The sequence below is a fragment of the Metabacillus sp. KJ11-3 genome, from assembly GCF_055808295.1.
In genome coordinates this window covers 4,527,501-4,642,843 of sequence record NZ_CM147865.1, presented here as the reverse complement: position 1 = coordinate 4,642,843, position 115,343 = coordinate 4,527,501, and the positions used below count along the sequence as shown (strand labels likewise).

The 115,343-nt window shown below is 36.0% G+C and carries 87 protein-coding genes, 4 tRNA genes, 12 pseudogenes and 1 riboswitch (2 of these 104 cut by a window edge); of the genes and pseudogenes, 34 read left to right on the top strand and 69 right to left on the bottom strand.

Translation table 11 applies throughout. The features are described from left to right. The 3 genes and pseudogenes from AC0L8O_RS23145 to AC0L8O_RS23135 all read right to left on the bottom strand — a co-directional run. Positions 1 to 332, bottom strand: partial view of a hypothetical protein gene (locus tag AC0L8O_RS23145; RefSeq protein ID WP_473445577.1) — the 5' portion only. The gene continues 328 nt to the left of window position 1, outside the view; only the first 332 of its 660 coding nucleotides appear in the window; the start codon lies at positions 330 to 332; its stop codon lies off the left edge, out of view. A gap of 228 nt (positions 333 to 560) precedes the next feature. After that, positions 561 to 1,294, bottom strand: a pseudogene (locus AC0L8O_RS23140) (alpha/beta fold hydrolase). A gap of 521 nt (positions 1,295 to 1,815) precedes the next feature. Further along, complete coding sequence (locus tag AC0L8O_RS23135; RefSeq protein ID WP_473445575.1) at positions 1,816 to 2,865, bottom strand: NAD(P)/FAD-dependent oxidoreductase; 1,050 nt, start codon at positions 2,863 to 2,865, stop codon at positions 1,816 to 1,818. Between the two features lie 257 nt (positions 2,866 to 3,122). Between AC0L8O_RS23135 and AC0L8O_RS23130 the strand changes: the two genes are divergently transcribed. The 4 genes from AC0L8O_RS23130 to AC0L8O_RS23115 all read left to right on the top strand — a co-directional run bounded on the left by AC0L8O_RS23130 (position 3,123) and on the right by AC0L8O_RS23115 (position 7,010). Next, positions 3,123 to 3,968, top strand: a complete 846-nt coding sequence (locus tag AC0L8O_RS23130) for an ABC transporter ATP-binding protein (protein WP_473445573.1) — start codon at positions 3,123 to 3,125, stop codon at positions 3,966 to 3,968. Further along, the gene (locus tag AC0L8O_RS23125; protein ID WP_473445571.1) at positions 3,919 to 4,857 is read left to right on the top strand and encodes an iron-hydroxamate ABC transporter substrate-binding protein; all 939 of its coding nucleotides are present in this window, start codon (positions 3,919 to 3,921) and stop codon (positions 4,855 to 4,857) included. The genes AC0L8O_RS23130 and AC0L8O_RS23125 overlap by 50 nt, the downstream gene beginning before the upstream one ends. A gap of 138 nt (positions 4,858 to 4,995) precedes the next feature. Continuing rightward, entirely contained in the window at positions 4,996 to 6,006 is a 1,011-nt protein-coding gene (locus AC0L8O_RS23120; protein ID WP_473445570.1) for a FecCD family ABC transporter permease, read from the top strand. Next, positions 6,003 to 7,010, top strand: a complete 1,008-nt coding sequence (locus AC0L8O_RS23115; RefSeq protein WP_473445568.1) for a FecCD family ABC transporter permease — start codon at positions 6,003 to 6,005, stop codon at positions 7,008 to 7,010. The genes AC0L8O_RS23120 and AC0L8O_RS23115 overlap by 4 nt, the downstream gene beginning before the upstream one ends. Before the next feature lie 60 nt (positions 7,011 to 7,070). On the opposite strand, the pseudogene AC0L8O_RS23110 reads toward AC0L8O_RS23115, so the two are convergent. Continuing rightward, positions 7,071 to 8,403: pseudogene (locus AC0L8O_RS23110) on the bottom strand (S8 family peptidase). Positions 8,404 to 8,578: 175 nt separating this feature from the next. Between AC0L8O_RS23110 and AC0L8O_RS23105 the strand changes: the two are divergent. From AC0L8O_RS23105 to AC0L8O_RS23080, 6 genes are all read left to right on the top strand, one after another. Continuing rightward, positions 8,579 to 8,872 carry a Dabb family protein gene (locus AC0L8O_RS23105; protein ID WP_026562973.1) on the top strand — a complete coding sequence of 98 codons (294 nt, stop codon included), beginning with the start codon at positions 8,579 to 8,581 and terminating at the stop codon, positions 8,870 to 8,872. 214 nt (positions 8,873 to 9,086) lie between these two features. Further along, positions 9,087 to 9,779 (top strand): response regulator, encoded by a 693-nt coding sequence (locus tag AC0L8O_RS23100; RefSeq protein ID WP_473445566.1) that lies wholly within the window; start codon positions 9,087 to 9,089, stop codon positions 9,777 to 9,779. Continuing rightward, positions 9,772 to 10,776: a sensor histidine kinase gene (locus AC0L8O_RS23095; protein ID WP_473445564.1), complete on the top strand. Its 1,005-nt coding sequence runs from the start codon at positions 9,772 to 9,774 to the stop codon at positions 10,774 to 10,776. Before AC0L8O_RS23100 ends, AC0L8O_RS23095 begins: the two co-directional genes overlap by 8 nt. 104 nt (positions 10,777 to 10,880) lie before the next feature. Beyond that, positions 10,881 to 11,642, top strand: coding sequence for an ABC transporter ATP-binding protein (locus AC0L8O_RS23090; protein ID WP_473445562.1), 762 nt, complete (start codon positions 10,881 to 10,883; stop codon positions 11,640 to 11,642). Further along, the gene (locus AC0L8O_RS23085; protein WP_473445560.1) at positions 11,632 to 13,578 is read left to right on the top strand and encodes an ABC transporter permease; all 1,947 of its coding nucleotides are present in this window, start codon (positions 11,632 to 11,634) and stop codon (positions 13,576 to 13,578) included. Before AC0L8O_RS23090 ends, AC0L8O_RS23085 begins: the two co-directional genes overlap by 11 nt. A gap of 133 nt (positions 13,579 to 13,711) precedes the next feature. Next, entirely contained in the window at positions 13,712 to 14,695 is a 984-nt protein-coding gene (locus AC0L8O_RS23080) for a glycoside hydrolase family 43 protein (RefSeq protein WP_473445558.1), read from the top strand. Positions 14,696 to 14,747: 52 nt separating this feature from the next. On the opposite strand, the gene AC0L8O_RS23075 is transcribed toward AC0L8O_RS23080, so the two are convergent. After that, the gene (locus AC0L8O_RS23075; protein ID WP_473445557.1) at positions 14,748 to 16,853 is read right to left on the bottom strand and encodes a carbohydrate-binding domain-containing protein; all 2,106 of its coding nucleotides are present in this window, start codon (positions 16,851 to 16,853) and stop codon (positions 14,748 to 14,750) included. Between the two features lie 412 nt (positions 16,854 to 17,265). On the opposite strand from AC0L8O_RS23075, the gene AC0L8O_RS23070 reads away from it, so the two are divergent. The 5 genes from AC0L8O_RS23070 (at position 17,266) to AC0L8O_RS23050 (ending at position 24,616) form a co-directional block, all read left to right on the top strand. Further along, entirely contained in the window at positions 17,266 to 17,952 is a 687-nt protein-coding gene (locus AC0L8O_RS23070) for a response regulator transcription factor (protein ID WP_473445555.1), read from the top strand. Next, positions 17,945 to 19,261 (top strand): sensor histidine kinase, encoded by a 1,317-nt coding sequence (locus tag AC0L8O_RS23065; protein ID WP_473445553.1) that lies wholly within the window; start codon positions 17,945 to 17,947, stop codon positions 19,259 to 19,261. The genes AC0L8O_RS23070 and AC0L8O_RS23065 overlap by 8 nt, the downstream gene beginning before the upstream one ends. 101 nt (positions 19,262 to 19,362) lie before the next feature. Beyond that, a complete protein-coding gene (locus AC0L8O_RS23060) occupies positions 19,363 to 20,061 on the top strand; it encodes a polyphosphate polymerase domain-containing protein (RefSeq protein WP_473445551.1) in 699 nt (232 codons plus the stop codon). A 54-nt stretch (positions 20,062 to 20,115) separates the two neighbouring features. Continuing rightward, positions 20,116 to 20,799, top strand: coding sequence for a DUF4956 domain-containing protein (locus AC0L8O_RS23055; RefSeq protein ID WP_216775008.1), 684 nt, complete (start codon positions 20,116 to 20,118; stop codon positions 20,797 to 20,799). A gap of 388 nt (positions 20,800 to 21,187) precedes the next feature. Next, the gene (locus AC0L8O_RS23050; protein ID WP_473449106.1) at positions 21,188 to 24,616 is read left to right on the top strand and encodes a bifunctional 2',3'-cyclic-nucleotide 2'-phosphodiesterase/3'-nucleotidase; all 3,429 of its coding nucleotides are present in this window, start codon (positions 21,188 to 21,190) and stop codon (positions 24,614 to 24,616) included. Positions 24,617 to 24,655: 39 nt separating this feature from the next. On the opposite strand, the gene AC0L8O_RS23045 is transcribed toward AC0L8O_RS23050, so the two are convergent. Continuing rightward, positions 24,656 to 25,588 (bottom strand): L-lactate dehydrogenase, encoded by a 933-nt coding sequence (locus AC0L8O_RS23045; protein WP_473445549.1) that lies wholly within the window; start codon positions 25,586 to 25,588, stop codon positions 24,656 to 24,658. 144 nt (positions 25,589 to 25,732) lie between these two features. Between AC0L8O_RS23045 and AC0L8O_RS23040 the strand changes: the two genes are divergently transcribed. Then, entirely contained in the window at positions 25,733 to 26,263 is a 531-nt protein-coding gene (locus AC0L8O_RS23040; protein ID WP_473445547.1) for a PH domain-containing protein, read from the top strand. After that, positions 26,247 to 27,677, top strand: a complete 1,431-nt coding sequence (locus AC0L8O_RS23035; protein ID WP_473445545.1) for a PH domain-containing protein — start codon at positions 26,247 to 26,249, stop codon at positions 27,675 to 27,677. Before AC0L8O_RS23040 ends, AC0L8O_RS23035 begins: the two co-directional genes overlap by 17 nt. A 53-nt stretch (positions 27,678 to 27,730) precedes the next feature. Here the strand turns inward: AC0L8O_RS23035 and AC0L8O_RS23030 are convergent, their stop codons facing one another. The 3 genes from AC0L8O_RS23030 to AC0L8O_RS23020 form a co-directional block, all read right to left on the bottom strand. Beyond that, on the bottom strand, positions 27,731 to 28,867 hold the full coding sequence (locus AC0L8O_RS23030) for a glycerate kinase (protein WP_473445543.1): 1,137 nt from the start codon (positions 28,865 to 28,867) through the stop codon (positions 27,731 to 27,733). A 28-nt stretch (positions 28,868 to 28,895) separates the two neighbouring features. After that, complete coding sequence (locus AC0L8O_RS23025; protein ID WP_473449103.1) at positions 28,896 to 30,164, bottom strand: GntP family permease; 1,269 nt, start codon at positions 30,162 to 30,164, stop codon at positions 28,896 to 28,898. A gap of 272 nt (positions 30,165 to 30,436) precedes the next feature. Continuing rightward, a complete protein-coding gene (locus tag AC0L8O_RS23020; protein ID WP_473445541.1) occupies positions 30,437 to 31,891 on the bottom strand; it encodes a phospholipase D family protein in 1,455 nt (484 codons plus the stop codon). A 451-nt stretch (positions 31,892 to 32,342) separates the two neighbouring features. On the opposite strand from AC0L8O_RS23020, the pseudogene AC0L8O_RS23015 reads away from it, so the two are divergent. Next, a pseudogene (locus AC0L8O_RS23015) lies at positions 32,343 to 32,795 on the top strand (nuclease-related domain-containing protein); the annotation flags it as partial. A gap of 581 nt (positions 32,796 to 33,376) precedes the next feature. Here AC0L8O_RS23015 and AC0L8O_RS23010 read toward each other — a convergent pair. Further along, positions 33,377 to 34,189: a hypothetical protein gene (locus tag AC0L8O_RS23010; protein ID WP_473445539.1), complete on the bottom strand. Its 813-nt coding sequence runs from the start codon at positions 34,187 to 34,189 to the stop codon at positions 33,377 to 33,379. A 557-nt stretch (positions 34,190 to 34,746) separates the two neighbouring features. On the opposite strand from AC0L8O_RS23010, the gene ahpC reads away from it, so the two are divergent. Together ahpC and ahpF are read left to right on the top strand one after the other, a co-directional pair. Next, positions 34,747 to 35,310, top strand: coding sequence for an alkyl hydroperoxide reductase subunit C (gene ahpC / locus AC0L8O_RS23005; RefSeq protein WP_473445537.1), 564 nt, complete (start codon positions 34,747 to 34,749; stop codon positions 35,308 to 35,310). Positions 35,311 to 35,322: 12 nt separating this feature from the next. Beyond that, a complete protein-coding gene (gene ahpF, locus AC0L8O_RS23000; protein ID WP_473445535.1) occupies positions 35,323 to 36,852 on the top strand; it encodes an alkyl hydroperoxide reductase subunit F in 1,530 nt (509 codons plus the stop codon). A gap of 50 nt (positions 36,853 to 36,902) precedes the next feature. On the opposite strand, the gene AC0L8O_RS22995 is transcribed toward ahpF, so the two are convergent. The 4 genes and pseudogenes from AC0L8O_RS22995 to AC0L8O_RS22980 all read right to left on the bottom strand — a co-directional run bounded on the left by AC0L8O_RS22995 (position 36,903) and on the right by AC0L8O_RS22980 (position 41,317). Next, positions 36,903 to 37,559 (bottom strand): TetR/AcrR family transcriptional regulator, encoded by a 657-nt coding sequence (locus AC0L8O_RS22995; protein ID WP_473445533.1) that lies wholly within the window; start codon positions 37,557 to 37,559, stop codon positions 36,903 to 36,905. Between the two features lie 28 nt (positions 37,560 to 37,587). Continuing rightward, a complete protein-coding gene (locus AC0L8O_RS22990; protein ID WP_473445531.1) occupies positions 37,588 to 38,652 on the bottom strand; it encodes an ABC transporter permease in 1,065 nt (354 codons plus the stop codon). Beyond that, positions 38,652 to 39,374, bottom strand: coding sequence for an ABC transporter ATP-binding protein (locus AC0L8O_RS22985; RefSeq protein WP_473445529.1), 723 nt, complete (start codon positions 39,372 to 39,374; stop codon positions 38,652 to 38,654). The genes AC0L8O_RS22990 and AC0L8O_RS22985 overlap by 1 nt, the downstream gene beginning before the upstream one ends. Before the next feature lie 397 nt (positions 39,375 to 39,771). Next, positions 39,772 to 41,317 (bottom strand): annotated as a pseudogene (locus AC0L8O_RS22980) (malate:quinone oxidoreductase). A gap of 385 nt (positions 41,318 to 41,702) precedes the next feature. On the opposite strand from AC0L8O_RS22980, the gene AC0L8O_RS22975 reads away from it, so the two are divergent. Together AC0L8O_RS22975 and AC0L8O_RS22970 are read left to right on the top strand one after the other, a co-directional pair. After that, on the top strand, positions 41,703 to 42,260 hold the full coding sequence (locus AC0L8O_RS22975) for a PadR family transcriptional regulator (protein ID WP_473445527.1): 558 nt from the start codon (positions 41,703 to 41,705) through the stop codon (positions 42,258 to 42,260). Between the two features lie 3 nt (positions 42,261 to 42,263). Next, on the top strand, positions 42,264 to 42,740 hold the full coding sequence (locus AC0L8O_RS22970) for a DUF4188 domain-containing protein (protein ID WP_473445525.1): 477 nt from the start codon (positions 42,264 to 42,266) through the stop codon (positions 42,738 to 42,740). Between the two features lie 158 nt (positions 42,741 to 42,898). Here AC0L8O_RS22970 and AC0L8O_RS22965 read toward each other — a convergent pair. The 7 genes and pseudogenes from AC0L8O_RS22965 to AC0L8O_RS22935 all read right to left on the bottom strand — a co-directional run bounded on the left by AC0L8O_RS22965 (position 42,899) and on the right by AC0L8O_RS22935 (position 52,363). Continuing rightward, a pseudogene (locus tag AC0L8O_RS22965) lies at positions 42,899 to 43,890 on the bottom strand (Gfo/Idh/MocA family protein). Between the two features lie 172 nt (positions 43,891 to 44,062). Then, positions 44,063 to 45,440 (bottom strand): annotated as a pseudogene (locus tag AC0L8O_RS22960) (L-cystine transporter). A gap of 245 nt (positions 45,441 to 45,685) precedes the next feature. Then, a pseudogene (locus AC0L8O_RS22955) lies at positions 45,686 to 45,844 on the bottom strand (L-lactate permease); the annotation flags it as partial. A gap of 36 nt (positions 45,845 to 45,880) precedes the next feature. Continuing rightward, positions 45,881 to 46,810 (bottom strand): L-lactate dehydrogenase, encoded by a 930-nt coding sequence (locus tag AC0L8O_RS22950; RefSeq protein ID WP_473445523.1) that lies wholly within the window; start codon positions 46,808 to 46,810, stop codon positions 45,881 to 45,883. Between the two features lie 282 nt (positions 46,811 to 47,092). After that, positions 47,093 to 48,439, bottom strand: coding sequence for an amino acid permease (locus tag AC0L8O_RS22945; RefSeq protein ID WP_473445521.1), 1,347 nt, complete (start codon positions 48,437 to 48,439; stop codon positions 47,093 to 47,095). A gap of 167 nt (positions 48,440 to 48,606) precedes the next feature. Next, positions 48,607 to 48,686: riboswitch (glycine riboswitch) on the bottom strand. Between the two features lie 325 nt (positions 48,687 to 49,011). After that, the gene (gene bglA / locus AC0L8O_RS22940; protein ID WP_473445520.1) at positions 49,012 to 50,451 is read right to left on the bottom strand and encodes a 6-phospho-beta-glucosidase BglA; all 1,440 of its coding nucleotides are present in this window, start codon (positions 50,449 to 50,451) and stop codon (positions 49,012 to 49,014) included. 13 nt (positions 50,452 to 50,464) lie between these two features. Further along, complete coding sequence (locus AC0L8O_RS22935; protein ID WP_473445518.1) at positions 50,465 to 52,363, bottom strand: beta-glucoside-specific PTS transporter subunit IIABC; 1,899 nt, start codon at positions 52,361 to 52,363, stop codon at positions 50,465 to 50,467. A gap of 156 nt (positions 52,364 to 52,519) precedes the next feature. On the opposite strand from AC0L8O_RS22935, the gene AC0L8O_RS22930 reads away from it, so the two are divergent. Then, positions 52,520 to 53,230, top strand: coding sequence for a GntR family transcriptional regulator (locus tag AC0L8O_RS22930; RefSeq protein WP_473445516.1), 711 nt, complete (start codon positions 52,520 to 52,522; stop codon positions 53,228 to 53,230). 165 nt (positions 53,231 to 53,395) lie between these two features. Further along, a complete protein-coding gene (locus AC0L8O_RS22925) occupies positions 53,396 to 54,220 on the top strand; it encodes an MIP/aquaporin family protein (protein ID WP_473445514.1) in 825 nt (274 codons plus the stop codon). A gap of 67 nt (positions 54,221 to 54,287) precedes the next feature. Here AC0L8O_RS22925 and csaA read toward each other — a convergent pair whose 3' ends face one another. From csaA to AC0L8O_RS22875, 10 genes are all read right to left on the bottom strand, one after another. Further along, positions 54,288 to 54,620, bottom strand: coding sequence for a chaperone CsaA (gene csaA, locus AC0L8O_RS22920; protein ID WP_473445512.1), 333 nt, complete (start codon positions 54,618 to 54,620; stop codon positions 54,288 to 54,290). Between the two features lie 219 nt (positions 54,621 to 54,839). Then, positions 54,840 to 55,541: an AraC family transcriptional regulator gene (locus AC0L8O_RS22915; RefSeq protein ID WP_473445510.1), complete on the bottom strand. Its 702-nt coding sequence runs from the start codon at positions 55,539 to 55,541 to the stop codon at positions 54,840 to 54,842. A gap of 102 nt (positions 55,542 to 55,643) precedes the next feature. Then, positions 55,644 to 56,492 carry a sulfurtransferase gene (locus tag AC0L8O_RS22910; RefSeq protein ID WP_473445508.1) on the bottom strand — a complete coding sequence of 283 codons (849 nt, stop codon included), beginning with the start codon at positions 56,490 to 56,492 and terminating at the stop codon, positions 55,644 to 55,646. A 163-nt stretch (positions 56,493 to 56,655) separates the two neighbouring features. Next, the gene (locus tag AC0L8O_RS22905) at positions 56,656 to 57,729 is read right to left on the bottom strand and encodes an ABC transporter substrate-binding protein (RefSeq protein ID WP_473445506.1); all 1,074 of its coding nucleotides are present in this window, start codon (positions 57,727 to 57,729) and stop codon (positions 56,656 to 56,658) included. Beyond that, the gene (locus AC0L8O_RS22900; RefSeq protein WP_473445504.1) at positions 57,726 to 58,529 is read right to left on the bottom strand and encodes an ABC transporter permease; all 804 of its coding nucleotides are present in this window, start codon (positions 58,527 to 58,529) and stop codon (positions 57,726 to 57,728) included. Before AC0L8O_RS22900 ends, AC0L8O_RS22905 begins: the two co-directional genes overlap by 4 nt. Position 58,530: 1 nt before the next feature. Then, the gene (locus tag AC0L8O_RS22895; protein WP_473445502.1) at positions 58,531 to 59,334 is read right to left on the bottom strand and encodes an ABC transporter permease; all 804 of its coding nucleotides are present in this window, start codon (positions 59,332 to 59,334) and stop codon (positions 58,531 to 58,533) included. After that, entirely contained in the window at positions 59,327 to 60,427 is a 1,101-nt protein-coding gene (locus tag AC0L8O_RS22890) for an ABC transporter ATP-binding protein (protein ID WP_473445500.1), read from the bottom strand. The genes AC0L8O_RS22895 and AC0L8O_RS22890 overlap by 8 nt, the downstream gene beginning before the upstream one ends. Positions 60,428 to 60,614: 187 nt before the next feature. Then, the gene (locus tag AC0L8O_RS22885; RefSeq protein ID WP_473445498.1) at positions 60,615 to 61,271 is read right to left on the bottom strand and encodes a hypothetical protein; all 657 of its coding nucleotides are present in this window, start codon (positions 61,269 to 61,271) and stop codon (positions 60,615 to 60,617) included. 84 nt (positions 61,272 to 61,355) lie between these two features. After that, the gene (locus AC0L8O_RS22880) at positions 61,356 to 62,564 is read right to left on the bottom strand and encodes an ATP-binding protein (RefSeq protein ID WP_473445496.1); all 1,209 of its coding nucleotides are present in this window, start codon (positions 62,562 to 62,564) and stop codon (positions 61,356 to 61,358) included. A gap of 135 nt (positions 62,565 to 62,699) precedes the next feature. Further along, the gene (locus AC0L8O_RS22875) at positions 62,700 to 63,662 is read right to left on the bottom strand and encodes a helix-turn-helix transcriptional regulator (RefSeq protein WP_473445495.1); all 963 of its coding nucleotides are present in this window, start codon (positions 63,660 to 63,662) and stop codon (positions 62,700 to 62,702) included. A 110-nt stretch (positions 63,663 to 63,772) separates the two neighbouring features. On the opposite strand from AC0L8O_RS22875, the gene AC0L8O_RS22870 reads away from it, so the two are divergent. Further along, on the top strand, positions 63,773 to 64,204 hold the full coding sequence (locus AC0L8O_RS22870) for a GyrI-like domain-containing protein (RefSeq protein ID WP_473445493.1): 432 nt from the start codon (positions 63,773 to 63,775) through the stop codon (positions 64,202 to 64,204). An 814-nt stretch (positions 64,205 to 65,018) separates the two neighbouring features. Here the strand turns inward: AC0L8O_RS22870 and AC0L8O_RS22865 are convergent. Then, positions 65,019 to 66,098: a LacI family DNA-binding transcriptional regulator gene (locus tag AC0L8O_RS22865; protein ID WP_473445492.1), complete on the bottom strand. Its 1,080-nt coding sequence runs from the start codon at positions 66,096 to 66,098 to the stop codon at positions 65,019 to 65,021. A 566-nt stretch (positions 66,099 to 66,664) separates the two neighbouring features. Between AC0L8O_RS22865 and AC0L8O_RS22860 the strand changes: the two genes are divergently transcribed. After that, on the top strand, positions 66,665 to 69,613 hold the full coding sequence (locus tag AC0L8O_RS22860) for a carbohydrate binding domain-containing protein (RefSeq protein ID WP_473445490.1): 2,949 nt from the start codon (positions 66,665 to 66,667) through the stop codon (positions 69,611 to 69,613). A 292-nt stretch (positions 69,614 to 69,905) separates the two neighbouring features. Here AC0L8O_RS22860 and rlmH read toward each other — a convergent pair whose 3' ends face one another. From rlmH to AC0L8O_RS22730, 26 genes and pseudogenes are all read right to left on the bottom strand, one after another. Beyond that, on the bottom strand, positions 69,906 to 70,385 hold the full coding sequence (gene rlmH / locus AC0L8O_RS22855) for a 23S rRNA (pseudouridine(1915)-N(3))-methyltransferase RlmH (RefSeq protein WP_473445488.1): 480 nt from the start codon (positions 70,383 to 70,385) through the stop codon (positions 69,906 to 69,908). A gap of 68 nt (positions 70,386 to 70,453) precedes the next feature. Continuing rightward, a complete protein-coding gene (locus tag AC0L8O_RS22850) occupies positions 70,454 to 70,621 on the bottom strand; it encodes a CxxH/CxxC protein (protein WP_473445486.1) in 168 nt (55 codons plus the stop codon). Positions 70,622 to 70,808: 187 nt separating this feature from the next. Further along, the gene (locus AC0L8O_RS22845) at positions 70,809 to 72,029 is read right to left on the bottom strand and encodes a S1C family serine protease (RefSeq protein WP_473445484.1); all 1,221 of its coding nucleotides are present in this window, start codon (positions 72,027 to 72,029) and stop codon (positions 70,809 to 70,811) included. Between the two features lie 105 nt (positions 72,030 to 72,134). Then, a pseudogene (locus tag AC0L8O_RS22840) lies at positions 72,135 to 72,928 on the bottom strand (MBL fold metallo-hydrolase). A 20-nt stretch (positions 72,929 to 72,948) separates the two neighbouring features. Continuing rightward, positions 72,949 to 73,770: a two-component system regulatory protein YycI gene (locus AC0L8O_RS22835; protein WP_473445482.1), complete on the bottom strand. Its 822-nt coding sequence runs from the start codon at positions 73,768 to 73,770 to the stop codon at positions 72,949 to 72,951. After that, the gene (locus tag AC0L8O_RS22830; protein WP_473445480.1) at positions 73,757 to 75,100 is read right to left on the bottom strand and encodes a YycH family regulatory protein; all 1,344 of its coding nucleotides are present in this window, start codon (positions 75,098 to 75,100) and stop codon (positions 73,757 to 73,759) included. The genes AC0L8O_RS22835 and AC0L8O_RS22830 overlap by 14 nt, the downstream gene beginning before the upstream one ends. Next, positions 75,097 to 76,920 carry a cell wall metabolism sensor histidine kinase WalK gene (gene walK, locus AC0L8O_RS22825; protein ID WP_473445478.1) on the bottom strand — a complete coding sequence of 608 codons (1,824 nt, stop codon included), beginning with the start codon at positions 76,918 to 76,920 and terminating at the stop codon, positions 75,097 to 75,099. The genes AC0L8O_RS22830 and walK overlap by 4 nt, the downstream gene beginning before the upstream one ends. 4 nt (positions 76,921 to 76,924) lie before the next feature. Continuing rightward, the gene (gene yycF / locus AC0L8O_RS22820; protein ID WP_473445476.1) at positions 76,925 to 77,632 is read right to left on the bottom strand and encodes a response regulator YycF; all 708 of its coding nucleotides are present in this window, start codon (positions 77,630 to 77,632) and stop codon (positions 76,925 to 76,927) included. A 248-nt stretch (positions 77,633 to 77,880) separates the two neighbouring features. After that, positions 77,881 to 79,329, bottom strand: a complete 1,449-nt coding sequence (locus AC0L8O_RS22815) for a peptidoglycan DD-metalloendopeptidase family protein (RefSeq protein ID WP_473445474.1) — start codon at positions 79,327 to 79,329, stop codon at positions 77,881 to 77,883. A gap of 256 nt (positions 79,330 to 79,585) precedes the next feature. Then, a tRNA-Phe gene (locus AC0L8O_RS22810) sits at positions 79,586 to 79,658 on the bottom strand. 185 nt (positions 79,659 to 79,843) lie between these two features. Continuing rightward, positions 79,844 to 79,920 (bottom strand) — tRNA-Asp (locus AC0L8O_RS22805). Positions 79,921 to 79,946: 26 nt separating this feature from the next. Continuing rightward, positions 79,947 to 80,021, bottom strand: a tRNA-Glu gene (locus AC0L8O_RS22800). 20 nt (positions 80,022 to 80,041) lie between these two features. Continuing rightward, a tRNA-Lys gene (locus AC0L8O_RS22795) sits at positions 80,042 to 80,117 on the bottom strand. Between the two features lie 284 nt (positions 80,118 to 80,401). Beyond that, complete coding sequence (locus AC0L8O_RS22790; RefSeq protein ID WP_473445472.1) at positions 80,402 to 81,688, bottom strand: adenylosuccinate synthase; 1,287 nt, start codon at positions 81,686 to 81,688, stop codon at positions 80,402 to 80,404. A gap of 369 nt (positions 81,689 to 82,057) precedes the next feature. Further along, on the bottom strand, positions 82,058 to 83,413 hold the full coding sequence (gene dnaB, locus AC0L8O_RS22785) for a replicative DNA helicase (RefSeq protein WP_026561612.1): 1,356 nt from the start codon (positions 83,411 to 83,413) through the stop codon (positions 82,058 to 82,060). A 115-nt stretch (positions 83,414 to 83,528) separates the two neighbouring features. After that, entirely contained in the window at positions 83,529 to 83,975 is a 447-nt protein-coding gene (gene rplI, locus AC0L8O_RS22780; protein ID WP_473445470.1) for a 50S ribosomal protein L9, read from the bottom strand. Next, entirely contained in the window at positions 83,972 to 85,945 is a 1,974-nt protein-coding gene (locus tag AC0L8O_RS22775; RefSeq protein WP_473445468.1) for a DHH family phosphoesterase, read from the bottom strand. The genes rplI and AC0L8O_RS22775 overlap by 4 nt, the downstream gene beginning before the upstream one ends. 38 nt (positions 85,946 to 85,983) lie before the next feature. Continuing rightward, on the bottom strand, positions 85,984 to 86,919 hold the full coding sequence (locus tag AC0L8O_RS22770) for a YybS family protein (RefSeq protein ID WP_473445466.1): 936 nt from the start codon (positions 86,917 to 86,919) through the stop codon (positions 85,984 to 85,986). A gap of 181 nt (positions 86,920 to 87,100) precedes the next feature. Then, positions 87,101 to 87,340: a 30S ribosomal protein S18 gene (gene rpsR / locus AC0L8O_RS22765; protein WP_026561616.1), complete on the bottom strand. Its 240-nt coding sequence runs from the start codon at positions 87,338 to 87,340 to the stop codon at positions 87,101 to 87,103. A gap of 37 nt (positions 87,341 to 87,377) precedes the next feature. Beyond that, positions 87,378 to 87,896, bottom strand: a complete 519-nt coding sequence (ssb, locus tag AC0L8O_RS22760; RefSeq protein ID WP_473445464.1) for a single-stranded DNA-binding protein — start codon at positions 87,894 to 87,896, stop codon at positions 87,378 to 87,380. Positions 87,897 to 87,933: 37 nt separating this feature from the next. Then, positions 87,934 to 88,221, bottom strand: a complete 288-nt coding sequence (rpsF, locus tag AC0L8O_RS22755; protein WP_078433485.1) for a 30S ribosomal protein S6 — start codon at positions 88,219 to 88,221, stop codon at positions 87,934 to 87,936. 118 nt (positions 88,222 to 88,339) lie between these two features. Then, complete coding sequence (gene ychF / locus AC0L8O_RS22750) at positions 88,340 to 89,440, bottom strand: redox-regulated ATPase YchF (protein WP_078432193.1); 1,101 nt, start codon at positions 89,438 to 89,440, stop codon at positions 88,340 to 88,342. 496 nt (positions 89,441 to 89,936) lie between these two features. Next, on the bottom strand, positions 89,937 to 91,943 hold the full coding sequence (locus tag AC0L8O_RS22745; RefSeq protein WP_473445462.1) for a molybdopterin-dependent oxidoreductase: 2,007 nt from the start codon (positions 91,941 to 91,943) through the stop codon (positions 89,937 to 89,939). Between the two features lie 16 nt (positions 91,944 to 91,959). Beyond that, on the bottom strand, positions 91,960 to 92,130 hold the full coding sequence (locus tag AC0L8O_RS22740; protein WP_253958031.1) for a DUF951 domain-containing protein: 171 nt from the start codon (positions 92,128 to 92,130) through the stop codon (positions 91,960 to 91,962). Between the two features lie 51 nt (positions 92,131 to 92,181). After that, positions 92,182 to 93,051 carry a mechanosensitive ion channel family protein gene (locus AC0L8O_RS22735; protein ID WP_473445460.1) on the bottom strand — a complete coding sequence of 290 codons (870 nt, stop codon included), beginning with the start codon at positions 93,049 to 93,051 and terminating at the stop codon, positions 92,182 to 92,184. 221 nt (positions 93,052 to 93,272) lie between these two features. Then, positions 93,273 to 94,292: a YkvI family membrane protein gene (locus AC0L8O_RS22730; RefSeq protein WP_473445458.1), complete on the bottom strand. Its 1,020-nt coding sequence runs from the start codon at positions 94,290 to 94,292 to the stop codon at positions 93,273 to 93,275. 97 nt (positions 94,293 to 94,389) lie between these two features. Between AC0L8O_RS22730 and yyaC the strand changes: the two genes are divergently transcribed. After that, the gene (gene yyaC, locus AC0L8O_RS22725; RefSeq protein ID WP_473445456.1) at positions 94,390 to 95,013 is read left to right on the top strand and encodes a spore protease YyaC; all 624 of its coding nucleotides are present in this window, start codon (positions 94,390 to 94,392) and stop codon (positions 95,011 to 95,013) included. Between the two features lie 77 nt (positions 95,014 to 95,090). On the opposite strand, the pseudogene AC0L8O_RS22720 reads toward yyaC, so the two are convergent. The 11 genes and pseudogenes from AC0L8O_RS22720 to rpmH form a co-directional block, all read right to left on the bottom strand. Beyond that, positions 95,091 to 95,794 (bottom strand): annotated as a pseudogene (locus AC0L8O_RS22720) (DUF554 domain-containing protein). 138 nt (positions 95,795 to 95,932) lie between these two features. After that, positions 95,933 to 96,778, bottom strand: a complete 846-nt coding sequence (locus AC0L8O_RS22715; protein WP_473445454.1) for a ParB/RepB/Spo0J family partition protein — start codon at positions 96,776 to 96,778, stop codon at positions 95,933 to 95,935. After that, positions 96,771 to 97,532, bottom strand: coding sequence for a ParA family protein (locus AC0L8O_RS22710; RefSeq protein WP_473445453.1), 762 nt, complete (start codon positions 97,530 to 97,532; stop codon positions 96,771 to 96,773). Before AC0L8O_RS22710 ends, AC0L8O_RS22715 begins: the two co-directional genes overlap by 8 nt. A gap of 394 nt (positions 97,533 to 97,926) precedes the next feature. Beyond that, positions 97,927 to 98,805 carry a nucleoid occlusion protein gene (gene noc / locus AC0L8O_RS22705; protein WP_473445451.1) on the bottom strand — a complete coding sequence of 293 codons (879 nt, stop codon included), beginning with the start codon at positions 98,803 to 98,805 and terminating at the stop codon, positions 97,927 to 97,929. A gap of 104 nt (positions 98,806 to 98,909) precedes the next feature. Then, a pseudogene (gene rsmG, locus AC0L8O_RS22700) lies at positions 98,910 to 99,625 on the bottom strand (16S rRNA (guanine(527)-N(7))-methyltransferase RsmG). A gap of 16 nt (positions 99,626 to 99,641) precedes the next feature. Beyond that, positions 99,642 to 101,531, bottom strand: coding sequence for a tRNA uridine-5-carboxymethylaminomethyl(34) synthesis enzyme MnmG (mnmG, locus tag AC0L8O_RS22695; protein ID WP_026561630.1), 1,890 nt, complete (start codon positions 101,529 to 101,531; stop codon positions 99,642 to 99,644). A gap of 27 nt (positions 101,532 to 101,558) precedes the next feature. Next, positions 101,559 to 102,944 (bottom strand): tRNA uridine-5-carboxymethylaminomethyl(34) synthesis GTPase MnmE, encoded by a 1,386-nt coding sequence (mnmE, locus tag AC0L8O_RS22690; protein WP_473445449.1) that lies wholly within the window; start codon positions 102,942 to 102,944, stop codon positions 101,559 to 101,561. A gap of 356 nt (positions 102,945 to 103,300) precedes the next feature. Continuing rightward, positions 103,301 to 103,924 (bottom strand): RNA-binding cell elongation regulator Jag/EloR, encoded by a 624-nt coding sequence (jag, locus tag AC0L8O_RS22685; RefSeq protein WP_473449100.1) that lies wholly within the window; start codon positions 103,922 to 103,924, stop codon positions 103,301 to 103,303. Continuing rightward, positions 103,924 to 104,691 (bottom strand): YidC family membrane integrase SpoIIIJ, encoded by a 768-nt coding sequence (spoIIIJ, locus tag AC0L8O_RS22680; protein ID WP_026561633.1) that lies wholly within the window; start codon positions 104,689 to 104,691, stop codon positions 103,924 to 103,926. The genes jag and spoIIIJ overlap by 1 nt, the downstream gene beginning before the upstream one ends. 150 nt (positions 104,692 to 104,841) lie before the next feature. Continuing rightward, complete coding sequence (gene rnpA, locus AC0L8O_RS22675) at positions 104,842 to 105,186, bottom strand: ribonuclease P protein component (protein ID WP_026561634.1); 345 nt, start codon at positions 105,184 to 105,186, stop codon at positions 104,842 to 104,844. Positions 105,187 to 105,440: 254 nt separating this feature from the next. Further along, positions 105,441 to 105,575 carry a 50S ribosomal protein L34 gene (gene rpmH, locus AC0L8O_RS22670; protein ID WP_026561635.1) on the bottom strand — a complete coding sequence of 45 codons (135 nt, stop codon included), beginning with the start codon at positions 105,573 to 105,575 and terminating at the stop codon, positions 105,441 to 105,443. Positions 105,576 to 106,174: 599 nt separating this feature from the next. Here rpmH and dnaA point away from each other — a divergent pair. The 7 genes and pseudogenes from dnaA to gyrA form a co-directional block, all read left to right on the top strand. Next, a pseudogene (gene dnaA / locus AC0L8O_RS22665) lies at positions 106,175 to 107,526 on the top strand (chromosomal replication initiator protein DnaA). A 233-nt stretch (positions 107,527 to 107,759) separates the two neighbouring features. After that, a complete protein-coding gene (dnaN, locus tag AC0L8O_RS22660; RefSeq protein WP_251683679.1) occupies positions 107,760 to 108,896 on the top strand; it encodes a DNA polymerase III subunit beta in 1,137 nt (378 codons plus the stop codon). A 217-nt stretch (positions 108,897 to 109,113) separates the two neighbouring features. After that, on the top strand, positions 109,114 to 109,329 hold the full coding sequence (yaaA, locus tag AC0L8O_RS22655) for a S4 domain-containing protein YaaA (protein ID WP_026561638.1): 216 nt from the start codon (positions 109,114 to 109,116) through the stop codon (positions 109,327 to 109,329). Between the two features lie 16 nt (positions 109,330 to 109,345). Beyond that, positions 109,346 to 110,463: pseudogene (gene recF, locus AC0L8O_RS22650) on the top strand (DNA replication/repair protein RecF). A gap of 10 nt (positions 110,464 to 110,473) precedes the next feature. After that, on the top strand, positions 110,474 to 110,719 hold the full coding sequence (gene remB, locus AC0L8O_RS22645; RefSeq protein ID WP_473445445.1) for an extracellular matrix regulator RemB: 246 nt from the start codon (positions 110,474 to 110,476) through the stop codon (positions 110,717 to 110,719). A gap of 143 nt (positions 110,720 to 110,862) precedes the next feature. Next, positions 110,863 to 112,791, top strand: a complete 1,929-nt coding sequence (gyrB, locus tag AC0L8O_RS22640; protein WP_473445443.1) for a DNA topoisomerase (ATP-hydrolyzing) subunit B — start codon at positions 110,863 to 110,865, stop codon at positions 112,789 to 112,791. A 311-nt stretch (positions 112,792 to 113,102) separates the two neighbouring features. Continuing rightward, positions 113,103 to 115,343, top strand: the 5' portion of a protein-coding gene (gene gyrA / locus AC0L8O_RS22635; RefSeq protein WP_473445441.1) for a DNA gyrase subunit A. It continues 240 nt past the right edge of the window; 2,241 of the gene's 2,481 nt are visible here — the first part of the coding sequence; it begins with the start codon at positions 113,103 to 113,105; its stop codon lies beyond the right edge, outside the window.

The following is a 115,343-nucleotide window of genomic DNA, read 5'->3' as shown; positions in this document are numbered from 1 at the left end:
AGTGTACCCATTAGAAAGGTAATTTTGAATATAAATTTGTTAGCCCATTGAAGTTTAGACTGCTTTGCTACTCCGTAAGCAAAAAGTAAAAGAGTAGGCGTAAATAAAGCATGGTACCAAAAGCGAAACACACTTAAAAAAAGGAGTACATTACCTTCGCCGATAAATGATCCCACAGAAATGATGATATTATCGTAAATCAGACCAACTATAACAAGAGGTAGAAATACCATATAAAAGGATACGGTTCTCTTTTGTATAAGTTTTATACTTAAAAGAAGCAACGTTAAATAGCAAATACTAAGCAGAAAATAGAGTATTGTATCAATCATTTTTTTCTCCTTGATTATTTAAATAAACACTAAGATCTAAGTCTCATAATGTATTTTAGTGTCATTTTGTTTATTTAGCGATTCGCAACTTTTCCAATCAACACGTGTACTATTTTTTACTTTTACCTTTTGACTGGAATGTTTTTTTGCTCATAAGGCTTTAATTAAAAGATCCATTGACTTATAAACATCACCCTTCAACAGAATTCTCTTATAACAAATTGTTAATTAATTAATATTTTCTTTTATCCATGTCGAAGTAACACTAACCATTTCGTCCTGTTGTTTCTTAACAGTTATAGATGATTTAAAGTCCCCTTTTTGTGCTCCATAAATGCCAAATTGACCATGGTTACCACCTTTTATTTCATGCATGGTTGTTTTTTTGACAACAAATGCTTTGTATCTTCAATTTCCTCTACCGTTGATAAACCATCTTTTTCACCATAGATTGAAAGCATAGGAAGATTCCTTTTTGAGAAATCAGTTCCTTCATCAGGGTAAGAACCTAACAAGAACACACCATCAATTTCTTTAGGGTGATTATACGCAAATTTAGATGCAGTAACACCGCCTAAAGAATGACCACCTACAATCCATTTTTGGACAGAGGAGTAAGTATCTATTATCTCTTGTGCTTTGTTCGAGTCAAACAATGCGAAGTTAAGATTTACATTAGGTATAACGACTAGATAACTTTGCTTTGCTAATTGTTTACCGTAGTAACTATATGCTTCCGGTTCTACTTTTGCCCCAGGATACAATACAATTCCCACTTGATTATTATCTTTTGAGTTGAAGATAATCCAATCTTTGTCATACTTAATGTCCTTTTTATTTACCAGTGTATAAAGCTTTTGCGATGGCTCATACGTTTGTTGTGACCATGTAATGAAACCAAGAAAACCTATCATGATTATTGCAACGAGACTAATGAAAAGATAAGTCACTTTTCTTTTCATAGATGTATCCCCCCTTTTTTACTTACCAGAATTTTTACAACGAATGACCTTTGCTATTTTTGTCATTCTTTCCTAAGATTTTGTTAGGTATAGATTTAAAATTTTAAAAGATTAATTAGCACTCTTTTATTAATTATATATACCGGAAGGTTAATTAATCAACTAGTTTAATCATGGAAATCTCTTGAAATAGAATAAAGGAAGAAACAAAGGAGCAAGAAATCGATTTTGATAAAGTGGAGAGAGGGTTTCTAGCCTTCTCTCTTATTAATTCAACCTTGTTATTACTCTCTTTAAAACAATGGGGCATACGTTCTACAATGTTGCTGCCACTTACCCTCGTGACTTTAAATCCTTGTTTCCTTAATTAAGCATCTATCTTCCAATCATTTGCTTTTTGCTGGTGAGGAATGATAGGCTTTTTCACTTACTCTTCCTAAGGCTGATTTTACATGATACAAATAAAATGAAATGTTTATTTATACTAAAAAATGCCCCATAAACATAATGGGACATTAACATTATTTGATCATCTGCTTCACAAGATCTCTATTCCGTTCTTTAAATAACTCATTATGTGAAGACACCATTCCAACTTTATAAGCGTCCGGTTGAATATATTGCTTTGCTTTATTTACAGCATTTGCTGCATCTTGAAAGGCTCCTGCAATCAGGTTCAGTTTTCCTTCATGCTTCAAAATATCACCCGCTGCATACATTCCTTTGATTGAAGATTCACTACTGGATGTGCCTTCAACAAAATATTGATCAATTAAGGATACATCCAACTGACTATTTTTAAGTAATGATGCATCTCGTTCATAACCATGATTAATAATGACCTCATCTATAGGTAAATAGGTGACTTCTCCTGTTTCTTGATTTGTTAATTCTACTTTTTCAATATCTTCATGATTTTCACGAGCAATTAGCTTTGTAATCGATGTTTGATAAATGCAAGTAGCCGTGCTATTCATCAATTGTGTGATTTGGGCTTCATGTCCGGTTAAGTTTGGCTTTCTATGTACTAAATATACCTTTTTTGCAATTGGTTCCAGTTCATTGGCCCAGTCTATTGCTGAGTTCCCACCACCTGAAATGACAACCGTACGATCTTTAAATCGTTTTAACGATTTTACTGTATAATGTAGATTTGAAACTTCAAACTTTTCTGCTCCTTCAATTTCAAGCTTTTGCGGATTTAATATTCCACCTCCAACAGCAATAATGACTGTTTTTGATAAATGCTTATATCCAGATGAAGCTAACAATGTAAACATTCCATTTTCATCACGTGAAATCGATTCGATTTTTTCACCTAAAACGACTGTTGGATCAAATGTTAATGCTTGTTGAACTAATTGTTCAATTAATTTTTCTCCAAGTATAGGTGTTTGCCCACCAATATCCCATATCATTTTTTCAGGATATACATGTATTTTTCCACCGAGCTGTGGTTGAAATTCAATTAATTTTGTTTTCATTTCTCTAAGTCCACTATAAAAAGCTGAGTAAAGTCCTGCTGGCCCTCCCCCAATGATCGTAACATCATATATTTCTTGTGAGTCCATTCCTTTCACTCCTTAGCTTGAACATCAATGATTATCATTCTCATTTACTATACAACGCTTTCCTAACTTTTACAACATGAAATTATACATTGACAATAGTAAAATGGAATTATAGAATTTAGTTATTCAGTAATGATAATCATTTTCATTACAATCATTTCTTTTAATGTGTATAAACTGCGGTTAGACATAAAAACTAAGTAAACTCTATACATTCTGATAGTCAAAAAAACCTATATAAACGGAGGTTACATTATATGGTTCGCCTTTACACTAATAATTTAAAAATTGGATATGGTGAACGGTTGATTGTAAAAGATCTTAGTGTAGAGATTCCAGATAAAAAAATTACAACCATCATTGGATCTAATGGTTGTGGAAAATCTACTTTATTAAAAGCTATTACAAGGATCATTCCACATCAATCGGGAAATGTCGTTTTGGACGGAGGAGATATTTCTAAGGTAAATACGAAAATTCTCGCGAAGAAAATGGCAATCCTTCCCCAAACACCTGAAAGTGCCAGTGGGTTAACCGTAGGCGAACTAGTATCTTATGGACGCTTCCCCTATCAAAAAGGCTTTGGTCGTTTAACAAAAAAAGATTATGAAGTAATTGATTGGGCACTTGAAGTAACGGGAACAAAAGACTTTAAATTCAGACCCGTTGATGCCTTATCAGGGGGTCAACGTCAAAGAGTTTGGATTGCAATGGCCCTTGCTCAGGAAACAGACATCATCTTTTTAGATGAGCCTACAACCTACTTAGATATGGCTCACCAACTGGAAGTACTTGAACTTCTCCAAAAACTTAACCAAGAACAAGAACGTACTATTGTTATGGTTTTACATGATTTAAACCAAGCTGCGCGATTTGCTGACTATATTATTGCGTTAAAAGATGGTCAGGTCATAAAAGCCGGTGATTGTAAAGAAGTTATCACACATGATGTATTAAAAAAAGTTTTCCATATCGATGCTGAAGTAGGCACAGATCCACGCACAAACAAGCCGATGTGCATCACATATAATTTACTTAAGGGAGAAGAAAAAAATGAAGAAACTGTTAATTCCATTCACGCTGCTGCTGTTGCTAGTTATTAGTGCATGTGGCAACAATAATTCAACATCTGAAAACGAAGGAAACGGAAGCACCCCTCCTGAAGATAAACAACCGGAAACGATTACATATGAGTCTGAAAATGGACCTATTGAAGTTCCGGCTGACCCGCAACGTGTTGTGTTACTTTCCGGATTTGCTGGTAATGTTCTTGATCTAGGAGTAAACGTAGTAGGTGCTGAATCATGGGCGATCAACAGCCCAATTCTTGCAGATGAATTAAAAGATGCAGTAGAAGTAACGGATGAAAGCTTAGAAGAAATTATCGAACTAGAGCCAGATTTAATTATTGGGCTTTCAACAATTAAAAACGTCGATAAGCTAAGTGAAATTGCTCCGACTGTCACATATACATGGGGTAAAGTTGATTACTTAACACAACATCTAGAAATCGGTAAGCTTTTAAACAAAGAAGAAGAAGCTAAAGCATGGGTGGAAGATTTCAAATCCCGTGTAGAAGAAACCGGTAAAGAAATTAAAGCAAAAATTGGTGAAGATGCAACAGTATCTGTCATTGAAAGCTATGGAAAAGATTTATATGTATACGGCGATAACTGGGCAAGAGGAACAGAAATTCTTTATCAAGGAATGGGCTTGAAAATGCCTGAAAAAGTAAAAGAAGTTGCATTAGAATCAGGTTACTATACACTTTCAGCTGAGGTTCTTCCTGAATATGCCGGTGATTACGTCATTTTAAGTAAGTATTCAGATGCAGATACTTCATTCCAGGAAACTGAAACATATAAAAACATCCCTGCCGTGAAAAACAATCAAGTATATGAAATGGAAGGAAACGGTGCATCCTTCAGTGATCCAATCACATTAGAACACCAATTAGCCTTCTTTAAAGAATCATTCTTAGGTGAAAAATAAGAGGCAAGACTTGGTTTTTGGGTACAGAGGAATTCTTTTAAAGAATTCCTCTCTATTTTTTGTTAAAGTATGGATAGGACTTTAGAACATTATGTAAACGTTACACTAGCGAAAATTTCCAAAGAAAAGATGAGATACATGAAAAAGAACACCCAACTATTCATTCCATATATATTTAAATATGTTGCTGCCATCCTAGTATTTATCTGTTTATTTATCATTTCTTTAGTATTTGGAGCCGCCGATATTTCTGTTAAAGATGTGTGGCTTTCGGTTATGTCGAATATAACAAATGAGAAGATCACCATCATTCGGGAGATTCGATTACCTCGTGAGGTTGCTGCAATTTTTGTTGGTGCAGCACTTGCTACTTCCGGTGCTATTATGCAGGGAATGACAAGGAATCCACTTGCAGATCCCGGGTTACTTGGATTAACGGCAGGTGCTAATGCTGCGCTCGCAATCATGGTTTCATTTTTACCATCAGCTAACTACTTTTGGGTGATGGTTTCCTGCTTTATTGGTGCTGGCGTTGGGGCTTTATTAGTATTTGGAATAGGCTCAATGAAGAAAGGCGGCTTTTCCCCAATTCGTATTGTATTAGCCGGCTCTGCTATTTCAGCATTTCTCTATGCAATTGCAGAAGGAATTGGTCTTTATTCGAAAACTTCCAAAGATGTATCTATGTGGACAGCAGGAGGTTTGGTTGGTACAACCTGGTCTCAGTTACAAATCATCGTACCTGTAATTATCATTGGAATGATTATTACATTGTTTTTCTCAAAACAGTTAACGATTCTTAGTTTAAGTGAAGAAGTGGCAGTTGGACTTGGTCAAAAGACCTTTCAAATTAAAGTCGTTCTTTTCATTATGATTATCTTACTTGCAGGTGCTTCAGTCGCACTTGTTGGAAATATGGCTTTTATCGGTCTTATGATTCCACACATAGCAAGGGCTATTGTTGGAACCGATTATCGTTTTATTATTCCGATGTCAGCAATTGTTGGTGCAGCCTTCATGCTTTTAGCTGATACCCTTGGCCGGACGATGAACGCTCCATTTGAAACACCGGTGGTTGCAATTGTTGCCGTCATGGGCATCCCCTTCTTCTTACTTATTGTCAAGAAAGGAGGCAGGGCATTCTCATGATTCAAACATCATTAGTCAAAAAACAGCGGCTTTTTATTGCTATTTTTATCATACTTATTATTCTAACAGTTATTATTGGGCTGGGACTTGGAACTTCTTCTGTCTCATATAACCGAATTATTCCGACTCTCCTTGGCCAGGGAACATTTAAGGATGAATTCGTTTTATTTTCTATCCGCATGCCCCGAATTATAATTACCCTGCTGGCAGGAATGGCACTTGCATTATCAGGAGCAATCCTGCAAGGTATTACGAGAAATGAGTTAGCTGAGCCTGGTATTATTGGAATAAACTCCGGTGCAGGGGCAGCAATTGCGTTGTTTTATTTATTTTTCCCAATTGATTCAGGCTCATTTATCTATATGCTGCCGATCGTTGCTTTTCTTGGCGCTCTCGTGACAGCCATCTTAATTTATGTTTTTTCTTATGACCGAAAGGTGGGATTACAACCAATTAGACTGGTCTTGATCGGGGTAGGTTTTTCACTTGCTCTATCAGGCCTAATGATTGTTCTCATTTCATCTGCGGATCGCGTAAAAGTTGACTTTATTGCCAAGTGGTTGGCAGGAAATATATGGGGTACAGACTGGCCATTTATTCTCGCCCTTCTTCCTTGGCTAATTATCCTTATCCCTTTTACACTTTACAAAGCCAACCGTCTGAACATTCTTAGCCTTAGTGAACCGGTTGCAGTCGGTGTTGGTCTTTCTATTGAAAAAGAACGGATTGTTTTATTGTTAACAGCTGTCGCGCTTGCAGCCTCTGCTGTATCTGTAACAGGCGGAATTTCCTTTATTGGGCTAATGGCACCTCATATCGCAAGAGCCCTGGTAGGTCCAAGAAATCAATTGTTTATTCCTATTGCAGTATTAGTTGGCGGTTTTCTCTTATTGTTTGCTGATACAGTAGGACGTAATTTAATTGAACCCGATGGGCTACCTGCGGGGATTATGGTGGCACTGATAGGTGCACCCTACTTTGTGTATTTATTACTTAAGAAATAAAAGAGAGGGCAGTCTGCCATCAAACGGTTGACTGCCTATTTTCATTTCTTAGGAAATAACTTATCTTTTAGGAATGGATTTTTCCGCATTAATATATCCTACTCCATATATATTTGGATCTCTTCCCTTCCAAAAATCTGCGCCTTTTTTTAATAACTGTTTAATCTTTTGAGGTTGTAAGGACGGATTTTGCTGTTTCATTAAGGCAACGACACCTGCACAAATTGGAGTAGCCATTGATGTCCCTGATAACGTAAAGTATGATTGCCCAACCCGGTTTGCTCTTTGAAACTTATCTAAATAAGAATTAGGTGATCTTAAGGAGACAATATTAACACCTGGAGCAACAATATCCGGCTTAACGACTCCGTAAATAGTTGGACCTCGACTTGAAAAGCCGGCAATCACATCATCCTTTTTAGTGCTAGCAGTGTTTCGATCATCTAATGCTCCAACCGTAATGACTTGATCACTTATTCCAGGACTAGCAATTGTTTGACTTTCAGGTCCTTCATTCCCTGCTGCAGCACAAACAACAATACCTGCCTGCCATGCAGCTTCAACCATTTGAACCATAGGATCTTTATTTTCATTACTGTACGCTTGAGCGGTCGCACCTAGAGATAAGTTCATGATATCAATTTTGTCTGTAGGATGTTGCTCATTATATTGAATACACCATTCCACTCCTTGCATAATCGATTCAAGAGAACCTGATCCTATGCTATTTAATACTTTTATACCAACTAAATCAGCTTCAGGAGCTGGCCCTCTATATTTTTGCGATGAAGCCGCGCCATTTCCTGCAGCTGCACCTGCACAGTGTGTTCCATGGCCATTATCATCATACGGATCTGTCCGGCCATTAACGAAATCAACGAAGTCAGTAATTCTTCCTTTCAGATCTTCATGTGGATAAATGCCTTGTGTCAATAATGGCAATTTTGACTCCTTTTCCGGTTAATACAGTGTTATTTCTTACTACATTTTTGGCATTTGCCGATGGCACTGCTACATCTAATAAAGCACGAACTTCACTGTTTAAGTGAATTCTTTTAATACCATGACAAGTTGTGAGTAATTCCCCTAACGTATTTGGTGTAAGGTCAACACTACTACATGATACCCTTGGGAAATTCTGTCTGATATGACTATTAGGGCATTTTTGGATCGTTCCATTTAATTCTTCACAGCCCTTATCATATTGATCCTGTTCAAATTCAATAATAACCGGTACCTTCTTTTTGCTTTTAATCATTTCTTCTATGGTCTTGTGAAAAAATATTGGTGTGTATTTTAGTGGCTCATAAAGGTTTAAAATCTGTTCTCTTAATGGCTGGTCCATCTTGTCTGCATGAGTATGAACCATTTGAATCATTGAGTAGCCAAACATTAAAGCACCTCCATATCGTTTAGTAGCAATATATGAAGGGATATTTTAATAGGAACGGTAGAAATCCTAGTTCTATTTAAAATAATACCGATTTACTAGATTTCTTATAATTGCTATATCATTTGGTAATCTGTAAAATGAACAACGATACTTTTACTAGAATGGAGAGAATAGCATGATTCAACGTACAGTTCTATTAAAATTCAGGGAAGAAACAACACAAGAACAGCTTCAGGAAGTCATCAAACGTTTTAAAGCATTAGATGAGGTATTAACCGGGATTGTAGAAATTCAAGCAGGATTAAACCTGGCTGAAAAAAGCAAGGAATATCAAGTGATTCTTATGGTTCGTTTTGAGGATCAAGCTGCATTGGACGCATATTCTGCAAACGAAGATCATCAAGCAGTTGCAGCATTTATCCGTGAGTCTGGCAGACTTGATAGTATTGGGGTAGATATTGAGATTTAAGCTGTTTGAGGAGGGTGCTATTTTGTGCCCTTCTTATTTTTTATCTTTATTCTATTAGAAGGACTTTCATCACCTCTATGAAAGACATTTCCACGCTAAAAATCACTCTATTTTGTCATTACCCCTCTCACAAAAAGCAATAATAATAGAAAAAAGGAATTTTTTGCTATAGACTTTACTTATCAGCTAAATTTATGTCAGTGTGGTGAAAGCAGTGTTTAAAATATTGTTAATTGAGGATGATCGATCTTTATTTCATGAGGTCAAAGAGCGGTTGGCCGGATGGTCTTATGATGTGGAAGGAATTCATGATTTTAATAAGGTTATGCAGGAGTTCACAGATCATAAGCCTGACCTTGTCATCATTGATATTCAATTGCCCAAGTTTGATGGATTTCATTGGTGTCGATTGATTCGTAGTGTTTCAAAGGTTCCTATTATCTTTTTATCGTCACGGGATCATCCGACCGATATGGTTATGTCCATGCAGCTGGGGGCAGATGATTTTGTTCAAAAGCCCTTTCACTTTGATGTTCTCATTGCAAAAATTCAGGCTATTTTACGTCGGGTGTATGACTATAGTACAGAACAAACAAATGTGAAAACATGGTGTAATGCTACTGTTGATTTTGAAAAAAACGCAGTATTCAATGATGCCGGAACAATTGAATTAACCAAAAATGAGATGTTTATTTTAAAGCTTCTTATTCAACATAAGAACAATATCGTCAGCAGGGAAAACATCATCAATAGCTTATGGGATGATAAACGATTTGTAAGTGATAATACATTAACCGTAAATGTCAATCGACTTCGAAAACGGTTGGATGAAATAGGATTAGGACATCATATAGAAACAAAGGTAGGACAAGGGTATCGTGCGATTGAAGAGGACATCTATGATTAAGGAGTTTTTAATTGAGAGAATTAGTTGGATCTTGTTCATTTTTTCCATGCAGCTGCTCATCCTGTTTGTAGCTTATCTGGATCCAGTATTAACACTTAAACCTATTCTTTATATTGTCTTTATTATCACATTACTTTTTATCATTTTCCTCATCTTCCGATACAACAAGGAAACGAAATTTTATAAATTGTTACGAGAACGGGAAAATAACTTTGATTCAACAGATTTACCCAATCCTGAAACGCCTTTTGAGAAAATCATTACTACAAGTAGCACGGAACAAACAGAAAGATTAAAACAATTAGCTTCTCAAAACAAAATAATTCTTGAGCAGGAAAAAGATGAGCTTCTTTCATGGATTCATGAAGTCAAAACACCGTTAACAGCTATGCACTTGATTTTTGATAGGATTGAAGATCAAAAACTCAAGTCAGATGTAACGTATGAGTGGCTAAGAATTCATTTATTACTGGATCAGCAGCTTCACCAAAAAAGAATACGTTTTATCGAGAATGATTTACATATAGAAAAAACAGATTTAGAGCAGTTGCTTTTTGATGAAATCAAGACATTACAAACCTGGTGTATACAAAAAAGGATAGGTTTTGATCTTAAATTAAATACAACTGAAGTGTTAACAGATGCAAAGTGGCTTGCCTTTATAATAAGACAGCTTTTAACAAATGCTGTTAAGTATAGTGAAGACTCAGATATTACCGTAAAAAGCCTAACCAAAAATAATCAGGTCATCCTACAAATATCTGACTCCGGTCGGGGAATTGACCCAAAAGATATTTCACGGATATTTGACAAAGGCTTTACTTCTACTACCAATCATTCTGATCAATCCTCTACTGGAATGGGTTTATATTTAGCTAAAAAGGTGGCCCAAACCTTGCATATTCATATAGAGGTAGAGTCGACATTATATGTTGGGACAACCTTTACATTGATCTTTTCAAAGAGAAATGAATTTATAGATGTGATGGGCATGTGACAACATTGTCACATGCTTTTTTATTTTGTTAGCTTAATCGAAGGAAATGGTTTTTCTCTCTTTATATAATGAAAGTATCATTTTTAAGATAAGGAGTTTTTACAATGAAAGTATTGGAAGCTACGAAAATTCATAAAAGCTTTGGAAATAAGTTCAATAAACAGGAAGTGTTAAAGGGGATAGATATTAGTATTGAGGAAGGTGAATTTGTCAGCATCATGGGTGCTTCAGGATCTGGAAAAACAACCTTACTTAATGTTCTTTCATCAATTGATCGTGTGAGTGATGGCACAATTTTCATACAAGGAAAAGAAATGACAAGAATGAAAGAGAAGCAACTGGCTGAATTTCGGAAGCATCATCTTGGATTTATCTTTCAGGAATATAATCTACTAGATACTTTAACAGTGAAGGAAAATATATTATTGCCTTTATCAATTACAAAAACTCCACGAAAAGAAGCAAATGAAAAGTTTGAAGCTTTAGCTACACAACTGGGAATTCATGAACTGCAAAACAAGTATCCAAATGAAATCTCCGGCGGACAAAAACAACGTACATCTGCTGCAAGGGCATTTGTTCACGAACCTAGTATTATTTTTGCTGATGAACCGACCGGTGCCCTTGATTCCAAATCAGCTTCAGATCTTTTGCAAAAGCTGAGTGAATTAAATCAAAAGCGAAAAGCAACGATCATTATGGTTACACATGATCCAACTGCAGCAAGTTTTTGTCACAGAGTTATTTTTATTAAAGATGGACAAATTTACACGCAATTGCATAAAGGTGTCCAGGAAAGACAGGAGTTCTTTAAAGACATAATTAAAACCCAAGGTGTTCTAGGCGGTGTACAATATGAGCACTAATCAACTAATTGTTCGAAACTTTAAAAAAAATATTAAAAATTACTCTCTCTATGCATTTGCCTTAATCTTCACGGTTGCTCTATACTTTGCATTTGTTACTTTACAGTATGATCCTGCAATGGATGCTGCAAAAGGATCTATTAAGGGTGGAGCGGCTATTAAATCGGCATCGATTCTACTTGTTGCCATTGTTGGTGTTTTTCTCTTGTATGCAAACACCATCTTTATCAAAAGGCGGAGTAAAGAAATTGGTTTATTTCAATTAATTGGAATGACCAAACAAGAGATTTTTCGTATTTTGAGTTTGGAAAATATCATTCTATATTTTAGTTCATTATTTCTTGGAATCTTTGTTGGATTTTCCTTTTCAAAACTGATTACGCTAATTCTATTTAAGGTTACTGCTGTAGAAAGCGTCGCAACTCTTCGCTTTTCCACACAGGCCTTTATCCAAACAGTCATCGTCTTTAGTGCGATTTATCTTGTCATTATGGCAATGAATTTTCTTTTTATAAGAAAACAGAGCATTTTATCACTGTTTAGAGTGAAGTCATCATCAGAGGAGAAAGTAAAAAAGATCTCTGTAGTGGAAATTCTAATTGGAGTTCTTGGATTAACACTTATTATTTCGGGGTATTATGTCTCATCGAAATTATTTGATGGAGATTTTACGTCAATGAATGCATTGTTTTTAGCTATGGTGTTTATCCTTGGTTCAGTTATTATTGGAACATATTTGTTTTACAAAGGCTCCGTTCGTTTTATTGCCAATGTGATACGTAAAAAGAAGCAAGGATATCTAAATATTCATGAAGTGTTATCTCTTTCTTCTATTATGTTTCGTATGAAATCAAATGCCATGCTATTAACAATTATTACGACAGTTTCTGCCCTTGCCATCGGATTATTATCACTAAGTTATATCTCTTATTATTCAGCTGAGCAGATGGCTAATAATAGTGTTCCTGACGATTTCTCTTTTACAATTGAAAAGGATGCAGAGCAATTCAGACAAAAATTAACAGAGCAGAATATAGGTTATCGAGAAAAAGTCATTCCTGTTCTTCAAGCTAATGTGAACGCAAAAAACATCATGAATACGAAGCTAGAGGGATTAAATACTGATCCAGACTCAATGCAAATGCCTGTTGTAAGTGATGAAGATATTGATGGTATTGATGTTTCACCCGATGAAACAATCTTCACAGGATATAATGACTTACTACAAAGCTTTATGGGGTTGAAAGACTCAGGTGAAATTGCATTTGTTGGTAACAAAGAGGTTATCGATCAACAATACTTGGGTCTTGAGAAGAACTACCCTATTTCTTGGTACTTCACTAGTGGCGGATTACCAACTGCTATTGTTGATGAATCTACATTTCAACTTTTAGAAAAAGACCTTGTTCAAGATATCCAAAAAGAATCGAACCTATATATCGGAATCAGTTTAATAAATAAAGATGATGTTCAAGCAGCAAACGATCTATTTAATGACCTTGGCTTTGATACAAGTGAGAATCATGACTCACAGCTTAATTTAAGCAACAGTCAGAAAAATCAAATGGGTCTTGTTATGTTCATCGTAGGCTTCTTAGGGTTAACCTTCCTCATCACATCCGGCTGTATCCTTTACTTCAAGCAGATGGATGAAAGTGAAGATGAAAAACCGAATTATACAATCCTTCGAAAGCTAGGCTTTACTCAAACCGACCTACTAAAAGGGATTCAGGTAAAACAGGTTTATAACTTTGGAATACCACTAGTCATAGGCCTTCTGCATAGCTACTTTGCTGTACAATCAGGCTGGTTCTTATTCGGAACAGAGGTTTGGACACCAATGTTAATTGTCATGGGGCTATACACAGTCTTGTATTCTATCTTTGCAGTTCTATCCGTTATGTATGATAAAAATGTCATTAAGAGTGCTTTATAAACATTATTAAGGGGACAATGTCCTCTTTTTTGATTTTTAAAAAATAATAGATTTATTACTCACTTACTAGAAAGACACTGCTATAATAGATGTGTTAAGCGCTTACTAATCTTTCTGAATAAGGGGTAATCAAATGGAAACGAAAACAAAGCCAAACAAACCAATTGTGGAACATATTTTCACAGCAGATCCATCAGCACATGTATTTGAGGGAAAACTGTATATTTATCCGTCCCATGACCTTGATCATGACGAACCATCGAATGATAATGGCGATCAGTATAAAATGGAGGATTATCATGTTCTCTCAATGGACAATTTTGATTCTCCATGTGTGGATCATGGTGAAGTTCTTCACCTAAAGGATATTCCATGGGCAAAGAAACAGCTTTGGGCACCTGATGCTGCTTATAAAAACAACACTTATTATTTATTTTTCCCGGCAAGAGACCATGATGAAATCTTCAGACTTGGTGTAGCGACAAGCGATAACCCTGCAGGTCCTTTCACACCACAAGAAAACTACATACCTGGCAGCTTTAGTATAGATCCTGCTGTTTTGGTAGATGACGACAACAAATCATATGTTTATTTTGGTGGTCTTTGGGGTGGCCAGCTTGAAAAGTGGAAAACAGGTACATTTGATCCAAATGGCAAAGAACCGGCTTCAGATGAACCTGCACTGGGGCCAATTGTAGCTGAGTTATCAGATGATATGCTTTCCTTTAAAGGAAAACCCCAAGAGATCTCAATTGTTGATGAAAATGGAGATCCAATTTTAGCTGGTGATGAAGATAGACGATTTTTTGAAGGAGCTTGGGTCCATAAATATAATGGTTATTACTACCTCTCTTACTCAACAGGTACCACTCATTATATTGTGTATGCCATGAGTAAAAACCCACAAGGTCCTTTCGTCTATAAAGGAAAAATTCTTACTCCTGTTATCGGCTGGACAACACACCATTCCATTGTTCAATTTGAGGATAAGTGGTATTTGTTCTATCATGACTCTTCATTATCAGATGGAGTGAACCATAAGCGAAGTGTGAAATACTCAGAACTTCACTACAACGACGATGGCACCATTCAGACGATTGATCCTTATAAAGAGTAAATGATATGCAAAAAGAGTAGAGGATTAACACTCTACTCTTTGCTTTTTTTGTTTATTGTTCTGTTGGCGGAGCACCTCTTTCAGGCATCTCTATACCAAGCTCTTTCAGCTGTTCTTGCGCTTCTTCCGGCGTTATTGTACCATTTCTTTGTTGCTCCATGATCTCCTGCATCTTTTGTCTTGTCTCCTCATCTAAATCAGAAAACATATCATCACGATTTCCCATATCAGGTCGAGCTTGATCACCACTTCCAGGTGCTCCACCGCCTGGTGCTCCACCGCCTCCTGGGCCATTAGCAGCTGCTTCTGTTACACCGGACTCATTTAACCATGTGACCGTTTCAGAGATGGTAAAGGCTATTACCTTTGTTCCACCTTCAGCATTTCCATCCGTGTATAGGCCGTCTGCTTCCTCCCCGGTTGATGTGCCTCCAGAGTAAAGCGTATAGGAAGCATCTTTTGTTAATTCAGGTGAGCTAATAAAGACCGTTTGATAGTCTTTAGCTGGTGTGAAGCTTACTATATTTTTTCCATCACGATCTTCAAGTTGGATCATTGTACCAGCTGACTGTATTTCAGGATACGTCATTAAGACACCTGTCTGTGAAGAATCTTCAGAATGTGATTGGCTCATACCTGAGCTTCCTGCGGCTACAATAAAACCACCTGTTATGTTAAAGCTACTATCGTAATCCAGCGGACCGTTCATATTTTGTGTCGGACCATTGACGATCACGACTCCATCTGTCATGGAAATAGAACCATTGGAATCCAGTCCATCACCATCTGCATTTACAGATATATAGCCGCCGTTTATTTGCAATGTTCCACTACTACCTTCAGCAGCTGCTGCAGGCATATCCATACCTGAAGCATCATTCCCTCCAGCAACATTAAATCCATCATCACTTGATGTAAGCTGAATTTCACCGTCTTCTATTGTAATGTTTTTTCCTTCAATTCCTTCATAACTTTTTGTGATGTCGATCTTGCCGCCTGTTGTGGCAACAGATGAATCAGCGTGAACTCCATCATCACCTGTGGAGATCGTAAATTCACCACCTGCTAATGTAACATGTTGATTACTGTGAACTGCATCATCCTCAGAATCAATCGTAAAGCTCCCACCACCTATTGCAATATCAACAGAGGCTTTTAATCCTTTATAGCTTTCAGATTCTGTTGTTGTAGCAGCTGTACTTGTTTCTTGTCCAGGCATTCTTTCTTCATGATTACTAATCGTTTCAGGACTTCCTTCTCCAGATTTAATTGTATACGTACCATCCGTTATCCATAAGGATGCAATAGATTGAATAGCATCGTTTCCAGATGTAATATCATATGTTCCACCTTCAAGTGCAATGGTTCCTTTTGACGTATCTTCATCATTTGTTGATTTGATTCCATCTCCACCTGCTTTAATCTGTATTGTTCCTTCTTTTACAGCTACAAGATCTCGTCCCATGATCCCATCATCAACTGCATGAATGTCAATTGTTCCACCAGTAATTTTTAACTTATCTTTACTTGCAATTCCATTATTATAATTTCCGTGAACCAATAACGTTCCTGTTCCATTGATTGTAAGATCGTCTTTACTGAAAATGGTTGCATTCGGCTCATCTTCAGAAGAATCTTCATAAACATACTGATCTGCATCGCTGACAGTATTTTCTGTACCTTCCACAAGTGAAAGGATTGTTTTTTCTGCATTCATCACATAAATAGCTGAACTTGTTGAGGATTGAATGTCCACTCCATTTAAAATTAGCTTTACGGTATTTTTGTCTTCCGCATCTACAACAATTTGTCCATTATCCAATTGCCCGCTCAACACATAAGTACCACCTGTTTTTATCGTTAGCATATTATTATCAAAAAGAACCGCAGCAGTTGAATCAAAGTCCGCCTCTGTTCCATTTAATTCAATGTACGTTGGGTCCTCTTTTTCCCAATCTGTATAACTATCATCCTCTTTATAAGAAACAGCCTCACTGACTAGTTTACTTACATCTGTATTCACTACTGTACTAGTACCTGCTGTTTCTGCTTCTGTCTCACTTGTGACTGTTGTCGTGTCATTATTTGTACATGCAAATAACAAGGTTGTACTTAATAAGGTTGCAGCTAATTTATAATAAGTTGATCTTTTTTTCATACCTTCATCTCCTATTCTCTCTATACTGTTGTTCCCTTGTGAGTAACATTATTAAGTACGAACCTTAATAAAACCTTAAAAATATCTTTTCAAAATAATTTTGCATTTCAACTAAATTTGGATCTATAATCAAATCTATTCTTAGTTTTTATAAAATGATTTTCTTTAAGGTTCATATTCCTATGCATAAAAAACTATTTTGGTTGATTGGAGCGAAAGGTGCGAGACTCCTGTGGGAGCAGCGCTGCAGGTGAGACCCCGCAGACGCAAAGCGTCGAGGAGGCTCACCGCACGCCCCACGGAAAGGGAGCATCCTGTAGCGGAAATCAACCACTCCCTATACTTCTTATAAAGCAATAAATTTTACTAAGGCTATTTTAAAAAGTAATTAATATAATAGAGGTGATCAAAAATGAAATTATTAATTATAGAAGATGACAAATATCTCTCGGAAACAATTAAAGAAACAACAAAAGAAATGTTTGAGGCAGAACAGGCTTTTGATGGAGAAGAAGGACTTTATTTAGCCGAGCAAAATATCTTTGACTGCATCATATTAGACATCATGCTTCCTAGTATGAATGGCTATGAAGTCCTTCAAGAGCTAAGAAAGAACCAGATTAAAACACCAGTTATTATGTTAACTGCAAAAGACGGAATTGATGATAAAATTCAAGGCTTTAAGGTAGGCGCTGATGATTATCTTGTGAAACCATTTCATCGGGAAGAATTACTTTTACGTTTAGAGGCCATTGTCAGAAGAGCTGGCGGGGATTTAAAGGAGCATGTCATTTCCTTCAAAGAGTTAAAAATGAACCTAAAAAACAAAACAGCTTATATTGGAGATGAAACTGTAAAACTAAATGGAAAACAGTTTGATCTTCTGGAGTACTTAATTAACAACAAAAATACGATCCTCACAAAGGAGCAAATCTTTGACCGAATATGGGGATTTGAATCTGATACATCTACTACTGTTGTTGAGGTCTATTGCAGTAATGTCCGGAAGTCCTTAAAAAAGTTCGGCTATGATCAATACATCAAAACATTTCGTGGTCTAGGCTACATGTTAACCGAGAATGGTGAAGGCAATGTTTAAGCAGAAAATTTTCCGAAAAGAACAGCTTAAATTTATGGTATTGAACCTTATCGCCTTTACCATTATTTTTACGATCTTTGGCTTTATTATTTATGGGCAGGTTCAAACAACCCTCTTTACCAAAACAGACGAGGAATTAACCGAATTTAAATCGATGATACTGGAAAATCAAACATTAGGAATGAATTCTCTTAAGCATGAAAACAAGCTTGATCGGGAACTTCCACCTGCCGAAAGAAAAAGAAATTTTCCAAACCCTCGAATTATGATGGTGAATTGGAATGAAAATGGAGAAATTATCAACCAAGATCAAATCGGAACATCTTTATATGAGAATTATTTACAAGACTATGAATTGGATACTGAAAATTTAAATGTGATTACAAATATAACACTTAATGAGTTATATGATTTCCGATACCTTGTTTTCAAAGATCCAAATAAGAATGATGATGTCGAATATGTTCAACTTTTCATCAATACAGATGCAGAGCAAACAATCATCCATAACTTTGGAAATCTCATCATTCTCTGTTCCTCTGTCTTTGTTATTCTATCAATTTCTGCAAGTTTTGTTTTATCAAAGAGAATGATGAAGCCTATTATTCAATCTTGGAACAAGCAAACAGAGTTTGTTGAAAATGCCTCACACGAATTGAGAACACCTTTGACGATAATTCAAAATAAATTGGAGTTATTACTCACAGAACCTCAGGAAAAAATTATGAACAAGTTTGAGAATATTGCTCTGAGTCTGTCAGAAACAAGAAGATTATCCAAACTGACTTCTGACTTATTAACACTTGCAAGAGCTGATTCAGCTGAAACACTGCTTGTTAAGCAAGTGATCGACGTAGATTCCTTTGTTAACAATGTTTGTACACCTTATATAGACATTGCGGAATCACAGGACAAGCATCTTTGGTTAAAACTGAATAGCAAAATAAACATAGAAGCAGACGAACAAAGACTTCACCAACTTTTAGTTATTTTGCTTGATAATGCATTAAAATACACCTCAGAACAAGATAGCATAGGTGTAAAAACCTATATTGAAGATAATAAAATCGTTCTTGAAGTGACAGATACCGGCATTGGAATTAAAAAACAAAACATGAAATACATCTTTGACCGCTTCTATCGTGAAGATCATGCCCGCTCCCGTGACACAGGCGGTACCGGTTTAGGGCTGTCCATTGCACACTGGATTGTGACGAAACATAATGGCACGATTACCGTTAATCAAAATCAACATAAAGGAACTACGTTTAAAGTTAAGCTACCTAAAAAGGAGATTACAAAACCGTAATCTTCTTTTTTTGAATTCTTTTTCATCTTTTAAGGTTTGTTTAAGGTTCATCCCTAATAATGTGAACACAGAAGTTGAGACAAAAAAGGAGAGAAAAAAGGATGAAGGCAATGACCCTTAATGGCTCAAAGGGTAGACGAGAATTAAAGCATGAAATGACACAGAGAGAAGTGTTTCTTCTTAGAAATAAGCTAAAACACTATATGGAAGTAGACCCTCATGCAAAGAGTGACGGGAAGTATTTTATTCGAAGTGTTTACTTCGATAACTTTGAAAATAAAGTATTAAATCAGAAAAAAGAAGGCTATTATGAGCGTGATAAATTTCGGGTAAGATTATACGATTTTAACACCTCCTATCTGAATTTAGAAAAAAAGAGCAAACGAAATAACTTAACATACAAACAAAAATGTCGTATCACTTCTGACGAATATGACCAAATAAGGTTTGGAGATATAGCCTGGATGGAACATGATTCACGACCTCTTATCCAGGAATTATATTATCAAATGAACCTTTCCCAACTAAAACCACTTACAGTCGTTGATTATGAGAGAGAAGTATTTATTTATAAATATGGAAATGTTCGAGTTACCTTTGACGGCTCAATTCGTACAAGCTTTCGAAATAATGATGTGTTGAATCCGAACTTAGCAATGATTGACACCGATCCTGATATTGTTGTGCTCGAAGTAAAGTATGATGAATTTTTACCATTAGTTATTAAGCAACTATTGCAAGTCAACAACTTAAGAGCAGGTGCTTATTCTAAATACCAAATTAGTCGAATGTATGGATAAGCACAGGCAATGAGTAATTGAATAAATGGAAAAGAATTTTAGGAGGAAAAAAGAATGGAAAATGTATCTTTTAATGATATTTTCAAATCAAGTATTTTAGAAAAAACAAGCAGTTTTTCAATTGTAGACTCCCTTATCGGGTTATTAGTAGCTTTTTTTGTAGGATTGTTTATCTACTTTGTATATAAGAAAACTTTTTCAGGTGTTATCTACTCACACACCTTTAATATTTCTCTTATCATCATGTCGATGGCAACAGCTTTAATCATTATGGGGATTTCTTCAAATGTCCTGCTATCACTTGGTATGGTCGGTGCATTATCAATTGTTCGTTTCCGTACACCGATTAAAGATCCGATGGATATCGTCTATATTTTCTGGGCTATCGTTTCAGGTATCTTGTGCGGAGCAGGATTTATCCCTCTAGTTGTGATTGGTTCTATCCTAATTGGAGCTGTACTGATCATTTTTATTAACAAAATTAAAATTGAAAATCCTTATTTATTAATTGTGAAATATAGTGACCTAAATGTTGAAAATTCAATCGAACATGTTGTATCTGAGAGCTCTAGAAAATATTCGGTAAAATCTAAATCTGTCATGCCTGGCCACGACTATGAAGTCACATACGAAATTCGTGTTAAAGACGAAGATTTAGGATTTATCAATAATATATCTGATATGGATGCAGTAAAATCAGCTGTTATGTTAAGCTATGACGGTAATTTTACAGCTTAAGTGATCGTCCCTTAGTTGGTTTATCTAATAAAAAAATATGTAAATGCTGACTTAATGTTATGTGATCCTCATTAAATCAGCTTTTTTTGTATTGTCCATAGACTAATGTCCTGCATTCGAAGCATGATTTTCATCCTATTATTTCATTCGATACCAGCTAACATAACTAGGTTTACGATAGATCGAAAGAAAGAATATAGGCATTTCTATTCATTATACTACCAGCATCATTTATTCTAAAATTATTCTGCTATATTTAGGAGGAGAGACGTTGGGAAACTCATATTAAATTAAAGGATGGATGGATCGAATGAAATGGCAAAGCAAACAAAATAGTCTGAAGATTTTGTCTAGCACACTTGCAATTAGCCTGTTATCAGCACCTTTTATGGCGAATGTTGTTCATGCAGCAAAGCCAGCTACCTCAAAAGTTCAATCACAAGTTGAACTCCGGATTATGGAAACAACAGACATTCATACTAATCTACTAAGCTTTGATTATTACAAAAATGACCAAGCTCCTAAAGTCGGATTAGCCAAAACGGCTACCTTAGTGAAGCAAGCCCGATCAGAAGTAGATAACTCTGTATTAGTAGATAATGGTGATCTCATTCAAGGTACTCCATTAGGCACCTACAAAGCAAAGATTGACCCGCTTGAAGATGGAGAGGTACATCCAGCCATTGAAGCAATGAACATCATGAACTATGACATGGCAACACTCGGAAATCATGAGTTTAACTATGGCTTAGACTATTTGGATGAAGTCTATGATGATGCAAGCTTTCCTGTTATTAACTCAAATGTATATGTAGATGATCATGATGATAATCCTACAAATGATAAAAATAAGTATACCCCATATAAAGTCGTAAACAAAAAAGTGACAGATTCATCTGGAAAAACAAAAGTCATTAAAATTGGTTATATCGGCTTTGTTCCACCTCAAATTAACGAATGGGATAAAGCACATCTAGATGGTAAAGTCATCACAAAAAACATTGTTGAAAGTGCTGAAAAATATGTTCCTCAAATGCAAGAAGAAGGAGCAGATGTAATTATTGCATTAGCACATTCAGGCTTCAGCAGTAATGAAGCAAACACTGAGGATACAGTATATGCCTTAAGTAAGGTACCTGGTATTGATGCAATCACTTTTTCACACACTCACAAAACATTCCCTGCTAAGGATCTTGCGAGTTTAGACGCACTGTTTAAAGATGCTAATGGACAACCTCTGCCGGGAGTTGATAATGAAAGAGGAACAATTAATGGAGTTGCAGCAGTTCAGGCTGGATATGGCGGTGGTTCTCTTGGAATTATCGACCTTACCCTTCAAAAGGTAAAAGGTAAATGGGACGTTTCCATCTCTCAATCTTCTACAAGATCAGCTGAAAAAACTGAAGCCGATCAGGACATTGTAAACGCGGTAAATGATGTTCATGAGAAAACAATTGAGTATGTAAATACACCAATCGGAACTACGACAGATGATATTTATAGCTACTTTGCGTTAGTTCAGGATGATCCATCTATCCAAGTTGTGACAAATGCCCAAAAATGGTATGTAGAAAATTATATTGAACTAAACAAGCCGGAATTAAAAGATCTTCCAATTCTATCAGTTGGGGCACCTTTTAAGGCAGGCCGCAATGGTGTGGAAGAGTATACAGAAATTAAAAAAGGTGATTTAACAATCCGTAGTGCTGGTGACCTATACCTTTACGACAATACGTTAAAAGCAGTAAAAATAAAAGGCTCTATTGTAAAAGAATGGATTGAAATGTCAGCAGGTAAATTTAATATAATTGACCCTAATAAAACAACTGAACAGGAGTTATTAGATCCTTCTTTCCCGGTTTATAATTTTGATGTCATTGATGGTGTTGAATACCAAATTGATGTCACAAAACCTGCTCGCTATGATAAAAATGGAGCACTTATTCATCCTGATTCTAGTCGTGTTGTGAACTTAGAATATAATGGTGAACCAATCGAACCAGAGCAAGAATTTATTGTTGTAACGAATAACTATCGTGCTGGTGGTGGTGGAAACTTCCCAGGCCTAAAAAATAGTGAATTAGTGGTTGATTCCGCTGATGAAAATCGTCAAATTCTAATGGATTATATTTCCGAACTAAAAGAAGTAACACCAACTGCTGATAATAACTGGTCTATTGCCCCAATATCAGGCGATGTGAACGTTACTTTCAAAACCTCGCCAAAGGCAGAGCAATATATAACAGACGGTAGTCCATTCTCTTATACTGAAAAAACAGATGCTGACGGCTTTGGAATCTTTACCTTTAACCTTAATCGCGGAGTGAACATTCAGCTTTTAGGCCTAAATGATTTACATGGACAGTTAGATACTGTTACAAATGTAGGTGATTCCAAAGCAGGACAAATTGAATACACAGCTGCGGCTTTAAAACAAGAAGAAGCAACAAACCCAAACACTCTTATTGTTCATGCAGGTGATATGATTGGCGGTAGCCCTCTCGTTTCAGCTCTTTTTCAAGATGAGCCAACAGTTGAAGTATTAGAGGAGATTGGATTTGATGCCGGAACTTTAGGAAACCATGAGTTTGATGAAGGTATTGATGAACTAAAAAGAATGATGAATGGCGGAGATCATCCAAACGGTACTCCAGGCTATGACGGAATGAATTTTCCTCTTGTTGCAGCAAATGCTTACGACACAAGTGATGGAAATTTAATTACTGATCCTTATACAGTATTGGAAACAGGTGGTCAAAAAATTGGGGTTATTGGTGTTGTTACACAAGAAACTCCATCTATGATCGTAAGAAAAGGTAACGAAACACTGCACATTACAGAAGAGGTTGACGCAATTAATAAATATACACTAGAGCTAAAAGAACAAGGTGTTGAAGCGATTGTGGTTTTAGCCCATAATCCTGCTACACAAACGGGATACACAGATTCTTTTGATGCAAGTAGAATTGCTGAACAAATCAATGATGAAGTAGATGTGATTTTTGCCGCTCATAATCATGTAAAGGTTAATAGATTAGTAGATAATAAATTAATTGTACAAGCTTATTCTTATGGATCTGCCTTTTCTGATGTTGACTTAGAAATTGATCCATTTACAGGTGATATTTTTAGTAAGGCCGCTGAGATTAAAACTGTTTACCAAGAAAAATACAATCCAGATCCAGCAGTAGCTGAAATTATGAAGAAGTATTCTGAAAAGATTGAGCCAATTAAAGCTGAAGTTGTGGGAAAATTAACAACAACTCTCGAAAAAAGCTATCCAACAACAAAGGAAATAAGTGACCTTCCTTTAGGTAATCTAATTGCAGATGGAATGAAAGCTGCTATGAATTCAGATTTTGCCTTAATGAATGGTGGCGGTGTAAGATCTCCCCTTGAAGCTGGTGATGTTACATTCGGTGATTTATTTGCCGTTCAGCCATTTGGAAATGTCCTGAATAAAGTAAACTTAAGTGGTGCAGATTTAGAAGTTATCCTTAATGAACAGATTACATCAAGAGGTCTTGATTATCATATTTCCGGCTTTTCATACACGTACACATACGATGATACAACAAAATCCGGAAAAGTCGTGGATATCTTCCTACCAGATGGAAGCAAGATTGATCCAACGAAGGAATATTCAGTTGTAGTAAATAACTATATGTATGGAAACATAAGCACAAGTATTGGAAAGCTTTCTACAGACATGGAAGTAGGTCCGGTTGATCTTGATGCTACTGTTGAATACGTTAAAACCTTACCTTCACCATTTGATTATCATTCTGAAGGACGAATTAAAAGATTTAATCTATAATGTTTAGGCCTGTTTCAGTAGAGACAGGCCTTCGCTGTTTCACGCCCAGAATTGCGCTTGAATATTTTTTAGTGTTTTTACAGAGTATGCAAACTTTTCTTTTTCCTCATCTGTTAATTCCAATTCAACGACCTTTTTAATTCCCTTTCGATTTATTACAGATGGGATACCAATGAAAACATCACTATGGCCATTTTCACCTTCCAGGAGAACACCAACAGGTAAAACAACATTCTCATTTCTTAATATCGCTCTTGTGATTCTTGCTAATCCCATTGCAATACCATAATACGTTGCACCTTTGGATTCGATGATTTTATAAGCCGCATCCCTTACCTGTACAGCAATTTCTCCTTTTCGCTCCTCTGGTAACTTTGATGCTACAGGTGTTCCGGAAATGTTTGCTGAACTCCATACTGGCAATTGGGAATCTCCGTGTTCGCCAATAATATATCCATGTACACTAGTTGGAGCTGTATCAAATTCTTCTCCCAATAAATAGCGGAATCTCGCTGAGTCCAGAATCGTCCCTGAGCCGATTACTCTCTCTTTTGGCAATCCTGAAAACTTCCATGTAGCATATGCAAGGATATCTACCGGATTTGTTGCAACAAGGAATATGCCGTTAAATCCGGATAACATAATTTGCTTCACGATTGATTCAAAGATGTTAACATTTTTACTTACTAAATCTAATCGTGTTTCACCAGGTTTTTGTGCTGCTCCTGCACAAATGACCACAAGTGCAGCATCTTTACACTCCTCGTAAGATCCAAATTTTATATTCATTGCATTAGGTGCATAGACAATCCCATGATCCAGGTCCATCACATCACCTTTTGCCTTATTTTCATTTAAATCGACAAGGACAATTTCATCACTAACCCCTTGGTTCATCAGCGCGTAAGCATAGCTTGATCCAACTGCCCCGGTTCCTACTAAAACAACCTTATTGCCAAGTGTCATACTCATTACAGATGCCTCCTCGTGTCAATCACCTTTATATCTAAGTGATTATCCTTACACCATATAGAATAACCTGTTTTACACATATATCCCAATAATTATGAAACTATTTTCCTGTATATCTCGTATATGTTATGGAGGTGAAGATCATTGTATATCAATATTAATGAGCCGAAAAGAGAGGTCTCTTCTGATGCTGTGAAGGTGTGGAGAATGTCTAATACGATCGGTCATATCATTGCACTCGTTATCATCGCCATTCTAATTTTTTGCTCTGAACGATTTGACTGGTATGGCTGGGTAAGTATTGTTCTATATTGTTTAGGCGGGCTTGCTTTTTTATCAGGTATTTATTCCATTTTGATTGAACCGGTCTATCTACAACGAACCTGGCGATATGAAATTGATCAAGAGTTTATTCAGCTAAAACACGGAAGATGGAACCAGCAACATATATTGATTCCCATGGAAAAAGTAGAATATGTGCGCACAGAACAAGGTCCGATTATGCGTCGACATATGCTTTACAATATTGAGGTTGGTACAACAACTTCAAATCATGTTATCCCTGCCATTCCAGCAGAAGAGGCACATCTATTAAAAGCACAAATTGCTGTGTTTGCAAAAATAAAAGACCAAGAGAATGGTGAAGGAGAAAAAGAACATGCATCCAACAACTAAACGTTACCATCCTGCGATGATAGCGGTAGACCTTATTTCATTTATAAAAGGTTCAGTAGGAATTGTTCTTATCTTATTTATATTTAAAGCAACATCTACAGCTACGTGGGTTGTATGGGGCAGGTACATATTTATCATGGTTTGTATTTTTACTCTTATTTGGACCATTTTACAGTGGATGTTCTGTCAATATGAGGTTACTCAGAATTCAGTCATTGAACGTAAAGGGGTATTTATTAAATCACAAAGAACCGTTCCTTTTAGCAGTATCCATAATCATAAATCAAATACAACATTTATCCATCGTTGGTTCGGACTTACGTCTCTCACACTTGAAACAGGTACAAGCGGAGAGCATGCAAACTTTACTTTTCCCGTTATTACAGCTAAAGAGAAACGTCATATTCTCATTCTTTTAGAACAACCACAGGATCAACAAAATGGTGAAGAATCACAACCAATTATTGAACGAACCATTCATTTTCAATCGAATAAAAAAGACTTAATAAAGGCTTCATTTACATCGCTTAGCTTTTTGGCCTTTTTCCCTTTATTAAGTGCCCTGTATTTTAATTTGGCAGAGCTTTTTCACATTGAAGATTCAGCCAAGAATACGTTCGATTATTTACTCATTCATTGGTGGATGCTTATTATGATACTGATAATAGCTATAATTCTATCTGTCTTATTTGGGTTGTTCAAAACCTTTACAAAATACGGTAACTTTGTGATTAGTGATGATAAGGATAGAATCTATATTGAAAAAGGCATGGGGAATGTTGTTAGTTATTCAATTCTTAAACATCGGGTTCAAGCTGTTGTTGTAGAACAATCCCTCTTAAAACGTTTACTTAGGCTTGTTGAAGTGAAGCTTATCAGTGCAGGAGGATCTGAGGATGGAAATGACCAGGATACAAGTTCTTTATATCCTTTTATGCCTAAAAAACAAGCTTATCAAGTCCTGCAATCCATGCTGCCCCAATATGTCATTGAAGAGCGTATGGAAAGATTTCCAATTAAAGTTCTGTGGCTCAAGCTTCTTCATCCTTATTATGTAACAATTTTATCTATCATTGGATTGGCCATTTTCAAAAGAGAATGGCTATGGGTAGCATCCATTGTATTTGTCCTTTCCGTTACTTCAAGAATACTTGATTATTGGTTCACAAGCTATATTCGTCATGGAAAAACTGTTCAAATAAGAAAAGGCGGATTTGTGAATGAAACATTTGTTACACATCACGAACGAATTCAGCAAATCACGATTAAACACTCTTGGTTACAGCGGAAATTTAATGTTGCTACACTTGTTTTTCTTAATAGAGCTAAACCAATGCATGAAAGTAGACTATATGGCCTTTCCAAAGAAGAGGCTGGCACATTTTACACGTGGTATCATGGCCATTCGAAATAAAGCTATTAACTCTTCACAGATTAAGCCCGAAGGATTCCTTCGGGTCCTTCCATTCATTTATTCGCAGCCTTCAAAGTTGCAGCAATGTTTCTTGCTGTCATTTCCATGTAATCAGCAGCATGTTCAAAGGCATCTGGAAGTGTTGTTACACCAGGAACAATGCTAAAAAGAGCATCAATACCATGTTCGTATACAACATCACAATCTTTCGACAGAGAGCCTGCTACACCAATTACAGGCACACCATACTTTTTAGCTGCCTTTGCAACACCAATAGGAGTTTTTCCATAAATAGTTTGTGAATCAATTCTCCCCTCACCTGTTATAACAAGATTCGCGTCTTTTACTACTTTATCAAAATTCACTGCATCAAGGACAATTTGAATCCCTCTTTTTAGTTCAGCATTCAAAAAAGCTACTAGACTCGCTCCAAGACCTCCAGCAGCACCTGCCCCTTCTATATTTCGAAAGGACCTTCCAAGTGATGCCTCTACGACATCGGCAAAGTGAGTCAGGTTCTGATCAAGCAATTGGACCATCTCAGGTGTTGCTCCTTTTTGGGGACCAAATATTGCTGATGCACCTCTTGGCCCTGTTAATGGATTATCAACATCACAGGCTACTTCAATTTTGATTTCCGTTAATCTTTGATCAAGTCCTGTCAAGTCGATAGAGGCGATTTTCGAAAGCACACTACCTCCTGCCTGAATATCATTTCCATTTGAATCTAGTAATCTCCCACCTAACGCCTGAACCATCCCTGCTCCTCCATCATTTGTGGCACTTCCACCAACCCCAATAATCATATGCTCTACACCTAAATCAAGGGCGGATAAGATTAACTCTCCTGTACCTCTTGTCGTCGTTACTAATGGGTTTCGTCGTTCAACAGGAACCAAATGCAAACCGGATGCAGCAGCCATTTCAATAACGGCCGTTTTTCCATCACCCATCAAACCAAAGAAAGCTTTAACCGGATCTCCAAGTGGACCTGACACAATCCTTTCTTTAATTGAACCGTTTGTTGCATCAACTAAAGATTGAACAGTACCTTCTCCACCATCCGCCATCGGCACTTTTTGATAATCGGCATATGGAAAAATTCTTTTAAAGCCTCGCTCTATTGCAAGAGCTGCCTCCATTGCAGATAAGCTTTCCTTAAAAGAATCTGGGGCAATGACTATTTTCATTTTTTGAATCCCCTTTCTAAAAATATCGTTAACCAAAAAGTTTAAACACTCCGAATATGAGTGTGGAAATGACCGTAAGCGTTAAACCAACCAAAAATTCATACGGCATTAGTTTTAAGCGCTCTTTAATTTCCATGCTGACACTTCCTGCTGTTGCATGAAAGAAACTTCCGTGCGGCAAGTGATCAAGCACTGTTGCACCAGCATGAATCATGGCAGCCCCAGCTAATGCTGGAATTCCCAAACCTAGAATAGTACTACTGAAAACACCGCTTGCTACAGCTGTACCTGCTGTTGTTGAAGCTGTTGCAGCAGACATGAAAATTCCGGATACAGGTGCTAATAAATATGCTGGCATGCCAGATGAGCTTAATCCATTGATCATAACATCCTTCAACTCAGAATTAGCAATAATCCCAGCCAATGTCCCAGTTCCTAATAACATAATCGCAACACCGGACATTTTACTTAATCCTGAAACTGCATAAACATTTAGTTCCCTACTCTTATTCATCGCAATTGCGCCAATAATTCCCCCTACAGGCAGTGCAACCATTGGATCAATATTAATATCAAATAATGGCCTTAACGCCAGTAAAATAATTGTAACGAGTGGTCCAACCATAGCTGGTATAAATAAAGGTCTTTTTGTCATATCTGAGACTTCAACATCTAGGTCCATGACAATAGAACCTTTTTTTGCTACCTTCTTTGCTAAATAATACGTTACTGCAATACCCAAAATGGCCGGAATGATTCCTGCCGACATAATCGATGTCAGCGGTACATTAAAGGCATCAGATGCTGCAATTGCATTTGGGTTTGGCGACATGATATTTCCTGCTTTTCCTCCACCAATCATCGCTAGTAAAATAGCCGCTTTAGAAAGATGTACCCGCTTAGCAATAGCTAACGCAATCGGTGCAACAGTAATAACAGCTACATCTACAAAAACCCCGACAGTTGTCAACATCATTGTCGCTAAAGCCAATGCTAAGAGTGCTCGTGATTCTCCAAAACTTTTGACAATCTTTTCTGCTATCGATGAAGCTGCACCAGATTCGATTAAAACACCTGCCAAGATCCCCGCAGCCATTATTCTCAATACTGCCGGAATAATATCTTTTGCACCCTCTATCATTAAGTTCAGTGTATTTGTAATATCAACGCCACCTATCAACCCTCCGATCAAGGCTCCGGCAACCATTCCATAAGCTGGTGGCAATTTTTTTAGTATCAACACAATGGCAATGACCAAAGCACATATTGCTCCTAAAGCGCTTACTGAAACCTCGATGCTGATTCCTCCTCAATGCTGTTTTTGTATATGTTTATGATGACATTGTGAAAGAGAACAAGACCTCCTACGGAAAATCAATCTGCAAATGCACAATAAAGTATATTATGTATTAATTTTGCTAGATATAACTCTATTAAACCGTATATAGGCAGGTCTGTTCAACAATTTCCATTACCATGTTCATGAATTACTAATTGCCTATTACATTCCTGCCCAATAAGTAGTTCCTGTTACAAGATGGGTGCAGGATCTCTGTTACCACTAGTAACTTAATAAGTAGTCATCTGGAATACTTTTTGAATCATATACATGATGTATTTAAACACTGGTAACTGATCCTGATATTTCTCATAATCGACTGTATAAGTACCCTCTTCATTACTCCAAATTCTATTGAAATAGTGATCAACTGACTCTATAAGCTTACTTTCTGTCGGGGCTATGATTTTCATACCTTCTTCTACATTATAGTCGTCGAGATTTCGCGATGTGAAATTGCTCGAACCACCAATGACAACGGACTCCTGTTGACCTTTTATATAAATCAGTTTTGAATGATATTGCTCTTTGTTTGTAGCATACCAGCGAATTGTAATATTTTCATAGTCAAGATTTTGAAGTTCTGATGCTATAGGCAGATTCGGCAAACCGATCTTTTCTTGTCCAAAAGCATTTTGGTTTGGATCTAATACAATGTTGATTGTAACTCCTCGTTTTGCAGCCTCCTCAATACCTTTAATAATATCTCTATCCGCTAAATAAAACATGCCGATCCAAACCTTATCCTTCTTTTCTGCCTTATTCAACGCATCGACAACATGGGTTTGAACCTTTCTTTCCGTAAGAATTTGAGCATGCAATGATAATCCTTCTTCTAATGAAGAAGGTTTAATTAGCTCATCTAACTCAACCTTTGAGGGAAATGCGTTTAAGTCCCCGCCTGAAAATGCAGCTATTGCTTTTTCAGCTTTCACCATATCTTTGAGGATTGATCCTTTTACTTTAAAACCTATATTGGAATGAAACCCGCTGGCATCATGTGGATTCGCAGATAAAATCAACCCGGCATCTTCGGTGATGACCACTTTTCTATGGTTTGCTTTAATATTCAATAATTTTAAATAAGAACGTGCTGTCACTTCTGGCGCTGACTTTTCCATTGGATTTGGGAGCCAACCGTTACCCTCCTGTCCAAACCACTTAATTGTCGCCCTCCAAAATCCAGAGTATAAAAGATTAGGATCCCGTAATCGGTCCAAGTTCGTATAAACTACTTCCACACCAAGATCCTCCAATGGATCAATTTGCTTGGCCTCATGAGATCCATATGTAGTATTAATTTGATCGGTAATAAAAACTACTTTTAAATCAGGGTATTTCTCTTTTTGCTTTTCAATTGATTTCGTTAATCTTTCACTAAGCTTTGGGTATGAACGTTTGCCATCTGTATACCCATTAACTAAGAAAAGATCGAGTATTAGAAAATGCTCCGCCTCCTGAATTGTTTTAAATACCTCGTTAAAAATAGAGTGATCATACACATCTTCCCCATCTTTTTGATACGTGAGGTCATATAAAAAATCAATATCTTGATCTGATATTGCATGGACCTTGCTTTGATAGGAAAGTCCGGATGGCAGGGGTTTAACTCTGTGATATAGCATGGTTGCTGATAAAATTATGATTATAATGGCGCTAATTATCCATTTTTTCTTCTTTTTCATTTGATTCCCTCATTTAGTTTTTCTCTTTATATACCCTTTTGTAATGTCGGGAAATCATGTGCTATTTAAAATGTTTCACGTGGAACGAAACCAATGATAATGAACATATGAAATTATGGAAACTATGAAATCTCAATGTGAAATTTTTCACATTGATTTATCCTACTAATGTGTTAACCATCAAAGTAATCATATTATAGAATTGTTTTCATTTATAACTAGAAAAATTCACATAATCCTTACTATAATAGATTTGAAACAAAATAACGGGGAAGGAAGTGAAGTATGATCTACAAACATCGAAGAAAATCACTTGAATTACTGGCTCTTGAATATTAGACAAGCGAATGAGTGTAACAGACAAAAGTAAACTCCATTATTTAAATTCCTAAAAGGATATGAGGGGGAAAAACTATTTGATGAGTATTTAGAAAAGCTAAAATCCGAATGTTATATTTTAAATGATTTACTTCTTAATTTTAACAACACCTTGTTCCAAATTGATTCCCTACTAATTTTTCCGGAAACCATTTACATTTATGAGGTAAAGAACTATCAAGGAAATTTTTATTACGACTCTGATAGACTTTATACACAACCCAAATCAGAAATTAATAATCCACTAACTCAACTAAATAGAACTGAATCATTGTTACGACAGTTACTTCAGAGTCTGGGATTTCATCTGTCTGTAGTGGCCTCAGTTGTCTTCATTCATCCCGAATTCACCTTATATCAAGCACCTCTTAACAAACCGTTTATTTATCCATCTCAACTTAATCATTACTTTAAGAAACTCAATAAACTTACCTCTTTAAAATTAGACCAAAAGCATTTGAAGCTAGCTGATAAGTTGCTCTCACTTCATATTAATGACTCTCCTTTTACTCTCTTACCTGCTTAAGAATATAACCAACTAAGAAAAGGAATAACATGTATATCTTGTAACTCATTTTCTCTTTCTATTAGCGGAAGAACTTATAAGTGCAAAGAATGTGGGCAGGAAGAAACTGTTGCAATTGCCATTATACGATGTGTGGATGAATTCAGGGTTCTTTTTCCTGATAAGAAAATTACAACAAATGCTATACACGTTTGGTGCAAAATAATAGATTCCAAAAAGAGAATTTATAGGGTTCTAAAAGGAAACTTACAAATAAGAGGAAATCAACAATGGTCATTTTATGAGTGACTTACTCTAGAAGTTCAAAAATTTTGCCCTTCATTATCATTGAAGGACTTTTCTTTTGAATTGTACTGATTCTTTTTTCTTTACTGTTACTTTCATAGACTCTTTCCTGTGATTTCTCCCTCTTTTGTCCTTCATCACCACTATGAAAGACTTTTCCCTTATTTCTCTCCCCCCTTTTGTCTTTCATCACCACCAGGAAAATATTTTTCCTATACAAAACAAAACAGCAATCTTATCCATACAAGATTGCTGTTCCTTAAAATTTTATTCCAAAATTATTGAATTCCACAGCCCTACAAACTCTCAATTAACTCCATTCTTTCATGACGAATGATTGCTACCTCTTCTTTTCTCGCCTCAAACTGTTCCCTTAAATTCGATAAAATTTCACTAACCTTTGAGAGTTGGCTTTTTGTTTGTTCTAAAGAGTCGTTAATCTTTCCTTGAACCATCATATCTACGAAGAAGCCATCGAAAAAGAAATCGGCAAATTTTAGCATGCTTGAGATATCAATTTCGAGATGTGCTTCTTCTTGTATGTCTAATAGTTCCTTTTGAAAATATCGCATACTTGTTTGAGCTTTATGGATGCTGGCTTCGGCTTCATCCAAGTGTTGGTGTTTTACAAAACTGGAGATTGAACCGCCGCCGAACATATCAAAAGTTCCCCAGTTACTTGCTTTTTCTAGAGATGTTTGAGCTTCCAAAAGATCATGTTTTACGCGTGTTCCAGCAACTATAGCTTCTTCTAACTCTTGTATATAGGCTTTAAGAATCCCCTCTTGTTCACTCAGTTCAAATATTTTATCTGCATGAGGGGAATGACTTGCTTTAATCATTTTCTCTTTCTCAGAAAGAAGTTGCTTGTATCTAGATTCTACGTTGTCTAACGTATGTAATTTATTTTTCAGATCAAGAATGGCCTCATTTATTTCAGATTTTGTTTTGTTTGCTTCTTCCAATTTGTGCTTAGCAGCAATAAGTTCCTGTTTTTCCTTTGAAAGTTTTTCATCCTTTGTTCCAGATAATAAAGCAAATAGATTTTTTAGAGTCATTTTTTCTAGCTGAGTAACATCTTTTTCTTCTGATTTGTAGATCATTTCCAACTGGGCTATTCTCTCCTCAACCACTTTATATTCTTTTTGAAAATCCTCTATTTGAGCTTAAAACTTTTGTTTTTTACGTAAATCTCCTTTTATCTCAATTAACTTAGTATTTATCTCTGAGAACATCATATTCCTCCTATTTTTCCCCTTTTATCTATTTTACGAAATACTTTGGGAAAAGTTTCAACTTCGAGTATTGTTTAAGTTATTTGATTTTGGGAATTCTAGTGATGTTGTAATTCCTTATCGATCATTTAAATTTCGTTGATAACACGATTCCAAGGATTACAAACTGTTTTCTCATTTAGAGTCAGAAATACAAGTCAATTCCTAACAATTAAAAAAAATTAACTAAGGATATATTCTTCTACTATTTCTAAATTAGTTATGATACCTTTGACAATATAACAAAGAAAACACTTACATTACTTTTTATTAAAAAGATATAATCGTTTCACTTGACTAAAAGCAAATTCTATTTGATAATTTATATAAAATTAGAACAATTATTGAAAGTATTTAATAGTTGTTCAAACACATTTAGGAGGAATTTTAACATGTCATTAATTGGTACTGAAGTAAAACCTTTCGCAGCAAAAGCATTCAAAGATGGTGAGTTCATCGATGTAACAAACGAAGATCTAAAAGGTCAATGGAGCGTATTCTGCTTCTACCCAGCAGATTTCACTTTCGTATGCCCAACTGAACTTGAAGATTTACAAAATGAATATGACAACTTAAAAGCTCTTGGAGTTGAAGTTTACTCTGTTTCTACTGATACTCACTTCACTCACAAAGGTTGGCACGATAGCTCAGAAAAAATTGGTAAAATCAAATATGCTATGATTGGTGACCCTTCTCAAGTTGTCTCTCGTAACTTTGAAGTATTAAACGAAGAAGAAGGTCTTGCTGATCGTGGAACATTCATCATTGATCCAGACGGAGTTATCCAAACTGTTGAAATTAACGCTGGAGGCATCGGTCGTGATGCAAGCACACTAATTAACAAAGTGAAAGCTGCACAATATGTTCGCAACAATCCAGGTGAAGTTTGCCCAGCTAAATGGGAAGAAGGTTCTGAAACACTTAAGCCAAGCCTTGATCTTGTTGGAAAGCTGTAAGGAGAATCATAAATGGTACTTGATGCAGAAATTAAAGCACAGTTAGAACAATATCTTCAGCTATTAGAAGGCGATATTGTTCTAAAAGTTAGTGCTGGTAGTGATAAAATCTCAACTGACATGTTGGAGCTAGTGAATGAGCTAGCTTCCATGTCCTCAAAAATTACCGTTGAGAAAGCAGAATTAACCAGAACACCAAGCTTTAGTGTAAATCGTGTTGGTGAAGAGACTGGAGTTACATTCGCCGGTATTCCTCTTGGTCACGAATTTACTTCATTAGTTTTAGCTCTCTTACAAGTTAGTGGAAGACCACCAAAAATTGATCAAAGTGTAATAGATCAAATTAAAGGTATTAGTGGTGAACATCATTTTGAAACATATGTAAGTTTAAGCTGTCACAACTGTCCTGATGTTGTACAGGCTCTTAATATTATGAGTGTGTTAAACCCTAATATCACACATACGATGATTGATGGAGCTGCCTTTAAAGAGGAAGTTGAATACAAAAATGTTATGTCTGTACCTGCTGTCTACTTAAATGCAGAATTTTTAGGCGGCGGCCGTATGACACTCGAAGAAATCCTTGCTAAAATCGGTACTGCACCTGATGCATCAGAGTTCGAGAACAAAGAACCTTACGATGTTTTAGTTGTCGGTGGTGGTCCTGCTGGTTCAAGTGCAGCTATTTACGCAGCACGTAAAGGAATCCGTACAGGTATCATTGCTGAACGCTTTGGCGGTCAAGTTCTAGACACAATGAGCATTGAGAACTTCATTAGTGTAAAAAGCACTGAAGGTCCTAAGCTTGTTGCAAGTCTTGAGGAGCATGTTAAGGAATACGGCATCGATGTCATGAATTTACAACGTGCTAAAGGGATTGAAAAGAAAGATCTTTTTGAACTTGAGCTTGAAAACGGCGCTGTGCTAAAAAGTAAAAGTGTGATTGTTTCTACAGGTGCTCGTTGGCGTAATGTTGGTGTACCTGGTGAACAGGAATTCAAAAACAAAGGTGTTGCTTACTGCCCTCACTGTGATGGTCCTTTATTCGAAGGTAGAGATGTTGCTGTTATTGGTGGCGGAAACTCAGGTATTGAGGCAGCAATTGACCTTGCAGGAATTGTAAAACATGTTACTGTTCTTGAATTCATGCCAGAACTAAAAGCTGATGATGTCCTACAAAAACGTTTATACAGTCTTCCAAATGTAACTGTTCTAAAGAATGTGCAAACAAAAGAAATTACAGGAACAGACAGTGTGAACGGTATTAGTTACATAGACCGTGAAACAGGTGAAGAAGGTCATGTTGAACTACAAGGTGTCTTTGTTCAAATCGGCCTTGTTCCAAACACTGATTGGTTAGATGGTATTGTGGAACGTAACCGTATGGGTGAAATCATTGTCGATAAACATGGTGCAACAACTGTACCTGGTTTATTCGCTGCAGGTGATTGTACGGACAGTGCATATAACCAAATTATCATTTCAATGGGATCTGGAGCTACCGCAGCATTGGGTGCTTTTGATTACCTTATTAGAAACTAATCTCGTTAAAATGAAAGCCGCTCTTACATCATGAATGTAAAGCGGCTTTATTATTGTTCTTTATTTCTAATACCATCCATCACAAAACGAACTGCATCTTCAATTTCTTCTTCAGTAATAGAATAATCATTTAATAATACTAAACGGGAAGTTAAAAACCCCGCAATAAATGTTAACACCATTTTTACGATACGTTCTGTTGATATATCTACAAATTCACCACGTTCTTTAAATATATCCAACACTTTATTTACACGTATAATAAAGTTCTCTGATAAAAGGGGCAATAAATTACTTTTTAGTTCTTCATTATATAAAATTTCCTTTATAACAACCTTAGCAATCTCTTTGTTTTCGAAAAAGAAATTGATTCTATTTTTTAGAAAGGCTTTAAGAAATTCCTCAAATGTATGAACATTCGAAGACATAATTTCGTTAAACACTTCCTCTGCCATGATCGGAAAGGATTCTTTAAAAAAAGGAAGAATAACAGAAAGTAATAAATTATCTTTTGTTCCATAATGTCTAAAAATTGTTCCTTCTGCGACTCCAGCAGCTTTGGCGATTTCACTAGTAGATGTATTGGCATAACCTTTTTCAGCAAAAATCGTTATGGCTGCTTCGACAATTTTCTGTTGTTTTTCCGTTTGCTTCTTCGTTAATTTTGCTTGAGCAATTAATGCATCCAACAACTTACTTTCAGACACTTACCACACGCCCCTTCATTACCCACTATTATAGCTTACGGTACTTTTTCAGAGCAAATAAATTCAATATGATAAAGATTATGGCAAAAGCAGCCAAGGCGTAGAGGTCTCCACGTATACCTGCAAATCCTAAACCCTTATACATAACACCCTTCAAGGCATCTGCTGCATAATACAATGGCATGATCTTTGCGATGGCTTGTAGCCAATTGGACATCCCTTCCAATGGTAAAATTCCTGAAAAGAAAATCTGTGGTACTACTGCTACAGGGATAAACTGTACCATTTGGAATTCTGAGGATGCAAACGATGATAGAAGAATCCCTAAGGATAATGCAACTAAAGCAAGGAGTAAATTAATTAAAATGACATTCCAAATTGAACCGACAAGAACCATGTCTAATACATTAATAGAATAAAAAACAATCACAACCGTTTGAACAATAGCAAACACCCCAAACCCGATTAAGTAAGCTGTTATGATTTCTCCTCTTCTAATAGGTGTTGCCATTAATCTTTCTAAAGTACCTGTTGTTCGTTCTTTTAATAAACCGATACCTGAGATTAAAAATACAAAGAAGAAGACAAAAAAGCCAATTAGAATTGGACTAAGAACATCAAAAAATTCTGTGTCACTATCTCCATACACATATTCAATTTCTAACGGATCTTCTGAAGGCATCTCTAGCTTCAAATTACTTTTCATCATCAATTGTGATAATAACTGTTTATTCGTTATCTGTTTTAATTTCATTTGCAAGCCTTGTGCTAAATTAGGATCACTATTTAATAACGTTAATTTCCATTCATCATCTTCTACTTTTAGATACCCATCTAAATCTTGTTTTGCGATTACTTCTTCTATATTAGAAGTTTTTTCGAATTCCTCGATTAAAATATTTGCCTCTTCAAACTGCTCAATTAATGGATCGCTAGCATTCTCTACACCTAATGTCGGGTCTAGATTTTCTCCATTAAATACTAGATACATGAGAGTTAAGATTAGTAAAGGGGCTATAAATAAAAGCGCTAAGGTTCGTTTATCTCTAAGCATTTGTTGAAATATTCGTCTAACTAATGCAGTTATTCTCATTATTTTTTCCTCCCTGCGTTTAAGAATACTTCATCAAAATTGCTTGCCCTGTATTGCTCTTTTAGTTTTTGTGGTGTCCCACTAGTGATGATCGCCCCATCCCTAACCATTGCAATGTAATCACATTTTTCCGCTTCATCCATAAAATGCGTAGTGACAATAATCGTTTTCCCTTCTTGCTCCTTTAATCGGATTAGCTCCTTCCAAATACTAAATCTCAGCTCAGGATCAATCCCAACTGTTGGTTCATCTAAGATAAGTATTTGAGGATTTTGAATTAATGCGATGGCAAGAGATAATCGCCGTTTCATTCCACCTGAATATGCCAAAACTTTTTTGCAAAGATGTTCTGTGAGGTTAACTAAGTTAGCAGTGTAAGTAATTCGCTCCTTTATTTCAGCTTTATTTAACTTATAAAGGGAAGCAAAAAATGTGAGATTTTCTTTACCTGTCAATTCCGCATAGAGTGCATCTGATTGAGTCATATATCCAATTTCTTGAAGAAGCCTCAAATTAGGTACTTTCTGATTAAGAACATGAATATCCCCACGATCTGGTTTATCCATCCCTACAATCATTTTTACTAAAGTCGTTTTTCCTGCACCTGAAGGACCAATAAAACCGTAGATGGATCCTTCTTTAATACTTAAATCAATGTCATTTAGTACGACTTTATTTCCATAACGTTTACTTATCTTCTGAATTGAGATAGCTTCCTTCATGTTAACCTCCCGTAAATAAAATAAGTGAGTAATTACTCACTTATTTTATAACACCCTCCGATTTGTCCTGTCAATAACAAAAGTGAGTGTTTACTCACCTTTTTTAAAGCTTCCTCTTGATCGATTTGACCAATCCTCCTTCCTATGACCGCTAAAGACAAGAACCAAATCCAAGATATAGCTATGCATGCTATACAAAATATCCATTTCATATGCTTCAGAGCTAGTCGCTGGAGCTGAAAGTCAAAGTGCTAAGCCATAGTACAAGAAATTTATAGGTCCTTTTACGATGTAAAAATCGCTAACCTTTATTGGATTTAAAGTATATTTTGCTTGTTATTAACATATAAGTATAAAAAAATCGGGACAGGTTACTGTCCCGATTTTCCATTTATACTTAATTTACTATATTGCTAGTTGTTACTGGGACAAGGTTCCTGTCCCTGCGTTCCAATTCTTTTCCAGACAGACCAAGAGTCTGAGCTGTTGAAGTGTGGACTTGGTGGAGAAGTGCCGGATTTTCTAATAGGGATTTGCCGTATGATGGAATCATTTGTTTGATTTTTGGTTCCCATTCATTGATATGTTCAGGGAAGCATTTTGTAAGAACTTCAAGCATGACGTGAACGGCAGTTGAGGCACCTGGAGATGCTCCGAGTAATGCTGCAATTGAGCCGTCTGATGCACAAACAACTTCTGTACCAAATTGCAGTGTTCCTTTTCCACCGGCTTCGGTATCTTTGATTACCTGTACACGTTGTCCGGCTACAACTAAATCCCAGTCTTCACTTTTGGCATTTGGAATAAATTCGCGTAATTCTTCCATTCGCTGCTCTTTTGATAACATCACTTGCTGGATCAGGTACTTTGTTAATGACATGTTTTTTGCACCTGCTGCTAACATGGTTAAAAGATTATCCGGTTTAACAGATGTGATTAAGTCAAACACGGATCCATTTTTCAGGAACTTTGGTGTAAAGCCTTGCAAATGGTCCAAATAGTAACGACTTTTTATTGTCAATGAATCGAGTGTCAAGATGGGGCACAGACATTGGCGGTGCACCAACCTTAGCTTTTCCATATACTTTTGCATGGTGCTGTGCGACAACATCAGGATTATTGCATACCATAAATAGGCCGCTCACCGGAAATCCTCCAATATGCTTGCCTTCGGGAATACCAGTTTTTTGCAGTAAATGCAGACTGCCTCCTCCGCCTCCGATAAAGACAAATTTTGCAGTATGATGCTCAACAGTACCGCTATCCAGATTCTGTACTTTCAATTCCCATAAGCCTTCACTTGTTCGTTTGATATCTTGAACACTATGATTATAGTTTAGTTCAACATTTTTTCTCTCTAAGTGTTCAAATAACATGCGTGTTAGTGCACCAAAGTTGACATCCGTCCCTGAGTCAATTTTGGTTGCGGCTATAGGTTCATCTGTGGAACGGTCCTGCATAATTAGTGGTATCCATTCCATTAGCTTTTTTGGATCCTCTGAAAACTCCATCCCTTGAAAAAGAGGGTTTTTTGATAGCGCTTCAAATCGCCTTTTTAAAAACGATACATTTTGTTCTCCTTGAACTAAACTCATATGTGGCAATGACATGATAAAATCCTCTGGATTTTGAATCAGCTTGCTTTTGACAAGATAAGACCAAAATTGCATTGAAACCTGAAACTGTTCATTGATGTTTATTGCTTTACTTATATCTACAGAACCATCCGGCTTTTCAACCGTGTAATTAAGCTCACAAAGTGCTGCATGCCCCGTTCCTGCATTATTCCATTCATTTGAGCTTTCCTCTCCTGCTTTTGAAAGCTTTTCGAATACAGTTATTTCCCAATCCGGTATTAATTCTTTCAAAAGTGTCCCCAAGGTCGCACTCATCATACCGGCACCAATTAAGATTACGTCTGTTTTTTTCTGTATGCTGCCCATTATAACCTTCCTTATCCCCTATATTTGTAAGAAAACCTGGCTTATTGCCAAGCCTTTATCTCGTCTTATACTACCAACTGTAAAATTTACTGCGTAGTGATCGTACATAAGGAGGAGCTCCTGCTTAGGAGTTACAGAAAGCAAGGAACACCTTTAGAAAAAACCCTTTTCTGTCTTACCTATAATTATACTACTATTTTATCTATTTTTTGATTAAAATTTCTACCATTATCTGATTATTATAAACTATTTAACGCTTCCAAAAAAGGATGAACTCCTTTAAGTAAAAAACAAAACCCTGCTTCTATAAAAACATTGCATATATTTTCCACATAAAGTATTATATATCTAAATGATATATATCTTTTTGATAGGTGAGGAAGTCGTGAAAAATTATAACAATACAACGTACGCAATTTTAGGAATTTTAACAACAGAATGCAATTCAGGTTATTCCATTAAACAATTCATTGATGAGAGCTTAAATCACTTTTGGAAAGTTAGTTATGGTCAAATTTACCCAACACTGAAATTTATTGTTCAAGAAGGATTAGCTGAAGTTCAATCCTCTTCTTCTGCAGGTAAGCCAGACCGAAATGAATACAAACTGACAACAAAAGGAGTAGAAACATTAAAAAAGTGGTTAGAGGAACCAATTGACCAGCTACCTGTTGAAAGAAATGAACTTTTATTAAAGCTGTTTTTTGGACACTATCAATCACATGAACAAACGATCTCTCTCCTTCAAAAGTACAAACAAGGACTACATTACCGGTACCAAACCTATGAATCAATTGAGCAAGCCATTTTACAGCATCAACATCACGATAAAAACTCTTTGTATTGGTTATTTACTTTGGATTATGGAAAAAGGATAACGAAAGCTGCAATCGAATGGTGTGAGTGTACTCTTCAAAAGTATGTTTCAATTAAGGGGGATTAAAACTTGGCCAAAAAGCTTTTTACTGGACGTTTTACGACTGAAAATGAAGAGGATATTGTTGTCTTTATTATTGGAATGAGGATAAATAATCGACTCGCAGTACACAAGTGGTTTCCGGTCTTTCAAGCTATGCCGGGAATGATTAAGGAGCTTTATACAAACAAAGAGGAACTTGGCTTTTTATCAATGGAAAGCTATTTTGGTTTAAGAACGACCGTCATGATTCAATACTGGCGTTCATTAGATGATCTGCTTGCTTATGCTAAATTTGAAAAACATTTAACTGCATGGAAGAATTTCAATCAAAAGGTTGGGGCGAATCATGCAGTTGGAATTTACCACGAAACTTATCAGGTAAAAAAGGGAAATTATGAATCTTTCTATGGAAATATGCCCTATTATGGGTTAGGTAAAGCGTTAAAGCATATTCCAGTTGCAACTAAGCATGAATCAGCCCGCAAACGCCTTAAATTAGACTAGATGATGATAAACATGCACCTTAAACCAGTTCCGTTAAGGTGCTTTTATCATTTCTTCCCTTTCTCGCTATGACATAAGCTGCTCCCTCTCGTTTCGCTTTGGATAAAGATCTGACAGCAAGTCTATCTTTTTGGTACCAAGCCCTTTATGGGTCATGATTACTTATTCTTTTGACCCTTAACTAATTCATCCATAACCCAGTTTGTTCTCGCACCGGTTACACCGGTACTTTGACACCGTCTGTTACCTCCAGTTAATTCATCAACAATTGTTTCAAGAAGAGGTTGGTGAACATGTTGAGGTCGCTCAAAACTCCATTCTTCTTTACCATCATTAGTTATTAAAATAACTGGATCATCGCCAAAAGTAGAAAAGGTAATCTTTCCTTTACTGCCAATGATTTCATTCACATCCACATTTTCATAAGCTGAAAAACACCAGCTTCCAATCCCATGGATCCCTGACTCAAACTGATAGGTTCCTGTCACGATGTCTTCTGCTCGATATAAGCCTGCCTGATTAGAAGCAAAACCATTTGCTTCCTTTATAGGACCAAGTAAAAAATCTAACATATCAAGTGTATGGCTGGCTAAATCGAAAAAAGTCCTCCTCCGGACAACTCAGGCTGAACCCTCCACGGGAGATTTTCCGGGTTCATCACATCTTCCCTTGCCTTCTGATACTGTGTCGTTGATACAAAACGAATGTCTCCAATTATTTTGCTTTCCAACAATTCTTTTATTTTAATAAATCGGGGCTGTGCCCTACGGTAGTAAGCAACAAATAAAGGTACTCGCGAAGCTTTACAGGCAACAATCATGTCATTGCATTCAGCCCAATTAAGCGCCATCGGCTTTTCTACATATACAGGTTTGCCTGCCTTTGCAGCTTTCAGGGTATACTCCTTATGAGAACCCGGTGGTGTTGCAATATAAACTGCGTCAACATCCGGATCATTGATTAGTGCGTCAGCATCATCGTACCATTTGGAAACATGGTGTCTTTTTGCATAGTCCTCTGCCAATTCACCAGTTCTTCGCATAACAGCTACCAATTCGGAATTTTTTATTTTTTGAAATGCCGGTCCACTTTTTACTTCCGTTACATTCCCGCATCCAATTATGCCCCATCGAACTTTTTCAAGTTTCATTGAAAATGGCCTCCTCTTTACTCAGCACGTGTTTTTATTCATTATAACGATCTGTCCATATAAGGACTTCCATAAGTAAAGGTAGCATATGCTTGCCACCCCTTCTACTACATATTTTCCTAAAGCAAAAAAACTTCCCAAACCTACTTAATTGGGAAGTTTCCTTTTTTCATTATGCCGATTGAGAAGAACTATTGTAGACACTGGTATCCAAATCTTTTGTTGCCTTACTCGTAATAACACCAGCTGTCATACTTCCGCTAACATTTAGTGCTGTACGTCCCATATCAATAAGCGGTTCAACAGATATGAGAAGACCAGCTAAACCAACTGGTAAATTCAATGCTGAAAGGACAAGCAAAGCAGCAAATGTAGCCCCGCCTCCTACTCCAGCAACACCAAAGGAGCTTATTGCTACAACAGCAACTAGTGTTAACAGGAATGAAGGTGTTAATGGATCTATTCCTACCGTAGGAGCGATCATAACGGCTAACATGGCCGGGTAAATACCGGCACAACCATTTTGCCCAATTGATAACCCAAAGGATCCCGCAAAATTGGCTACACCTTCAGGTACTCCCATGTCCTTCGTTTGTGCTTTGATATTTAAAGGTAATGCTCCGGCACTTGTTCTTGAAGTGAATGCAAATGCAAGTACTGGAAAAGCCTTCTTCACATAAGTCACCGGATTTAAACCAGCTATTGCTAAAATAAGTAAATGAATAATAAACATAACAATTAAGGCAGCATAGGATGCCAAAACAAATTTACCCAGCTTCCAAATTGCTTGATAATCACTTGTTGCTGTTACTTTTGTCATTAATGCCAACACACCATAAGGAGTCAGTCTTAAAATCAAGGTAACAACACGCATAATCAATTTATAAAAAGTCTCTACAATATCTGCAAATTTTTCAGCATATACCGGTTCCTTACGTCTAATTCCTAAAAATGCAATACCAAGAATAGCAGCAAAAATAACGACAGATATTGTTGATGTTGGATTTGCTCCTGTTAGATCCAAGAATGGATTAGTAGGAATTAACGAAACAATTTGTTGAGGTATCGTCATATCTTGAACAGAAACAACTTGTTCTTCTAATTGAGCTGCTCTGCCTAGTTCTGCTTCTCCCTGATCAATTTGTACAGCTTCCAAATTGAACAATAATGCTGAAGCAATTCCTACAGCAGCAGCAATAGCTGTTGTACCAACTAGTGTTCCCAGGATCCATCCGCTAACTTTTCCAAGATTGTTTTCCATCTTTAATTTTGTAAAAGCAGAAAGAATAGATATGAAAACTAAAGGCATAACAATCATTTTTAGGAAGCTTACATACCCGCTTCCAACTATATTGAACCAATCAATCGATGTTGAAACAGCTTCCGATTCTATTCCATAGGCAAACTGTAACCCCAATCCAAACAGGACACCTAATCCCAGGCCTTGTAAATACTCTTTTTGAAAAAGAGAGATGCTTTTTCTGCATAGTATATAAACCAAAAATAAGTAATAACATGATAATAATATTAAGAATGACGAATATATACATTTCTTCACTTCCTTTTTTAATATAACAATAGAGATATTATCACCATAATTCCTATATGTAAAGTAGGAAATGCTGAGATTGGCACATAATAAAGAATTTATTCGAGTTATCCTTACTTCATTACCCGATTACCTTTCTAAATACTCTTCTAAAAGTATAAATTAAAAAAGTCTCTTTGGATTATGAATTCCTAAGAGACTTGAATTTGCAGGAGGAACTGCACTTTATTTTTTAAACAATAGGGTAAGTGCAATAAGAAAAGTAACGGCTATGTTTAATAGTGCAGCATGGATTCCCTTCATTTTTCAGACAGTTATGCATACCAGAAATAACAGGATAGGAATTGCTGCCATTAATGCTGAAAGTCCAAGATTATTAAAAGGATTGAAAGTATCCATTAACATAATGTTTCCCCCAATGGGTCAAAGATGTGAATCAAATTATATGGCTGCATTTTGTATCTCTTTTACGGTTTGGACAGATTTAGTAAGCTTCTCTTTTTCATCCTGAGTCAGTGATAGTTCAACAATCTTTTTAACGCCGTATCTTGTAATCACAGACGGAATTCCAATAAAAACATCATGATGTCCATATTCCCCTTCTACTAGTGCTCCAACAGGTAGGACAACATGTTCATTTCTTAAGATGGCTTTCGTTATTCTTATTAGCCCCATTGCTATGCCATAATATGTGGCACCTTTTGCTTTAATAATTTCATAGGCAGCATCACGCACCTCGACTGCGATCGCTTCCTTCCTCTCCTCAGATAACCTTTTTGCAACCTGTGTTCCAGCAATATTTACACTGCTCCAAACCGGGAATTGAGAGTCACCATGCTCTCCAATAATATATCCATGAACACTTAATGGTGCTGTATCAAATTCTTTTCCTACTAAATAACGAAATCTCGCAGAATCTAAAATAGTTCCAGAACCTATCACTCTTTCTTTAGGAAGACCAGAGAATTTCCAAGTTGCATAAGCTAGAATATCGACTGGGTTTGTTGCAACTAAGAAGATACCATTAAACCCGGAATCCATAATGCTTTCAACAATAGATTTAAAAATTTTTACGTTTTTATTCACAAGTTCTAATCTTGTTTCTCCAGGCTTTTGCGCGGCACCTGCACAGATAACCACGAGGGCGGCATCCTTACAATCCTTATATGAACCGTATCTTATGTTCATAGGAGTAGGTGCATAGGCAATACCATGGTTTAAATCCATAATATCCCCTTTTGCCTTTTCTCCATCCAGATCAACAATGACCAAATCATCACATAAGCCCTGATTTAATAATGCATAAGCATAACTTGAACCAACAGCACCACTACCTACTAATACAATCTTATTCCCTAATGTTATATTCATTTGATTTTCCTCCAGAAGCTGCGTTGTAAATTTGTGAAATATTTCACATAATTTAATAAAAAAATTTTCTTAGTGATTATTATAGATTCATTAATTGAGTTGCTTACCATTTGTGAATAATTTCACAAATGGTTCCAAAAATATATTTGTAAATAATATATTGTGAAGTATTTCACATGTAGAATATATCATGATATTTCAATTTGTTCAAGACCTTTTTGTAACAAAAAACTTAAAGTGAGATTCACTTTAAAAGAGAATCTCACTTCTACATATGTTACCTTAACTTGCCTTTTTTCTTCTATATGAATACATTGCAAATATTAAAATAAACCATAATGGTGTCAGTAATAATGCCAAGCGTGTTTCATTAGCAAATAACATAATAATAAGAATCATAGCAAATAACGCTAGAACTACATAATTAACAAATGGCGTAAACGGTGCTTTAAACGTTGACTCAGCATGTAATTGTGGAAATGTTTTTTTATACTTTAAATGACAAACAATAATGACACCCCAAACCCAAATAAAACAAATAGCACTTACCGTTGATACGAGTCCAAAGGCTTGTGCAGGGATAAGTTTGCTCAAGAGTGCTCCTACCGATACGACAAGTGTAGATATGAACAATGCGTTACCAGGGACATGATTTTTATTTAGTTTTGCTAAGTTGGCAGGAGCCTGATTACTCCTGCTTAAATTATATAGAATCCGGCTTGTCGAAAACATTCCACTATTGCAGGCAGAAGCAGCAGACGTTAATACAACAAAATTAATAATACCGGCAGCAATTGGAATTCCAATTAAGCTAAATGTTTTTACGAAGGGACTTTCCTCAGCATTCAGTTCGGTCCATGGATTAATGCATAACAGAACAATAATGGAGCCAATGTAGAAAAATAGTATTCTTAAAGGAATCTTATTTATAGCCGATGGAATATTTTTTCTTGGATTGGCTGTTTCCGCTGCTGATACACCCACTAACTCTACACCAACAAAAGCAAATAAAACCATTTGAAAGGAAAGTAAGAAACCTGAAATGCCATTTGGAAAGATTCCACCGTGTTCCCACAGGTTTCTGATTGTAACTGCCCCTGCATCGGTCTTAAAACCTATCACAAGTAAAATAACCCCAACCCCAATTAATAAGAGGATCGTTATAACTTTTATTAAAGCAAACCAAAACTCTAATTCACCAAAAAGCTTAACCGTTAATAGATTGAACCCTAATAAAATAATCAAACAAATAATGGCAGGTACCCATTGAGGTATATCAAACCAATACTGTACATAAACACCGACAGCAATAATATCGGCCATTGCGATCATAATCCAACAAAACCAATAAGTCCATCCAGTCACGAACGCTATTCTTGGGCCAAGATAGTCTTGGGCGATGTCTGTAAATGATTGATAACCAGCTTTAGATAACAATAGCTCTCCCAGTGCCCGCATAATAAAAAACACAGCAATACCCACAGTTAAATAAGCAAAGATAATAGACGGACCTGCCAGTTGGATTGCTTTACCAGATCCTAGGAATAACCCGGTACCAATAGTTCCTCCGATGGCAATCAATTGAACATGCCGATTGGCTAAATCCCTCTTTAATTCTTGTTGTACCAATTCTACTCCTCCTTAAAATTTGCCACAATCTATTGTGTGACACAATGAGCAGCATAAACATAATCCATTAAAAAAAGAGATTGGATATCATCCAAATCTCTTGGTCATAAGAATATGAAATAGTATTTGTTGTACTAGTAAAATGATTAGTTTAACAAATAGGTATTCTATACTCTTCTGTCCTTTTGCCTGAGATTATGAATCCTTCGGCGCTGCGGAATGCCGCAGTCTCTCCAGAAGCTGCTCCTGCTATAGTTTCATCCATAGCGATCATAGCTCGATTATAGTTTTAACATAAAATTATTCTCAAATAATTTATAATTCTAGTCTTATTCACTTACCTTGTCAAGAACAAAAGCGCAAGCGCCTTGATCAGCCTCGGGCAAATAAGACGCAAATGAATAGAAGACGTTCTTTGTCTTCAATTCATTTGTGGCTAGACCCTAGAAGGGCTAGGCGCTGGAGCTGGATGTCGCGCACTTATCCACAGTTCAAAGGCATTTTATAGTTTCCTGGTCAATAAAAATAGAGGCTCAGAAAGCCTCTATTTTTCGTCTAAATGAAACAAGTTACTATAGTTGTTCACCATTTGTTTCAATTACTTTTTTATACCATTCAAAAGAATCTTTCTTATAACGCTTCATTGATCCGTTTCCTTCATTATCACGGTCAACATAGATCATGCCATAGCGTTTTTTCATTTCGCCAGTTGTGAATGAGACGATATCAATGATTCCCCATGGTGTATATCCGATTAAATCAACGCCATCGTATATGACCGCTTTTTCTAATGCTTCAATATGTGATTTTAAATATTGAATTCTTTCCGGATCATGGATAGAGCCATCCTCTTCCATTACATCGATTGCACCAAATCCATTTTCAACTATAAATAACGGAATTTGATATCTGTCATAAAAACGATTTAGTGTATATCGTAACCCAGTCGGATCGATTGCCCAGCCCCAGTCACTTGATTTAATGTATGGATTTTCAACACTATTCGGTAGTCCACCATTTACAACATCACCGGTATTATCATTATTTACATCACTTTTAACGGTCGTTGACATGTAGTAACTGAAGCCTAAATAATCAACAGTACCATTTCTTAAAATCTCATCATCGCCGGCTTCCATTTTGATTTGATATCCTTCTCTTTCAAATTCCTTCAATGCATAGCTTGGATAGTAACCGCGAACTTGAACATCAGGGAAGAAATAACGTTGTCTCATTTCTTCTTCTGCCAGCATGATATCTTCCGGATTAGAAGAGAAAGGATAAATTGGCACATGTGAAACCATTGCTCCGATTTGTAAGTCCGGGTTAATTTCTTTTCCCTTTGCTACAGCAAGTGCACTGGCAACAAGTTCATGGTGGGCTGTCTGGTACATAACTTCCTTAGCATTTTCATCTTCACCGACTAATACACCTGAGTTTGTCCATAAGAAGATTGGGTTGTTTACATCCATTTGGTTATTAATCTCGTTAAAAGTCATCCAATATTTCACTTTATCTTTATAACGGTCGAAGCAAACTTCCGCAAATTTCGCAAAATAGTCTACTACTTTACGATTTCTAAATCCGCCGTACTCTCTCGCTAGATGTAATGGCATTTCAAAGTGAGATAGTGTAATAACAGGCTCAATACCGTATTTTAGCAATTCATCAAACACATCATCATAGAATTGTAGTCCTGCTTCATTTGGTTCAGCTTCATCACCTTTTGGAAAAATACGGCTCCATCCAATTGAAGTTCTTAGACATTTTAACCCCATATCGGCAAATAATGCGATATCCTCCTTATATTTATGGTAGAAATCAATTGCTTCATGGTTCGGATAAAATTTATTTTCTTCAATTTCTTCCGTGATTTCCCTCGGTACTCCATGTGCACCTGCTGTCATAACGTCAACAACACTTGGTCCTTTACCACCTGCATTCCAACCACCTTCAAATTGGTGGGCAGCTAGTGCGCCACCCCATAAAAAGTCTTTAGGTAATTTACTCATGCTTAATTCCTCCTTATTTAATAACCGTTAATAGCTTTTGATCTAATACACTATCTTTTAATTTTTCAATGATAATTTCTTTGTAAGAGTGTGCATTCGTTATAATAAGAGGTGTCGTAACCTTGACTCCTTCTTTTTGGATAAACTCTTTATCAAAGGTAATTAGTAGATCACCTTTGGTAAACTTTTGACCATCTTCAACATGAAGATTAAATGGTTTTCCTTCTAATTTAACTGTATCTAAACCAATATGAACCAATAGTTCAACACCTGATTTTGAACGTAACCCAATCGCATGCTTCGTTGGTGCAACCATGACAACTGTTCCATCAAATGGTGCATATAATTTATTATCCGATGGCTCAATTGCTACACCCGGACCCATAGCACCTGAACTAAATACTTCATCTTGAACTTCTGAAAGTGGAATGACTTGACTCGTTAACGGAGCAGCTACGAATTCCTCGCTTCCTTCAGAATTGCTTTGCTGTTGAGTTGCGCTTTTTTGTTCTATTGACTCTTCACTTCCAGCTTCTTTTGCTTTATCCTCACCAAAGCCAAAAATCTGAATTAAAACGACTGGTAGAATTATCGCAATCGCAACCCCAATTAAAATTCCCCATACAGACAGTGGGTAATCTGAATTAATACCATTTACAATCGTTAGCGGACCTGGGAGACCAGCATATGCAAAATAATAAGGATTAAAGAAGCTAGCCACGATCGCACCAACTGCACCAGAAATAGCACCGAAGATAAATGGCTTTTTAAATCTTAATGTAACACCATAAATAGCTGGTTCTGTAATACCAAACAACCCCGTTACACCAGCTGAAACGCTGACTTTACGAACTTCTTGACTCTTAGCTTTAAGAATAACACCAAGCACTGCCCCGATCTGTGCAATAACGGCAATCGTTTGATACGCTTGGAAAGAATCTCTACCGTATAAATCAAAGTTTGCAAGCACCATAGGTGTAACACCCCAGTGAACACCGAAGATAACTAATATTTGCCATAACCCACCAATGATGGCACCAGCCAAAGCAGGTACATTTTCCGCTAAGAAGTTATAACCATTCGCAACCCCGTTAGCTCCCATTGTTGATAGAGGTCCGATTACTAAAATTGTTAATGGTACCATAATGACCATACATAAAAGTGGAACAAATAATGGTCGAACAATTTCATTCATTCTCTTGTTTAAAAATCTTTCAAGATAAGATAAGAACCATACTAAAAATAATGGCGGTAAAACAGAAGATGTGTAAACCGTTTCACTTAATGGCATACCTAAGAATGAAATGCTTGTTCCTGATGAAATCTGTGCAGCCATTTCTGCCCAAGTCGGACTAACTAATGCAGCACAGCAGGCAACTGCAATATAAACGTTTGTTTTAAAATGTTTTGCTGCCGTCATGGCTATGAAAATTGGTAAAAAGGTAAATGGTGCCCATGAAATAAAGCTCAAAACTTGATACGTTCCGGTTTCTGCAAAACCAGCTGAGAATAAATTAATGATAATTAATGATCCTTGTAAAATACCTGCTGCAGCTAAAATGTAAATAAAAGGTGCAAAAACAGCAGACATTGTAGCAATGACCCGGTTTAAAATAGTTCCTTCACTTTTGCCTTGCTCCTCTGTCGTTTCAAGGTTAACTAAACCTGAAAACTTATCAAAAACTTCTCCAACATGTTGGCCAATAACAACTTGGAATTGACCACTGTTCTCTACAACTGTTATAACTCCAGGCATCGCAGCTACTGCTTGTTTTGCCTTTGGATTTGAACGCTTCAAAACTAATCTAAGTCTAGTTGCACAGCGAGTTGCTCCAATAACATTCTCTTCCCCGCCAACTGCATCTAAAATGTCTTTTGCTAGTTTACTATAATCTCTAACTTTACCTGACATTTTAAATCCTCCCTAATGTATTATACGCTTTCATTATAATTGTACCGGTATAATTTTTCAAGACATTTATAATAAATTTATTTGTTGATAATAATTTTAGTTACTTTATGCTATAATTAGGTTAATGAAAAAGTAAATGACTAGCGAGGATTAGATATGTTAAAGTACCAAGAAATCGCAAAAGAAATTGAAAAATATATTGAGAATCATGACCTACAACAAGGTGATAAGCTTCCTGTATTAGAGAAATTAATGACTCAATTTGAAGTGAGTAAGAGTACGATTACAAAATCTTTAGATTTATTGGAGAGGAAAGGTGTCGTATTTCAAGTTAGAGGTAGTGGAATTTTTGTAAGAAGACATAAAAGAACTGGATATATCAGTTTGCTGTCTAATCAAGGATTCAAAAGTGACTTGGAAGACTTTCAAATCACTTCAAAGGTCTTTGAATTGGATGTAAGAAAACCAACACAAGAAGTAGCTGAGAACTTGAATATGTCACTCAAAGATGATGTGTATTATGTGAAAAGGCTTCGATATATAAACGGACAAACATTATGCTTTGAAGAATCCTTTTATAATAAATCCATTATTACTTATTTAAATAAGGAAATTGTTTCGGAATCTATCTTTCATTATATTAAGGAAGGACTTGGATTAAAGGTAGGATTTTCTGACATGTTCCTTCATGTTGATAAACTGAATGAAGAAGAAGCAACATATTTAGGATTACCTGAAGGCTCACCTAAACTTTTCGTTGAAAGTATCTTCCATTTAACAAACGGGCAACCTTTCGACTTCTCTAAAGTCACCTATAACTATCAACAATCACAGTTTTTTATACAATCGAATAGTCAGTTGTTATAGGAAAAACCCCAGTACCCTTGATCAGCACTGGTGCTGAACACCGATGCTGCGTAGAAAGTTATAACAACAAACAAGCTTGGTTTCTTTACTAAGAGATCAAGCAATTTTTATGGTTATTATGTCAGAATGTTCAGAATTGATATCTTCTATGGGAGGAAGATCATTATGATAGCCCTTTGGGGAGAAGTTGTAGGTACAGCTATTTTAATTTTTCTAGGTGGGAGTGTATGTGCCGGGGCCGCTCTAAAAAAGTCTTTTTCCTATAACGCAGGTTGGTTAGCCATTCAATTTGCTTGGGGATTGGCTGTTACCTTGGCTATTTTTACTGTAGGTACATATAGTGGAGCTCATTTAAATCCGGTTATTACTTTGGTTTTTGCCTTTTCAGGGAATTTCCCTTGGATGCAGGTAGCTGGTTACATAGTTGCTCAACTTTTAGGTACTATGATTGGTGCTGTCGGGGTTTACTTACACTATTTGCCCCACTGGAAAGAAACAAAGGATAAAAAAGCAATCCTTGGTGTTTTTGCAACAAGCCCAGCGATCCAACACACCTTTTCTAATTTACTAAGTGAGATATTAGCAACCTTTATTCTCGTATTAGGTATTTTATCTATTGGAGCAAATAAGTTTACAGATGGTCTCCATCCATTAGCAGTTGGTTTTTTAATTATTACTCTCGGAATATCATTAGGAGGTTCAACAGGTGCTGCCATGAACCCCGCACGTGATTTAGGACCAAGAATTATTCATTTTCTTTTACCTATTCCCGATAAAGGTGATTCCCAATGGCACTATGCCTGGATCCCTGTTTTAGGACCCTTTCTTGGTGGCTGTTTAGGTGGATTCTTCTATAATGGTGTGTTTCATGGAAAAATGATATCCCAATTATTTATTACCTTGGCAATAATCATCTTAATCTTATTTATTTCGCATCGTTTAGGTGTGAAAAAGCGGAAACAAAAAGTTTTAAAACCTGAGGTTGCATGATATAGTGAAAAAAGACAGGGATCCCTGTCTTTACTTTTTGTTATTCATCTGATTAAACAGAACCGTATTATGAAATTCTTGCTCCATTCCTAACGAATTCATCTGGTTTTAAAAGAACAACATCTCCCTCTTCCGGAACCCCTCCTAGTACCAGTACCTCAGATTTGAATCCTGCAATTCGCATTGGTGGAAAATTGACTATTCCTACCACTTGCCGTCCGCAAAGTTGTTCAGGATCATATCTATGTGTAATTTGAGCGGAAGATTGCTTTATTCCAACCTCCTCTCCAAAATCTATTTCCAGTTTTATCGCAGGCTTTTTCGCTTCAGGAAAGGGTTTTGCACTTATGATTGTACCAACACGAATATCCAGTTTTAAAAAGTCTTCAATATTTGCCATAATGCTTTAACCACCTTTTACAATTTTATTTCCTTCTTAAGTAACTCTGTATTTTTTTTGCTGCTACCAGTACTCTTGGAAGATCCACTTTTTATTCCGCTCCCAGGCATCTCGACGGAGGCTCTTAATTATCATCGTATAAAAAAAGGATAAAAAGAATATATAAACTTATCATAGAAAATCCCCTTGAAATTTTCTTTACCAAGTTTAATAACCTTTTTATCCTGAATGAAGAATTCTATATTTTTGTGGAGATATTCCTTCAGTATTTACAAACCACCTTGAAAAAGAGGAAGAATTCTCAAAACCTAACTCTTCACTAATCTTTGATATCGCCCATCCTGTAGAATGTAATAAATGTTTAGCCTCTTTCAGACGAAGTTCGGATATATATACTTTCAAGCTTTTTCCGGTCTTTTTCTTAAACCAAGCTGAATAATATACTGGATGGTAATGCTCTATTTTTGCTAAAGTTTCTAATGTTATTGACTCCTTATAATGCTTATGAATATATTCAATGGAAGCAGGCCTAGAGATGTGAAGTTTGCTAGTGACATATCTGGTTAGATCTACTAAGGAGGAGATATCCTGCTGGTCCTTTGCTTCTTCCAATAGTAAATAGCGTATTGAAGCCCACTGTTTATCTACCTTTACATACATACTGCTTGTATCATCGGGTAAATATTGTGTTGGAATATCTAAGATTAAAAATTCATTCCTATCTATTGATCGAAAGTTATGATCAAATCTCGGGGGAAGATATAAACAGTAATCCGAGTTAAGATTTATCTCTTGCCACTCAGTCTGTATATCTAAGGAGCCTTGTAATGGAAAAAGAAATTGACCAAACTCATGTTGATGAGACTTATATTCCCTATCATAAGACCTTTTCTCACAAGTTATTTGGTTAACACTCTCCATTTACCTGCCTCCTTAAACCTTGTTTAGTATCTATTATAATTTTAACCAAAGCTGTAATAAAGAATTAAGGGAGCACATGAAGTAATTATTTTATCAGATTGCCTAATATCTAGTTTCTTTCCCATTTTCCACGGAGTTCTCATCATATGAGACCCAATCACTATAGCTCCCGGCATATAATCGTACATTTTTATAACCAGCTAATTTTAAAGCAATGTAATTAGGTGTAGCGGTCACTCCTGATCCACAATAAACGATTATCGGCTCCTCCTGATTTAACTCAGAAAATCTCCTTTTCTGTTCCTCCGTATTTTTATAAGAACCTTTTTCCAAACCTTCTGCCCAAAATTTATGAATAGCACCCGGGATATGGCCGGCTATTCGATCAATTGGTTCTACTTTCCCTAAATAGCGTTGTTCCTCTCTTGAATCAATTAATACTGGAGACTTTTTCTGTTGCTGAACAACTTCCTTTACATCCTCATAAGTAGCCAGCATCTCTTTTTGAATATGCACGTCAAAATTAGATAATTCAAACTCTGGTATTTCTTTCGTCGTTTTATATCCGGCTTCTACCCAGCCTTTAAAGCCTTCATTTAACACATACACGTTTTGATGTCCTATAAAGGTAAGCAACCACCAAAAACGTGATGCATATTGCCCCTCCCCACCATCATAGGCAACAACCGCTTTTTTGTTATCAATTCCCGCTTTCTCGATATCGAGTTTAAACTGATTGATATCAGGAAGCGGATGCCTTCCACCATGCTTTGCAAGAGGAGCTGATAACTGTTTTTCTAAGTCAAAATAAACAGCCCCAGGGATATGGCTCTCTTGATAAAGCTTCTCTCCTTTCAACGGATTTCCCAACTCAAACCGACAATCCACGATTTTAACCTGCCCGTTATGTAATTGGTCATTGAGCCATTCCTTATTAACTACAAATTTCATCGTTCATTACCTCCATTAATTTAAACTGATAACCTGATAATTCTCTTTAAAAGGAGAATTTCCTCTCCCTAAATTGATTAATAGTCACGAGAGTAAATGTAAAAAACCGAAGATATCAAGCTTATACACATAACTCGATAACTTCGGCTTACTCATCCTATTATTATTTTTTATACATCTTAAACTCCAAGAATAGTTCATTATAATAAGCCAGCATTCTCTTTCCAAGGTTTTCATATACTTCTAGTTTATCTGTTAATTGTGGATCCGGGTAAAATCGTTTATCACCTGATATCTCTTTCGGTAATAGGTCAAAGGCTTTTGCATTAGGTGTTGAATACCCCACATACTCTGCATTTTGAGCTGCATTCTCAGGATCTAACATGAAATTCATAAATAAATGAGCACCTTCTATATTTTGGGCAGTCTTTGGTATGACCATATTATCAAACCAAAGATTCGATCCTTCCTTAGGCACGACATAATTCAGATTTTCATTTTCACCCATCATTTCAGCAGCATCACCTGACCAAACAATCCCAATTGCGGCCTCTTCATTTGCGATAAGCATTTTGATTTCATCTCCGACAATTGCTTTTATATTAGGAGTCAGACTTTGCAATTTTTGCTTTGCTTCCTGAAGATGTTCTTTATTTTTATCGTTTAAGGAGTAGTTTAGGCTATTTAAACCCATCCCCATGATTTCTCTTGCTCCATCCACTAAAAGGATTTGGTTACGCAGACTCTCATCCCATAAATCGTTCCAGCTTATTATTTCTTTCCCTTCTAACATAGAAGAGTTATAAATAATCCCTACCGTTCCCCAAAAATATGGAATGGAATATTCATTTTTTCGATCAAAGTCCAAATCCATAAAACGTGGATCGATATACGTTAAATTTGGAAGTTTTGAATGGTCAATTGGAATGAGCAAGTTTTCCTCTTTCATTTTTTCGATGGCATATTCTGACGGTATGGCCAGGTCAAAGGTCGTTCCACCTTGAGAGATTTTCGTCATCATCGCCTCATTTGAATCAAATGTTTGATAAATGACTTTTAACCCTGTTTCCTGTTCAAACTTGTCAATGAGATCAGGATCTATATAATCTCCCCAGTTATAGATTGTAAGAGTATTCTCTCCTGAGTACCCTTCAGATGTATTCAAATAATTGGTCCAAGATAAGAGGAGAAGGGAAACAACAAAAACCAGGACAAACATACGAACGAGCTGTTTCATTTGCCTCCCCCTATTCCATTTGTTTTAAGACTACGTTGATTAATATAGTAATAGCCAATGACCAGAACGATTGTAAATAAAAAGATTAACGTTGTTAAAGCATTGATCGTTAAAGATATTCCTTGACGTGCCAGCGAATAAATTTCAACTGATAATGTTGAAAAACCATTTCCGGTTACGAAAAATGTAACGGCAAAGTCATCTAGTGAAAACGTCAAAGCCATAAAGAAACCTGCCAAAATTCCTGGTGAAATATATGGAAGGATCACCTTTGTTAACACATTCCAGTTACTGGCTCCAAGATCAAGAGCGGCATCCACTAAAGATGAACTCATTTCTTCGATCTTAGGTAATACCATTAAAACAACAATCGGCACACAAAAAGCAATATGTGATAAAAGAACAGAAGTAAAACCCAGTTTAATCCCAACAATCGTAAATAATATTAAAAAGGATGCCCCAATAATGACGTCAGGACTAACTAAAAGAACATTATTGAATGTTAAAAATGTATTTTTTAGTCGATTCTTTCTTACATGTGCGATTCCCAGTGCCCCAAACACTCCAATAATCGTTGAAATCGCTGCTGATAAAAGAGCGATGATTAGTGTGTTTAAAACAATAATGAATAAACGTGTATCAGCAAAAACCTCTTTATACCAATCAAGGGTAAAGCCTTCAAACTGGTGCATCGTTCCACCGCTATTAAAGGAATAATACATCAAATAAAAAATCGGAGAGTATAAAATGATAAAAACGATGATCAAATAAAGATTCGCTACTTTTCCATTTCGTTGCATCTTATAACATCCCTCTCTTCCGATTTCCGGTTAACATCATAATAATAGCCATCGCAATAATTAAGAATACGGCAATTGTCGCGCCCATTCCCCAATCTTGAATGACAAGGAAATTTTGCTCAATTGCTGTTCCAAGCGTAATTACTCGGTTCCCGGCAATCAGTCGGGTGATCATAAATAATGATAATGCCGGAATAAAGACAGCCTGACAGCCTATTTTCACACCATTCAACGTTAAAGGAAAAATAACACGGCAAAATACAGTCAAAGGTGTCGCCCCTAAATCACTTGCAGCAGCAATTAATGAAGGGTTGAGCTTATCAACGGCATTAAATATAGGCAAAATCATAAATGGAATAAAAATATAGACGGAAACAAAGACAAAACTAAAATCGGTAAATAAAAGCTGCTGTGCAGACATTCCAAAAAAGACAAACAAGTCATTAACCGGTCCATATGTTCCAAAAATACCCAGGAATGCATAGGTTTTTAATAACAAGTTGATCCACGTAGGCAAAATGATGAGAAGAAGCCATAATTGCTTATGTTTTGTTCTTGTCAGCAATAAAGCCGTCGGATATCCGATTAAAAGTGAAAATGCTGTAATTAAAAAGGCATACCAAAAGGAACTAATCGCCATCTTAAGATAAACAGGCGAAAAGAATTTTTGATAGTTTTCTAAACTAAATTGCCCCTCTATATTAAAAAAAGAATAATATAAAATAAGAATAATAGGAGCAATAACAAAAACAACAATCCATAACATATAAGGGATGAAATAAAGTGTACGGGTTTGTCTATTCATCGCTAACCTCTGTATAGGATTCTAGTCGTTTGTCAAATTCATCCTCTGTTTCACCTAATCTCATCACATGGATCGCTTCCTTTTCAAAATAAAGACCGATCTCAGAACCAACAATTGCTTTTTCCGTTGAATGAACAAGCCACTCATTGTCTTCTTTGTCATAGCAGCAAATTTCATAATGAACACCTCTAAATAGCTGGGAATCCACTCTTACTTGAAGCTTTCCTTCTTCAAATGTGCTAATTTTTAAATCTTCCGGACGAATGACAATTTCAACCCTTTCATTTGGATCAAAACCTTGGTCCACGCACTCATATTGTTTCCCCATAAACTCCACTAAAAAGTCCTCGATCATGTTCCCTGAAACAATATTCGATTCTCCGATAAAATCTGCAACAAAACGATTGATAGGTTCATCATAAATATCAATCGGGGTTCCACTTTGTTCAATTTTCCCCTCATTAATGACAAAAATCTCATCAGACATAGCCAGCGCTTCTTCCTGGTCATGTGTGACAAATATAAAAGTAATCCCAAGACGCTGCTGTAATTCTCTTAACTCATACTGCATCTCGGTTCTTAGCTTAAGGTCAAGAGCTGATAAAGGTTCATCTAAAAGAATAATGTCCGGTTCATTGACAATCGCTCTAGCAATCGCAACCCGCTGTCTTTGTCCACCAGACATTTCATTGATTTCGCGTGCCTCGTAACCAGCCAGGTTCACAAACCTGAGGGCTTCTTTCACCTTTTGTTCAATAACAGTATTCTTAAGTTTTTTAATACGCAGGCCAAAGGCAACATTTTCAAACACGTTTAAATGAGGAAACAATGCGTAGTCTTGAAAAACAGTGTTAACTTGGCGCTTATTAGCCGGGACAGAGTTAATGACTTTTCCATTAAAATAAATGGTCCCTGTAGACGGTTGTGTAAATCCTGCAATTAACCTTAACACCGTCGTCTTACCGCAACCTGACGGACCTAGTAGTGTATAAAACTTTCCACGCTCCAATTCGAAGCTGATATTATTTAATACGGGGTTGTTATCATACTGCTTTATTACATTCTCAAAGCGAATAACAGCATCGTTCACCATATCGTTATTCCTCCTGCAAGATGAGTATAGCTCAACTATTTCGACATTTTTCTACTTTTTTACGAAGAGTAATTATACATCATTTATTAGAAATAAAAAATAATGTGTGTTACATCCAATTACAGAAAAAGTAACATAGTTTATCTCTAGTTTAAAACCAAAAAGAGCCCCGGGTTTTGACGGTTTCTTAATACAACGAAAGGCTCAATTTTACTTTTTTAGCTTCATCTGTATAAACACTAATAGTATATATGCCCTTTTTTCCTTTAAATCTTATTACTCCACTTTTTGCTGAAGATATTGTATCTTCCCAAATTTCGTCATCTGAATGTTCAACATATATCGTATATTCCCCTTCTTCAACTGAAGCTTCAAAAGGAATAGTCATAGTTCCGTTAACTGTTTCATTGATTTCAAAGGTTTCAACTTCATGATTACCTTTTAATGAACCGATAGATAAATTTACTTCCCCATTGGTTGTTGTTTTGTTCATATTTATCACTACATGATCTCCAAAAAAGAAAGTAACGACCAAGGTAATAACGGTGAATAGCCCTATCATTCCTCCCAAAACGACCCCTAGAATGATAAAGACCCGTTTATTCAAACCTTTAAATGATGTATGTGAATGTATACGAGTGTTCAATTTATAAACTAGTCTAAAAATTAGGGGAAAGGTGATTGCTGGAAACAGGATATAAACCCATCCTCCAAATGAGAGGGCTTGAATACTAAATAAAAGCATGGCAAAAAAGTAAAATCCCACACCAAACCAGTAGGTAACCCTATAAAACTTACTTTCTACGTATGGCTTACCAAACATAAAATATATTATATTTTTCAAGACTCAGCCTCCCTCTATTTTTGAAACTAATTCTTTGTAAAATAAAATTCTTTCCCTTTTGAAAGAACCGCTACCTGAAATGAATTATATTGAAGGAAAGCGTATCGTAACTGTCGTTCCATGACCCTTTGAAGTTTGAAAGTCAATTGTTCCTTTATATTTTTCTACAATATTAAAGCAAATCATCATTCCTAATCCTGTTCCTTTACTTTTTAAAGAATAAAAGGGAGTTCCGAGAGATGCAACCTCTTCTTCCGACATCCCTCTTCCATGATCAGTAACATTAATTACAACAAAACTCTTTTCAGTTCTAGCTGTTACAAGGACTAAATCGCCCATTTTAGAGGCCTCTATGGCGTTTTTAATAATATTGATTAATAGTTGTTTAAACTCTATGGTGTTAATAGCAATATGACAATCATCCATTATGTTTAATTCGATTCGATTATTATGTAAAAGTCCATATGAATGTAGTAAATCTGTAACACTCTGAAGAACCAGCTTTACATCCACTGTTTCAAGTACCTTTTCTTTTTCCGGTTTGGCAACAGCTAAAAATTGAGAAATGACCTGTTCTGCTGTCCCTAACTCATCAATCATCAAAGCAAGATGCCCTTTTCTCTCGGCGGGAAATGAAGTGTCTTGTTCAAATAACTGTAAAAATCCCTTCACAACGGTTAAAGGATTTCTAATTTCATGTGCAACAGCAGCTGAAAGTTGGCCTGTTATCTTCAAACGACCAGATTGTTGTATTTGTTCATAATACAATTTTTGTTGTTTTATTCGCCTATTCGTTAAGTGAAAAATAAAATAGACAATAAGTTGACTCGCAATAAAGTTGATCAAATTTCCTATTAAATCCCCTTCTATATAAGGGTACCGGTTTCCTTGATCAAAAATTATAATATAGCAAAATAATAATAGGATGGATACAAAATTTGATAATAATGAAAAATAAAAAAGCTTTAAATCAAAAAATAAGATTGGAATTGCCGGAATAAAACAAAGTAAAATAAAGTTGGACCACGTCTCTGGATATAAAAAGAACAGTGTATAAAAGTAAACACCTGCAACGACTGTGATCATGATTCGCAGGGCATCTGTACCACGTTTAGGATAAAGTAATAAACAAACAGACAGAACAAACACCAATATAGTATGGAAGATAAAACCAAACTCGAACTCTCCCATACGCGGATTATTAATCATCAAGCCCATTATCATCATAGCTATCACAATTAGTACAACTATATAGTACATTTTTTTGTTTAATTTATTATGAAACTCCTTCATACATCCCCCTTTTTTATCCATTGATATATACACACTAAAATATACCATTATTTTGATATACTGGAGCAATTTTTTAGCTCTAGTTTATCATTACGGTTTTCGTAACGTATCTAATGAGGTTTAAACTGGTAGAAATTATGGACAGTATAGGATTAATCTCTTGTTTAAACGTTCTAAAACTTCTTCAGGCATTTCCTTGACCTTGATATCCTCACCTAGGAAAAGCAGCCAATTGGTCATTTCAGTCAATTCTTCCAGATTATTAACATTAATAAAGGACTTTAGTAAAGCTGTGGTTTGGTAAGGACTTGTATAGGAAATTGAGACTTTTAAAGGATGGTATTTTTTGAACTGGGCAATCGCCTTTGAACCAAGTTCAACTACAAGATTTATCACTTCTTCCTGCTTATTTAATTTTGCCAAAATAGCTTTCTTGCTTACTCTTTTTTTCGCAGAATATGGTTTGACATTGATGAGATTGTCCACCGGGAATATTTGTCTCTTTTCTTCTATCAAGTCATAGCCTTCAATCAGCCAACTATTTTTTTCACGATAAAGGTGCAGGAGATAGATTGGATATGATATTCTTTCCTTCTCTTCTTTGATGGTAATCAATAAATAGCTATCCAAAAGAAGTTCTTGGATAAGTTTTTCTAAAATTGGGTGGGGCAGGTCTGACAGTTCAAGCAGGTCTGGATTATTTGGGTTTGTCCCTTCAAAAAGCAAAATTTGATTTAATAATACTAGTTCATCCTGCTGATTTTCGGAGATAAGACCAAGTAATTTTTCTGCTAAAGACTGACGGCTCTTTAGATAAGGGAGTTGTTGATTTCTTGTAGCCATAAAGGCAATAAAAAGAGCTTTAATTTCATTATCAGTAAAGCGAACGGTGGGCAGTACAGAATTGTTCATAACAGAGTAGCCCCCATCCCTTCCTACTTCAGCGACAAGCGGCATCCCCATTGCTTCAATTTCTTTTATATCCCTAATAGCAGTGGAACGGGAGATACTAAATTCTTGCATAATTTCAGAAATTGTAAAGTGGGACCGGTTGTTGATATATCGCATGATAATATTAATTCGTTCAACTTTTTTCATCGGATCCTCCTAAACAGTATCATTTTTTGACATGATTAAGGACTATTATAAACTCATCAAGTGAAAAGACAAATCATTTGAAAAAATTTATAAAAAGGAAGGTTTTGAAAATGACAAATTATACGCTGGAAGAAAAAGAAAGCTTCACTGTATTAGGTATTGGAATTGAGTTGGAAAGCGATTATACAGATTACGCAGGCATAAACAAGGAAAAGGCAGACTTTTGGCATGAAGTCAAACAAGATGGAAGACTTGACACGTTAAAATCTATAGCCACAAATGACTACATTTTTGCCGTGAACGAAGCGGTAAATAATAAGATGATGCATTATGCCGGGGTTATGTCAGAGCAGTCTCTACCAGAAGCATCAAGAGTTATTCAATTTCCTAAAGGGACATACCTGATCGTACAAGGGGAAGGAAAAACAGCTGATGAATTGAGTAATACACTCACTGGCATCGCCTTTGGTCAAGTCTTGCCTGAAGCAAAGGATTTTGCTTATGTTGGCGGGCCGAATGCAACAGTTGAGATGGGACAGTGAAACGGCTTAGTATTTGGTGAAATGTGGATCCCTGTAGTTAGGAAATAACTGGCGAGATAAAATTGTCCCCTATTGTAGATTTTATAAATGTGTCTATAGCTCTTAATTGAGCTTAAAATTATTATGAATTCCAAAACAAAGACTATTATTATGCCACATATTTTAGACATTCAAATCACGAAACAGGACATCTCCTTCATACTAGAGAGTGCTGTTTCTTTTTATGTCATTTACCTATGATACAGTTCCTCCCTATATATCAAGATGAATGAATCTACTTACTTTTTTCATGCCTCCAAAAAAACACTCTCATTTAATTTGTATTTGTACCCATTGCGTTCTAAATATTCTGTTGACAACTCCTTTAAGAGGATATACATTAATGATATTGATAATTATTATCAATTAATCTCATATTAAGGAAGGAAATACAAAATGATTGCAAAATGGGCGAGCCGGCAGAGGTTATTACAAGCACATTGATTGAAGATATATTTGGTCTTCATTGTACGGTAGTAGATGATCCTATTTCCGGTTCTCCTTCTGTGGTGCCGATTTGGCGGCATCATGTGAATAGGGAATTGATTCCTAGTTAAAGATATGTTTTTGTGTGATTTCGTTTATAGAGGAATGTTGGTAGCCCTTTAGTGACCGGATAGATTCTTCCTATGGATTAAAAATCAAAGACCACATTCAATGCTAAGGGAGTGGTCTTTCTTTCCATAAAACTTTTTCCAGAAAGTTCATTACTATCTATTTACTACGTTCCTTTCTAGCAGCTCTAATTAAGTTCAACGCTTCCATTCAAAGAATGCTATTTCGTTTCGTCATTACTTTTAATTGCTTGACAAGACTCTCTTTTGATAAGTGTAGCATTTACCTTTTCCACAATCCCTCGTTGCTGTTCTTTCTCAATTGATTCAATAAGAAGTGTTGTTGCTTTTTTAGCGATATTGGAAAATGAGATTTCGACTGTTGTTAGTGGTGGATTTAGATAAGATGAAAAAAATGAGTTATCGAATCCAATGATCGATATATCTTCCGGAATACGTAACCCTAATTCACTTACTGCTTTATATGCACCAATGACCATCGTATCATTACTTACAAAAATGGCTGTCGGCGGATTGGGCCCTCTAAAAAAATATTTTACACCTTCATATCCACTACTCTCTGTAAAATCACCATGATAAATAGCATCCTTCGTCATTTCTATTCCATGTTGCATTAGCGTTGTTTCGAAGCCTGCTAGCCTTTCTTTTGCAGACAATTTATTTAAGTTTCCAGTAATAATACCAATAGAAGTATGTCCAAGTTCCAATAAGTACGATACTGCCTTAACGCTCCCCTCAAAGTTATCCGCATTAATATATATCGCATTGTGATTTGTGTTATAAACTTCACTCGTATCTATCATAGCAATGAAATATTTTTGTTCAATGAGATTAAATATAAGCTCATTTTCTGCTTCTTGCGTTCCTACAAAAATGGCTCCATCAATTATCTTTTGATAAAAAATACTTTGAACTTTTTTTAAATCCTCTTTAGAATATGCAATAGAGATAAGGACATAATAATCCATTTTATTCGCTTGGTCACTGACTGCACTAACAATTGGAGAAAAAAACGGGTTATCATGTATTAACGTATCATCCGTTGATTTAACATGATGAGGTTCCTCATTATCTTTTATATCTAATAAAATGATGGCAATCATTTTATTTTTTACTCCAGCTAACTTTTGTGCTGAAGCATTGGGTGCATAATTGTATTCTTCGATGGCTTTCCAAACCTTTTCTCTTGTGGATTGTGGTATGTCTGGATAATTATTAATAACTCTTGATATTGTACTTCTAGATAATCCTAAAAGTTTAGCTAAGTCCTCACTGCGCATAAAGTCTCCACCTAATCACTGATATTTATCATATTATATCAGAAAACACAATTGGTTATTTAATCCATGTTTATTTATCCCACTTGAATTGAACCTTCGAATTGTTGCATCCTATAAATTCAAGTTCTTGAATGATAGACAAATTATTTTGATTAGTGGATACCGAATATTAAAGACAATAATTTTTCATTAAAAGTAATTGAAATTCTTTGACTTATAGTTTAATATCAGTATTGAAAGCGTTTCCCACCACTGCTAGCAAACAACCTTAGAAAATACATAACTGTGATTAATGTTTTTTTACCCATTTACTAACGCGTGTTAGTAACGATTTTAACAACAATAATAAATTTGTATGACCCAAAAGGAAAGCGGTTTCCAAACTGAAAAAAGCCAACTAGAATTACCATTTAATAATTTCACTTTGAATATTCTCTCATTACATAACTTAAGTAAAATACGAATATTTTATACATTTTATAGAAATCGGTTTCCTTCTTAACACTAAAGGTGGTGATTTTTTCCAAAAAACATTTAGCCATAAAATTTTAATTATATGGAGGTTCATGATGAATTTTAGAAAATTAGTTATTTTTTCAATTGCAGTTATTCTATTTAGTTCTAGCTTCCCCTTTAAAAGTAATGTTTCAGCTGCTGAAAACCCATCAACTGATACAAGCTCAGCATCAAAAGATTGGGAATTGATTTGGTCTGACGAATTTAATGGCGACGATATAAACATGGAAAATTGGAGCTATGATGTTCCTACAAATGGTAGATATAACGGTGAAATACAATCGTATACAGAAAATAATGCCTTTGTTAAAGATGGTTCCCTTATTCTTGAGGCTAGGAAAGAAGATATTACAGAAGCAGATGGAAAAACATATAACTACTCTTCTGCTAAACTAATTTCCAAAGGTAAACAAAAATGGACGTATGGTAAAGTCGAAGTAAAAGCAAAAATGCCTTCGGGACAAGGAATTTGGCCTGCAATTTGGATGATGCCTGAGGATGAACCATTTTATGGTACATGGCCAGTTAGTGGAGAAATTGACATTATGGAACTATTAGGACATGAACCTGATACAATCCATGGAACGATCCACTTCGGTAAACCACATCAACAGCGCCAAGGACATTATTATTTACCTGATGGTCAATCATTTGCTGATGATTACCATATTTACAGCATAGAATGGGAACCTGGTGAAATTAGATGGTATGTTGATGGTCATTTATATCACACTGCAAATGATTGGTTCAATAAAAGTGATTCTAATGCAGATGACTATACCTATCCAGCACCATTTGATCAAGATTTCTTCTTAATTATGAACATTTCAGTAGGTGGGGGGTGGCCAGGTAATCCTGATGAAACAACAGTATTCCCTCAACAAATGGCAGTTGATTATGTAAAAGTCTATCAAAAAGATGAGTACCCTGAACGTGAAAAGCCTATAAGTGAGGATAACGATGATGTTAGAGCTCCTCTTGAAGATGGTAACTACGTTTACAATGGTGGTTTTGACATAAATGACCCTGAGGTAGACGGTGTTGAAGGTGTAGAATATTCTGATTATTGGACATTTTCTAAAGATGGTGGCGCTAATGCCAATCTTTTACCAAATGATGGTGCAATGGATGTAAAAATTGAATCCGGCGGTAATGTTGAGCACGGAGTTCAATTGCTTCAAGCTCCAATTCATCTTATAAAAGGAGCAAAGTATAAAGCTTCCTTTAGAGCAAAAGCAGAGAATGAAAGACCAGTAAAAGTTAAAATAGGCGCAGATGGAGATCGAAGTTGGAAAGATTATGCTGGCCAAGATCCTTTCACTTTAACAACATCTTGGGAAGATTATTCGTTTGAATTTACTATGAATGATGAAACAGATGTTAAAGCTCGATATGAATTCAATATGGGTCTAAATGACGGTGATATTTCACTTGATGATGTAAGATTAGAAAAAATTAAAGATGCAGATCCTGTTGATCCATCAAAGATTGTAAGAGATCCACTTCCTACTGGAAACTATATTTATAACGGAACTTTTGACCAAGGTACTGAAAGAATGGGTTTTTGGGAATTTAGAACAGACGAATCCGCAGATGCAACAAGATATATCGGAAGTGCAGTAAATGAAAGAAGATTTGAAGCACGGATCACTAATGGTGGTAACAATAAAAATTCAGTACAATTAGCTCAAAATGGTTTCAGCCTAGAAAATGGAAAACCATATCAATTAACCTTTGAAGCAAGTGCTGAAGCAGAAAGAGATATTCAAGTAGCGATCACGAACTCAAAGTCTGAAATAATTCATGAAGAAATCGTAAATTTAACACCAGAAACAAAAGAATATACGTTAGATTTCACAAATGATGCTGAAACGGATAATCAATCTGAACTCCAATTTAATATCGGTGGTAATTCAAACGACGTGTACATTGATAATGTATTCATGAAAAGACTACCATTAGAGCAAGTTGAAGGTAATCTTGTTAAAAATGGAATCTTTGACGGCCTCGCTAATTGGAGAGCAGAAGCATATAATCCTGGTAAAGCAACTTTTGCAGTGAACGAAGATGGACAAGCTAAAGCAGCTATTACTGATATAGGAACTGCTGATTGGAACATTCAGTTATTCCAACATGGAATTAATGTCGAACAGGATGCTACTTATGAGGTATCATTTGATGCAAAATCTACTGTGGACCGACCATTACGTGTACAACTTCAACATAATGGTGAAGAAGACAACAATTGGACAGGATACTTTGATCAAGTAGTAGATTTAACAGATACATTACAGACATTTACCTACACATTTAAAATGACTGAACCAACAGATGCATCAGCCAAATTTGGTTTTGCGTTAGGAAAAGATGCTGATGGATTCACACCGGCAGAAATACAGGATGTATTTATTGACAATGTTGTTATTAAAAAAGTAGAAGACAATAGTAATCCAGAAAATCCTCCAGGTACTGAAGATCCAGGCACTGAAGATCCAGGCACTGAAGATCCGGGCACTGAAGATCCGGGCACTGAAGATCCAGGTACTGAAGATCCGGGCACTGAAGACCCGGGCACTGAAGATCCAGGCACTGAAGATCCAGGCACTGAAGATCCAGGCACTGAAGATCCAGGCACTGAAGACCCGGGCACTGAAGATCCAGGCATTGAAGATCCAGGCACTGAAGATCCAGGCACTGAAGATCCAGGCATTGAAGACCCGGGCACTGAAGATCCAGGCACTGAAGATCCAGGCACTGAGGATCCGGGTACTGAAGACCCGGGTACTGAAGACCCGGGCACTGAAGATCCAGGCACTGAAGATCCAGGCACTGAAGATCCGGGCACTAAAGATCCGGAAAAACAGGGTGAAAATTCTGGAGATAAACAAAAATTACCCAACACTGCAACTAGCACATTTAACTTACTAGCTTTAGGATTATTAGTAGTCATGTTAGGTTCAGTTTTAGCTGTTAAAGCTCGTAGAAACAAACTAATTTAACAGTAAATAGCACTATTTCCTTTTAGGAGTAGTGCTTTTTTTATTTGATATTATTAGACGGATGTTAAAGAGATTAAACATTCACACTCATTCAACAAAATAAACAAAATGCACACAAAGGATATCCTTTCCAGCTTCTTTCTGTATGTTGTAGCATGGATGGACTTAAATACAAAGCGAATCCAGTACTTCTTTTCCTAATCGTCCGATTATATATGTTCCTGATCTCCCAATTTTTTGAATAAATTCAATCTATTGCAAAAACATACATACTAAGTAATAAAATCACCATTTACTTATGGTACGGTTCCCCCCGATTAATCCGAAACGCCCGATAAACCTGCTCCAACAATATCAACCTCATCAACTGATGAGGAAACGTCATCTTCGAGAAGGAAAGACTATCATTTGATCTCTTCATAACACCTGAACTTAACCCTAGTGATCCACCTATAACAAACGCAACCTTGCTTTTTCCATATGTAGCAAGCTGATCAAGATCCTTTGCCAGCTGCTCGGATGATTTCATCTTTCCTTCAATAGCTAATGCAATAACATGTGTATCATCACTAATCTTGCTTAGTATTCTTTCTCCCTCTTTTTCCTTTACTTGCTCCATTTCGATTTCACTTAGGTTTTCCGGAGCTTTTTCATCTGGTAGTTCAATGATTTCCAACTTTGCATATGATGTTAAACGCTTTAAGTATTCGTCTATCCCTTGTTTTAAATATTTCTCTTTTAGCTTTCCAATTGTAATGATTGAAATGTTCATTTTTGTTTCCCCACTCTAAATTTGTTTATCCACAGAACTTATCCACAACATTTAAAATTTATCCACAATTATGATTGTAACGATTCTCCAACTACATATATAGCTGGTCTTTCGCACATTTGGCATCTTGTGGATAACTTTCCATCACCGTCAATTTTTTCTATTTCTGGTGCAGTTTCTCTTTCATCTACATACATATCTATAGCTAATTCAATATGTTCTTCACAACAATACATGTTCTTTATATCCTCCTTATCCACATGTGGATAGTTTATAATTTAGTTTACCCTTAATAGTTGTCCACAACCAGATTAGAAAAACTTGGCTTTTCGTCAAGTCCTTATAGCGAAAGCCTGAGATTTTCTTATACTATTATCCATAGAAACTTTATGCTTACCGATAGTAAAAAAAGAGAGCTAATTTTTAGCTCCCCAACATGTTCTCTTCTGCTAACTTCATCTTGCCAGACATCTTTTCACCGTTTCGATAGTAGATCACTTCAACAGAGTCACCAACATCTTGATCATAGAGGACTTTTCGTAATTCGATAATATCTTTTACTTTTTCTCCTGCAAATTCTGTGATCACATCAAATTCCTGTAACCCGGCTTGAGCTGCTGGTGATACTGGAACAACACTCATCACGATGACACCATCTGTAACATCTTCAGCTAGCTTTAATGTCTGCTCTTTATGGTAACTGGAAACCTCATTTAGCGATCTCATACCAATTCCTATAAATGGACGTCTTACCTCGCTATATTTTTCAAGATCCTCGATAATTGGGATGGCATGATTTGCCGGGATCGATAGGCCGATACCTTCAACTGCCGATTGAGCTATTTTCATTGAATTAATTCCAATCACTTTTCCATCTAAGTTGATAAGAGCTCCACCGCTATTACCAGGATTAATGGCCGCATCTGTTTGTAGTACTTCTGCATTCCAATCTACCTGACCGTCTCCATTTTCATCAATAGGAATTGCTCTCTCTGTTCCTGAAATAATTCCTTGTGTTACTGAACCGGAAAACTGCAATCCAAGTGGATTTCCAATGGCAATAACAGGTTCACCAGGCTTAACTGCATCTGAATCACCAAACTCAGCTACTTTCTTAATCTTTTCACTATCCAATCTTAAAACTGCTAAATCTGTTAAAGCATCACTACCTAAAATTTCAGCAGGGACTCTTGTTCCATCACTAAGACTGATTTCAACTTGTGAAGCTCCTTCAATAACATGGTGATTTGTGACAACAAAGGCGTTTTTCCCCTCTTTTTTATAAATAACACCTGAGCCGGTACCAGCTTCACCTGTTTCATTCCAGAAACCGGCTTCCTGGAGATTGACAACACCTACTACTGCATCTGATACATTATCTACAATGTCTGTAATAGCTGAATTCACATTGACTGATACATTCTTGGTTAATCCAGTTTGATTATCAGTGCCATTTCCTTGTTCTGTTGCCTCTTCACCCAGTTCCATATCATACGGAACAATTCTGGACAGGCCAGGTATAGCAAAGTACATGAGCAATGCTCCTAAGATTGCTCCGACGAATCCTGCTAAAAACCAGCCGCCACGGTTTCCCTTTTGCCTTTTGGCATTATCATTCTCATAATCTTGATCATAATAGCCCATTATGCTCACCATTCCTTTCAAACACATCTTGAATAGTGTTTACCTAATCAACATTATTCTCTTGCTGTATGAAAATTAACCAAGATGATTGCGATTTACTAAAATTTAAATTGCTACAAGCGAGGTTGGGGTCGATGGGTCTGTATCATATAAGTCAAACTGCTCGCCGGTGATAAAGCCTTTACCGGCTAATGTTTGCTCAACAGACATTCTCGCTAAATCCTTCATGTTGTTATCTTTACTTAGATGAGCTAAATAAATTCGTTTTGTTGAATCTCCGATTACATCCATCATGGCTATTGCTGCATCCTCATTTGACACATGTCCCACATCACTTAAAATGCGTCGTTTAATGCTCCAAGGGTAGTGACCCATTTGAAGCATTGAAACATCATGATTGCTCTCAAAAACAAAGGCATCCGCATTGCGGATCGTGCCCTTCATTTTATCACTAACATAGCCTGTGTCTGTGATTAATGCAAGCTTTTTCCCTCATGATGAAAAGCAAAAAACATTGGCTCTGCTGCATCATGTGAAACACCAAATGATTCTATATCCAATGAACCAAATGTTTTCACTGAACCAGTCTGGAAAACAAATTTTTGATCAGTTGAAATTTCTCCAATTAATCCATTCATCGCTTGCCATGTTTTTTCATTTGCATAAATCGGAAGCTTGTGTTTTCTAGCTAGCACACCTAATCCTTTAATATGATCACTATGTTCATGTGTAACCAGAATACCTGAAAGATTTTTTATATCTCGACCGATTTGCTCAAATAAGTTTGTCATTTGTTTTCCGCTTAATCCAGCATCAACTAAAAATGCTTGATCATTTGCTTCAACATAAATTGCATTCCCCGTACTTCCGCTCGCAAGTACACTAAACTGCAAGCTCATATTCGTCACTCCTCTATTCCCTATTCCGTTAACTGTAAAACTTTCCCTTCCAATGCGTTCACATAGTAATCTTCTCTCTCTTCATCTTCTTTTTCGACTATAAGATGCCAGGTCGGCGCTAATATTTGTTGATTAGAAAGAGGGCTGTGGGTATAGTATCCATACTCTATCTTTACTACTTTACTATTTGGAGGTAAATAATTTTTATTATATAAAGCTTCGATTGCCTTTAAAGCAGTGATAGCTGCTTCTTTCTCTTCTACTTCTTTTATTTGTTCTAACATGGATTGCTCATAGCTAATAATTTCGTTATCTTCGTTAAGATGCAAAACGACCATTCCGATATGATCATCTTCTGATTGAAAAATAGTTCGATTATTATAACTCTGAATACATATTATAGAATTCATTTCTTCATCTGTATACCAATAATGATAAAGCTCACCAGAAATAATATTATCTTTCAGGAATTGTGTGATTTTACTCTCTGTGTTTACATCTGGCAATGGAAAAGGCTTATCTAATAACATAGTCAATGTTCGAAATGATTGATCTTCTTCAAAATTTGAATTAGGAAGATTAATTGTTTGTCCTTTCAGTTTTGCTACTTCTTCTATTGTAAAATCCTTACTCTTTGCTGTAATATAAAAGCTATTTTTAATATCATCGGGTAAGTCATCAGGGTATTCAATTCCCTCTGCATCCAGTCTTTCCTCAATTGTTGCCTCCTGTATAATCGTATAGTCAGATTTATCTTGCAGCTCAAAGAATTCCATTGCTAAATAGATATCTAAGATAAGAAAGGCAAGGATAAAAATGGTCTTTGTTTTACTCCAATCCACTTTTATCACCCCTTTGCTGGCTGTCTATTTTTAGAACTCGTCCATCTTGCAATTCTACACACCAATATGGAGTAATTTTCACAAACCGTTGATCAGTTTCTCCTCCCAGTTCATACATGATATACATATCTCTAATTTCCTTTATATCAATGGATGGGTCGTGGGAGAGTGTATTAACTAATTCATGCCCCGACATTAATGTTATCGTGTAATTATTGGTTGGAATGTTTTTCATAAGTTGATAAGATGGACGTTTATAAATAGATATCTCATTTTGACTCCATTGTTGAGAGATAATCGTTGGTCCGAAAAATTCCTCATCTGATTCAAATACAGGAATGGATTGGATAGACATAATATATTTAATTTCTTGATTCAGTTCATTTATCTTATATAAAACATAATCATCTGTCCAACCACCATGATCATTTAAATAATCAATACTTTGGCTGACGAGAGCACTGCTTTCAAGAAAGCTTGTATCTCTCAGTGTAGGATTGACGAATTCGACCATATGCCTGCTTGAATGAAGATTTAGCTCCCTCCAGCTATCTGTATAGCGATTTTTTAAAGAATTGACATCTTGTTTTACATTTTGAGGATTACTAAATAATGCATTTTTAAAAGCAGAGCCATCAATTTCATCTGTTACATATTCGAAGCTATCGACCCTCACTTCATTCTCAGGTAATAAAATCTCAACATTTCCTTCTTCACCATAAGCAAAGAATGGAGATAATTCATCCCTTTGATTATAAATTTCTGCGACAAATTCATTAGCATCTGTAAGATTAACAGAAGTCTCAACAATTTTTTGCGTATTGCTTGATACAAAATATACCTTTTGGACTTCCTTTTCCTGTGGAACATTTAAATAGATTCGATCAAATGAAAGATCCAAAGTTGATTCTGTCTCCCACTTAAACATTGTTGCAAAGGTTTCAAAGGGGATCACATCAAGAAATCGAAGTTCTATTTTAGCTTCATCATTCCCATGTACCCAACTTGTAAAGTCTTCCTTTGTAAAGGTACGGGAAATCCGGTCACTACTTAAACTATAATCCCATTTTTGCATTTCCGACCAGAGATTATTTACATATTGATTATCAAACGTACTATAATGTTGCTGAGATGTATGCAGAAATAACTTATTTGGTTTTATGACCTGATATAGCTCTCGTTCCTGATTACTAAGAGGCACACTTTCAACAAAACTATTATTTTGAAGTTCTTCAAAAGGCGGCTGTGAATTCCATAAATTCCATGTAAAAAATAAACTAACAGCAACTAATATTGTTAATAGCACACTTTTTATTGACTCTTTATTCATTCCCACTCATCCTCTTGTTCCGGATTGTATGGCAGAGTAAAGAATACAGTTGTTCCTGAACCTTCCTTACTTTGTGCCCATATATCTCCTCCATGTGCTTGAACCATTTCTTTGGCAATTGCTAAACCTAAGCCTGTTCCACCCAGCTTACGAGTTCGGGCCTTATCAACCCGATAGAAACGATCAAAGATTTTATTTACACTATCCTTTGGAATTCCTACACCTTCATCTCTAACACGAATTTGGATTTCTGATGGCAGTATATCAATGGTGAAGGTTACCTTTCCGCCTTCTGGTGAGTACTTCAATGCGTTAGAAATGATATTATCTAGCACTTGAGTAATTTTATCTGTATCTATCTCAACATAAAGAGGTTCTTTTGGGATATTTCGAATAAATGTTACGTGTTGAGATATTGTCATCTCAAATCGATCAATAATTTTCTGGAAGAAATCCGTAAAATTAATCCAGTCTTTTGTTAATTGATAATCTGTTCGATCAAGCTTTGATAACTGTAATAAATCATTGACTAGACGAATCATTCGCTCGGTCTCTGTTTGGGTCACATGTAAAAACTGTGGTGCAATCTCTTGATCCTTCCATGCACCATCTGCTAATGCGTCTAAATAACTTCTCATGGTTGTAAGAGGAGTACGCAGCTCATGAGATACATTGGCAACAAATTCTCTTCTTTCCTGATCAATCTTCTCTTGTTCTGTAATATCATACAAAACGGCAATTAAACCATCTGTTTTACCCATCTCTTTTTGAATAACAGAAAAGCTAACTCGTAAAATAAACGGGCGTTCATCTGTTCCTGTATCCAACACAAGTGATTCTTGCTCCTCAATTAAGCTCTCGAATGTATACTCATCACTGATTCCCAGGAGCTCAGTAATTGTAGCTTGCTGTACCGTTCCACGTGAAACATTTAGCATTTCTAATGCAGGATTATTAATTAGGATAACTCGCCCCTCACGATTTGTTGCGATAACACCATCAGTCATATGAGCTATTACAGACGCTAGTTTCTTTCGTTCCCCTTCTGTTGTTGCTTGTGCATCTTCAAGCTTTTCTGTTAAATAGTTAAAAGTAATCGCAAGTTGGCCAATCTCATCTTCTCCATATACTTTTACTTTCCTCGAGAAATTACCATTGGCTAACTCGATGGCCTGCTTTCTCATATCAGACATTGGTCTAGTAATCGTTCTTGCCAAAAATATACCCAGTGCTGCAGTAATTGCTAATGAAATCACAGTACCTGTCGCTAGTATTTTGTTTATAATACTCATTTGTGTAAAGACTTCTTCCATCGAGGCCATAACATATACTGCACCAATTGTTTGGTTATTATGGTTCACAGGGACCGTAATAATCCGAACACGGCTGTTTGTCTCGTTATGGTAGGCAAGGCCAGTATAATCAAGTCCAACCAATGCACGACGAACAGACTCTTCTGTTGTTTTCTTCCCTACAACATCCTGATTACTACTAGATGTGGCAATAACCGTTTTGTTTATATCAATTACACGAACCTCTCTGATCTCCTCAGTGAGGAAGTCCCGAAAAATTGACATAATTTCACTGTTAACGGTCTTTCCATCTGTGTACTCTTTAGGGTCTCGCGACATTTCCTGTTCGATATTATAAACCAACAGGCTAACTCGTTTAGTTAGAGAAGTCTCGAAGTTGGTTTTTAACGATGTTTCCAATTCTTTCACAAAATAAACACCAATAATTTGCATGGCTAACATGATTAGGAGTACATAAACAGTAACAAACTTAAAATGAATAGATTGAAAAAACCTTACTCTTTTCATGTCTTTAATCCTGTTCTGATTGCTTTAAGTAATAGCCTACTCCACGTCTAGTTACGATCCAGGTCGGATGGCTCGGATTATCTTCGATTTTTTCCCTTAAGCGTCGAACAGTGACATCGACTGTTCTTACATCACCAAAGTAATCATAGCCCCATACTGTTTGTAATAGATGCTCACGTGTCATAACCTGCCCAATATGTTGTGCGAGATAATGGAGCAACTCAAATTCACGATGTGTTAATTCAATTGTGTCTCCTCTTTTTGATACAACATAAGCATCAGGATGAATAACAAGTGATCCAATTGAAATTTCATTTGATGCACCTTTTGCTTCATTTGAATCATTTGCTTGCTGTCTACGTAAGTTTGCTTTTACTCTAGCCAATAATTCCCGCGTGCTAAATGGCTTTGTTACATAATCATCAGCACCTAATTCCAGACCGAGTACTTTATCAATCTCAGAATCCTTTGCGGTTAACATAATGATTGGCATTTCATGTTTTTTTCTCACTTCTCGACAGACTTCCATTCCATCTTTGTTTGGTAGCATAATGTCCAGTAAGATAAGATCAGGATTTATTTCTTCAACCATTTCTATTGCCTGATTTCCATCATATGCACAGTAGACTGCATAACCCTCTTTTTTAAGGTTAAATTGTAAAATATCTGCAATCGGTTTTTCATCATCTACAACTAATATCTTCTTTTCCATATTCTCGCCCCTTTAGTTTATATGTTCGATATATTTGTTTTACGTTTGATTTCGAGGTATTAAGGATATGTGATCATCACATCTATTTAAATGTACCATGTTCAAAGAATAGAATCATCTTTTTCAAAGATTCCCTTCTATATTTAGTTTACTATAGGTTTACCTGTGGTATAAAAATAATAATAACTTAAATAGAAAAAAGGGACTGACCTAAATAGTAAGTATGTCAGACCCTTTCTATCATTTTATTATAAATAGTCTTGAGGATTTTTGAGGTTTCCATCTTCATGAACTTCAAAGTGAAGGTGAATTCCTGTCGAATTTCCCGTTGACCCCATCACACCCAGCTTCTGTCCTTGTGATACAACTTGTCCAACACTGACAGAGATTGAGCTCAAATGTGCATAAACAGTTTTCATTCCGTTGTTATGGTCAATGACAACTTTATTTCCATAACCGCCATTATATCCTGCTGATATAACCGTCCCGTTATCTGCAGCTTTTATTGTACGATCACTAGGTCTAGCTATGTCAATTCCCTTATGTAGCTTGCCCCATCGCTGTCCAAGTCCACTGGAAATATACCCCCCTACTGCCGGCCATGCCAGATCACCGGTTCCTCTTGAAGGAATGATCTTCGTACCTTTTATAATAATTTCGTTCACTGGTTCCTTTAGTACTTTTTCAGATACTACATCTTGTTTAATCTCAGAACCATTTTGTTTTGTCATACTATAATGAACCAAGCTTTCTCCATTTTCACCTTCTTGAGAAACTTTCTTTTCTCCCTTAGGCATGGAGTCATCTTCTTTTATTTCAGTTTTATAAGCAATTGTTTCTTTCTTTGAAACTTCCTCTTTCACTTGAACCATTACAAATGGCTGTAACTCAGTTACATTTAAAAATTCACCTGGTTTAATAACCGAGTCTGCTTTAATTTCAGGATTAAGTACTAATAGCTCTTCAAGAGAAAGATCATGTTTAGATGCAATTTCTCCAAGAACATCATTCTCCTGCACCTCATATTTCTTGTCAACAGGGGTTCCTTTTTCTAGAAGATTTAATCCTTGCTCAGACGTCATAATCTTATCAGGTAATACTTTTTTGGTTTCCATTGTAACATCTTCTGTAAATGAAACCTCGGTAATGCGGGATTGTCCCTCTTCAAGTGCAGGTAACGGTTGATTCACTTGACGTGAAGCTAATTCATCTAAAACATCGTTTGAAACAAATTTCTGTTTATATTCTTCTAACACCTTCTCGGCATTAGAATGATCTTGAAACGCTGCGACTTCTTGACCATTGATGCTCAAGACAGTCCCTTCCACTACAACATCAAGCTCTTTTTCCAAATTCTCCACAACTTCTGCATTATTAAAAACAGGTCGAAACATTTTTTCTGGAATGATCTCAATATCTTCGATTGTTAGTTGAAAATCTTTATATTTATCTATTACTTTATTAATTTTTGATTTACTAAACTCTTCTATAACATCTTGATTATCAACTGTCCCCATATACTTACCCTCATGATAGATATGGTAAACAGATACTAAAGAATCTTCAGCTTGAGCATGCACCCCAAAGATTAAGGTTGCCGCTAAAACCATACCCATAGTAAGCTTTTTAAAAGGTGAACGCTTTTTTACTGGTTTTCCTTTTCCTTCATCCAGCGCTCTAATAGAACGTTTAAACAATGGTATTTCCTCCTAAATCTATTAAGTAAAGCACGTTTAAATGCCTACTACTCCGAATTTACTCTTAAATACCGACAAAATTCACGTCATTTTACCCTTTACTAATTTAACACAGAATCTTTAATCGTACGGTTTTTTCATGAAATTGTAATACTACTGTATTATTGGATACAATTTTTGGTTCTATTGTCGTATCATGGCATACTAGCATTTTTCAAAAGAAAAGACATGAATCTTTAGATTCATGTCTTTTGAGTGGCTCGGGACGGAATCGAACCGCCGACACATGGATTTTCAGTCCATTGCTCTACCAACTGAGCTACCGAGCCATATATAGTTTACGGCTTCCGCTAAGCTTCAAATCTCTGCGTCAGCTCATTCCTTCACATCCTCACGTATTCACATACGCTCCGGTGTTCACTCATTCGCTTCCTTGATCTTTTCGCTTATCGAAACCCTTTTACTCAATAATTTACTTTATAATCATATGTAATCTTCTAGCTAAATATATAAATGGCGGTCCGGACGGGACTCGAACCCGCGACCTCCTGCGTGACAGGCAGGCATTCTAACCAACTGAACTACCGGACCAATTTCTATATGTTAGATTTAAATAATGGTGACCCATACGGGATTCGAACCCGTGTTACCGCCGTGAAAGGGCGGTGTCTTAACCGCTTGACCAATGGGCCACTGTTTTTTTAAAAAACAATGGTGAGCCATGAAGGACTCGAACCTTCGACCCTCTGATTAAAAGTCAGATGCTCTACCAACTGAGCTAATGGCTCATTTTATAATGAGATGTATTACTTTGTTTTTTTCTTGTTTTAGATACCCAAATCTCGGGAAGTTTAGTCAAGATGCAGCTCGATTTGTGCGCTGATGTACCGCTTCGCAGTTTACTCGATCGTGCTCTACCAACTGAGCTAATGGCTCATTTCATAATGAGTTGTTTCCTAACAGGACGTGATCTATCATAACATCATCTAAACTACTTTACAACATATTTTTTATAAAAATTATTTTTTTATAAAAATAAAAAGAGGAGGGACACATATCCCTCCCACTATACTTAGCTATACACGCTGCGAATAACGTTTGTTTGTGAACGATCTGGTCCAACAGAAAAGATAGATAATGGAATTCCTGTAAGTTGAGAAATACGTTCAACATAATGTCTAGCATTTTCAGGTAATTCACTTAGGTTACGTACACCTGTAATATCCTCTGTCCAGCCTGGTAATTCCTCATATACTGGTTCACATTCTGCTAAGACTTTTAAGCTTGCAGGATACTCGTTGATTGTTTCACCTTTATATTTATAGGCAACACAGATTTTTAATGTTTCAATACCTGTTAACACATCAATAGAGTTTAGTGAAAGATCTGTCAATCCACTCACACGTCTTGCATGGCGGACAACAACACTATCAAACCAGCCTACACGGCGTGGGCGTCCAGTTGTTGTTCCATATTCACGACCAACTTCACGAATTTGATGACCAATCTCATCATTAAGCTCTGTAGGGAATGGACCATCTCCTACACGAGTAGTATATGCTTTTGACACACCTACAACATGATTGATTTTTGTTGGTCCAACACCAGAACCGATTGTTACTCCTCCGGCAACTGGATTTGATGATGTAACAAATGGATATGTACCTTGGTCAATATCCAGCATAACTCCTTGTGCACCTTCAAATAGAACACGACGTCCTTCATCTAAAGCATCGTTTAGAACTACTGAAGTATCTACAACATATTTCTTAAACTGTTGACCATATTCATAATATTCATCCAGGATTTCTTCAACTGTAAAACCTTCTACTTCATAGAATTTTTCTAACAGGCGATTTTTCTCTTGAAGAGCTCTTGAAAGTTTTTCTTCAAATACATCACGCTCTAATAAATCAGAAATACGAATTCCAACACGAGCCGCTTTATCCATATACGCCGGACCGATTCCCTTTTTTGTTGTTCCAATCTTATTAGCACCTTTACGCTCTTCCTCTACCTCATCTAATTTTAGATGGTATGGCAGAATGACATGAGCACGATTGCTGATGCGTAAATTATCTGTTGTGACTCCACGTTCATGTAAATAAGCAAGTTCTTTTACAAGTGCCTTTGGATCAACAACCATTCCGTTTCCAATTACGCTAATTTTATCTTTATAAAAAATCCCTGATGGAATCAAATGAAGCTTGTATGTTTCTCCATCAAATTTAATCGTATGACCTGCATTGTTACCACCTTGGTAACGAGCAATAACCTCTGCATTTTCAGAAAGGAAATCTGTAATCTTTCCTTTACCTTCATCTCCCCATTGAGTTCCAACAACTACTACTGAAGACATTCCGTGCACCTCCGTAATTTCGCACTATTCAAACATGTATATTTTAACAATCACAGAATTGAAAGTCAATGTAAATACGAACAATATTAAAGAAAGTTACCATATTTGTTCGTAAATACAACATATATATAGAAGAATCTTTCTACTCTGTTTTTTAAAATGTTTTTTAAACCCAAGCCTAGTGTTTCCAATTAAATATAAATACATTAGGAAAACTTGAGTTATTATCATTTTCAATGGTTGTTATATAAGAAGAGCGCAACCTCTTGTGCAATCTAACGCTAAGAAAGCTTGATACCTACACTAAGTACACAACTATTACTTTCTTTTCTGTATACAAAAAAGGAGATCGCTCTATGCAATCTCCTTTTACGCTGGAACACCTTCATCATCAAATCGCCGTTCCAAATTAACGAACTTATTATATTCTTTTACAAATGCTAACGAACATGTACCAACCGGACCATTACGTTGCTTTGCAATAATGATTTCAATAATATTTTTGTTTTCGGATTCTTTATCATAGTAGTCATCACGATACAGGAAGGCAACAATATCAGCATCCTGCTCAATACTTCCTGATTCACGAATATCAGACATCATCGGACGTTTATCCTGACGTTGCTCAACTCCACGCGATAACTGTGATAATGCAATAACAGGCACTTTTAATTCACGAGCTAACTCTTTAAGTGAACGGGAAATTTCTGATACCTCTTGTTGACGGTTATCTGTACGGCCGTTTCCTTGAATCAATTGAAGATAGTCAATTAAGACCATTCCAAGTCCACTTTCCTGCTTTAGTCTACGACATTTAGCACGAATATCACCAACTCGAATACCAGGTGTATCATCAATATAGATCCCAGAGTCAGAGAGACTTCCCATTGCCATTGTAAGCTTACCCCAGTCTTCCGGTGTTAAAGATCCTGTTCTTAATCTCTGTGCATCAATATTTCCTTCTGCACATAACATCCTCATCACAAGCTGATCTGCACCCATCTCAAGACTGAATATGGCTACATTTTCATCTGTCTTTGTTGCTACATTTTGAGCAATATTCAAAGCAAAGGCTGTTTTACCAACAGATGGACGAGCCGCTACAATAATGAGATCGTTTCGCTGAAACCCGGCTGTCATTCTATCTAATTCTATAAACCCTGTTGGAATACCTGTAACATCACCTTTTCGGTCATGAAGGGTTTCAATATTATCATAGGTTTGTACTAGTACATCTTTAATGTTTTGAAAGGCACCGGCGTTTTTTCGCTGTGCAACCTCCATAATTGTCTTTTCGGCTTCACTGAGTAAGACTTCAACCTCATCTTCTCTGCTATATCCATCCTGTGCAATGGTAGTAGCTGTACGAATCAGTCTTCTTAAAATTGATTTTTCCTCAACGATTTTTCCGTAGTACTCTATATTTGCAGCTGTTGGTGCTGAGTTTGCCAAATCACTTAGATAGGAAACTCCACCTACTTCTTCTAGTAAATTTACATCAGCTAATTCAGAAGTTACCGTCACTAAATCTACCGGCTCACCTTTGTCTGAAAGCTCAAGCATTGCATTATATATTTTCTGATGGGCAGCACGATAAAAATCATCAGGAATTAATAGCTCTGATGCTAAAGTAAGAGAGGATGGTTGTAGGAAAATAGCTCCTAAAACAGCCTGTTCTGCTTCTATATTTTGTGGTGGAATACGATCACCAAGTAACTCGTTAATGATGATCACCGTCCTTTAAGTTTATAGTAATCTATTACTAAGGATAAAAAAAGTGGCTCCGCTTCAAGACAAATTTCACTCTTTCCACCAAACCACAACCATTACCAACATTTACTTACTGTTCTTTTACATGGACTTTGATCGTTGCACTTACTTCAGGATGAAGCTTAGCAGGGACATTTGTAAACCCAAGTGCACGAATACCATCTGGTAAATCTAGTTTCCGTTTATCAAGTTTAATACTATGGGTTTTCTTCAGCTCATCAGCAATTTGCTTGCTTGTTACAGAACCGAATAAACGACCGCCTTCACCTGATTTCGCTTGGATTTCAACCGTTATTTTTTCAAGATCAACCTTTAGTTGCTGCATTTGTTCCAGTTCTTCTATCGCTTCCTGCTCTACTTTTTTCTTTTGAGCATTTAATGAACTAATACTTGCGTTTGTTGCTTCTACTGCAAGGCCTTGCTTGATTAAGAAATTATGTGCATAGCCGTCAGCAACATTTTTTACTTCGCCTTTTTTCCCTTTACCTTTAACATCTTTTAAAAAGATTACCTTCATGATTTTGTTCCTCCTTCTAGATAGTCTTCTAATGTTAATTTTAATCTATTTTCTGCTTCTTGTAACGTCGTTTGCTGCATTTGAGTTGCTGCATTTGTTAAATGTCCACCGCCATCAAGAGCTTCCATAATGATTTGAACATTTACATCTCCCAATGATCTTGCACTAATACTTATAATTTCCTCATTACGTTTCGCTATAACAAATGAAGCTTCAACACCATTCATTGTTAGTAACGTATCTGCAGCTTGTGCGATCGTTACTTGCTCATAAAAGTCATCATCATCCGCAACTGTTATAGCAATTCCTTCTTTAAAAATAGAGGAATTCTGAATAAGCTTAGCACGCTTTACATAACTTGTAATGTCTTCTTTTAAGAATTTTTGTACTAATACTGTGTCAGCACCTTTTGCTCTTAAATAGGAAGCTGCGTCAAATGTGCGGGAGCCGGTGCGAAGTGTAAAGCTTTTGGTATCTACAATAATACCCGCCAATAGAGCTGTTGCTTCAATCATATTTACTTTTAAATGCTTCGGTTGATATTCCAATAGTTCTGTTACTAACTCAGCTGTAGAAGAAGCGTAAGGCTCCATATAGACAAGAATTGGATCCTTTATAAACTCTTCTCCCCGCCTATGGTGATCAATGACAATGACATGCTCACTTCTTGATAATACTCTTTCATCAATAACTAATGATGGTTTATGAGTATCTACCACAATTAAAAGTGTATCATCTGTCATGATTTCCAGTGCCTGTTCCGGAGTAATAAACCTTGACCATAGTTCCGGATGTAATTTTACCTCAGCAAATAATTGTTCTACACCTGAATCAAGTGCATCCGGATCTAAAATAATAAATCCTTCTTTTTCATTTACTTGTGAAACCTTCAAGATTCCAATAGCCGAACCAATTGCATCCATATCAGGATATTTGTGGCCCATAATCATTACTTTATCACTTTCAATCACAATTTCCTTTAAAGCATGGGAAATCACCCGTGCACGAACTCTGGTCCGCTTCTCCATTGGATTTGTTTTCCCACCAAAGAACTTCACCTTTCCATTTTGCTGCTTGATGGCTACCTGGTCTCCTCCACGCCCTAATGCAAGGTCTAGACTTGATTGGGCTAAGTCACCAAGCTCTTGCAAAGAAGATACACCAGAGCCTACTCCAATACTTAATGTTAGCGAAACATTATTGATTGTCGTTTTTTCACGTACTTCGTCTAATATTGAGAACTTTGTTTTCATTAATTTTGTTAAAATATCTTCGTTTAATACTCCGATAAATCTTTCAGAAGAGGTTCTTTTAAGAAAGACACCGTAATCCTTTGCCCATTTATTTAATAGTGATGTTACCTCACTATTTATAGCACTTCTTGTTTGATCATCCATCCCTTGAGTAACCTCATCATAATTATCCAGGAATATAAATGCTAAAGCTGTTCGTTCATCTTCATATTGCTTTTCAATCTCGATTTGCTCAGTAACATCAAAGAAATAAATTAAACGCTCTTCTCTTTTAATGATCACCCTAAATTCCCTGTCATACAATGCGATTGTATCTGACTCAACTTCTTGTTTGATCAACGGAACTAAAGAATCGGCAAGATCAAAGAGTGACCTGCCAACAAGAGTATCCTCATCAAAACAAGACGTCATAAAGGGATTCGACCATTCAATTTGAAATTGATCATTAAAAAGCATAATTCCAATTGGCATTTCCATTAATGCTTCTTCGCCCACTTTTTTCAGTCGGTATGAAAGCGTTGTTATGTACTCCTCCATCTCAGCTTTAAAATCTGAAAGAGCTCTTTTAATAAAATAAAGGACAGTGGCTAGAATAACCAATAAAATAGATCCAAGGATCCAATTATAAAAACATAAAAAAAGTACTGCTATCACTGTTACGCCAATCAATGCATAAATAGGATAACGGATTAATGGTTTTTCATAAAAACTTGGCATGCTGTTTTCATCAACTCCTCGCAACAGTGAATAAAAACCTATTTTTTTGATAATTTACCACGGAGAGGAAACCCTAAATCAATTATACCTAAGATTCTTATAAGATAAAGGAGTATTGGAATAAGAAATGAGCCGATTAAAACCGAAATTGGCACAGCCTTTGACCATCCCTTTACATATGAATAATAAAAAATAAATGAGAATCCTTGCATAATAACAAAAAATTGCAAGATAAAATAAAGGTTGATTATAGCAGTAAAATAGAAGGTTTCTGTATCTTGATTCACCATTAGCAAAATAGAAACAATTAAATAATACCATACAATACTTTGCGGCAGTTTCCAATCGCGAAAAGGTTTTAATGGAGCAAGATCAAACCTCAGTCTCTTTAATATTGGCATAGCAAGCAAATGAGTAATAACAGCTGAAATCATTCCAATTGTCACAAACATTGTAGGAACTAAATGAACCATTAATTCCAATCCCTCTTCTAATTGAGCAAACTGTGCACTGATTTGGTCTTCTGCCTTAAATGACTCCAAAATATTTTTTGATTGTTGAATAGATTGTTCAAGGAGACTCATTGAATCCTGGATAATATCAATATTCATAAATAGCTTGGTACCAATATAGGCAACAATTATGCTAAATGTATAAGCTAAGCTTCCCCCAACCAGAACCCCAATCGTTTGCTTACGCTTATAGAAATAGCCCATTATGACACCACTTAAACCAAACGTAATAGCTATTATCACGCTAAATATAGAGCCAAACAAAATCGATAGAATACTTCCTGCAAAAATGAGCAGAAACGTAAGTCGAATACCATGCCTTAATGTAAAAATGATAAAAGGCAATGGCAAAACAAACAGAACAATCGTCCCAATAATAGGGACGTATCTTGCAAAAAGCATTAGAACTAAATAAAGTGCTAATAATACAGCTCCTTCTGTTAAAACATGAGCCTTTTTCACAATGACACCTCTTTAAAATCATCTAAGAAAGGCGCAAGCGCCTAGATCAACCATCTAAACAAATCCTTACTATGTAACATGTCTTTACTAAATCTTACCCTAAAATTTCTTTAAAAATGCGGTATTTAATGACGAAAAAAGCACAGATAGGAATTAATCCATCTCTGTGCTTCTCATTCATTTATTCACCAGCAACATATGGTAATAAAGCCATTTGACGAGCACGTTTGATTGCTACAGTCAATTTGCGTTGGTATTTAGCGCTAGTACCTGTTACACGACGAGGTAAGATTTTACCACGCTCAGATACGAACTTTTTAAGTAAATCTACATCTTTATAATCGATGTGTGTGATTCCGTTAGATGTGAAGAAACACACTTTACGACGTTTTGCACGTCCACCTTTACGTCCGCCTGCCATGATCAATTTCCTCCCTTCTATTTTAAATGTTTATCTATTAAAACGGTAAGTCATCGTCAGATATATCAATAGGTTTTCCATCATTTGCAAATGGATCGTCATCAAAGCTTGTACGACCTTGATTACGCTGATTTTGATCTGAACCGAATGGATTTTGATTGCCAGAATTACCACCTTGGTACCCACCAAAGTTATTATTGTTGAAGTTATTGTTGTTATTTCCTCCACCACTTGCTCCTCTAGGCTCAAGGAATTGGACACTTTCTGCAACAACTTCTGTTACATAAACACGTTTTCCAGTTTGATCTTCATAACTACGCGATTGCAATTTACCGTCAACACCTGCTAAGCTTCCCTTTTTTAAGAAGTTCGCTACATTTTCAGCCTGTTTTCGCCAAATCACGCAGTTAAGAAAATCTGCTTCTCTCTCACCTTGTTGGTTTGTAAACGTACGGTTTACAGCTAGCGTGAAGGTAGCAACAGCTACTCCGCTTGGTGTGTAACGCAGATCTGGATCTTTTGTTAGTCTTCCAACTAGTACAACTCGATTCAACATCAGAACCATCCTTTTTTGTATATCTTATCTATCACGATTAGTCTTCTTTTTTAATTACGATATGGCGAATGATATCTTCGCTGATTTTCGCTAAACGATCGAATTCTTGAACAGCTGCAGCTTCAGAGTTAACTTGAAGAAGCATATAGTAACCATCACGGAAATCATTGATTTCGTATGCTAGGCGACGTTTGCCCCACTCTTTCGCTTCTGCTACTTCCGCACCATTCTCAGATAAAACGTTGTTGAAACGCTCTACTAAAGCTTTCTTAGCTTCATCTTCAATGTTTGGGCGGATGATGTACATAACTTCGTACTTTCTCATCATCTTACACCTCCTTTTGGTCTAAACGGCCCACAACTGGGCAAGGAGCAATTAAATAAATAAATTACTCACAATTAGGTATTATAACAAAAAGGTTCGAAACACGCAAGTTAGCAAATTAAACATTGAAACGGAAGTGAATGACATCTCCATCTTGAACAATATATTCTTTTCCTTCCAAACGAACCTTTCCTGCTTCACGCGCTGCTCCCATTGTTTTGGCTGCTAGTAAATCCTCATAAGAGACTGTTTCAGCACGAATGAACCCTCTCTCAAAATCAGTATGAATGATGCCTGCACACTGAGGAGCTTTCATTCCTTTTTTAAATGTCCAAGCACGAACCTCTTGTTCTCCAGCAGTAAAATAAGTAGCTAGTCCAAGAAGCTGATAAGAAGCTTTAATCAATTGGTCTAACCCGGATTCTTCTATACCAAGTTCCTCTAAGAACATTTCTTTTTCTTCGCCCTCAAGTTCAACAATTTCTGATTCGATTTTTGCACACACAACGATTACTTCTGCATTTTCAGCAGCAGCAAATTCGCGTACTTGTTTGACATATTCATTGTTTGAAGGATCTGCTACTTCCTCTTCACTAACATTTGCCACATAAAGAATTGGTTTAATTGTTAAAAGATGCAGTTGCTTCACATATTTAAGTTGTTCTTCATTAAATTCAACTGCACGTGCAGGCTTTTCACTTTCAAATGCTTCTTTCAGCTTCACCAAAATTTCATGTTCAAATACAGCTGTTTTTTCCTTTTGCTTCGCCAATTTAGCAACGCGATCAATACGCTTATCAACTGTTTCGAGGTCAGCTAAAATCAATTCTAAATTGATTGTTTCAATATCCGAAATTGGATCTACCTTACCTGATACATGTGTAATATTGTCATCTGCAAAACACCGCACAACATGGCAAATCGCATCTACTTGTCGAATATGTGAAAGGAATTTATTCCCTAAGCCTTCACCTTTACTTGCACCTTTAACAATCCCTGCAATATCAGTAAATTCAAATGCAGTTGGAATTGTTTTTTTCGGCTTTACAAGTTCCGTTAATTTCTGTAAACGTTCATCAGGAACTTCTACAATTCCTACATTTGGATCTATTGTACAGAATGGATAGTTTGCTGATTCTGCTCCAGCTTGTGTAATTGCGTTAAATAATGTAGATTTTCCTACGTTAGGTAGACCTACAATTCCAGCTGTTAATGCCATTTTTCCCACTCCTCTATCATAAAACAAAGAAATTTGTCCGTTTTCAATCAATCTTCAACAATTATAGATAGTAAATGCTTAAAATACAAGCTTACATGTTAAATAACACTGTTTTAGAAAAGGCTGTTTTCACGTACTTTGTTCTTTTCAATGCAGTTAGAGGTTAAGAATTAGTCTGTTCCATTGCGCTGCAGTCACTCCATGCGAGGGGAGGAAGCTGAGCCTCCTCGGCTTCGCCTGCGGGGTCTCAGCCTTTCCTCATTTCCCGCAGGAGTCGATTGTCTTCCGCTCCATCCCACTATAGAGTTAAAATAGTGTTTTAACCTCTGCGAAAACATACTGGAAAAAACATGTTTTTGTAATTAGTACCTTCAAAATAGTTTGATTAAAAGCTCCATTTATACTCGCTTTCCGTAGGGCAGTCAGTGAGCTGTTTGAAAATTATACTTTTAAAAAAGATATTAAAAAAGAGCCATTGCAGCTCTTTATAAAAAAATCAATCTACTTTTTCCAACCCTACTAAACAGTCATATAAAGTACTTCCTTGTCCATTATCTGATACACGGTCAGGTGTGAGAAGGTTAACTGAACCACCGAACTTATGCCATAATCCTTCATCAACATTTATTGTTTTAGGATGTGCTTTTTTCATAATTTTGACTGTACCGTTTAATTCTCCACGGCTATTATGAATTCTCACCTTGTCTCCTTCAGCTAATTGCTTTTCAATTGCAATATCCTCTGATACTTCAATTTTCACTGATTGCATAGCTTCAATTAACACATAATGCTGCGAATGATTTGAGCGTAATGGATGAATCGATAGTAACTGATAAGGATATTTCTCTGCTAGTGCAGGGTTTGTATGTCCTGATTCAACAGGGAATAGATATTGGGGTTTACCTACAAATCCTTTTATAGATCCTAACTCTGACGTAAACTCAAATTTCCCGCTTGGCGTCAAAAATTCCATATTATCCCATGGTGTATGGTTAACAGGTAATGGAAGTCTTTTTTCCTCTTTAAGCTTATTAAGTGTAATACCTTCTGACTCAAGCCCCATCATTCCCATTTTCAGAAACTCGTCTCTTGTATAGGAAAATTCCTTACCAAACCCTAATCGTTCTGCCAGCTGTGTCCATATCCATAAATCTGACTTTGCCTGACCTGGAGGTTCTACCAGTTTTTCTCCATAATTTACATAATGATGATACATAGATGCATAATAGATATCTTCTTCTTCAAAAACAGTTGTAGCAGGTAATACATAATCAGCCATCTCAGCTGTATCTGTTAAAAAATGATCAATCACTACAACAGTTTCAACTGACTGAAATGCTTTAATGATTTTTGTTGAGTCAGGAACCTGAGCAATCGGATTTCCACATGTCACAATAATCATTTTGATCATTGGATCAATTGATTTCAATATTCCATCAGCTTGTTCCATCATTGTAAAAGTTCTGGATTCCGTTTTTTTATCATTTAAAGCAAGAGCATTCATATTAAAGCTCTTCCCAACCTGAATATTGCCGAAGTTGGCTCCACCACCTCGAACTCCAACGTTTCCGCTCATGGCAACTAATGCATCAATTAAACGGATTGTATTTCCACCGTTCGCATAACGCTGCATCCCAAGTCCCAGGAATGTTGAGGTTGGCCCATTTGCAAAAATGGAAGCTAAATATTCAATTTCTGATAAAGTAATCTCTGCCTTTGAACAAATTTCATCAATCGTGAATTGATTTAACAACTCAAGTAAGTCGTTGTATCCTACAGTATAGTTTTCAATAAAATTTGTATCTTCATTATTTTCCTGAATAAGTACTTTCATAATACCTATAGCTACTAGACCGTCCATACCTGGTCTAATTGAAATATAATGATCAGAAATTTTTGCTGTTGCATTATAAATGGGATCTATAACAGTAATTGTTGCTCCTTGTCTTTTTGCTTCTTGGAGCTTTTGAAACAAATGCATATTCGTTCTTGCTACATTTCTTCCCCAAATAACAATATGTTGGCTATGGAGAATATCATCCGGAGCATGACTATCCGAGCTACCGAAGTCCCAAGTTTGAGCTTCAATACCAGATCCCCAGCAAATACTACCAACTAAATGAGTTGCTCCTCCAAAGCAATTAAAGAATCTTTTATCTAGATTTTTTAATAGGCCATTATTTGCATAATCATGACTATGCAAAACTGCAGTAGGTCCATATAATTCCTTAATATCGCTCATTTTTTCAGCAATCTCATCAAGAGCCTGCTTCCAGGAGATTTCTTTAAAATGGCCATCAACCTTTTTTAAAGGAACAGTTAATCTCTTTTTTGAATTTGTCTTCGTTTCTAGCATCCGTCCTCTTCCACAAATCTTACCTTGAGTAATTGGATGATCTTTATCTCCTTCAACCTTCACTACTTTTCCGTTCTCAACTGTTACTTCAAAACCACAGCTATCCCAGCAATTTAAGGGACATGATGACTTAAATACTTGTTTCATATTTGCTCATCCCCACTTACAATTCGTTTGTTTCCTCATTTCGAACCAATACTTTTTTTAATTTTCTAGAAAACTCCCTGCGAGGAATGAGTACACTATGATCACAGCCTTGGCATTTAATCCGTACATCCATTCCCATTCTAATAATTTTCCACTCATTTGTTCCACATGGATGCTGTTTTTTCATTTCAACAATATCATTTAAACCAAATTCTTTATCCAATTTAATGCCTCCTCCTTAACTGACTTCTTCTTTTCTGTTATACATAACGATACGAGGATAAGGAATCTCAATACCTCTTTCATCTAATCTTGTCTTAATATCTTTTCTAAGCATTCTTGAAATATGAAAATGTTTCATAGGTTCAACTTCACATGTTACGCGAAGGATCACTTCAGAAGCACCTAGGTTTTGAACACCTAATAATTCAGGGGGACTAACAATATCTTCATACTTATCTTGTATTTCCAATAATAATTCCTGAATCACACGTTCCGCTTCGGAAATATCACTTTCATAGGCAATACTAATATCAACAAAAGCAACGCTGTTATGAATAGAGAAATTTGTTACTTCAGTTATGTTACCATTAGGCAAGATATGCACTTCACCTGTCCAACTCTTTACTTTTGTTGTACGTAACCCTATTTCTTCAACCGTTCCCTCAAAGGAAGATACACGAATGAAATCTCCTACTGAAAATTGATCTTCAAAAATGATAAAAAATCCAGTTATAATATCTCGGACTAAATTTTGTGCACCAAATCCTACTGCTAAACCTAAAATTCCTGCACCGGCTAGTAGAGGTCCTATTTTAATACCTACTGTTTCTAAAATCATGATAATGGCAATAAAGTACACAACATAAGTGAGAATATTTTCAAGTAGCTTTGCTAGTGTATTTTCTCTTCTTTCTGATATTCGAAGTGGTGATTTTCCGCGAAATAAAAAGATCTTACTTATCGCAATTTTTCCAATTCGAATAAAAACAGAAGCAATAATGAATATCAAACAAATTTTCAAAAAACTTTGTCCTAGTGTTATCCATAACTCTATATTTGTTATATAATCTACCATTTGATTCCACAAATTTTCTAGTAACTTCAATAAAATCACCCTTTTTATTTTTAAACTTAAATAGCCATTTTCATAGCCAATTATACTCCATATCCTACGTGAATTTGCACGAAAAATTGCTAAATTTCGTAATTATATATATTCGTATGTATAGAAGGGAATTATGTCGTAATCTCTTGACTTCATTTAATAAAAAGGGGGATTTCTGAAAGTAATTTCAGACATAGTCTATCATGAAAAACCTATTTTACCTATTCACGTGTTCGATATCGACTTAAAATCGGATAAAGCAAAATCGTTACAAGCAAATATAGATTGATTAAACCATATAAAGGATATAAAATAGCCACCAAATTTGCAAAACCAAACCGAGTAAATGGAAGCATAATGATAACTAAAATGGCCGCCATAATCCAAAAGGGCATTTTCATTAGATCCTTAAGTCGTGAAGCAAGTCCAAATATACCTGAAACAGCAGTTGTATAGATGGCAAGCCATAGCATAATGGACATAAACAGGAAGAATGCAAAAGGAGATCCTTTTAAGATAGCAAAAAGAGGTATTTCATATTCTGCCAGATAGTCAGACATTTGCACTAATGTTTCATTATAAACAAAGGAAATAGCTCCTAATACAACCCCGCTTCCTATGCTCGCAATCTTCGCTTCCTTCAACCCCTTCATTTCTTTCCCAACTGCAGATAATACAGCAATAAGTGGTAAAATATTCAAGGCTGTAAAGGTAAATGCTGCAGGCCAATTGTATTGTTTATTTAAATCAAGAACCCATGAATGATGATGGGAAATATTAAAGGATAATAATGAATAAAAGAGCCCAAATACAAGCAATGGAATCACAATAGCATTCAGCTTAATAATTCCATTTGTGCTTCCAACAAACAGAAGAATGAGTAACATGGCGAAAACAGCAATTCCAATCCAGTAAGGAATTGAAAAGGCTTCAAGTGTGGCCCCTCCTCCTGCAATCATAACAATCGTTGTTGTAAACAAATACAATACGATGAGTACATCGTACACATAAGAAAGCTTTTTACCTATTAACCTTTCTAAAATCGGAAAGAAATGGCTGGATTTTTCTTCATAACTAATTTTCATAATTACGTAGACAGCAATGATAAAAATAACAGTAAAAATGACAATTGCCAGTCCACTTTCAAAGCCGAAAAACTCCCATAATTCCCTCCCAGATGCATATCCTGCACCAATGATTGTTCCTAAGATTAGAAACATCCATTTAATACCTGACCTCATTTTCTCACCTCATATGGTTGTCCTAATTAAAACGAACATGTATAGAATCGAACATTTCTCCGTATACTGTTACTACTATGACATGGGAGTGAATTCTATGAATCTAAAATCAGGTCTTTTTCAATCAGGCAAGAACCAAGATCGCATCCATTATGAAGATGAAAGAGCTACATCTCTTTTAACAAATATGCTTATAGAGCATTTGCCAAAGCTATTCTATAAGCCTATCGTTATTATTTGTATTGGAACAGACCGCTCCACCGGAGATTGTTTAGGCCCTTTAATAGGCACTTCCATCAAAAAAGAATTAAGTCATTTCCATGTCTATGGGACCTTAAAAGATCCGGTTCATGCTGTGAATTTAGAGGAAACAATTCAATATATAAAAGAGAAACATCGCAATCCCTTCATTATTGCAATTGATGCTTGTTTAGGCAGATTTAAAAGTGTGGGATATATGGAAGTTGCAAAAGGCTCAATAAAGCCTGGTGCTGGTGTGAATAAAGAATTACCTGAGGTTGGCGATATGCATATTACCGGCATCGTGAACATTAGCGGATATATGGAATTCCTTGTTTTACAGAATACAAGGTTACATTTAGTTATGAGCATGGCCGATATTATTGCTATAGGCATTATAGAAGCTGAGAAAATCTATTTAGAGAAGCGTATTACAGTCAGAAGAAATTGGATGGCGAAACAAGATACTGCTATTAACTAAATTACTTTCTGATAAATGAAATCAATTTAATGTCTATATGAAAAAACACTGCAAAATGCAGTGTTTGGATTCCTACTTTATGAAAAGTTATATTGTATAAGAACGATGATAGTAATAATTACAATACTTGGTAACAAATTTGCTACTCTTATTTGCTTTATTCCTAATATGTTGATACCTATTGCTATAATAAGCACTCCACCTGTAGCTGTTAATTCTGCAATCAGGCGCTCTAATAGAGAGTCTGTTAAAAATTGATGAATCACATTTGCAAATAAGGCTATTCCCCCTTGATAAAGGAAGACTGGAATAGCCGAAAATATTACACCTATCCCAAGGGTACTTGCTAATACCATACTTGTAAAACCATCAATCATTGATTTTGTCAGGAGTACAGAATGATCCTGTCTTAATCCACTATCTAGTGCACCTATTATAGCCATAGCCCCTACAACAAAGATTAACGTGGCCGTTACAAACCCTTGGGCGATATTTCCGGTAGGGATTTCCCAATCTTCTTCTCCAGCATATTTCCCAAACCATGAAGATGATTTTCTAGTTTCAACCACTCTCCCAAAACTGCTCCTATAACTAAACTTACAATAATAAAGAAAAAGTCGTCACTCTTCAAAGCCATATCTATTCCTAAAACAACTACAGAGAGTCCAATAGCTGCCATGACTGTTTGCTTCATTTGTTCAGGTATTTTTCTAAGTAATAGACCTATTATTGTTCCAAGGATAATTCCTAAGGCGTTTATAACACTTCCAAATAAAACCAATCAGATTACCTTCCATTCTATATGTTTATTATAGTTTTCAGTAGTATGATAAATATAAATTTGCATCAAGATTCTTAAACATGAAAAAAAGACTGACTATTTTAGTCAGCACTTGTCAACAATTATATCAATATACTATTATTGCCGATCCAGCAACTCTAGAATACGATTTAAATCTTCCTGAGAAAAGAACTCTATTTCAATCTTTCCCTTTTTCTTTTGCTTACTTATTGTAACAGATGTCCCAAAATATTCCTGTAGAAATGTTTCTCTTTCTTTAATGAATACATCTTTTTCCGGCTTTTTCTTCTTTGTTTCACGTGGAACACTATTATTTAGCTGTTGGATGATCTGCTCTAATTGACGAACATTTAATTGCTCTTTCATTACCTTTTCCACAAGTGCATTCAATTTCTCTTTATTTTTCAATCCCAATAATGTACGGCCATGTCCCATAGAGAGTTTTCCTTCAGCAATTAATTGCTGAATCTTTTGTGGTAGTGTAAGAAGTCTAACATGGTTAGCAATATGTGGACGGCTTTTCCCTAATCTTTTTGCTAATGCCTCTTGCGTTACATTTAATTGTTCCATTAGCTTTTGATATGCTTGAGCCTCTTCAATCGGTGAGAGATCTTCACGTTGTAGATTTTCTAATAAAGCTAACTCCATCATTTGTTGTTCTGTAAGATTACGGACAACAGCTGGAATAACCGTTAATTCCGCTTCTTTCGCAGCACGATATCTACGTTCTCCAACAACTATTTCAAATCCCTTTATACTTTTGCGAACAATAATAGGTTGTAGAACACCATGCTGCAGGATAGATTCCTTGAGTTCATTAATGGCATCCTGTTCAAAAACTTTACGTGGTTGATATGGGTTTGGACGTATCTCTTTGATTTTTATTTCTTGAACAGATTCTTCCTGCCCCACTTCAACATTTGTAAATAAAGCATTAATTCCTTTACCTAAGCCTCTAGCCATTCACAACCACTTCCTTTGCCAAATCTAAATAAACTTCTGCTCCTCTAGATCTTGGATCATATATGATAATAGGTTGACCATGACTTGGTGCTTCACTTAAGCGAATGTTTCTTGGAATTATCGTTTTATAAACCTTATCTTGAAAATACTTTTTCACTTCATCAATAACTTGAATACCTAAATTTGTTCGGGCATCAAGCATTGTTAATAAAACTCCTTCAATTGTTAAGTCTGTATTCAGATGCTTCTGAACAAGACGAACTGTATTTAACAGCTGACTCAAACCTTCTAATGCATAATATTCACATTGAACAGGTATTAAGACTGCATCAGAAGCGGTTAGTGCATTTATTGTTAACAGTCCCAATGAAGGTGGACAGTCTATAACCATATAATCATAGTTATCTTTTACAGCTTCAAGTGCCCGTTTAAGTCTAACTTCTCTTGAGATTGTTGGAACTAATTCGATTTCTGCTCCTGCTAATTGAATTGTTGCCGGAATAATATCAAGATTTTCGACAGCCGTTGGCTTAATGACGTCCTTTGCTCCTACGTCGTCTACTAAAATATCATAAATGCAATGTTCGACATCGGCTTTTTCAATACCAATTCCACTTGTTGCATTTCCTTGTGGGTCAACATCGACAAGAAGTACTCTTTTCCCAATGTATGCTAAGCAAGCTCCCAAATTAACAGATGTTGTTGTTTTCCCAACTCCACCTTTTTGGTTTGCAACCGCAATGATTTTTCCCACGATGTCACCTACTTTCATAAACATAAGATCTGTTGTCTTTTAACAAACACCTAATACATTGAGTAGGAAATTAGAAAAGTGAAAGGCGCCTTGATAAGCTCCGACGGAGCTAGACATCAAAACTAGGTCATCATTTTATACTTTTAATTGTACAAAAAGAACCTTTTCACCATTTTTTATTTTATCATGAAAAATGAAGGAAAGGTTTTAAATTTTACTTATTTATTTAAATTAGTATTTCCCCTGAGAGAAAATCCCTTTTTCAACTAGATCAAAAATCTCTTAAAGACAGCCAAAGAAAAAAGGCCTGACAGCAGCCAGTACCTAACAAAATGCATGCTAAATAAATGGTTTATTTAACATAAAATTGCAAGTGCTTTAAGAAGTGATGAGATTATTTTGGAATTTTAATAGTAAATTGGATATACTCATCAAATTCTTCTTCTTCAGTGTTTAGTTTTACACCACTATCTGCTACCATCGTTAGGGATTGACGAATTGTATTCATAGCAATTCTTGTGTCTCTGCTAAAAGCCTTACGTCTTGGTTTAGGCTTAACATCATTTTTTTCAAGCAGCTTTACTACTCTATCTTCAGTTTGTTTTACATTAAGCTGTTTTTGAATAATTTCCTCTAACAATGTATTTTGTAATTCAGGATTTTTCAAGGGAATAAGTGCACGGGCATGACGCTCTGTAATTAATTTCTTAAGTAAAGCATCTTGCACTTCTTCCGGCAGTTTTAATAATCGTAGCTTATTCGCTATTGTTGACTGTCCTTTACCAAGTCTTTGAGCCAAGGCTTCTTGAGTAAGGTTATGTAATTCCAGTAACTTCGCGTAAGCTACAGCCTCTTCGATGGAAGATAATTCTTCTCTTTGTAAATTCTCTATTAAAGCAACACTTGCTGTTTCTGTATCATTGAAATCCTTTACAATTGCAGGAATAACATCCCAACCTAATGTTTGTACAGCACGCCAACGTCTCTCTCCTGCTATTAATTCAAACTTACCGTCAACTTCACGTACGACGATAGGTTGAATGATTCCATGTGTACGAATTGTTAAAGCTAACTCTTCAATTTTTTCATCTGAAAAAACGGTACGTGGCTGGAAGCGGTTAGGTACAATATCTTTAATTTGAATCTTTTTAACCTCTTCCTTTATTTCTTCCGCTGTATCTTCCTGTTCAACTTCCTCAACAACGATTTGTTCTATTTCTTCTATGTCTTCTTTTTCTCCCAAACCGAAAAAACGAGAAAATGGATGCTTCATGACCTACACCACCTTTAAAAACTACCATTTTTAATATTCTATCTTTCTATTACTATTTCCTTCAAAATACTCAAAAGATTGAGTAAATGTTTCATGTGAAACATCTACTCAATTGGAAGCTTGTTAGGCGTTCCAGGCTTTCTGGGATATTTTTTTGGAGTTGTTTTTTCTTTTTGAATAATAATAATGGTTCTTTCACTTTCTTCCATTGGTAACTCAAATGAATGAATCTGTTTTACGTTACCACCTAAAACTCCAACCGCTTTTTTTCCTGCTTCTAGTTCCTCTTGAGCAGCTGCACCTTTCATTGCAATAAAATACCCTTCTTTTTTAACTAAAGGTATACATAGTTCGCTTAATACAGATAATCTAGCTACGGCTCGTGCTGTTACGATATCATACGATTCCCTATATTGCTTATTTTGACCAAATGTTTCAGCTCGATCATGGAACAACTGAATGTTTTGTAAACCTAACTCATTTGCCAAATGTGATAAAAACGTAATTCTTTTTGTAACGAATCTACAATTGATATGTTCAAGTGCGGAAAGCAAATATTAATTGGAATACTTGGGAATCCTGCACCGGCACCTACATCACAAATAGAAAGAGGATTTGAGAAATCAAAATAAAATGCAGCTGAAATTGAGTCATAAAAATGCTTTAAGTAGACGTCCTTTTCTTCCGTGATGGACGTCAAATTCATTTTTTCATTCCATTCTACTAAAAGTTTAAAATATATATCAAATTGATCCATCTGATGCTGAGAAAGATGAATTCCTTTCTCAGCTAAACTTGATTGAAATAGTGCCCTATCCATGCTCAAAACCTTTCTATTATTGATTAGAGACTCTGGCTATTCTCCCTTGCTCGAGATAAACCAATAAAATGGAAATATCAGCAGGGTTTACACCGGCTATACGTGATGCCTGAGCAACTGATAGAGGTCTAACTTCTTTAAGCTTTTGGCGTGCTTCAGATGCTAGTCCATTAATATCGTCATAATCGATATCTTCCGGAACCTTTTTATTTTCCATTTTCTTTAATTTTTCCACTTGTTGTAATGATTTTTCAATATAACCTTCATATTTAACCTGAATTTCAACTTGTTCTGATACATCTGAATCCACTTCTTGTTCTGCTGGCACAAGTTGTGCGATATGCTTGTAGGTCATTTCAGGACGTTTAAGTAAATCCGCTGCTTTAATACCATCCTTTAGTTCACTTCCGCCAACAGAAAGGATGAGGTTTTGCGTTTCTTGATTCGGCTTAATAATAGTTGAAGATAAGCGTTCTTTTTCTTCCTCTATTGCCTGCTTTTTCAGATTAAACTTTTCGTAACGTTCATCTGATATAAGCCCAATTTTATGGCCAATATCTGTTAAACGTAGATCTGCATTATCATGACGCAGCAATAATCGATATTCTGCTCTTGATGTAAGCAAACGATATGGCTCATTTGTACCTTTTGTCACTAAGTCATCAATTAGCACACCAATATAAGCATCCGAACGACTTAAAATAACTTCATCTTTTCCAAGAGCTTTCTGTGCAGCATTAATCCCTGCCATTAATCCTTGACCTGCCGCTTCTTCATATCCTGATGTTCCATTTATTTGACCTGCCGTATATAAAGAAGAAATTGCTTTGGTTTCAAGTGTAGGCCATAACTGTGTCGGCACAATGGCATCATATTCAATGGCATACCCTGCTCTCATCATTTGAACTTTTTCTAGTCCCGGAATGGTTTTGAGGATTTGTTGCTGCACATCTTCCGGTAAGCTTGTTGAAAGTCCCTGCACATAGACCTCTTGAGTATTTCTGCCTTCAGGTTCTAAAAAGATTTGGTGTCGAGGTTTATCATTAAATCGCACAACTTTATCTTCAATTGATGGGCAGTATCTCGGACCAGTTCCTTTAATCATTCCAGAATACATTGGAGATCGGTGAAGATTATCATCAATTATTTTATGAGTTTCCCCACTAGTATACGTTAACCAGCATGGAAGCTGATCTGTAATATATTTTGTTGTTTCATATGAGAAAGCCCGCGGTACTTCATCTCCCGGTTGTATTTCTGTTTTGCTGTAATCAATTGAATGACTATTGACACGCGGAGGTGTACCGGTTTTAAAGCGGACTAAATCAAAACCTAATTCTTGTAGGTGCTCTGATAACTTTATAGAAGGTTGTTGATTATTTGGACCACTTGAATACTTTAATTCACCAAGTATAATTTCTCCTCTTAAAAATGTCCCTGTCGTTAAAACCACAGCTTTCGCAAAGTATTCCGCACCTGTTTGGGTAACGATACCTTTACAAACACCATCTTCTACGATAAGTCGATCAACCATTCCTTGAAGCAATGTTAGATTTGGTTCATTTTCCATCGTTTTTTTCATTTCATGTTGATAAGCAAATTTATCAGCTTGGGCACGCAGTGCTCTTACAGCTGGTCCTTTTCCTGTATTTAACATTCTCATTTGAATGTGAGTTTTATCAATATTTTTACCCATTTCTCCGCCTAAAGCATCTATTTCGCGGACAACAATTCCTTTTGCAGGTCCACCAACAGATGGATTACAAGGCATAAATGCGACCATATCTAAGTTAATGGTAATAACGAGCGTTTTAGCACCCATTCGTGCTGAGGCAAGTGCTGATTCACAACCGGCATGTCCGGCCCCAACTACGATAACATCATAATCTCCTGCATGATAGGTCATTTTGTAACCTCCTTTTTAGAACATTTCTTATTTTCCTAAACAAAATTGAGAGAATAACTGATCAATTAAGCTCTCATGAACAGCGTCACCAATGATCTCTCCAAGTTGTTCCCAACATCTGGTCAAATCAATTTGTACAATATCAATCGGTACCCCTGCGTCTATTCCAACTAAAGCATCCTCAATTGATGTTTTTGCAGCAGTTAATAATGCAATATGTCTGGAGTTTGATACATATGTTAAATCACCGCTTTGAACATTTCCTTTGAAAAACAATGCACTTATTGCTTCCTCAAGCTCGTCAATTCCTTGCTCTTCAAGTAACGATGTTGTTACAACCGGTCTTCCATTAGCTAATTCTTTTACTTTTTCAAGATCAATTCGTTTTTCTAAATCAGTTTTATTGACAATGACAATAACGTCCATACCTTTAACTGCTTCAAATAGCTGAATATCTTCTTCAGAAAGCTTTTCATGAAAGTTTAATACTAAAAGAATCAAATCTGCTTCTTTTAATACTTTCCTTGATCGCTCTACACCAATTCTTTCTACAATATCTTCCGTCTCACGGATACCCGCTGTATCAACCAGACGGAGTGGGACACCTCTGACATTTACATACTCTTCTATAACATCCCTTGTTGTACCGGGAATATCTGTTACAATCGCTTTGTTTTCCTGAACAAGACTATTTAATAAAGATGATTTCCCTACATTCGGTCTACCAATTATAACGGTTGAAAGACCTTCTCTTAAAATTTTCCCCTGCTGGGATGTCTTTAAAAGCTTACTTATTTCATCTTTTACGAATGATGCCTTTTCTATGAGCATTTGATGTGTCATTTCTTCTACATCGTCGTACTCAGGATAGTCTATATTAACTTCAACATGGGCTAATGTTTCTAGTATTTCCTGTCTTAATCTTTGAACGAGCTTAGACAACTTTCCTTCCATTTGTCCTAATGCCACATTCATTGCCCTGTCTGTTTTTGCTCGAATTAAATCCATTACAGCTTCGGCTTGGGATAAATCAATCCTGCCGTTTAGAAAAGCTCTTTTTGTAAATTCTCCGGGTTCTGCAAGTCTCGCCCCGTTTTGTATGATTAATTGCAGCACACGATTAACTGTCACAATACCACCATGGCAGTTTATCTCGACTACATCTTCCCTTGTAAATGTTTTAGGCCCTCTCATTAAAGAAACCATTACTTCCTCAACAACAGCATGTGTTGCTGGATCAATTATATGTCCGTAATGGATCGTATGGGAGTCAACCATTGTTAACCTTTTATTTGAAGGAGCTTTAAAAAGCTTATCTGCAATTTGAATGGCATCATCACCACTTAATCTGACAATTGCAATGGCTCCCTCTCCTAAAGGTGTTGATATCGCTGCGATTGTATCTAACTCCATCGCTACGATCACCTCTCTCTTTTATTTATCTATACAAATTCCTATTATCAACTCGATCAAATTTTAAAGATAGCATATTTCGTTTTCATAAGAAAGAAAAATCACTTTGTTTTATCCACATCATTTTATCCACTATCTTATATACCTTTACTTATTTTAACTTATCCACATGTTAATAACAATATTTGCTGCACATAGTAAATTGATCCTAAGTAAAAAAACCGATTAAAAAAGCAGAAATGAACACTTTTAATTTAATTGAGCAAAAATTATAGGTGTTTTAAATGAGGAATGTTTAACGATTAATTACTTTCTTAATATAGTGATAATTAGACGCAAAAAAGAGGATGACTTTGTCATCCTCTTTTTTTAGGTGATATAACTAAATGTCTGTTAGGCTCTTCGCCAACTGAGTATGTTTTAATTTCTTTAAATTCAGCAAGTGCAGCATGGATTACTTTTCTTTCATATGAAGGCATTGGCTCTAAAGAAACATTTTTTGAAGTACGAATTACCTGCTTAGCAAGCCTTCCCGCAAGCTGTTTTAATGTTTCTTTTCTTTTTTCTCGATAATTTTCAGCATCCAATATAATCTGCAGATAATGATTGGAGTTGCGGTTAGCAACTAATTGGGTAAGATATTGCAAAGAATTTAATGTCTGCCCTCTTTTTCCAATTAACACTGACATTTTATCTCCAGACAGTTGAATTTTTATCACTTTTCCGGATTGTTTTACCTGAACATCTGCATTAATCCCCATTTTTTGTATAACACCACCTAAAAACTCTTGTACAGCTTTAGTTGGGTTATGAATGAGTGTTACTTTGACACTAGCAGGTTTCTTACCAAAAACTCCGAAAAGACCCTTTTTTCCTTCATCAAGAATTGTGATTTCAACTTCGTCTCGTTTTGCTTGCAATTGCTTTAATGCTTCCTCTACTGCTTCATTGACAGTTTGTCCATTAGCAGTTACTTCCATCACTTTTTATTTCCTCCATCTTTTGCGGCCTTTAATTCAGGACCTTTTACAAAATATGTTTGAACAATCATGAAGAGATTTCCGACTACCCAATATAAAGATAGAGCAGCAGGGAAACTTATTGCGAAAACAACGATCATAATCGGCATAAGCCATAACATCATAGCCATTTGTGGGTTTTGATTAGCATTTCCGGCCATCATCATTTTTTGTTGGATAAATGTTGTGACACCTGCAACTAACGGTAGAATGAAGTAAGGATCTCTTTCACCTAAGTCAAACCATAGGAAATTGTGCTGGGCGATTTCCTCAGTTCTCATAATTGCATGATAGAACCCGATTAAAATCGGCATTTGAATAATTAAAGGAAAACAACCTGCAAGTGGATTAACACCATGCTGTTGGAATAACGCCATTGTTTCCTGTTGAAGTTTTTGTTGAGTTTGTTGATCTTTCGAGCTATATTTTTCTCTTAATTTTTGCATTTCCGGTTGAATAGCTTGCATTGCTTTAGAACTTTTCATTTGTTTGATCATCAACGGCAATATAGCCAATCGGATTATGAGTGTTACAATAACGATTGAAATACCATAATTATCACCAGTTATCTCTGCAAAATATGTAATAAGTTGTGATAAAGGATAAACAATGTAAGAATTCCAGAACCCTTCACTTTCAGATGTAATCGGAACATTTACTTCCGTACAACCAGTTAATAGAGCCAGGATCCCTACTAATCCTGCAATTAAAAATATGCGCCTCTTCAAACCTTTTTCCTCCTAATCAATAATTGATACCCTTTTTGTACGTTAAAAGATAGAAAAAGTTCCACATAGGTATTATCTTAACACTTTTATTCATGGAATTGTTTTGTCTGATGAAGTTTTCATTGATATAATTTCTACAATTTTCATCATCTATTTATTTTGATATATTTTGGCTTTTCTAAACAAGTGGTTCAAGCTGCCTTTTACCTCATGATAATTCATGTCTGCAGCTGGTTTCCTTGCAATAATAATAAATTCTTTTCCACTGGCAATTCGATGTTTTTCTTCTGAAAAAACCTGTCGAATTAAACGCTTAACTTTATTGCGTGTGACAGCATTACCTATCTTCTTACTTACTGATAGTCCGATCCTAAATTCCTTTTCTTCCGGTTTTTGCATTATATAAAGAACAAATTGTCTATTGGCAACTGACTTACCTTTTTTAAAGACAACTTGAAAATCTTTATTTTTCTTAATTCTGTACTTCCTTTTCATTTTCCTTCACTCCGGTTTGTTCTGCTATTATGTCAACAACAGAATGATCACCATCATTATATCTGAAATACTCTTGATTTAAACTTACTTATATTGTGTCTTCTACCTCTTTTAAACCAGATCACCATACTTAAATCAAATCTAATATGTAAAACACTCTGTTAACTTGTCCGCAAATTACGCTCCAATTAACATAGTGCCTTTAATAACCATTACTTTATCTTAAAAAAAGAGACCACTGACTTTTCAGTGGCCTATGCTGATAATACTTTTCTTCCTCTGCGACGACGGCGAGCAAGAACTTTACGTCCATTAGCTGTGCTCATACGGCTACGGAAACCATGAACTTTACTACGTTTACGTTTATTTGGTTGATAAGTACGTTTCATATATTGACACCTCCCTGAGGAATAACAGTTAAAGACAGTCTTACTAATTATAGTTACCTACCACATAAATTGTCAACCACCAACTGCTAATTTCATTTTAGATAAACATTTTAAACGTATTTAATACTACGCTAAAAAAATAATTTGTTATATGTATGAAATCCTCTTATCCTTCTACAACATAGCCTGTGGATACTTTTTCGACATGATTCATCACTATCCACATCTGTTATCGACAAGTTTTTCACATATTTTATCATTGTGGACAATTTATTTTAACAAATGATTAATTATGTGGATAAGTTTGTAAAAACCGTTGCATATCTAGTTTTATTCTGATATTATATTTGTGTTTTCACTCTTAATAAACTATTGGCATTTTCAACATATCCACAGACTGTGGATAACATGTGGAAAGTTTATAAACAGGTTGTGTAAATTGTTGTCCACAAGTCGTGGGTTTTGTCGAAAAGACGTTTTTTTACTATATTATATATTTATTCACATACGTCAACTTTTGCATGTTTATACACGTATATTCGCAGCTTGTACAATTGTTATACAAAAGAGCGTTTTGGCAAAGGAGGGACACTACGTAAATGGAGAATATTTCTGAGCTATGGGATAAGGCTTTGGCAGAGATCGAAAAAAAATAAGTAAGCCCAGCTTTGAAACATGGCTAAAATCAACAAAAGCTCATGGAATTCAGGGGGACACTTTAACAATTACTGCTCCAAATGAATTTGCCAGAGACTGGTTGGAATCCAGGTACTTGCATTTAATTGCGGATTCAATCTATCAATTAACTGGTGAAGAATTTGCAATAAAATTTATTATTCCCCAAAATCAAACAGATGATGACTTTGTTCCTAATTCACCTATCAAACAAATAAATAAACAGGATGAGGAACATACTGAATTACCGCAAAACATGTTAAACCCTAAATATACATTTGATACGTTTGTAATAGGATCCGGTAACCGCTTTGCTCATGCAGCATCTTTGGCAGTAGCCGAGGCGCCTGCTAAAGCATATAATCCTTTGTTTATCTACGGAGGAGTTGGACTTGGGAAAACTCACTTAATGCACGCTATCGGCCATTATGTAATCGATCATAAACCATCTGCGAAGGTTGTTTATTTATCCTCCGAGAAGTTTACAAATGAATTTATTAATTCTATTAGAGATAATAAGACTGTGGAATTTAGAAATAAATATAGAAGTGTTGATGTTTTACTAATTGATGATATTCAATTTTTAGCAGGAAAAGAACAAACTCAAGAGGAATTTTTCCATACTTTTAATACACTTCATGAAGAAAGCAAACAAATTGTTATTTCAAGTGATCGTCCACCAAAGGAAATCCCGACTTTAGAGGATCGCCTTCGCTCCCGCTTTGAGTGGGGGCTAATTACAGATATTACTCCGCCGGATTTAGAAACGAGAATTGCTATCCTTAGGAAAAAGGCCAAAGCAGAGGGGCTTGATATACCTAATGAAGTGATGCTTTATATTGCAAATCAAATCGACTCAAATATTCGGGAATTAGAGGGTGCACTAATTCGTGTTGTTGCCTATTCCTCCCTTATAAATAAAGATATAAATGCAGATTTAGCTGCTGAAGCATTAAAAGACATCATTCCCAACTCCAAACCTAGAATGATTTCAATTAGTGATATTCAACGGATAGTTGGACAGGAGTTTCAAGTTAAATTAGAAGATTTTAAAGCGAAGAAGAGAACGAAATCAGTCGCCTTTCCTAGACAAATTGCTATGTATTTATCTAGAGAATTAACTGATTCTTCACTCCCGAAAATTGGAGAGGAATTTGGAGGACGTGACCATACAACTGTTATTCATGCTCATGAAAAAATTTCTAAGATGCTTCAATCTGATGAATTACTGCAACAACAGTTAAAAGAAATCACAGGTTTATTAAAAGGCTCTTAATTTTAATAGATGAATAATGTGAATAACTAGTACAGATATATACACAGTCTGTCCACATGTGGATAGGCTGTGTTTCTCTTCTTTTGAGATAGTTATCCACATTTCCACAGCACCTACTAGTACTTCTATTATATTTTTAATAAAAAATAATATAACTAGACATAAAAAAATTTCACAAATCCTATTTGCATTGCTAGAATTTAAATTGGCTTAGGAACAGGAGGAATTAAATCATGAAATTTATAATTCAACGAGATAAATTAGTTCAAGGTGTACAAGATGTAATGAAAGCTGTGTCATCCAGAACAACAATTCCTATTTTGACAGGAATTAAGATTGTTGCTCATACTGAGGGTGTTACCTTAACTGGTAGTGATTCTGATATCTCTATTGAATCTTTTATACCAGCTGAAGAAGATGGTAAAGAATTTGTAGAAATTGTCCAAGCCGGTAGTGTCGTGTTAACAGCAAAGTTTTTTAGTGAAATCGTAAAGAAACTTCCAATGGAAATCGTTGAAATTGAAGTAGGTAATCACCATTCCACGATCATTCGATCCGGTAAAGCGGAGTTTAGTCTTAATGGTTTAGATGCTGAAGAATATCCACTTCTTCCACAAATTGAGGAAGATAATATCTTTAAAATTCCAACGGACTTATTAAAAGCAATGATTCGTCAAACAGTATTTGCTGTTTCAACTTCTGAAACAAGACCTATTTTAACAGGTGTTAATTGGAAACTTGAAAATGGTGAACTGATTTGTATAGCTACAGATAGCCACCGTTTAGCATTAAGAAAAGCCATGATTAATTCGGAAAATCAAAGTTATTATAATGCTGTTATTCCTGGGAAAAGTCTTAGTGAATTAAGTAAAATCCTTGATGATACTAGTGAGCCGATTGAAATTGTTATTACTGAAAATCAAGTCTTATTTAAAGCCAAAAACTTATTGTTTTTCTCAAGATTGTTAGACGGTAATTATCCAGATACATCCCGTTTGATACCCTCAGATAGCAAAACAAATCTAACATTGAATTCAAAGGAATTCTTACAAGCGATTGATCGTGCCTCTCTACTTGCTAAGGAAGCACGAAATAATGTTGTTAAACTGTCAACTTTAACAGATGGAATGATTGAAGTATCATCTAACTCCCCTGAAATTGGGAAAGTAAGTGAGGAAATTCAAGCAGAAGAAGTTGTTGGGGAAGAACTGAAAATTTCTTTCAGTGCAAAATATGTAATGGATGCTTTAAAGGCACTTGAAGGAACAGAGATAAATGTTAATTTTACTGGAGCGATGAGACCGTTTGTGATTCGGACAAAAGATGATGATTCTATGCTCCAGCTCATTCTACCAGTAAGAACATATTGATTCTTTTTGAAGGACGGACTGATTTTTATATCAGTCCTTTTCTTTTATCTGTAAAAATTTTGATGTATGGTCAAAATTACCTATACACTGTGGAAACTAGGATTCAGTGTCTTTCTGGAGTGGACACCAAAAAGAGATACTGAGAGTAGTTGTACTTATGGTCAAATTTTTAGTAAAATAAAAAGGTTAGAGACTACTGATGAGAAAGGTGGTTACTATGGCTAAACCTGTTAAAATTGATTCAGAGTTTATTACACTAGGTCAGTTTCTGAAATTGGCAGATGTCATTCAGTCTGGGGGAATGGCAAAATGGTTTTTATCAGAATATGAGATCTTTGTAAATAATGAGCCTGAAAATCGTCGTGGAAAGAAATTAAGAGATGGCGATGTTCTTTATATACCTGATTTCGGCACGTATATTGTGAAAAATTAAAGTTGGTGTACAAAATTTGTTTATAAAAGAGCTGAAATTAAAAAATTATCGTAATTATGACGACTTGACTGTACAATTCGAAAACAAAGTGAATGTGATTCTTGGAGAAAACGCCCAAGGAAAAACAAATGTTATGGAATCAATTTATGTTCTGGCCATGGCTAAATCACACCGAACTTCGAATGATAAGGAATTAATAGGTTGGGATAAAGAGTATGCTAAAATAGAGGGTAGCATTGAAAAATATAATCGCTCAACAGCTCTTCAGTTGGTTATTTCCAAAAAGGGAAAAAAGGCAAAATTAAATCATATAGAACAAGAAAAATTAAGTCAGTATGTCGGGGGCATGAATGTTATCATGTTTGCTCCTGAGGATTTAAATTTGGTAAAAGGAAGTCCTCAAGTTAGACGGCGATTTATTGATATGGAAATTGGCCAGGTTTCTGCTGTTTATCTTCATGACTTAAGTCGCTATCAGAAAATTATGCAGCAGCGAAATCATTACTTGAAATTGTTACAGCTAAGAAAGCAAAAGATCAAACAATGCTTGATGTTTTAACAGAGCAACTATGTGAAGCGGCTGCCAAAATTCTTAATAAACGTCTACAGTTTGTATCTGAGCTCCAAAAATGGGCTGAGCCAGTTCATTCTGGCATTAGTAGAGGGTTGGAAACACTTAAAATTAAATATAAGCCTTCTGTAGATGTATCAGAAGATTATGATTTGACAAAAATGATAGAAGCATATGAACAAAAATTTGCTAAAATAAGAGAGAAAGAAATAGAACGTGGGGCTACTCTTGCGGGACCTCATCGTGATGATATGCTCTTTTACGTGAATGATCATGATGTGCAAACATATGGGTCGCAAGGTCAGCAGAGAACAACTGCTCTATCCTTGAAATTGGCTGAGATTGATTTGATTCATAACGAAATAGGAGAATATCCGATTCTTTTGCTGGATGATGTTTTATCTGAATTGGATGATTTTAGACAATCACATTTGTTAAATACCATTCAGGGTAAAGTGCAAACATTTGTTACAACAACAAGTGTAGAAGGAATCGACCATCAAACATTAAGAGAAGCTGCTACTTTCCATGTGAAAGCAGGAGAGCTTTCTGACAAAAAATGAGGTGATTCAAATGTATATTCATCTGGGAGACAACCATGTTGTTCCTTCAAAAGAAGTCGTTATGATTCTGGATAGACAATCTTCACAAGATTCATCAATTGTGGATGAGTTTTTTAAAAAACAAAGAGAGAAGATCGTCCAACTGGCAAGTAATGATGCAAAATCTATTATTATAACGCTTGATAAAATTTATTTTTCACCTTTATCATCAAGCACATTAAAAAAACGAGCACAAGTTGCTTTTGATATAGATTAATTAAGGCTTTTATAGACTTAAATATAAAGCTACCTGTCATCAATTTTCTTTTATTGGTAACAGAATACTCTTTTTAAGAGGCTATTAATTATCGAGCTTCAAAATCAGTTATGTAAGCTTTAGGAAAAGTGTAGGTGATCAGTGTGACGACAGATAACAATCAAGTCCAACAACAATCATATGATGAAAATCAGATTCAAGTATTAGAAGGTCTGGAAGCTGTTCGAAAACGCCCTGGGATGTATATTGGATCTACCAGTGGTAAGGGTCTGCATCATTTAGTTTGGGAAATTGTTGATAATAGTATAGATGAGGCATTGGCGGGTTTCTGTACTGAAATCAATGTGCTCATAGAAGAAGATAACAGTATTACTGTTAAAGATAATGGTCGAGGAATTCCGGTAGGGATCCATGAAAAAATGGGACGTCCAGCTGTTGAAGTTATTATGACAGTTCTTCATGCTGGTGGTAAGTTTGGTGGCGGAGGATATAAAGTTTCCGGTGGTCTTCACGGTGTTGGTGCCTCTGTAGTAAATGCCCTTTCAACAGTGCTTGATGTAACAGTGCATCGCGAAGGGAAAATTCACTTTCAAGAGTTTCATAAAGGAGTACCTGCAGCTGATTTAGAGGTTATTGGTGAAACTGAGGCAACCGGGACTATTACTCACTTTAAGCCGGATCCGGAAATATTTAAAGAAACGACAGAATATGATTATGAAATTTTAGCCAATCGTATTCGAGAGCTTGCATTTCTTAACCGCGGCTTAAAAATTACAATTGAGGATAAACGTGAGAATAAGCGTTCAAATGAATACTACTATGAAGGTGGTATTAAATCATATGTTGAACATTTAAACCGTACTCGTGAGGTTATTCATGATGAACCTGTTTACATTGAAGGGGAAAAGGACGGTATCACAACAGAAGTCGCTATTCAGTACAATGATAGCTACACTAGTAATATTTATTCTTTCGCAAATAATATTCATACCTATGAGGGCGGAACACATGAAGCGGGATTTAAATCAGCATTAACTCGTGTCATTAATGATTATGCTAGAAAGAATAAAATCTTCAAAGAAAATGATGATAATTTATCAGGAGAAGATGTTCGGGAAGGGATTACAGCTATTATCTCGATTAAACATCCTGATCCTCAGTTTGAGGGACAAACGAAAACGAAATTGGGAAATTCTGAGGTTCGTACTGTAACAGATTCTGTTTTCTCTGAAGCATTTGATAAATTCATGTTAGAAAATCCATCAGTAGCGAGAAAGATTGTTGAAAAAGGTCTCATGGCAGCCAGAGCACGTTTGGCAGCTAAAAAAGCCCGTGAATTAACCAGACGTAAAAGTGCTCTGGAAATTTCAAATCTACCAGGTAAACTAGCCGATTGTTCTTCAAAAGATCCATCAATCAGTGAATTATATATCGTTGAGGGTGATTCTGCAGGAGGCTCAGCTAAACAGGGACGTGACCGACACTTCCAAGCAATCCTGCCATTAAGAGGGAAAATTATTAATGTTGAGAAGGCTAGATTAGATAAAATTTTGTCCAATAATGAAATAAGAGCGATTATTACAGCGTTAGGTACAGGTATTGGTGAAGACTTTGAAATCACGAAAGCCCGTTATCATAAAGTTGTCATTATGACAGATGCAGATGTTGATGGAGCCCATATTCGTACTTTACTATTAACGTTCTTCTATCGATACATGCGTCCAATTATTGAACAAGGATATATCTATATTGCTCAACCACCACTATATAAGATTCAGCAAGGTAAAAGAATTGAATATGCTTATAATGATAAACAACTTGATACTTACTTAGCAGAAATGCCTGAACTTCCTAAACCCGGCATTCAGCGCTATAAAGGTCTTGGAGAGATGAATCCAGATCAATTATGGGAAACAACCATGAATCCGGAGACACGTACTTTACTTCAAGTAACTCTAGAGGATGCAATTGATGCAGATGAAACCTTCGATACGCTTATGGGAGATAAAGTCGAGCCTCGTCGAAACTTTATCGAAGAAAATGCACAATATGTCAAAAATCTAGATATTTGATAAAGTGAATGAAACACCTCATGCCGATGAGGTGTTTTTTAAAAGGTTAGAATTTTTATAAGAGTGACGTTTAGTCAAAGACTTTTAAATTATAGTTTAACTGTGAATTATCTAGTAAATTCATGTGTATTCTCTCGGTAATATTGCTATAATGAAGAGTAGACTATTCATTAAATTATCCAATTGGGCAGAATTTATAACAGACAACTACTATCAATAATTGTTTAAAATGATAGTATTTTGTCGTTTTCTGATGAGTTATTTGGCACTCCCAATTAAGATTGCAGAAAAGAAAGGGAGGTTATCTTAATATGGCGGAAAATCAAAACTCTCATGTTATAGAAAGAAATATTAGTAACGAAATGCGAGAATCCTTTTTAGGATATGCGATGAGTGTTATTGTCTCTCGTGCTTTACCAGATGTGCGTGATGGATTAAAACCTGTTCATCGTCGTATTTTGTACGCAATGAATGATTTAGGAATGACCTCGGAAAAACCATTTAAGAAATCAGCTCGTATCGTCGGTGAAGTAATTGGTAAATACCATCCACACGGTGATTCAGCTGTTTATGAAACAATGGTTCGTATGGCTCAGGATTTTAACTTTAGATATATGTTAGTTGATGGACACGGTAATTTTGGTTCTGTTGATGGAGATTCAGCAGCTGCAATGCGTTATACAGAAGCCCGTATGTCAAAAATCTCAATGGAATTAATCCGGGATATCAATAAAGACACAATTGATTACCAGGATAACTATGATGGTTCTGAAAGAGAACCAGTTGTTCTTCCAGCCAGGTTCCCGAACTTACTGGTAAATGGTGCAACGGGAATCGCTGTAGGAATGGCAACAAATATCCCTCCACATCAATTAGGAGAGGTTATCGATGGAGTCCTTGCATTAAGTAAGGATCCTGACTTGACGATTCCTGAAATAATGGAAATTATACCTGGACCGGACTTCCCTACTGCAGGTCAAATTATTGGTCGCAGTGGAATTCGTAAAGCATATGAAACAGGTCGCGGTTCCATTACACTTCGAGCAAAGGTTGAAATTGAAGAAAAACCTTCAGGAAAACAAGTAATTATCGTCAAGGAAATACCTTATCAAGTTAATAAAGCAAAACTTGTTGAAAAGATAGCTGAATTAGTTCGTGATAAGAAAATTGACGGAATTACAGATTTGCGTGATGAATCTGACCGTACTGGTATGCGTGTGGTTATCGAAGTACGTAAAGATGCAAATGCCAATGTATTACTTAATAATCTTTATAAACAAACAGCCCTTCAAACAAGCTTTGGAATTAATATGCTTTCTCTAGTGGATGGCCATCCAAAGGTTCTTAATATTAAGCAAATGCTCTTCTATTATCTTGAGCATCAAAAAGTAGTTATTAAACGACGAACTGCTTTTGAATTAAGAAAGGCAGAAGCAAGGGCTCATATACTTGAAGGTCTGCGGATTGCACTTGACCATTTAGATGCAGTTATTACGTTAATCCGTAATTCACAAACAACTGAAATTGCACGAAACGGATTAATGGAGCAATTTTCATTAAGTGAAAAGCAGGCTCAAGCAATTCTAGATATGAGACTTCAAAGATTAACAGGCTTAGAACGTGAAAAGATTGAGGAAGAATACCAATCACTGATCAAGTTAATTGCGGAACTAAAAGCAATCCTGGCAGATGAAGAAAAAGTACTTGCTATTATCCGCGAAGAACTTACAGAGATTAAAGACCGCTTTAATGATGTTCGTCGTACAGAAATTGTATCGGGCGGTCTTGAATCAATTGAAGATGAAGATCTTATTCCGGTTGAGAACATCGTTATCACGTTAACTCATAATGGATACATTAAACGTCTTCCGGTTTCCACTTACAGAAGCCAAAAACGTGGCGGAAGAGGCATCCAGGGAATGGGAACAAACGATGATGATTTTGTCGAACATCTATTAACAACATCAACTCACGACACAATCCTATTCTTCACGAATAAAGGGAAGGTTTATAGAGCAAAAGGATATGAAATTCCTGAATATAGCAGAACAGCCAAAGGTCTTCCAATTATTAATTTACTAAGTGTAGAAAAAGGTGAATGGGTAAATGCGATTATACCTGTCTCTGAATTTGTTGATGATTGGTTCTTGTTCTTTACAACCAAGGATGGCATCTCAAAGCGTTCTCCATTATCTCAGTTCGCGAATATCCGTAATAATGGTTTAATCGCTGTAGGTCTCCGTGAACAAGATGAACTTATTTCCGTTAAATTAACGGATGGCTCAAAAGACATCATTATCGGAACCAAAAATGGTATGTTGATTCGATTCCCTGAATCAGATGTACGTTCAATGGGCCGAACTGCATCAGGAGTTAAAGGAATCACCCTTGATGAGGATGACGAAGTTGTAAGTATGGAGATCCTTGAAGAAAGTGTGGATGTTCTTATTGTGACAAGCAATGGTTACGGAAAAAGAACTCCATCTGAGGAATATCGTACTCAAAGCCGTGGTGGTAAGGGATTAAAAACATGTAATATCACTGATAAAAAT

Bases quoted from the DNA above. Each gene is read 5' to 3' on its own strand.
- AC0L8O_RS23135 (WP_473445575.1), bottom strand. From the start codon at position 2,865: ATGGACTCACAAGAAATATATGATGTTACGATCATTGGGGGAGGGCCA.
- AC0L8O_RS23130 (WP_473445573.1), top strand. From the start codon at position 3,123: ATGGTTCGCCTTTACACTAATAATTTAAAAATTGGATATGGTGAACGG.
- AC0L8O_RS23125 (WP_473445571.1), top strand. From the start codon at position 3,919: ATGAAGAAACTGTTAATTCCATTCACGCTGCTGCTGTTGCTAGTTATT.
- AC0L8O_RS23120 (WP_473445570.1), top strand. From the start codon at position 4,996: ATGAAAAAGAACACCCAACTATTCATTCCATATATATTTAAATATGTT.
- AC0L8O_RS23115 (WP_473445568.1), top strand. From the start codon at position 6,003: ATGATTCAAACATCATTAGTCAAAAAACAGCGGCTTTTTATTGCTATT.
- AC0L8O_RS23105 (WP_026562973.1), top strand. From the start codon at position 8,579: ATGATTCAACGTACAGTTCTATTAAAATTCAGGGAAGAAACAACACAA.
- AC0L8O_RS23095 (WP_473445564.1), top strand. From the start codon at position 9,772: ATGATTAAGGAGTTTTTAATTGAGAGAATTAGTTGGATCTTGTTCATT.
- AC0L8O_RS23090 (WP_473445562.1), top strand. From the start codon at position 10,881: ATGAAAGTATTGGAAGCTACGAAAATTCATAAAAGCTTTGGAAATAAG.
- AC0L8O_RS23085 (WP_473445560.1), top strand. From the start codon at position 11,632: ATGAGCACTAATCAACTAATTGTTCGAAACTTTAAAAAAAATATTAAA.
- AC0L8O_RS23080 (WP_473445558.1), top strand. From the start codon at position 13,712: ATGGAAACGAAAACAAAGCCAAACAAACCAATTGTGGAACATATTTTC.
- AC0L8O_RS23075 (WP_473445557.1), bottom strand. From the start codon at position 16,853: ATGAAAAAAAGATCAACTTATTATAAATTAGCTGCAACCTTATTAAGT.
- AC0L8O_RS23070 (WP_473445555.1), top strand. From the start codon at position 17,266: ATGAAATTATTAATTATAGAAGATGACAAATATCTCTCGGAAACAATT.
- AC0L8O_RS23065 (WP_473445553.1), top strand. From the start codon at position 17,945: ATGTTTAAGCAGAAAATTTTCCGAAAAGAACAGCTTAAATTTATGGTA.
- AC0L8O_RS23060 (WP_473445551.1), top strand. From the start codon at position 19,363: ATGAAGGCAATGACCCTTAATGGCTCAAAGGGTAGACGAGAATTAAAG.
- AC0L8O_RS23055 (WP_216775008.1), top strand. From the start codon at position 20,116: ATGGAAAATGTATCTTTTAATGATATTTTCAAATCAAGTATTTTAGAA.
- AC0L8O_RS23050 (WP_473449106.1), top strand. From the start codon at position 21,188: ATGGCGAATGTTGTTCATGCAGCAAAGCCAGCTACCTCAAAAGTTCAA.
- AC0L8O_RS23045 (WP_473445549.1), bottom strand. From the start codon at position 25,588: ATGAGTATGACACTTGGCAATAAGGTTGTTTTAGTAGGAACCGGGGCA.
- AC0L8O_RS23035 (WP_473445545.1), top strand. From the start codon at position 26,247: ATGCATCCAACAACTAAACGTTACCATCCTGCGATGATAGCGGTAGAC.
- AC0L8O_RS23030 (WP_473445543.1), bottom strand. From the start codon at position 28,867: ATGAAAATAGTCATTGCCCCAGATTCTTTTAAGGAAAGCTTATCTGCA.
- AC0L8O_RS23020 (WP_473445541.1), bottom strand. From the start codon at position 31,891: ATGAAAAAGAAGAAAAAATGGATAATTAGCGCCATTATAATCATAATT.
- ahpC (WP_473445537.1), top strand. From the start codon at position 34,747: ATGTCATTAATTGGTACTGAAGTAAAACCTTTCGCAGCAAAAGCATTC.
- ahpF (WP_473445535.1), top strand. From the start codon at position 35,323: ATGGTACTTGATGCAGAAATTAAAGCACAGTTAGAACAATATCTTCAG.
- AC0L8O_RS22990 (WP_473445531.1), bottom strand. From the start codon at position 38,652: ATGAGAATAACTGCATTAGTTAGACGAATATTTCAACAAATGCTTAGA.
- AC0L8O_RS22985 (WP_473445529.1), bottom strand. From the start codon at position 39,374: ATGAAGGAAGCTATCTCAATTCAGAAGATAAGTAAACGTTATGGAAAT.
- AC0L8O_RS22950 (WP_473445523.1), bottom strand. From the start codon at position 46,810: ATGAATATAACATTAGGGAATAAGATTGTATTAGTAGGTAGTGGTGCT.
- bglA (WP_473445520.1), bottom strand. From the start codon at position 50,451: ATGAGTAAATTACCTAAAGACTTTTTATGGGGTGGCGCACTAGCTGCC.
- AC0L8O_RS22935 (WP_473445518.1), bottom strand. From the start codon at position 52,363: ATGTCAGGTAAAGTTAGAGATTATAGTAAACTAGCAAAAGACATTTTA.
- AC0L8O_RS22930 (WP_473445516.1), top strand. From the start codon at position 52,520: ATGTTAAAGTACCAAGAAATCGCAAAAGAAATTGAAAAATATATTGAG.
- AC0L8O_RS22925 (WP_473445514.1), top strand. From the start codon at position 53,396: ATGATAGCCCTTTGGGGAGAAGTTGTAGGTACAGCTATTTTAATTTTT.
- csaA (WP_473445512.1), bottom strand. From the start codon at position 54,620: ATGGCAAATATTGAAGACTTTTTAAAACTGGATATTCGTGTTGGTACA.
- AC0L8O_RS22915 (WP_473445510.1), bottom strand. From the start codon at position 55,541: ATGGAGAGTGTTAACCAAATAACTTGTGAGAAAAGGTCTTATGATAGG.
- AC0L8O_RS22910 (WP_473445508.1), bottom strand. From the start codon at position 56,492: ATGAAATTTGTAGTTAATAAGGAATGGCTCAATGACCAATTACATAAC.
- AC0L8O_RS22905 (WP_473445506.1), bottom strand. From the start codon at position 57,729: ATGAAACAGCTCGTTCGTATGTTTGTCCTGGTTTTTGTTGTTTCCCTT.
- AC0L8O_RS22900 (WP_473445504.1), bottom strand. From the start codon at position 58,529: ATGCAACGAAATGGAAAAGTAGCGAATCTTTATTTGATCATCGTTTTT.
- AC0L8O_RS22895 (WP_473445502.1), bottom strand. From the start codon at position 59,334: ATGAATAGACAAACCCGTACACTTTATTTCATCCCTTATATGTTATGG.
- AC0L8O_RS22890 (WP_473445500.1), bottom strand. From the start codon at position 60,427: ATGGTGAACGATGCTGTTATTCGCTTTGAGAATGTAATAAAGCAGTAT.
- AC0L8O_RS22880 (WP_473445496.1), bottom strand. From the start codon at position 62,564: ATGAAGGAGTTTCATAATAAATTAAACAAAAAAATGTACTATATAGTT.
- AC0L8O_RS22875 (WP_473445495.1), bottom strand. From the start codon at position 63,662: ATGAAAAAAGTTGAACGAATTAATATTATCATGCGATATATCAACAAC.
- AC0L8O_RS22870 (WP_473445493.1), top strand. From the start codon at position 63,773: ATGACAAATTATACGCTGGAAGAAAAAGAAAGCTTCACTGTATTAGGT.
- AC0L8O_RS22865 (WP_473445492.1), bottom strand. From the start codon at position 66,098: ATGCGCAGTGAGGACTTAGCTAAACTTTTAGGATTATCTAGAAGTACA.
- AC0L8O_RS22860 (WP_473445490.1), top strand. From the start codon at position 66,665: ATGATGAATTTTAGAAAATTAGTTATTTTTTCAATTGCAGTTATTCTA.
- rlmH (WP_473445488.1), bottom strand. From the start codon at position 70,385: ATGAACATTTCAATCATTACAATTGGAAAGCTAAAAGAGAAATATTTA.
- AC0L8O_RS22850 (WP_473445486.1), bottom strand. From the start codon at position 70,621: ATGTATTGTTGTGAAGAACATATTGAATTAGCTATAGATATGTATGTA.
- AC0L8O_RS22845 (WP_473445484.1), bottom strand. From the start codon at position 72,029: ATGGGCTATTATGATCAAGATTATGAGAATGATAATGCCAAAAGGCAA.
- AC0L8O_RS22830 (WP_473445480.1), bottom strand. From the start codon at position 75,100: ATGAATAAAGAGTCAATAAAAAGTGTGCTATTAACAATATTAGTTGCT.
- walK (WP_473445478.1), bottom strand. From the start codon at position 76,920: ATGAAAAGAGTAAGGTTTTTTCAATCTATTCATTTTAAGTTTGTTACT.
- yycF (WP_473445476.1), bottom strand. From the start codon at position 77,632: ATGGAAAAGAAGATATTAGTTGTAGATGATGAAAAACCGATTGCAGAT.
- AC0L8O_RS22790 (WP_473445472.1), bottom strand. From the start codon at position 81,688: ATGTCTTCAGTAGTAGTTGTTGGAACTCAATGGGGAGATGAAGGTAAA.
- rplI (WP_473445470.1), bottom strand. From the start codon at position 83,975: ATGAAGGTAATCTTTTTAAAAGATGTTAAAGGTAAAGGGAAAAAAGGC.
- AC0L8O_RS22775 (WP_473445468.1), bottom strand. From the start codon at position 85,945: ATGCCAAGTTTTTATGAAAAACCATTAATCCGTTATCCTATTTATGCA.
- rpsR (WP_026561616.1), bottom strand. From the start codon at position 87,340: ATGGCAGGCGGACGTAAAGGTGGACGTGCAAAACGTCGTAAAGTGTGT.
- ssb (WP_473445464.1), bottom strand. From the start codon at position 87,896: ATGTTGAATCGAGTTGTACTAGTTGGAAGACTAACAAAAGATCCAGAT.
- rpsF (WP_078433485.1), bottom strand. From the start codon at position 88,221: ATGAGAAAGTACGAAGTTATGTACATCATCCGCCCAAACATTGAAGAT.
- ychF (WP_078432193.1), bottom strand. From the start codon at position 89,440: ATGGCATTAACAGCTGGAATTGTAGGTCTACCTAACGTAGGAAAATCT.
- AC0L8O_RS22745 (WP_473445462.1), bottom strand. From the start codon at position 91,943: ATGAAACAAGTATTTAAGTCATCATGTCCCTTAAATTGCTGGGATAGC.
- AC0L8O_RS22740 (WP_253958031.1), bottom strand. From the start codon at position 92,130: ATGAAAAAACAGCATCCATGTGGAACAAATGAGTGGAAAATTATTAGA.
- AC0L8O_RS22730 (WP_473445458.1), bottom strand. From the start codon at position 94,292: ATGAGGTCAGGTATTAAATGGATGTTTCTAATCTTAGGAACAATCATT.
- yyaC (WP_473445456.1), top strand. From the start codon at position 94,390: ATGAATCTAAAATCAGGTCTTTTTCAATCAGGCAAGAACCAAGATCGC.
- AC0L8O_RS22715 (WP_473445454.1), bottom strand. From the start codon at position 96,778: ATGGCTAGAGGCTTAGGTAAAGGAATTAATGCTTTATTTACAAATGTT.
- noc (WP_473445451.1), bottom strand. From the start codon at position 98,805: ATGAAGCATCCATTTTCTCGTTTTTTCGGTTTGGGAGAAAAAGAAGAC.
- mnmG (WP_026561630.1), bottom strand. From the start codon at position 101,531: ATGACCTATCATGCAGGAGATTATGATGTTATCGTAGTTGGGGCCGGA.
- mnmE (WP_473445449.1), bottom strand. From the start codon at position 102,944: ATGGAGTTAGATACAATCGCAGCGATATCAACACCTTTAGGAGAGGGA.
- jag (WP_473449100.1), bottom strand. From the start codon at position 103,924: ATGGAAGTAACTGCTAATGGACAAACTGTCAATGAAGCAGTAGAGGAA.
- rnpA (WP_026561634.1), bottom strand. From the start codon at position 105,186: ATGAAAAGGAAGTACAGAATTAAGAAAAATAAAGATTTTCAAGTTGTC.
- rpmH (WP_026561635.1), bottom strand. From the start codon at position 105,575: ATGAAACGTACTTATCAACCAAATAAACGTAAACGTAGTAAAGTTCAT.
- dnaN (WP_251683679.1), top strand. From the start codon at position 107,760: ATGAAATTTATAATTCAACGAGATAAATTAGTTCAAGGTGTACAAGAT.
- yaaA (WP_026561638.1), top strand. From the start codon at position 109,114: ATGGCTAAACCTGTTAAAATTGATTCAGAGTTTATTACACTAGGTCAG.
- remB (WP_473445445.1), top strand. From the start codon at position 110,474: ATGTATATTCATCTGGGAGACAACCATGTTGTTCCTTCAAAAGAAGTC.